Source organism: Aequorivita echinoideorum, from assembly GCF_018476645.1.
Lineage (GTDB): Bacteria > Bacteroidota > Bacteroidia > Flavobacteriales > Flavobacteriaceae > Aequorivita > Aequorivita echinoideorum.
On the sequence record NZ_JAHCTB010000001.1, the window covers coordinates 1 to 115,343 of the forward strand.

The following is a 115,343-nucleotide window of genomic DNA, read 5'->3' on the forward strand; positions in this document are numbered from 1 at the left end:
CTAACGGTCAAGTATAACCGCAGTTACGGGCAAGTTAGCGAAAATTTTCGGTATGGAACTGACGTTAGCAATTCCGAGTGGATTCGGACGTAGTCGAATCCGCCGTAATTGCGGTTATACATTGTTACCCAACGTTTTTTCTTTCCGTTCAATATGGTGAAATTCTTGAGTTTCTTCCTTTTCCGATTTATATTCTTTTTCGTCTGTTAAAATCCAAGAGTTTAAATTCAGATATAGTTCAGTAATTCCTTTCGTTCGAGACTTCTTTTTTCCAGCAGTAAATTCAACTTTAAATTCCGCCTTTACTTTTGCCTCTTTAATAAATTCCGTTTCGATATTGTGCTTTTTTAAATCGTCCGCAAACCATTCCGAAATTTCATAAAACATATTAAAGTCAGTTTTCGATTCCGCATTGTTGAGTTTTTGAGTTCTATTCAGGAAATCAAATTCAATAATTCCACTTTCCAATTCAACCAAAGATTTCATATCGTTCACTATTTTCCAACCAGCGAACATATCGCAAAAAATGTCAGCATTATGTTGTAGTCTTTTCCTTCTCATTATTGTTTGGTCAAATGTTGGGTAACATGCGTATATAAAACCTAAACGTGACGTATATATTGCACATGTACACCATGCTAGGTCGGTTTATCCGTTTCAAATGTAACCGTTTCATACAACGTATCCAAGGGACTTTTCAAAGTTTTGTTGCTTATCCCCAAAACACGCGTGTACACTTCCGTAGTCTTGGTACTGCTGTGGCCCAGTGCGCTCTGTATGTACCGTATATTCACCCCACGCTGCATTAGGTGGGTGGCAAAGCTATGGCGCAGGGTATGCGGCGTACTCCACGGGTTGCCTTGGGTTGCCTTTACCGCTTTTCTATAAATGCGCTGTATGCTCTGGGCCGTATACTGCCCACCGTCCTGCCCCTCAAACAGCCAGTAGCTGGGTTTGTACGCCTTGTAGTACGCCCGAAGCAACTTTAATAGCATATCGCTAAGCACGGTGTGCCTATCCTTTTTTCCCTTACTGTCCTTTATAAATATGTACCCATCTGTACTGCGGATGTCCGTTACCCGAAGCCGCACCACTTCGCCCACCCGCAGCCCAGCCCCGTAAATAGCGTGCAGTATGGCCTTGTGCTTTAGGTTGGTGGGGTGGTTTATTATTTTTCGCACCTCATCCTCGCTCAGTACATTGGGCAGATCCTTACTTTTTGTGGGGCGCGTTATACTGTAATATTCCCGCGGGAGTTCCAGTGTATGCTCATAATAGCACTTTATGGCGTTAATAAGCTGGTTCTGTTTCTGTTCGCTTATTTTGTATTTGGTTATCAGGTAATATACAAAACCCTCTATCTGCTCCTTGGTCACCTTACGCAGGTCTGCCGTTTCAAAATACCTGAAAAACTGCTTCAGGTTGCTTTCGTAATTCTTTATGGTGGCAGCGCTGAAACCTTTGAGCATCATTTTCTGGTGGTTGCGGTCTAGCTCCGCCTGTATTTTTTCTGAAACTGTAAACTCCGGAACCGTTGTGGAGCCTTCGGTTTCTTCGATTATAAGCAGGTCCTTGAAAATTTTTTTTACTTCTGAAATGTTGCTGGGCACATTGGGAAGGCTCCATAGCTTTTGGTTATAATGGTAAAAGGATCCGGGCAGCTTCTTGAAAATCTCCCGCTCCCTTTTCATTGAGTAGGGTATATGGAATTTTACCCGCCCACTATTGTTAAGGGGTTTGTACATTATAATATGAGTATCTTTATTCATAGAGGGCTGAGGAATCTCGATTTTTATTCTTTTAAGTAAAAGAATAGTATCAAAACTAACCAACCAAAGCGCAAAAAGCCAAGTGCAAATGAGTATAAATGAATATAACCGTTAAGAACGGATATAGTATATTTATTGATTATACTATTGGAGTCATGGAAAAAACTTGCAAGATTTGCGCAAAACCCCTCAAGGGCAGAACAGATAAAATTTTCTGCTCGGCACACTGCAAAAATCAATACCATAAGTACGTGCGCTATGCCTCAAAAACCGCCGCAATTGAAATAAATGGCTACCTAAAGCGCAATTACGCCATTTTATGGGAGCTTCTGGGGACTAACAAAACCCAGGTTAAAGTGTACCGAAACATATTGGAAAAGAAAAAGTTCCGTTTTAAATACCACACCCATTTCCACATCAACTCCAGCAACAAAACCTTTTTCTATGTGTACGACCTTGCCTGGATGGAATTTTCTGATGATGAAATCTTGATTGTGCGGAAGCGGTAATACACAATGCCTTCAAACTTATAAAATACAATCATCTCAAACAACCAGGATCCCAGCCCCACCCCTAGCTTGCGATTTATATAATCGATCGGGCAACTTTTGGTAATATTGAATTTTTACCGCCCCAAACACTTCACATCCTTGCTCCGGCTTCCCAGCAGGTTCAAACACCAACTCACGCGCTTCTTCCCCGGCTTCAAACATCACATTTTCTGTACTGGGCGTAAAATGAAAAATATTATCCTTTAAATTATAGGCCAAAACCGCATATTCAAAGCCTACATGCGTTGTGCCTTTCGGAAATTTAAGTCGTTTCAGGTCAAAGGCAATGGCATAAAGCGTTCCGGTCTCCTTGTCCAAGTTCAGTACCGGCCCCAGTACATCCCTACTCTTCATACCAAGTGTAAATTCAAATTCCCTTAAAATTTTTCGGCCCATATCGCAACATAGTCCTGCGCCAACCGTGCGTTCGCCCACGGGTGCCTCATCAAGCGTTTTTAGCTGCATAAAGAGTTTCATCAACCTGCGGTGCCGCGTGCCGTCCTTCAAATCATGGAGCATAGGGGCCAAGGCTTCCTTAAAACTCCTATTAAAACTGCTACAGAGCGCCAGCTCCTTATTACTGTTTCGCACCCCTTGCATATTCGGATTATTTTTAATACTTTCGGAGGTAAATCCACCGCCAGCCTTGCGTTGGCGCTGTTCGCCATCCTGTATATAGTAGTTGATGCCGTTGTATGTTCCCTTAATGGGCAGTAAACTATGTTTTGAAGCCATAACCAGTTGGTTTTAAGTGGATAGAAGGCCGAAAAGTAAAACAATCCTCCCAATTTTCCAAATCCGTATGCCGACTGTATGCCGATGGTATGTCGACGCTATGCCGTTGGTATGCCGTAGATACTTATAGGATACTCCCACTATCCTCCCAGTTTCCCTCTACCTAGCTCCCAACTAGGTACCAGATAACCACCACATTGTTTTCCGAAAATGATATAAATCCCTAACAAATCCCCAAGATAATTGGGGTCCATCTGCAACAAGTGGTTTTGTTAACCCGAATATTATCAATAGCTTTATAAGCATAACCTCAAAATAAAAAACGATGAAAAAAAGATTGTTACTTCTTTCCACAGTAATTCTTGGCTTCTTGCCGGCTGTAGAAGCCCAACAAATGGGTAAAAAGGCATCCCTGAATGAAGATGGCACCATCTCGGTAGAGACAGCATTATTGCCTGCAAGCGAAACAAACCCCGGCAGGACCCAAGTTGCGGATTTAATTTTTAAATATGGTCAACCGGCACATCCCAACTTCAAGAATACAAGAGGAACAACCCTTGCAGATCTTGATGGAGATGGCGTGGATGAAATTCTTTATGGTATATGGAACACACTTTACGCCATTAAAGGGGATGGCACCCTCCTTTGGGAAAAGGATGTAAGCGGTACCATTACACTTCCACCCACGGCTATGGATATGGATGGGGACGGTATGGTAGAAATTGTACTCAACACGGGCGGAGTGCCCAATGCAGGCCGCGTCTATTTAATGGATAATAATGGCGATGACCTTCCCGGATGGCCCCTTAATTTTATGGAACACTGGATGATCAACGCGCCCGCCGTGGCAGATGTGGATGATGACGGAAATCTTGATATCGTAACGGGCGAAAGGGTCACTTCGACCCAAGGTTTTATACACGCCTTAAAAATGGACGGGACGCCCATCAACGCAAACTGGCCCGTAGAGATTGCCGCCACCCCGGCCTTTACGCCCTCCATTGCAGATGTGGATAACGATGGCAATACAGATGTGGTCATCGCGGCTTCCTCTGGAGGTATGTATATCTTCGATAATCAAGGCCAGGTTTTCCCCGGATTTCCCGTGGTAGATGCCAATGTAAAGTATTCGTACCAATCTCCTATTTTGGCTGATCTGGATGGCGATGAGGATTTAGAAATTATTGGGAGCAATCATGGCGACGCCCCCGGTTTTTACGTCATGGAACACGACGGTTCATATAAGGCAGGTTGGCCTATTGCCACCGCAGGATGGACGTACTCTCCTCCTACTGTGCTGGACGTGGATGAAGATGGAACGTTCGAGATTTATATGTCAGATAGAATTACGAGCAACGATGGCAGTCCACTGCCCACTGTTTATGGCCTAACGCCAGATGGCAACAATCTACCGGATTTCCCCATTGAAAAGTACGGCGGTACCGAAGGTGTTCTTTCCATCGCAGATGTTAATGATGATGGGGTGTTGGAAATTATCTTCCCAAGCATTATGACAGATGCTGATGGAGATGGCTACATACATGCGTACTCTTTGGACGGAAGCGGCGAGGTGGATGGCTTCCCCCTACGCCCCAGAGGGTTTACATTTTTGAACGGAGCCGTATTGGGAGATGTGGATAATGACGGTATGCTGGACCTTACCGCAAACAGTTACACGCAATTGTTTGGCGCTGGGGTAGATTCCACATTTGTGAATGTGTACAACCTCAACGTACCGTACAATCCCGCAACCATTAAAAGAAATGGCTACAAAGGGGACAACAGTCGCGATGGTTTTGTGGAGGTAGAGGATGTTCTGGGAATTGCCGATAACGCTTCAGGAATGAATATTATGGTGAGCCCAAATCCTTCAGAGGGAATATTGAACCTTTCGGTCTCTTCAAACCTTGAAAATGCTACCTTAAAAATGTACAGCACTGATGGGAAATTGGTTTTTTCTGAAGAAAGAAATTTCGCCGTAAATGCTTCCAGCACGTATGATTTCAAGAATCTAACGGCCGGACTATACTTCATTCAAATCTCAAATGGAAATAGCACCCTAACGGCCAAATGGCTGAAACAATAATGCAGAAAGTCCGGTGAAAAACAACTTCTTTCACCGGACTTTTTTTAATTTCAGACTCCCATTAAAAAATAGACCACTACCTTATGCAGTATATCTGAATAAACACGTTCTCCGGATAGCAACACTTCACATAAATGAAGAATTGAATTTCTGCAAGACCCATTATAAAACTACGGAAGAATTTCAACAATATTTACTATTGCAAAAGAAAGCGAAACCTAATGATTCAAAACCTAGATTCCTTCAAGAAGAGAACTAATTGCGCCCTTACTCCAAAACGTGCTGTGAATAATTTCTCCATTTTTCCAAACAAGCCTGGATATCTTCTGGTATTGGGCATTCAAAACGCATAAACTCACCTGAAGTGGGGTGTACAAATCCCAAGGTCCTTGCGTGCAACGCCTGTCTCGGCAAAACCTTAAAACAGTTTTCCACAAATTGCTTGTATTTTGAAAACGTGGTTCCCTTTAAAATCTTTTCGCCACCATACCGCTCATCGTTAAATAGGGTGTGGCCTATATATTTCATATGTACTCGTATTTGGTGGGTACGTCCGGTTTCCAATCGGCACGATACCAAGGTCACATAACTCAACCGTTCCAGTACTTTGTAGTGCGTAACGGCGGGCTTTCCTTTTTCGTCCTCATCATTTTCATATACAGTATTCTGCAAACGGTTTTTGGGATGGCGGCCTATATTGCCTTCAATGGTGCCCTCATCAGCCTCTACATTTCCCCATACCAGCGCAACATATTCGCGCTCCGTGGTCTTGTCAAAAAACTGCTTGGCAAGGTGCGTCATCGCCTCCTCGGTTTTGGCAATTACCAATAATCCGCTTGTATCCTTATCTATTCTGTGAACCAATCCCGGCCTGTTTGCTGGCGCTATCCCAAGCGGATTAGATGGATTGGGTAGGTTTTCAAAATGGTACGTAAGCGCGTTTATAAGCGTGCCGCTATAATTCCCATGACCGGGATGAACAACCATTCCTGCAGGCTTATTTACTACAATTACGGCATCATCCTCGTGTACTATATCCAGCGGTATATTCTCTGGAACCAATAAAAACTCATAGGGTGGGTGCTCAAACAGCACCGTTACCACATCATTTCCCTTTACTTTGTAATTGGATTTTACCGCAATGCCGTTAACGTGGATGTTGCCAGCCACCGCAGCCTTTTGAATTTTATTGCGTGTGGCCTTTTCAACAAGGTTCATTAAATATTTATCTACACGCAACGGCCGTTGCCCCTTGTCCGCCTTAAAACGGTGATGCTCATAAAGGTCATCGCTTCCCCCGTTTTCATCTATTTCTTCCCCGTCCTTAAAATTCGTCATTGCTTTCTTCGTCTAGAGTTGCTGGTTCTTGTTGAGGATTCTCGTCATAATTCTCTTCAGACTGGATTCGGTTCAGGGATTGGTCGCCCACTATCAAATCTATTACCGAAGTCTTCTGAAGCGGGGTGCCGGGCTCAAGCTTTTCACCCTTGTACCGAAGTTCAAGTACATTATCACTTATGTGTGGCCTATAGCTAATCTTGCCTATTTCAAAACCCATCGCCAGCAATGTGGGCTCAGCCTGCCTACGCGTGCGGCCCAGTACATCGGGCACTTCTATCTTTCTATAGCCGGAGGGGTTTAGGTTCAAGTAAATCTTCCTGTCTTCCTTCACAAATTTTCCTGCCTTTGGTATTTGTTCAATTACTGAAAACTTTGGGAAATCTGGATTGTAGTTGGCAGAATCCAAAATCTCATACCGCAAGTCCATATCCTCCAGTTTTTCGGCAACCTTATCCAGGGTCATCTTGGCGAGGTTAGGCACCTCTATCCGTTCGTTATGATTGGTACTTGCCCGTAGCCACCATAAGATCAGGAAAGCTATAACAATAATGGCCAAAAAGGCGATGATTACTTGTTTCAGAAATGTCTTGGTGAACAGAAATTGGAAAAAAGTCATATGTTCTGGATTAGGGCACAAAAATATAAAACCCAAAGGTAGTAATTTCTGTGAATGCAGTTATTATTAAGAATGCGCTCAGGGATTTTTAGAAACTAATCTTTGCGGGACGATAATCTTTCAATATTAAATTTTGAACATTCATCTTTACGCTTCTAATTTTAATATTTTTGTAAACGCAGATTTTAATTAATTGTTATGGCAAAAAAGCATGTAGCCGTTGTAATGGGCGGATATTCCAGCGAATTCCAGATATCGCTGAACAGCGGCGCGGTAGTCTGCGAAGCTTTGGATAAGGAAAAATATTTGGTGCATCCCATCCACATCACAAAAGACGGCTGGTTCTTCGTCTCAAACGATGGAACAAAACAGCCTGTGGACAAATCCTCTTTCAGTTTTGGCACCGGCACGGAAACCGTAAAGCCAGATGTAATATTCAATACCATCCATGGCACCCCAGGCGAGGATGGCTACCTACAGGCATATTGGGAACTTCTGGGGATTCCCCACACCAGTGCAGATTATTACCAGGCCGCCCTTAGCTTCAACAAGCGTGACTGCCTTTCCGTACTCAAAAATTTTGGGGTCCGGTGTGCAAATTCGTATTATATAAATCAAGGTTCAGAAATAAATGCTGATGAGATAATAAAGAAAACAGGATTGCCCTGTTTTGTGAAACCGAACCGTTCCGGATCCAGTTTTGGCGTGAGCAAAGTCCACGAAATGAAAGCGCTAATGCCCGCTATTGAAAAAGCTTTCGGGGAAGATTCTGAAATAATTATTGAAACCGCGCTCGTGGGCACTGAAGTTTCGGTGGGGGTTTATAAAAAGGGCGAAGAGATAATTGCACTGCCCGTAACCGAAATAGTATCTGAAAACGACTTCTTTGATTATGAGGCTAAATACGAAGGAAAATCTGAAGAAATAACCCCTGCAAGAATTTCAGAAAAAGAAACCGAAATGGTTCAAAAAGAAGCAATTCGCATTTACAAATTATTGAATATGAAAGGCATCACCCGCAGTGAGTTTATCATTGAAAAAGGAAAACCCTATTTCTTGGAAATCAATACCAACCCGGGACTTTCAAAAGAAAGCATCGTCCCCAAACAAACCAAGGAAGCAGGAATGACCCTCCCGGCCTTCTTCGATATTTTAATTCAAAACGTACTTTTGTAATAGTTGATGGTCGATAGTTGATAGTTGATAGTTGATAGTTGATAGTTGATAGTTGATAGTTGATAGTTGAATGTAGATTTTTAATAAATAAAGTCTTTTATTCTTTTAGTCTTTTAGTCTTTTAATCTTTTAATCTTTTAATCTTTTAATCTTTTAATCTTTTGACCTACAACCCATAAACTATAACTCCTAACTCATAACTCATAACTCATAAAGTGAAATACTACCTAATAGCCGGTGAGGCTTCTGGCGATTTGCACGGAAGCAATTTAATGAAGGCGCTGAAAAAGGAGGATCCGGATGCGGACTTCCGTTTTTGGGGTGGCGACCTCATGAAAGCTGTGGGCGGCACGGAGGTTAAGCACTACAGGGATCTTGCATTTATGGGATTTTTGGAAGTAGTGTTGAATTTGCGCACCATCCTGAAGAACATTTCCTTCTGCAAGAAAGATATTGAAGATTACAAACCAGACGTTCTCATTTTTATAGACTATCCCGGTTTCAACCTTCGCATCGCAAAATGGGCACGGGAAAAAGGCTACAGGACACATTTTTACATCTCCCCACAAATTTGGGCTTGGAAAGAAGGCAGAATAAAGGACATAAAAAGGGATATCGATGAAATGTACGTAATTCTTCCTTTTGAAAAGGAATTCTATGAGGAGAAACATCATTTTCCAGTGCATTTTGTGGGCCACCCGTTGATTGATGCAATCTATACCCGAAAACAGGTAACCCCAGAAGCATTCAAAAAGGAAAACGGACTTGACGAAAGACCTATCGTCGCATTGCTTCCAGGCAGCCGAAAACAGGAAATAAAGAAAATGCTGGAGATCATGATTTCGGCAGCAAAATATTTTACAGAGTATCAATTCGTGATTGCCGGTGCGCCAAGTCAAGAAGTTTCTTTTTATCAGCCGTACTTAACCAATCAGAACGTGCACTTCGTAGCAAACAAAACCTATGATCTTTTGAGCATTGCCAATGCCGCTTTGGTTACTTCCGGTACCGCAACGCTTGAAACCGCACTCTTCAAAGTGCCACAAGTAGTTTGTTATAAAGGCGGACGCATAAGCTATGAAATTGCAAAGCGAGTGATTAATCTGGAGTACATCTCATTGGTCAATTTAATCCTGAACAAGCCTGCGGTCAAGGAATTGATTCAAACAGATTTCACTGTAAAAAATGTGAAGGAGGAGCTTTCAAAAATTCTGGATCCATACACAAGAGCTACGTTGTTTTTGGATTATTATGATTTGGAAATAGCACTCGGAGGCCGTGGGGCAAGCAAAAAGACAGCCAAACTTATCTACGGCGCGCTTAAATAAATCAATAACAGAAATATTTTTTTATTTTTAGGGAATAATTCACATTGCCCTTATTTTTATGAAAAAAGTATTCGCCATTCTTTTCTTTTCCTTTTTATTGATTTCCTGCGGAAGCACCAAAAACACAGGGAAAATTCCTGAAGAAATAATTGGGAGCACCACCGCTACCAAAAAACCTGTCCGAAAAGTAAAACCGAATAAAAATACAAGGGTCACAAAAACCAATACCCGCAAGGTTGAGGAAACCGAAGATACTGTAAACGAAAGCCCCAAAGACACCCGCGAAAACATTATAGAGTTTTCAAAAACCTTTCTTGGCACCCGCTACAAATTTGGAGGTACCACAGAAGCTGGAATGGATTGTTCCGGCCTTGTTTATACAGCTTTCAAAAAAGAGGATATTGAGCTTCCCAGAATATCACGGGATATGGCCACTAAGGGAATTCTTATTTCATACAAGGACATTGAAGAAGGGGACCTCGTCTTTTTCCGAACCAGCCGTAAAAATACCATTACCCACGTGGGCTTAGTAGTTGAGGCCAAGCGCGGGGATGTGAAATTTATCCACTCCACCACCCGAGCCGGGGTTATTATATCGTCCATGGAGGAGAAATATTGGAAGGACGCTTTTGTTGAGGTGCGGCGTATTATTTAATTGTTTATTAATTTTTAATGTACTACATTTATGTAATTCTCCCCTATTAATTTTAAGTATTACTTAAAGTTACGGGTATGAAATTCATAAACTTTGCGGTTGTAAAATTTGTTCTTTTACTTATTTCTGGAATATTGACCGCCCACTTTTTCACGGCTTCCCTCCTTTTTCTTACTATTTTAATCCCACTATTTGTAATCCTTTTCGGAGTTTTTCTTTATGATAGAAAACAACTCTTCCAGACAAAATACTTCGCAATTATTACCTATCTATGTTTCTTTTCTTTGGGATATTTCAGTTATCAAATTCGTCTTCCCCAATTTCAGAAAAATCACTATTCAAAATGTATTTCTGAAAACAAATCTGAATTCATACAACTTAAAATTGAACAACAGCTAAAACCAGACAACTACAACCATAAATATATTGCAAAGGTTCTAAAAGTTGGCAAAACCCGCAGTCAAGGAAAAGTTCTATACATAGTTTTGAAAGATTCGCTAAAGGAAATATTTAAACCTGATGAACTCGTCATGGTTTATTCCAATATTTCTGAAATTCCAAAACCTTTAAATCCCTATCAATTTGACTATTCCAAATATATGGCGAGCCTCGGGGTTTATGGCCAAATAAAATCCTCACACAATCAGATACTTTCTCTCAAAAAAGGCAAACCAACAATAAAAGGTACCGCTGAAAATGTTCGGCAATTCGTCATCCACAAATTGGAAAAAACAGACCTCAAACGCCCCCAAAGAGGTATTCTGCAAGCATTGATTCTGGGAGATAAAAAGGACGTGGACAAACAACTTTATACTGAATATGCCTCTGCCGGCGCGGTTCACATCCTTGCGGTTTCAGGGCTGCACGTGGGAATCATTTATATGATTTTGGGCTTTCTCTTGAGGCCTCTACATTATTTCCGCTACGGAAATTCAATAAAATACGGATTAATCATTTTATTGCTTTGGGGATTTGCGATGCTTTCCGGCCTATCGCCATCGGTAACGCGCGCGGTGACAATGTTTAGCTTTTTTGCCTTAGCCCAAATAGTTGATAGACCAACAAACTCAATGAATACGCTTTTCCTTTCGTTATTGGCATTGTTGACTTTCAATCCGCTTTGGCTCTTTCAGGTGGGGTTTCAGCTTAGCTATCTGGCGGTATTTTTCATCATTTGGTTATACCCAAAATTATATCGATTGGGCTATTCAAATAAATGGTATTTAAGAAAAGGCTGGTCCATTATTTCGGTGACGCTTTGTGCCCAGTTGGGAGTCCTTCCGCTTACACTCTACTATTTCCATCAGTTTCCCGGTCTTTTTTTGGTGACCAACTTGGCGATACTTCCGTTTCTTATGGCATTGATGTGTTTTGGGATTATCGTCACGCTATTTGCTGTTGTTTGGACAGTCCCAAATTGGTTGGCATTCGCCTATAATAGTACCATTGAATATCTCAATAAATTAATTCATTGGGTTTCTGTGCAAGACGAATTTCTATTTCGGGACATCCATTTTTCCGAAGCAAAAGTTATTGGTAGTTATTTTGCTATTGCAGCGGCAGTCCTATTATGGAAACATTTTAGCTTCCGAAGACTAGCTGTTTCTTTGGCTTCTATTTCTCTATTAATAGGAATATTTGTTTGGGATGAATATCAAAATTCTTCGAATGAGTTTGTAGTTTTTCATAAAAATAGAAGTAGCATCATAGGGATAAAAACTGGAAATGAATTTATTTATTTCAAAAATGACACTTTCAATCAAAAAGAAAATTTCCCGCTCAAACCGTATATGGTTTCAAGGAATATTACCAAATATTCTGAAATGAAAATACCAAAAATATTTAGCTTCAACCACAGAAACATTTTAATTGTGGACAGTTTGGGTATATATCCTAAATCCGAAAACATACATACAGTTGTTCTCTCAAATAGCCCGAAAATAAATCTATCTAGACTAATTGATAGTTTAAAACCAAAACAAATTATTGCGGATGGTAATAATTATAGAAGTTATGTTGCCAGATGGGAAGCAAGTTGTTTAGCAAAAAAAATCCCGTTTGTGCATACAGCAAAAACGGGAGCTATAGTTGTAGAGTAAAAACTTTTTCTAGAATGTAGGCTTAAATTCCTTTTGGTATTTTTCCCAGGCTTCTGCGGTTGTTACGTTCAGATAGTCATCCGTAGCGATCATCTTTAGGAAAAGCTCCAATTGCGGTGGTGTTCGGTAACCCGGTACGGCCTGAATAAGATCACCATTTTCCTTGAAGAAAACGATACTGGGATAGGCATTTACCTTGAGCGCGTGTGCAAATAGATGTTGGGAATTTCTTCCCTTTCGCTCTGGGTTGTAATTGGGATTTGTGTAGGTAAAATCCTTGTAATCGATGGGATCATTTCCTTCCGCATTGAATTTTACCGCGTAGTAATTCTCATTCACATATTCAATTACTTCTTTATCGCTAAAGGTATTCTTATCAAGCATTTTGCACGGGCCGCACCAGGTTGTGTACACGTCCATAAAAATTTTTTTCGGCTTTACTTTTTGTGCGGCAAGCGCTTCTCCCATTGTCATCCATTTAATTTCCTGTGAATTAATGGTTGAAACAGATAAAAGCAAGGCTATAAGTATAAAGTACCTCATTAGTTCGGTTTTTAAATTTGTAAAATTTAGACAAAAAGCATTCCACAGTTAGTATTGCTTCCTGCCTAAAAAAGTTTAGTTATCGGATGCCGTGCATCAACTTTTTCAACATTGGGTTCAATAGCATAATTAAAACCCCAGCCACCACTGGCACTATGGTAAATATCAGGAAAAATGTTGAAAGATCATACTTGGCCGTAATATTTTCAATTTGTCCACCAAGTACTGCAGCCAACTTATTTCCAATAGCAATGGCAAGATACCACATACCGAACATAAACGCAATCATACGCGCCGGTACCAATTTTGAAACGTACGAGAGTCCCACCGGTGAGAGGCAAAGCTCCCCAAGGGTATGGAACATATAGGCCAAAATCAACCAAATCATGCTCACCTTCACGCCATCCTGAATTCCGTAGGAGCCCCACGCCAAAAGACCAAAACCAATTGCCATGATTATTAATCCAAGACCATATTTTACAGCGGCTGAAGGATTGTATTTACTTTCCCACCATTTTGAGAAGAAGGAAGCAAAGGCAATAATAAAGAAAGAGTTGAGGATACTGAACCACGAAACGGTGATCTCCACTTCATCGCTCTTTATTTCAGAAATTGTGGCGGGCACAACTCCATTATCCCTTTCTGATATTGCAGAATTATTTCTAGCCGTAGTCAAACGTTCCTCGTCCAAATAACCATAACTACTCCCTTCATTATCCTTGCTTATCATAAAAATCTCGTCTCCTACCTTTAAATCGTATGGCTCCGTTATTTTGGTAGTTCTTTCAACCACGACATCTGTATCGGTAACCAAATAATTTTCAGAAATGGGAATATAGCTCACTGTTGTTTCGCCTTCGTCATTGGTAACCGATTTTTCAATAGCTCTATAGGAAACATCGTACGCGGTAGTGTTCATATCCCTATTGAGCATCCAGCCTACAATTCCCCACATCAAAGCAAAACATACTACCAAAACAATGTTTGAACCGGGAATTTTATAGAACGTTTTTTTCCAAAGTAAATAAAGAACGTATGAAATAATACCGAGCGGGATTACAGTAAGCAACACATTTACAATATTGAATATCACGGCTTGATTTCCACTTAATACCCTATTCACATTATCCCTTGCAAAAATGATAAGTGAAGTAGCACCTTGCTCAAAACTCATCCAGAAGAAAACGGTAAAAAATGCAAATACCACAAAGGCAATCATTCTATCACGAATGATGGGCGCGTATCTTACAATTCGCCCTATAACCAGAATCAAGAACAAAAACAGCGCTATGAGTATGGCAACGTACTGCCCTTCCATACTGCCCATTTGCAATACTGAAAACATATCGATTCCCGCAATTTTTGAAAGCGGATCGTTGAGTGCATATCCCAATCCCACAAGGGAACAGATAATGATCAAAATTTTATCCAGTTGCGTAAACGGATTCAGTTTGTTTACTTCTTCCTCTTCTTTTGTTTGGTTCACTTTTACCTCAACTTTATCCTGCTCGTTGGGTGTTCCGCCAATCTTTCCAAACAAAGGCTTCGCCAACCAAAACTGCAGCGTACCCAATAACATGAAAATGCCCGCAAGACCAAAGCCCCAAGACCACCCAATTCTTTCAGCCAAATACCCGCAAAGCATCATCCCAAAAAAGGCACCTGCATTTACTCCCATATAAAATAGGGTGAAAGCTCCATCCTTTTTTTGTTCGTTGCCTTTGTACATTTCAGAAATAATGGAAGTAATATTGGGTTTGAAGAATCCTGTACCAATTACTAGAAGCGCGAGACCCAAGTATAGCGAAAACTCGGTTTCAATAGCCATGGCGGCGTGGCCAAGCGTCATTATGAACGCCCCTATTACCACGGCCCAACGGTAGCCGGTAAATTTATCTGCAATTACCCCTCCTATGATTGGGGTAATGTAAAGAAGCATGGCATACGTCCCAAACAGTGCCCCAGCATTTTCAGCAGACCACTCCCAACCGGGATTGTAGCCAATGGCAGCCATGGTAAGGAAATTAATCAAAAGAACACGCATCCCATAAAATGAGAAACGCTCCCACATTTCAGTAAAAAAGAGTACGAAGAGTCCTCCCGGATGCCCTAAAACTTTGTCCTTAAATAGATTTTCTATATCTGTATTCATCTGTAATTTTTAATAATTGAAATAGATGGAAATATTATTGAGCTTCGTTTATCTTAGGATCGGCAATTTCAAACCCCTCATTATCCCCAGAGATTTCACGCTCGTTGTCTTCGGCGCCGTGGGTAAGATTTTCCAATTTCTTTCTTATCAACAAAACCAAAAGACCAAAAACCACACAGAATATTGCAATACCGGTAAATACTGTATATTCACCTAAATCTGAAGCAGACTCGCCGAGCAAGCCCGCAACCTTATTTCCAAAACCCGTCATTGCAAAATATACACCCATCATTAAGGATGCGTATTTAAGAGGTGCCAATTTCGTAATATATGAAAGCGCCACAGGCGATAAGCAAAGCTCACCGATGGTATGGAACAGGTAAGCCAGCACCAACCAGTACATTGCGGAAGCTCCTTCACTGTTAAACTGCGCGGCGGCGGCAGTCATAAAGAAGAAACCCGTACCCATGATTATTAAACCGATACACATTTTAAAAAGCGAAGTGGATATTTTTCCCTTTAACTTTCGTTTTGCCCAATATGCAGCTACTACAGTTCCGAATATGATAATGAACATTGCATTCAAAGACTGAAACCAAGAGGCGGGAACCTCAAATCCCATAAGCATTCTATCCGTTTTTTCTGAAGCGTAAATATTCATCAAACCGCCAGCCTGCTCAAACGCACCCCAGAATACAATAACAAGAATGAAGGAAACAAACAGAACCACTACCCTATCTTTTTCAACTTTTGATAATGGTCTTTTCATTGCCGCTTTTTCTTCTGGATCTATGGATTTATTCGTGTTGTTCCCAACATATTTCAAATGTTTCTGACCAACCAAGTATTGAATCAAGCCCAATAACATTCCAATAGCAGCCAACCCAAATCCATAATGCCAGCCGTATACTTCGCCTACATAACCAACGATTAAGCTGGAAAGGAATGCACCTATATTAATTCCTATATAAAAAATGGTAAATCCTTTATCCCTTCTTATATCGCCTGGTTTGTAAAGACCACCAACCATGGTTGATATATTGGGTTTCAACATTCCCACACCAGCGATAATAAGTCCCAATCCTGAATAGAAAGCCCACATTTCTTCAATGGAAAGTATTCCGTGCCCTGCTACAAGTAAAATACCTCCTACCAAAACAGATTGTTTCTGACCCAAAAATTTATCTGCAATCCAGCCGCCGGGAATGGAAGCTACGTAAACAAGCATTGTGTATGTTCCGTACAGCGATAGGGCTTCGGCATTTGTCCAACCTAGACCAGGATTTCCGCTGGTTGCTTCCGCTACAAGGTAAAGTACCAGAATAGCCCGCATCCCATAATAGGAAAATCGCTCCCACATTTCGGTGAAGAACAAAATATAAAGGCCTACGGGATGACCGAACAATTCCTTTTGATTGCGATATTGAACTGCTTCTTGCATATAATTTAGTTAATTGGTTAATTTCTGTTAAAGATTTTTCTTGATGAAGTCGGTCATCTTGGTGTATAGGTGCAAACGCGTGTTGCCGCCATAAATGCCGTGATTTTTATCTGGGTAAATAGCCCAATCAAATTGCTTGTTGGCCTGTACCAAGGCCTCAATCAAGCGCATACTGTTCTGCACGTGCACATTATCATCTGCGCTTCCGTGAACCAATAGAAATTTACCCTTCAATTTATCCACGTGGGAAAGGGGAGAGTTATTGTCATACCCCGAAGCATTTTCCTGAGGCGTCTCCATATATCTTTCGGTATATATACTATCGTAGAATCTCCAGCTGGTAACTGGCGCTACCGATATTGCCATCGAGAAAGTATCTGCGCCTTGAAACAGACAGTTTGAAGACATAAAGCCGCCATAACTCCAGCCCCAGATACCCATACGTGTTGCGTCTATGTATGGCTCGCTGCCTAGCTTTTTAGCGGCAGCTATCTGGTCCTCCACTTCATATTTGCCCAGTTCCCTTTGGGTCATTTTTTTGAAATCGCGCCCTTTGAATCCCGTTCCCCTTCCGTCAACGCATGCAATTATGTAGCCCTGTTCGGCTAGCATTTGATGCCAAAAATCATTGGTGCCCATCCAACTATTTGATACATTCTGCGAACCGGGTCCCGAATATTGGTACATAAAAAGCGGATATTGTTTTGAAGCATCAAAATCCTTCGGCTTTATCACATACATATTCAAATCTTCACCATTGATTTTTATGGTTGAAAATTCCTTCGGGGAAATTTCATAGGAAGCCAATCTGTTCTTAAGGGCATTGTTGTTTTTTATTTCGCGAAGCTGCTTGCCTGTCTTGGCTTCATTTAAAGTGAAAACATAAGGCGTTTCGGCATTTGAGAACGTATTGATGAAATAGGTATAATCCGCACTAAAGTCGGCATCATTAGTTCCCGTTTTTTGTGTCAATCTCGCTTTGTTTTTTCCGGAGGGCAGTATGGAATACACATCCCTGTTGATGCTTCCGTTTTCTGTGCTTTGGTAATAAACCCGGCCGGTATTCTGGTCAAAACCATAAAAGTGGGTCACCTCCCAAGGCCCTTTGGTTACTTGGTTCATCAGCTTTCCATCCTTATCGTATTGATAAATGTGGTTCCATCCATCGCGCTCACTGGTCCAGAAAAAGGAATTATTATTCAAGAAAGTAAGATTATCGGTAACATCCACATAGGCGTCATCCTTTTCTTCCAATACCACATTTGCCGTGTTCTTTGCCACGTCCACAAATACCAAATCAATAATATTTTGATGTCTATTTGTAAGCTGTACGCTAAGCACGTTGTTATCCTTGGTCCAAAGCAAACGCGGAATGTAATAACTATTGAATTTCGAAAGGTCTACCTGCGTGGTCTTTCCACTGGTAAGTTCGTAGACGTGTAGCGACACTTTTGAATTGTTCTCGCCCGCTTTTGGATATTTGAAGGTATCTGCAGAAGGGTACAATTCTGAACCATACAAATCCATATTGAACTGCGGTACTTCGGTCTCGTCAAACTTAATGTATGCGAGCCTATCGCCATTGGTGCTCCACTCAAAGGCGCGCACAAATGCGAATTCTTCTTCATAGACCCAATCCGTGATTCCGTTGATGGTGCTGTTTTTTTTACCATCTGTGGTAATTTGCTTTGTTTCGCCAGAGTTTAAATCCTTCACATAAAGATTGTTTTCAAAACCGTATGCTATTTTGCTTCCGTCATTACTGAATGTTGGCTCTTGGATTTGGTTTGTGGACACAAGGCTGAATTGCTTTGAAGCCACATCATATACATAATATGTACCCAGCGAGGAGCGACGGTAAATCTGTTGCAGTTGGGTAGCGAAGAGAATCTTGGATTCGTCCTTATTGAATTCATAGGAAATGATATAATCTACCCCCTTCAGGTCACTGCTGTTGAGCAGGGTGCGTGCCAGATTGCCGCTCTTGTAATCATACACATCTATGGTGGACTGCCTTTTCTGCCTATCATAAGTAAGCACGGAATATTCCTTTCCGCTGTTGAGCGAACGCAGCTCGTCCAGCCCTTGCGTGCGGAAGGCACCGCCCCAGATTTCTTCTAAAGTTATTTTTTGTTGCGCCGTTACGGGAGAAATTGTGGCTAAAAACAGCACCAAAATGCCAAGAGGGAAATACTTCTTCAAACTGTTAAAATTTTGATACGCCAAGTTTACTAAAATTTTGTGAAAAACGGGCGGATTTTTATGTTAAATAAGGGCGTGCACGCATTATCAAGAACGCACAGATAACCAGCAACTATTCCCTCACCAGCGGCATGGTAGTACAGCGCAACAGTCCTTCCTGTTTAGAGATTTCGGCGTAAGGCACTTCCTCCACCGTAAAACCTTGTTCGCGTAGCCATGTGTTGAGGCGCGTAAAGTTTTTTTCTGAAATGACCACCTCAGGCGAAAGGGAAAATACATTGCTGTTCATATCATACATCTCCCGTTTGGTGATGTGGAAGCAGTTTTCCTTTCCAAAGAAATTTACCAGCCATTCATATTCCTCTTTAATCAAGAAACCTTCTTCGTGGATGATAGCCTTGCCCTTGCCCAGCGGCTGGAAGCAGCAATCCAGGTGCAGTGCGTTTTCATCGGCCACGGTGTTGCTTTTTTTAAGGCTGAAGGATTTCACCTTTTTATGCGGAAATAATTTCTGAAGATGCCGTACCGCATTCATATTGGTACGCGCGGTGATGAAGCTGGGATAATCCTCGCCATAATAAGTGCCTACAAAAATGTAATCTCCCCACGGCATTACATCGCCTCCCTCAATATGTGCGTGTTCCGGGAACTCAACTATTTTTGAAGGATCTATTTGCTCCAGCACGGCGTGCATGGCATCAATCTCCTTGCTGCGGTCCTCGAGTATGTTTGCTATTATGAATTTATCTTCAATTACAAAGGCAATATCCCGGGTAAAAATTTGGTTATAGTCTAGGATGGGCTCTGGGCGATAAACCGTTACGCCATACTTTTTGAAAACGGCCGCCACGGCTTCCATTTCGCGCACCATATCCTCATCTTTTGGGTACGTACCTGCTTTAATGTGTTCTGCCGATTTGGGATCGTAGGCATTCTCGAGCAACGGAACGGGCCCATTGCTATCTGCCCTTCCCAATACTACTGCCTTGAGGGGTGAAATTTCGTCATTAATGTTCAACTGGATCATAAGGCAAATATAAAAAAGCACCTCGAAACGAAGTGCTTTTTCTATATGTTAAAATGAAATGTCTATCGTTCTTCCATTGGAACGTAAGAGCGAAGATTCTCTCCTACGTAAATCTGTCTTGGCCTGCCGATGGGTTCCTTTTTAAGGCGCATTTCCCTCCACTGTGCAATCCAGCCCGGCAAACGTCCCAGTGCGAACATAGGCGTAAACATTTCAACGGGAATGCCCAATGACCTGTAGATTATCCCTGAATAGAAATCTACGTTAGGGTATAATTTTCTATCAACAAAATAGCTGTCCTCAAGGGCTTCTTTTTCAAGACCCTTAGCAATATCCAGCACTTGGTCTTCAATACCCATACTCTCCAGAACATCATCTGCCGCTTTTTTAATAATTTTCGCACGTGGGTCAAAATTCTTGTAAACTCTATGCCCAAAGCCCATCAATCGGAATGGGTCATCCTTATCCTTGGCTTTTGCCATAAATTTTTTGGTATCGCCTCCATCTTCCTTAATCGCTTCCAGCATTTCGATTACCGCTTGGTTTGCACCACCGTGCAGTGGCCCCCAAAGTGCAGCAATACCAGCCGAAAGTGAAACGAAAAGACCAGCATGCGAAGACCCAACAATGCGCACCGTGGAGGTGGAGCAGTTCTGCTCGTGGTCTGCGTGAAGAATTAAAAGTTTATCCAGCGCATCTACAACCGTTTGTTTGGAATTGTATTCCCCGCTCGGTTTTTTGAACATCATCTTGACGAAATTGTCCACATACCCAAGATTATCATCTCCATAATCCAATGGCAAGCCCAGGCGTTTTCTGTAGGTCCAGGCAGTAAGTACCGGGAATTTACCCAATATTTTTACGATAGCTTTATACATATCCTCCTCACTATCAACATTTACTGAAGAAGGGTTGAATGCCACCAACGCTGATGTCAACGAAGAAAGAACGCCCATAGGGTGTGCAGATTTTGGGAAGCCGTCAAGTATTCTTTTTACGTCCTCATCTACGTGTGACTGTCCTTTAATATCTGTGTGAAATTTGTTTAGTTGTTGTTGGGTGGGCAATTCCCCAAAAATGAGAAGATAGCATACTTCTAAAAAAGTAGCTTTCTCGGCAAGTTCCTCAATGGAATAGCCTCTGTATCTTAAAATTCCCTTTTCGCCATCCAGAAATGTGATGGCACTTTCGCAGGCACCTGTGTTTTTGTATCCGGGATCGAGCGTTACAACACCTTTTGTGCTGCTTCGCAAGCTCTTTATATCTATTCCTAATTCATTTTCTGTACCTTCCACGATGGGAAATTCATATTTTTTACCATCTATCTCGAGGGTTGCTATCTTTGCCATAAATATTGTTTATTTTTTATTAATTCAGAATTGCTAATTTACAAAAAATAGGTCAATTTTCTTGGTAATTGCGTGATGTATGTTAGGTTAAATTATCCTTAATAGACAACTCCAAATTCCATAAAAAAACCCTGCCGAAAGCAAGGGTTTATAAGTAAGTGAAATCATCTTAAATTTTGAATGCCTTCCTCTGTGGGAAGTAAGCAACATCACCCAGTTGTTCTTCAATTCGCAATAGTTGATTGTATTTTGCCATACGGTCACTTCTTGAGGCGGAGCCCGTTTTAATCTGTCCGCAATTAAGCGCCACGGCCAAGTCTGCGATGGTATTATCCTCGGTTTCCCCACTCCTGTGGCTCATTACCGAAGTATAGCCCGCATTATGCGCCATATTTACGGCGGCAATTGTCTCGGTTAATGTTCCAATTTGATTTACTTTTATAAGAATGGAATTGGCAATTTTTTCAGAAATACCTTTTGAAAGTCTTTCTACATTGGTAACAAATAAATCATCCCCCACCAGTTGAACTTTATGCCCTATTTTTTCGGTTAAATATTTCCAACCTTCCCAATCGTTCTCATCCATCCCATCTTCTATGGAAATGATTGGATATTTCTCGCATAATTCCGCCAGATAATCCGCCTGTTCTTTAGATGAGCGAACTTTCCCTTTTTCCCCTTCAAACTTTGTGTAATCATATTTTTTCTTCACATAAAATTCTGCGGAAGCGCAATCCAGTGCAATCATAACATCATCGCCAAGTTTATAACCCGCTTTTTTCGTAGCCTTTGCAATAGTTTCCAGGGCATCTTCGGTTCCATCCAGAGTGGGCGCAAATCCGCCTTCATCACCAACGGCAGTGCTTAAACCTCTATCGTGAAGAACTTTTTTAAGATTATGGAATATTTCTGACCCCATTTGCATCGCATGCGTAAAGTTTTTAGCTTTAACGGGCATTACCATAAATTCTTGAAATGCAATGGGCGCATCGCTATGTGAACCACCGTTGATGATATTCATCATAGGTACGGGCAAAGTTTTGGCACTTACCCCACCCACGTAGCGATACAAGGGCATACCAAGCTCATTCGCCGCAGCCTTAGCAACCGCAAGGGAAACACCCAAAATGGCATTCGCGCCCAGTTTTGATTTGTTTTTGCTACCGTCAAGATCGATCATCGTTTTGTCGATGAGTTCCTGCTCAAAAACGGAAATTCCCAATAGGGTTCCAGCGATTTTGCCATTTACATTTTCAACCGCTTTTAGAACACCTTTGCCCATAAAATCCTTTCCACCATCGCGAAGCTCAACTGCCTCGTGCTCGCCAGTAGAAGCGCCGGATGGAACAGCGGCACGTCCCAGATAGCCATTTTCCGTAACTACATCAACTTCAACAGTGGGATTCCCTCTGGAATCAAATATTTGTCTGGCAGTAATTTGAATTATAATACTCATGGGATAATTTTCTATTAGAATGATATAATATTATTGAAAAACCCCAAAAGTTTTGAAGCTTTTGAGGTCTTAAAGAATTTATGAAGTTTGCAATGTATGTTTTTCAATATTCTCGATAAATTGATCAAAAAGATACGAAGCGTCGTGCGGCCCTGGGCTTGCTTCCGGATGGTATTGTACTGAGAAAACAGGTTTTCCCTTAACACGAATTCCAGAGGCGGTTTGATCATTTAAGTGCAAATGGGTAATTTCAATATTATTATTGGCCTCTGCCGACTCCCTATTGATCGCAAACCCGTGATTTTGACTCGTAATTTCGCCTTCGCCAGTTACTAAATTTATAATGGGGTGATTTATCCCGCGGTGGCCGTGGTGCATTTTATAGGTCGAGATACCATTTGCCAAAGCCAATACTTGATGCCCCAAACAAATTCCAAAAAAGGGACGATTATTCTCGATAATTTTTTTAGTCACTGAAATAGCATTGCTCAACGGTTCGGGATCGCCCGGTCCATTAGACAAGAAATAACCATCCGGATTAAATTGCTCCATTTCTTCAAACGAAGATGTATACGGAAAAACCTTTATGTAGCAATCCCTTTCGGCCAATCTGCGAAGGATATTCTTTTTGATACCAACATCCAAAGCTGAGATTTTATATTTTGCATTTTCATCTCCAAAAAAATAAGCCTCTTTCGTAGAAACTTTTGAAGCAAGCTCCAGACCATCCATATTTGGAACTTCAGCCAATTGTTTTTTAAGGTCTTCAATTTTATCAACTTCCGTGGAAATTACAGCATTCATAGCACCATTATCACGGATGTAGCTTACCAGAGCACGCGTATCAACATCACTAATGGCCAGTAGATTATTTCTATCCAGAAATTCCAGCAATGAACTGTCTGCTGCGGGCCTTGAATAATTATAACTGAAATTGCGAACTACCAAACCTGCAATTTTTATGCTGTCTGATTCATTTTCATCCTTATTGGTTCCGTAATTTCCAATGTGGGCATTGGTAGCCACCATAATCTGTCCATAATAGGAAGGATCCGTAAAAATTTCTTGGTAGCCGGTCATACCCGTATTGAAACAGACTTCCCCAAATGCAGAGCCTTCTTTGTTCCCTATAGCTTTTCCATGAAAAATGGCTCCGTCGGCAAGTAATATGAATGCTTTTTTTCTTGTTTGGTATTTCATTATTGAAGTTTTTCAAATTTCAAGTTGCAGGTTTCAGGTTTAAAACTGAACCTTTCTTAAAAATCTTTGCAAAAATAGTATAAAAAAAGGGATAAACGAAAACGCTTATCCCTTTGTTATTTGATGAACTGGAAATCATTTATTCCTCTTCCTTTTTAGCTTCTTTATCAGCTTTTGCTGGAGCGGCTTTTGCAGCAGGTGCAGCAGCGGCTTCAGTTCCTGCATTTCCACCGCGACGGCTTCTACGTGTGGATTTCTTCTTAGTTGCTTTACCAGCATTGTAAAGCTCGTTGAAATCTACAAGCTCTATCATTGCCATATCAGCGTTATCACCTAAACGATTACCCAATTTAATAATACGGGTATAACCTCCCGGACGGTCACCAACTTTTGGCGCAACAGTTCTGAAAAGTTCAGCGACTGCTTCTTTTTGACGCAATTTTGCGAAAACCAAACGACGGTTGTGTGTAGTGTCTTCCTTAGACTTTGTTACCAATGGCTCTACAAATTGCTTCAACGCTTTCGCCTTTGCAACAGTTGTGTTGATGCGTTTGTGCTCAACAAGTGAACAAGCCATGTTTGCCAACATAGAGTGTCGATGGGCAGTTTTTCTACCTAAGTGATTTATTTTTTTTCCGTGTCTCATGACGTTTTTGTTATCATCATCTTGCTACAAGATCCGTTCATCGGAGAGCAAATTATGATGGGTTAAATTTTTATAGATTTGAGATTTGAGATATGAGACAACAGAATAAATCTAAAATCTCATATCTCAAATCTCACGTCTATGTTAGTCTTTATCTAATTTATATTTTGCAAGATCCATCCCGAAGTTAAGGCCTTTCACATTTACAAGCTCTTCAAGCTCTGTAAGCGATTTTTTACCGAAGTTGCGGAATTTCATCAAGTCATTTTTGTTAAAGGAAACAAGGTCTCCCAAAGTATCAACTTCGGCAGCTTTCAAACAATTTAGCGCACGAACCGAAAGGTCCATATCCACTAATTTAGTTTTAAGCAATTGACGCATATGAAGCGATTCCTCGTCGTATGTTTCAGTTTGTGCAATTTCATCTGCCTCCAAAGTTATGCGCTCATCGCTGAACAGCATAAAGTGGTGAATCAATGTTTTAGCAGCTTCCGTCAATGCATCTTTTGGGTGGATTGATCCATCTGTTACAATTTCGAAAACCAATTTTTCGTAATCGGTTTTTTGCTCTACACGGAAGTTTTCAATACTGTACTTCACGTTTTTGATTGGTGTGTAGATAGAATCTGTAAAGATTGTTCCCAGAGGCGCATTTGCTTTTTTGTTTTCTTCAGCAGGAACATAACCGCGACCCTTTTCAATAGTAATTTCAAAATTAAGGTTCACTTTTGGATCCATATTACAAAGAATCAATTCTGGATTCAAAACTTGGAAACCTGAAATGAATTTTTGAAAATCACCCGCTTTCAATTGCTCGTTTCCAGAAACTGAAATAGTGACGGTCTCGTTGTCTATCTCATCAATCTGTCTTTTGAAACGAACCTGTTTCAGGTTCAAAATAATTTCGGTAACATCTTCCACTACTCCAGCGATGGTAGAAAATTCGTGATCGACTCCTTCGATGCGAACCGAGGTGATGGCGAATCCTTCCAAAGAGGAAAGAAGTACGCGTCTTAACGCATTACCCACGGTAAGCCCGTAACCTGGTTCCAAGGGACGAAATTCGAACTTCCCCTCGAAATCGGTAGAGTTTACCATTATAACCTTGTCAGGCTTTTGAAAACTAAATACTGCCATTTTTTTTCTTCGTTTTAATTGTCATTTGGTTGCGCGGTTTAAAAGTTTGAAGAATACTATAAACCCTTTGGCCAAATACCAATGGATTATTTATTATTTAGAATATAATTCGACGATGAACTGCTCGTTGATGTTTTCCGGAATTTGGATACGCTCTGGAACTGCAACGAAAGTACCTTCTTTCTTTTCAGCATTCCAAGTGATCCACTCGTAAACATTATTTGAGTTTGAAAGCGAATTGTTGATTGCCTCAAGAGATTTTGATTTCTCTCTTACGGCCACTACATCACCAGGCTTTAACTGGTAAGATGGAATATTTACTTTTTCACCATTAACGGTAATATGACGGTGGGACACCAATTGTCTCGCACCGGCACGGCTGGGGGAAATCCCCATACGGTACACTACGTTATCCAAACGTGACTCCGCGATTTGAAGCAACACCTGACCTGTGATTCCAGGAGCAGCGGTAGCTTTTTTAAACATATTTCTAAACTGGCGCTCCAAAATACCGTAGGTATATTTCGCTTTTTGCTTCTCAGCAAGCTGGATAGCGTATTCAGATTTTTTACCACGACGACGTGCGTTGCCGTGTTGCCCCGGAGGGTAATTTCGTTTTTCGAAAGACTTATCGTCTCCGAAGATAGCTTCCCCGAACTTTCGGGCGATTTTAGTTTTTGGACCAGTATATCTTGCCATTTTGGTTTTAATTACGAAGGAAAACTAAATTAAGGTCTTATTCTTATCCTTTAGTTTCTGTAGGCCTTCAGTTGATATTATTTGATTTAAAATTTACGATTTCGGACGTACGATTTAAAATTCTTAATAACGTATATCCGAAATCTAAACTTATTATACTCTACGACGTTTTGGAGGACGGCAACCGTTGTGCGGCATTGGGGTAACGTCAATGATTTCGGTTACTTCAATTCCAGCATTGTGGATGCTACGTATTGCAGATTCCCTTCCATTCCCTGGACCTTTTACGTAAACTTTCACTTTACGCAAACCTGCCTCGTGAGCTACTTTACTACTATCCTCTGCGGCTAATTGCGCAGCATAGGGAGTATTCTTCTTTGACCCACGGAAGCCCATTTTACCAGCTGATGACCAAGCGATCACGTCTCCGTTTTTGTTTGTCAAGGAAATAATGATATTGTTGAAAGAAGCATTGATATGCGCCTCACCAACAGATTCAACATTAACCTTGCGTTTTTTAACTGTTTTTGTACTTTTTTGACTAGTCTTTGCCATAACGTTAGGTTTTATTTAGTTGCTTTTTTCTTGTTAGCAACTGTTTTACGTTTTCCTTTTCTGGTACGAGAGTTATTCTTGGTACGCTGTCCTCTTAAAGGAAGACCCGCTCTGTGACGAATACCTCTGTAACAACCAATATCCATTAAGCGCTTGATGCTTAATTGAACTTCACTACGTAATTCACCTTCAATTTTGAAAGACCCTACAGCATCACGAATAGCACCGATTTCATCATCGTTCCACTCATTTACTTTTTTGTCTTCGTCAATTCCGGCTTTTTTAAGAATATCTTGCGCACGGCTCTTGCCGATTCCGAAGATATACGTTAACGCGATTACACCCCTTTTTTGTTTTGGGATATCTACACCTGCGATTCTTGCCATAACTTATCCTTGTCTTTGTTTGAACTTTGGGTTCTTTTTGTTAATTACATATAATCTGCCTTTTCTGCGAACAATCTTGCAGTCGGCGCTTCTTTTCTTTACGGATGCTCTTACTTTCATCTCTTTCTCTTTTTTATTGTTCAATGAACCGTGAGGTCCGTTGTATTAATATCTGTACGTTATTCTTGCCTTACTCAAATCATAAGGGCTCATTTCCAATTTTACTTTATCACCGGGCAACAATTTAATATAGTGCATACGCATTTTGCCAGAGATATGTGCTGTTACAATATGACCATTTTCCAATTCTACACGGAACATAGCGTTTGATAGTGCTTCCACTATACTTCCATCTTGTTCTATTGCGCTTTGTTTTGCCATAATTATGCTACTGCCTTTCTGTTTTTACCGCTTTTCATGAGACCGTCATAATGGCGGTTCAATAAATACGAGTTTACTTGTTGCATTGTATCGATTGCCACACCGACCATAATCAATAGCGATGTACCACCGTAGAATAAAGCCCAACCTTGCTGTACACCTAAAAGCTTCACCACAAATGCAGGTAAAATTGCAATTAGCGCCAAGAATATAGATCCCGGCAATGTTATTTGAGACATTATTCGGTCTAAATATTCAGCAGTATCAGTACCCGGTTTTATTCCCGGAATGAAACCGCCACTTCTCTTAAGGTCATCGGCCATTTTATTGGTAGGAACTGTAATTGCAGTGTAGAAATATGTGAATATGATAATTAATATTGCAAACACCAAATTATAGTAAAGACCAAAAATATCGCTAAAAGCTGCTTGAATCCCTTGAGAAAAATCACTGTCTGAAAGACTTGCAACCGCTGATGGAACAAACATTATAGCTTGTGCAAAAATGATAGGCATAACGCCTGAAGCATTCAATTTTAACGGAATGAATTGGCGTGCACCAAAAATATTCTTTTCGTACCCACCACTTGCTGTTCTTCTTGCGTACTGAACTGGAATTTTACGGACCGCCATTACAAGCATAATACAAAGTAATATAATAACGAACCAGATAACCAATTCAATAAGAATCATAATTAAACCTCCATTGGATTCAACTACCCTTGAAACAAATTCCTGTGCAAATGATTGTGGCAAACGCGCAATGATACCCACCATAATAAGAATGGAAATACCATTACCAATACCTTTATCGGTGATTTTTTCACCCAACCACATTGCAAAAATTGTTCCCGTAACTAGAATAATAACTGAAGAAACATAGAACATCAGGCTTTGGCCCATTACAAATGCTTCAGCTGGCACACCCATGGCAGGAAGACCTGCAAGGTAACTAGGTGCCTGAACTAAACAGATACCAATGGTCAACCAACGTGTAATCTGATTAATCTTTTTTCTACCACTTTCGCCCTCTTTCTGTAATTTTTGAAGATAAGGAACAGCAATTTGCATCAACTGTACAACAATGGAAGCAGAAATGTACGGCATAATACCCAAAGCAAAAACAGAAGCATTGGCAAAGGCCCCTCCCGTAAAAGCGTTCAACAATCCACCAATACCACCGGCATTGAATTTACCTGCAAACTGTGCAAGCATGTCTGCATCAATCCCCGGAAGAACTACTTGGGCACCAAAACGGTATACCAATAGCATTCCAAGAGTAAGCAGAATGCGGTTACGCAGCTCCTCTATTTTCCAAACATTTTTTAAGGTATCGATAAATTTCATCCTTAGCTCTTGTTACAATGTTACTACTTCACCTCCGGCAGCTTCAATAGCTTCTTTTGCCGAGGCAGTAAACTTGTGCGCAGACACTTTCAGTTTTGCTTTTATCTCTCCTCTTCCTAAAATCTTTACCATCTCATTTCGGCCAGCAAGACCTAAACCAACCAAGGTTTCAAAATCAACTGCGTCATTAATTTTCTTATTGTCAACCAATTCCTGAAGGGTATCGATATTGATCCCCTTATATTCTTTACGGTTGATGTTTGTAAAACCAAACTTAGGAACACGACGTTGTAAGGGCATTTGTCCTCCTTCAAATCCAACTTTCTTGGAATATCCAGAACGTGATTTTGCTCCCTTGTGTCCACGGGTGGCTGTACCACCTTTACCGGAACCTTGTCCGCGACCTACTCGCTTGCCTTTGTTTTTCGCCGATCCTGCGGCGGGTTGTAAGTTACTTAAATCCATTTTATCGTGTTTCTTAGTTAGTTTCTTTCAACAGAAACTAAGTGGTTAACTTTATTGATCATACCAAGGATACTTGGGGTATCATCGTGCTCAACGGTTTGGTTCATCTTGTGAAGACCCAAGGATTCCATGATCAGTTTTTGGTTTTTTGGGCGCTTGATAACGCTCTTTACCTTTGTTACTTTAATTTTTGCCATTGCTCTTGTATTTATCCTTTGAATACTTTTTCAAGTGAAATTCCTCTTTGATCAGCCACTGTTTGAGCGCTTCGCATTTGAAGTAATGCATCAAAAGTTGCCTTTACCACGTTGTGCGGGTTTGAAGAACCTTGAGATTTTGACAATACATCGTGAACTCCCACTGCTTCCAGTACCGCACGCACGGCTCCACCTGCAATAACACCGGTACCAGGCGCTGCTGGAATAAGGTTTACACGAGCTCCGCCGTATTTCCCTTTCTGTTCGTGAGGAAGGGTTACTTTATTCAATGGAATACGAACCAAGTTTTTCTTGGCATCTTCGATAGCTTTTGCGATTGCACTAGCAACATCTTTCGACTTTCCAAGACCCTGGCCTACCACGCCTTTTTCGTCACCAACAACTACAATAGCTGAAAATCCGAAGGCACGACCACCCTTGGTCACCTTGGTTACACGTTGTACACCTACCAAACGGTCTTTCAATTCTAGACCTCCCGGTTTTACTAATTCTACGTTCTTATAATCTTGATACATAATATTACTTAGAATTTAAGGCCACCTTCGCGTGCACCTTCAGCTAATGATTTTACTCTTCCGTGGTATAGATAACCGCCTCGGTCAAAAGCGATAGTGTCAATACCCGCTTTAATGGCTTTTTCGGCGATTGATTTCCCAACCATTTTGGCAGCTTCAACCTTATTTATGTTTGAAGCGTCAATGTCTTTATCTCTTGAAGATGCCGCAGTAATGGTTTTTCCATTTACATCGTCAATAATCTGAGCGTAAATTTCTTTGTTGCTACGGAAAACAGCCAAACGTGGACGACCTTCTGTTCCTCCCACCGTTTTTCTGATTCGTGAACGCAAACGCTCTCTTCTTTCGTATTTTGATAATGCCATAACTCTATTTGTTATGCAGATTTACCTGCTTTTCTTCTTAATTGTTCACCCACGAACTTGATACCTTTTCCTTTGTAAGGCTCTGGCTTGCGGAAGCTACGGATTTTTGCAGCTACTTGTCCTACCAATTGCTTGTCGTGAGATGTTAGTTTTACGATTGGATTCTTACCTTTATCTGATACTGTTTCCACTTTTACTTCAGGAGCAATATCCAAAATAATATTATGTGAAAATCCTAATGCAAGATCCAATTTTTGTCCTTGATTGCTGGCACGGTAACCCACACCTACAAGTTCCAATTCCTTGGTCCATCCTTTGTTTACACCTTCGATCATATTATTGATCAAAGCTCTGTAAAGACCGTGTTTTGCAATGTGGTCTTTAGAGTCTGACGGACGCTCTACCAGAACATTTCCATCTTCAACTTTTACGCTAACGTCAGAAAAATCCTGAGCCAGTTCGCCTAATTTTCCTTTCACGGTAATTACGTTGTCCTTTACATCAACTGTAACTCCTTGTGGGATTACTACCGGGTTTTTACCTATTCTTGACATTTCTTTGTCTATTTTTTAGTAAACGTAACACAATACTTCGCCACCTACATTCTGTGCTTTGGCCTGCTTGCCAGTCATTACTCCAGATGAAGTAGAGACAATAGCAATGCCTAAACCGTTCAAAACACGAGGAAGATCAGATGAACCTGCATATTTACGTAAACCTGGTTTACTTATTCTTTGAATTTTCTTGATTACCGATTCTTTGGTAAGCTTGTCATATTTCAACGCGATTTTGATGATACCTTGTGGGGTACTCTCATCGTCAAATTTGTAGCTTAAGATGTAACCTTGATCAAAAAGGATTTTTGTGATTTCCTTTTTAAGATTTGAAGCTGGAATCTCTACAACGCGATGTCCGGCTTTGGCAGCGTTTCTAACTCGCGTTAGATAATCTGAAATTGGATCTGTATTCATTTATTTGAATTTGCGGATGTGGTTTTCAAACTCCCACAATCTGGGAGCCCGAACCTTCAACCAATTAATACTATTTATTTTGAACAGAAAAACTGTTCTTACCAAGATGCTTTGCGCACTCCTGGAATTAACCCTGAATTTGCCATTTCACGGAACAATACGCGTGAAATACCAAAAGTTCTCATATACCCTCTTGGTCTTCCGGTAAGTTTGCAACGGTTGTGCAGACGTACGGGAGAGGCATTTTTTGGTAATTTTTGTAGACCTTCCCAATCTCCAGCTTCTTTCAAAGCTTTACGTTTGGCAGCATACTTCAATACCGTTTTTTGTCTCTTAACCTCGCGGGCCTTCATTGATTCTTTAGCCATCTCTTAGTTCTTTTTAAAGGGTAATCCCAATTCCTGTAATAGTGATTTTGCTTCCTTATCGGTATTTGCAGTGGTAATAAACGTAATGTTCATCCCTTCAATTTTCTTCACTTTATCGATATCGATTTCTGGGAAGATAATTTGCTCGGTAATTCCCAAAGAGTAGTTTCCCCTTCCGTCAAAACCGGTTGCTTTAATACCGTTGAAGTCACGTACTCGTGGCAGTGCAGATGTAATCAAGCGGTCCAAAAATTCATACATACGCTCTCCACGCAACGTAACTTTCACGCCAATCGGCATTCCTTTACGAAGTTTGAAGTTTGCAACGTCTTTTTTGGACATTGTTGGAACTGCTTTCTGCCCGGTTATTTTTCCAAACTCTTCAACAGAATAGTCTATAAGTTTTTTGTCTGCAACAGCTGCGCCCACACCGCGGGAAACAACAATGCGCTCCAATTTTGGTACCTGCATAACGTTTTTGTAACCAAACTCGTCTGTAAGTGAATTGATCACTCTGCTTTTGTACTCTTCTTTAAGTCTAGGTGTATAAGCCATAACTATATTGCTTGATTGGATTGTTTTGAAAACCGTACTTTCTTTCCATTTTCCATTTTATAACCTACACGTGTGGGTTTTCCAGATTTTGGGTCTACCAATGAAAGGTTTGAAATATGGATGGGAGCTTCTTTTTTAGCGATTCCGCCCTGTGGGTTTTTTGCGCTTGGCTTCTCGTGTTTTGAAACCATATTTACTCCCTCTACGATTGCTTTGTTTTTGTCAAGGAATACTTTCATTACTTTGCCTTCAGAGCCTTTGTGCTCTCCGGCAGTAACTACTACTGTATCGCCTGATTTTATTTTAAGCTTTGCCATTTTAGTTTTCATATTAAAGCACCTCTGGCGCCAATGATACTATTTTCATAAATTGTTTATCACGAAGCTCTCTTGCTACCGGTCCAAACACGCGTGTTCCCCTCATTTCGCCTTGGGCGTTCAAAAGTACACAAGCGTTATCGTCAAAACGGATGTAAGAACCGTCCGGTCTTCTTATCTCTTTCACGGTACGTACTACAACTGCTGTAGAAACTGCTCCTTTTTTAATGTTTCCATTAGGCGTGGCTTCTTTTACAGAAACTACAATCTTATCACCAATAGAAGCATATCTTCTTTTTGTTCCGCCCAATACACGGATGGTAAGTACTTCCTTAGCACCGGTATTGTCTGCGACTCTGAGTCTTGATTCTTGTTGTAACATAATTACTTCGCTCTTTCAATTATTTCTACTAATCTCCAACATTTGGTTTTGCTTAAGGGGCGTGTTTCCATAATCCTTACCGTATCGCCTTCGTTGCAGTTGTTTGTCTCGTCGTGCGCAACATACTTTTTGGTTTTTGTCACGAACTTTCCGTACATAGGGTGTTTTACTTTTTTAACCTCGCTAACCACAATGGACTTATCCATTTTGTTACTGGTTACTACGCCTATACGTTCTTTTCTTAAATTTCTTTTGATTTCTTCCATCTTTCAGCTGTACAATTATTGCACTTCTCTATTAGTTAGTTCCGTCGCTATTCTTGCTATCACCCTTCTTTGGGTTCTAAGTTGAATTGGATTTTCCAAAGGCGAAATAGTATGCGCCATTTTAAGATCTGTAAAAGCTTTTTTTGATTCAGCAAATGCTTCCTGAAGTTCAGCCGTAGATGCGTTTTTAATTTCTGATTGTTTCATCTTTCAAAAAATTATGCTTGGAAATCCCGAGACATTACAAATTTAGTTTTTACCGGAAGCTTTTGTGCTGCAAGGCGTAACGCTTCTTTAGCAGTTTCAACTGGAACGCCAGATACTTCGAAAAGCATTCTTCCCGGCTTTACCACAGCAGCATAATATTCAACGGCACCTTTTCCTTTACCCATACGTACCTCAAGAGGTTTTTTGGTGATGGGCTTATCTGGAAAAATCATGATCCAGATAGAACCTTCCCTTTTCATATAACGGGTAGCGGCAATACGCGCTGCTTCAATTTGTCTTGCTGTAAGAAATTCTGAGTCCAACGATTTAATACCGAAGGTTCCGTATGCCAACTGGTTGCCTCTTTCGGCATTACCCTTCATACGGCCTTTCATTTGCTTGCGGTACTTTGTTCTTTTAGGTTGTAACATTTTTTCTTCTTTTTAAAAAATTACTTTCTGCGACGTGCTTTGTTGCCACCACGTCCTCCAGCCGGAGCACCTTTTCCACCGCTCTTGGTTTTTCCGGTCGAAAGACCTACTAACGGGGAAAGCTCTCGCTTGCCATAAACTTCACCTTTCATAATCCATACTTTAACACCCAATCTACCGTAGGTAGTGTGTGCCTCAACTAAAGCGTAGTCAATGTCGGCTCTAAAAGTTGATAATGGGATACGACCTTCTTTATAGGATTCTGAACGCGCCATTTCAGCTCCGTTCAAACGTCCGGAAATCATAACTTTAATACCTTCAGCATTCATACGCATAGTCGCGGCAATAGCCATTTTTATAGCGCGACGGTATGAGATACGGCTTTCAATCTGGCGCGCAATACTAGCAGCTACCAAATATGCATCAAGCTCAGGTCTTTTGATCTCGTGAATGTTGATCTGTACCTCTTTATCTGTAATTTTCTTAAGCTCTTCTTTTAGCTTGTCTACTTCCTGTCCACCTTTACCGATAATAATACCGGGACGGGCAGTGGTTATAGTAACGGTTACAAGCTTAAGCGTACGCTCAATAATTACTCTACTCACACTAGCTTTGCTTAAACGGGCATGAATGTATTTTCTAATCTTGTCGTCTTCGGCAAGTTTGTCACCGTAGTCGTTACCTCCGTACCAGTTGGATTCCCAACCTCTAATGATACCTAGGCGATTCCCGATTGGATTTGTCTTTTGTCCCATTTATTAATTGCTTTGTGTGTTATCGTTAGCTGCCAATACCAGTGTTACGTGGTTGGAGCGCTTTCTTATTCTGTGTGCACGGCCTTGTGGCGCTGGGCGAAGTCTTTTCAACATTGTGCCACCGTCCACACGGATTTCCTTTACAAAAAGATCTGCATCTTCAACTGAAGCATCTTCATTTTTTTGTTGCCAGTTATTTATGGCAGACAAAAGTAGTTTCTCCAATTTACGTGAAGATTCCTTTGAACTAAACTTCAGAATATTAAGTGCTTTGTCTATTTTCTCACCACGCACCAAGTCTGCCATTAAACGCATTTTTCTTGGCGAGGTGGGGCAATTGTTCAGTTTAGCCATGTAAGTAGTCTTCTTGGCTTCCTTGATTGCTTCTGCTCTTTCTCTTTTACGAACTCCCATGGCCTATTATTTTTTTCCTTTATTTTTAGCACCCGAATGACCACGGAATGATCTTGTAGGTGAAAATTCTCCAAGTTTGTGCCCAACCATGTTTTCTGTTACATACACAGGAACAAATTGACGCCCATTGTGCACAGCGATGGTTTGGCCAACAAAATCTGGAGTAATCATTGAAGCACGTGACCAAGTTTTGATTACGGTCTTCTTATTATCCTCAACATTTTGTTGAACTTTTTTGTCTAGTTTATAATGAACGAACGGTCCTTTTTTTAACGATCTTGCCATAACTTATTTCTTTCTTCGTTCTAAGATATATTTATTACTTGCTTTCGTTTTAGAACGGGTTCTGTAACCTTTAGCAGGAATACCTTTTCTAGAACGTGGATGACCTCCCGAAGCGCGGCCCTCGCCACCACCCATTGGGTGATCAACAGGGTTCATAACTACTGGTCTTGTGCGTGGTCTTCTTCCTAACCATCTGCTTCTACCAGCCTTACCAGATACCAACAATTGGTGGTCACTGTTTGAAACAGCACCAATAGTTGCCATACAGTTTACCAAAATCAATCGGGTTTCACCTGAAGGAAGTTTTACGGTAGCATATTTTCCATCACGCGCCATAAGCTGAGCGAAAGCACCAGCACTACGCGCCATAATAGCCCCTTGACCGGGACGAAGCTCGATACAAGAAATAATAGTACCTAATGGAATAGCTGAAAGCGGCATTGCATTTCCAATTTCTGGAGCAACCGCCTCACCTGAAACGATGTTCTGATCAACTTGAAGTCCGTTTTGAGCAATTACATATCGCTTCTCACCATCTTGATAGTTTAAAAGTGCGATAAACGCTGTACGGTTAGGATCGTATTGAATACTGGCAACAGTAGCAGGAATTCCAGCCTTGTCACGCTTAAAATCGATAATTCGATATTTCTTTTTATGACCACCACCTATGTAGCGCATGGTCATTTTACCTTGACTGTTTCTACCTCCAGATTTTCTATTCGGAGCAAGTAACGACTTCTCCGGCTTATCGGTTGTAATGGCGTCAAAACCATTTACAACCCTAAAACGCTGACCTGGGGTGATTGGTTTTAATTTTCTTACTGACATTTGTGTCTAATTAAATCTAAGAACTCTTAGATGTTATTGTAAAAATCTATTGTATCACCTTCCGCCACCTGTACGATTGCTTTTTTGTAAGCATTCGTTTTACCAGTTTGGACACCTGTTTTTGTATAACGGGTTTTCCTATCAGGGCGGACATTCATTGTGCGAACTTTTTCTACAGAAACTCCATAAGTGGTTTCAACCGCTTTTTTGATTTCTACCTTATTCGCCTTAGGGTTCACTACAAAGCCAAAAACGTTTTTATCTTCAGCATCCTTGGTAGCTTTTTCCGTAATTATAGGTTTAATTAAGATGTTCATCTTGTTTCTATTTACTTAAGTTTGTTTGAATTCCTTCCAAAGAACCTTCAAACAGCACTACACTGTTTGCATTCATAATTTTATAAGTACTTAATTGCGAGTTAGTTATAACTTCAGTACCCTTCAAATTGCGAGAGGACAAATATACATTATTATTTAAGTCTCCCAACACAAATAAAGATTTTTTGTCATTAAGTCCTAAACTATTCAAAACCGCCGTAAAATTCTTGGTTTTTGGAGCGTCAAAATTCAGGTCTTCCATTACAAAAATGGCTTTATCATTCGCCTTCATCGATAGGGCAGATTTACGTGCCAAACGCTTCAGGTTTTTGTTCAATTTGAAGGAGTAGTTACGCGGACGAGGTCCAAACATTCTACCACCACCTTTAAATACACCAGACTTGATGCTGCCCGCACGCGCAGTACCAGTTCCTTTTTGTTTCTTTATCTTTCTGGTAGAACCAGCAATCTCGGCACGTTCTTTTGCTTTGTGAGTTCCTTGACGCTGATTGGCAAGGTATTGTTTCACATCAAGATAAACCGCGTGATTGTTAGGCTCTATCCCGAACACATCTGCAGAAAGTTCAACTTTCCGACCCGTGTCTTTTCCGTTTATGTCTAATACAGCTACCTTCATTATTTCTCGATCATTACATAAGAATTTTTATGGCCGGGAACTGCTCCTTTAACCACAAGTAGATTCTTTTCAGGAACTACTTTCAAAACTCTTAAATTTTCAACTTTTACTCTTTCGTTCCCCATTTGGCCCGCCATACGCATTCCTTTGAATACTCTCGCAGGATATGATGCAGCTCCAATGGAACCTGGTGCGCGCAAACGATTGTGCTGACCGTGTGTGGACTGGCCAACACCGCCAAAACCGTGACGCTTTACAACCCCTTGGAAACCTTTACCCTTAGATGTACCCGCAATATCCACGAATTCACCTTCGATAAAATGCTCCACAGTAATTGTGTCACCTAATTTGTAACTTTCTTCAAATCCCTTGAATTCGGCGACTTTGCGTTTTGCAACGGTTCCTGCTTTCTTGGCGTGCCCTTCGGCCGCTTTAGTTACAGTCTTCTTGTCATCGAAACCAAGTTGAAGAGCTTCGTACCCGTCAACCTCTTTGGTTCTGACTTGGGTAACAACACAGGGGCCGCACTCGATAACGGTACACGGAATGTTCTTTCCGTTGTCGTCAAAGATGCTGGTCATCCCTATCTTTCTTCCAATTAACCCAGACATATTTATTTATTTATTTAGAATTATGAATTTAGAATGCAGAATCCAGTTTCTACACTTCCGCCTTCGATTATTTTTATTTATTATTTCAAAAGAAACGGGATCAAAATAAATTCAATCCCGAATGTTATTTTGCTTCCGTTTTTCCACAACCATCGTTGAGGACATTTTTGCTAATTCAGAATCAAAAATTCTGAATTTTGAATTCACTATACTTTGATCTCTACCTCTACTCCGCTTGGAAGCTCCAATTTCATTAAAGCATCAATTGTTTTTGAAGAAGAACTGTAGATATCCAAGAGTCTTTTGTATGAACTCAATTGGAATTGCTCACGGCTCTTCTTGTTTACGTGCGGAGAACGCAATACGGTAAAGATTTTTTTATGTGTTGGTAAAGGAATTGGCCCTGTAACTACAGCTCCGGTACTCTTTACGGTCTTAACGATTTTTTCAGCAGATTTGTCCACCAAATTGTGATCGTAAGATTTTAGCTTTATTCTTATTTTTTGACTCATTGCTGAAATTATTATACGTTAGCGGTTCCTTTTGCTGCTGCTATCACACTTTCTGAAATGTTTGAAGGTGTTTCTGCGTAGTGTGAAAACTCCATAGTTGAAGTAGCTCTACCTGAGGACAATGTTCTTAAAGTTGTAACATATCCAAACATTTCGGACAGTGGCACTTCACCTTTTATAACTTTCGCACCGGCACGGTCACTCATATTATTGATAGTTCCGCGACGACGGTTAAGGTCACCTACAATATCCCCCATGTTTTCCTCTGGAGTAAGCACTTCAAGCTTCATAATAGGCTCAAGGATTACAGCACCAGCTTTTTTGGCAACTTCTTTAAACCCGATTTTTGCAGCGAGTTCAAAAGAAAGCGCATCAGAATCCACAGGGTGGAAAGATCCATCCTTAAGAGTTACTTTCATGCTATCTACTTCAAAACCAGCAAGCGGTCCGTTAACCATTGCTTGTTTGAATCCTTTCTCAACAGCTGGGATAAATTCTTTTGGAACGTTACCACCTTTAACCTCGTTTACGAATTCAAGACCAATCTTTCCTTCTTCAGCAGGTTCAAGCGTAAATACAATGTCCGCAAATTTACCACGACCACCCGACTGCTTTTTGTAAACCTCTCTATGATCTGCAGCTTTTGTAACGGCTTCCTTGTACTCCACCTGAGGCTGGCCTTGGTTAACTTCCACTTTAAATTCGCGACGCAAACGGTCCACGATAATATCTAAGTGAAGCTCGCCCATACCAGAAATGATGGTTTGTCCAGAAGCCTCATCCGTACGTACTTGGAAGGTTGGATCCTCTTCGGCAAGTTTTGCCAAAGCCATACCCAGTTTATCAACATCAGCTTTTGTTTTTGGCTCAACAGCAATACCGATAACCGGATCAGGGAAATTCATACTTTCCAAGATTATCGGGTGCTTTTCAGCTGAAAGGGTATCGCCCGTTTTAATATCTTTAAAACCTACTGCAGCTCCAATATCTCCAGCTTCAATATATTCAATTGCATTTTGCTTGTTCGCATGCATTTGGTATATACGTGAAATACGTTCTTTATTACCACTGCGATTATTAAGAATATAGGACCCAGCATCAAGTCTACCGGAATATGCACGGAAGAATGCCAAACGCCCTACATATGGATCTGTAGCGATTTTGAATGCCAAGGCCGCAAAAGGAGCAGTAACATCCGGCTTACGGATTTCTTCTTTTTCAGTATCAGGATTAATGCCCACAATCCCTTCTTTATCAGTTGGAGCTGGCAAATAACGGCAAACAGCATCTAAAAGAAACTGAACACCTTTATTCTTAAATGAAGAACCACAAATCATTGGTATAATGGACATATCCATTACAGCAGCACGAAGTGCGGCATGCACTTCCTCTTCAGTAATAGAGTCTTCATCCTCCATATATTTTTCAAGCAAATTTTCATCATACGCAGCAACTTCTTCAATAAGTTTACCACGTAAAACTTTAGCTTCAGCTTTTAATTCTTCAGGAATTTCCACCACATCGAAAGTTGAACCGAATGAATCATCATGCCAGATTACAGCACGGTTCTTCACCAAATCCACAATTCCTTTGAAATCAGCCTCATCACCAATATTCAATACAATTGGAACTGCGTTTGACTTCAACATATCCTTAACCTGTTGACAAACGGCCATAAAGTTTGCACCTTGACGATCCATTTTGTTAACGAAACCAATACGTGGCACTTTATAGTTATCAGCAAGCCTCCAGTTAGTTTCTGATTGTGGCTCAACACCATCAACAGCACTGAAAAGGAATACCAAACCATCAAGAACTCGCAGCGAGCGGTTTACCTCTACGGTAAAATCCACGTGGCCAGGAGTATCAATAATGTTAAAATGGTAATCTTTAGTTTCAGGCAGAGGCTGTGCATTTTCCAATGGGAACTTCCAGGTACAAGTAGTTGCAGCTGAAGTAATGGTAATACCACGCTCCTGCTCCTGCTCCATCCAGTCCATGGTTGCAGCACCATCGTGAACCTCACCAATTTTATGGCTTACCCCGGTATAAAACAGGATACGCTCTGTAGTTGTAGTCTTCCCGGCATCAATATGCGCGGCAATCCCGATATTTCTTGTGTACTTTAAATCTCTTTGTGCCATTTTTTAGAATCTGAAATGTGAGAATGCCTTATTAGCTTCTGCCATTTTGTGAGTATCCATACGCTTTTTCACCGCGGCGCCTTCTTCTTTGGCAGCTGCAAGAATTTCACCGGCAAGTTTTGCCGCCATGGATTTCTCGTTTCTTTTTCTTGAATAGGTAATCAGCCATTTCATTGCGGTCGCAATTTTACGGTCTGGGCGTATTTGCATAGGAATTTGGAAGGTTGCCCCACCAACTCTACGGCTACGCACCTCTACGTGAGGCATAATATTGGAAAGTGCATCTTTCCAAAGTTCCAATGAAGTTTTTTCATCGTTTTGCTTCTTCTCTTCCACAATGTCAATAGCATCGTAGAAAACCTTGAAAGCCACACTTTTTTTACCGTCCCACATCATGTTGTTTACAAAACGTGTAACCAACTGGTCGTTAAACCGCGGATCCGGCAACAGGGGTCTTTTTTTCGCTGCTCTTTTTCTCATGTCTTCTTCTTAAAGTTTTTAGATTACTTCTTAGGGCGTTTTGCACCATACTTAGATCTACGTTGCGTGCGGCCTGCAACACCTGCGGTGTCCAATGCGCCACGTACAATGTGATACCTAACTCCTGGCAAATCTTTTACCCTTCCACCTCTAACCAATACTATCGAGTGCTCTTGGAGATTGTGACCTTCGCCCGGGATGTATGCGTTTACTTCCTTACCATTTGTAAGTCTTACCCTAGCAACTTTACGCATTGCAGAGTTAGGCTTTTTAGGCGTAGTAGTATATACACGCGTACAAACACCACGACGTTGCGGGCACGAATCCAAAGCAACCGATTTACTCTTCTTGGTTATTTTGGTTCTTCCTTTACGTACTAATTGTGAAATTGTTGGCATATAAAATATGTATTGTTACTGTTTAAAAATAAAACACCCCTATTTTTAGGGGATGCAAATGTAGAAATATTTTCCAACTAATCAAACCTTACCCAATTAATTTTCAGCATACTTTGATAATTTTTCATTTTCGAAATATGAAAGCTTCAGATGAAACGTTAGTTTTACACTGTAAAAGAAAATTCCGCTTGCGAAAAAAACACTTATTTTTTTTATTCCTATATATAGGTATAAGTTTCTTCGTAAAAATCCATGCGCAAGAAATCATACTTTCGCTGAAAGCTGAAAAACCTATTGCCGAAGGACTTAAAGATTCTTTGCTTCGGAAATCTACTTTCAAAGATGTAACATCGCTCCAAATAGAAACAGATACTATTTTTCAAACATTGCAGCGACTGGGATATATTGAAAGTGAATTGTTAGAACTTCAAAAAATAAATGATAGCAATTATACAGCTAACTTTTTCTTCGGAAGAAGATACAGAAATATAAGAGTCTATTATTCAAAAGAAGATTTCACGAGCAAAAATCTGCAGCGCATTTCTTCTGAAATTGAAGGAGAGTTTTTTATACTTCCATTTGAGAGCATTCCCTCTTCCTTGAGAAAACTTACGGCAATAAGAAATCAGGTGGGAAATGCATTCGCGAGGGTTCGCCTTTCGGGTATTGAAAAAGATGGAGAAGGCAATTTGTCAGCTTCATTGATTGTGGACAATGGCAATGTGAGAACTATAGATTCCATCATAGTGAAGGGGTATGAAAAATTTCCCCGCTCATTTTTAAAATACTATGCTGGGGTTCGCAAAGGAAAGATCTTTAACCAGAAAAAGCTTGTTGCCCAAAATGAAAATTTGAACAGTTTGGGTTTTGCGACCTCTCTGAAACCTCCCGAGGCCTTATTCAGAAAAGATTCAACCACGGTTTATTTTTATTTGGAAAAGCAGAATAATAATCTTTTTGATGGAATTATAGGGTTTGCCACAAATGAAGAAACACAAAAATTGGAATTTAACGGATATTTGAATTTAGAACTGAACAACAATTTAAATTACGGGGAGCAACTTTTGCTTAATTACAAAGCAGATGGCCAAGAGCAAGTAAATTTCAGAGTACGGGCAACGCTACCCTATCTTTTTGCAACTCCATTTGGGCTTAGTGCCGAGCTAAAGATTTTTAAGAGGGATAGCACATTTGTAACGACCGAGCAGCAAATAAGAACAACGTATCAAATTAATCCAACTTCAAACGTATATGTGGGATATAAAACCTATGATTCTAGCAACTTGCTTGACCAAGCTATCGCCGGCAATGCGGTAGAAGATTTTACTTCACGCTTTTTTTTGGCTGGTGCAAGTTTTTTAAAACCTCAAAACAAAAGGCTTTTTCCCGTAAAAACGTACGTGCTATTAGATACCGGTTTTGGAACCCGGGAACGGGATTCAATTTCGGAAAATCAGGTTCGGATAGAAACTGTAGCCCACAATATTTTCAATTTAAACTATAAAAATTCGATTTTTATTCAGAACACCACAAGCATACTTTTCAGCGAAAACTATTTAATTAATGAATTATTTAGGTTTGGGGGTATAAACAGTATCCGCGGGTTTAACGAAAATAGTATTGATGCGTCCCTTTTTTCGGTGCTGAATACAGAATATCGATATCAATTCAATGAAGGCGTATACATCCATAGCATTATTGATTTAGGTTACTTTGAAAACGAGATATTATCGATTAAACAGAAATTATATAGTGCTGGTCTGGGATTGGGATTACAGACCAAGGCAGGTATATTCAAATTCAATGTTGCCAATGGAAATACTGAGGGTCAGGACTTCAGCTTTTCCAATACAAAAATCCACATAAGCATATCTTCTCGATTCTGACAAAAATTCACATATAATTGGCATCTGAGTGAAATAAAAGCTAAAATTTGCTTGTAAATAGTTGTGTAATTAACTTTTTATTTTGATTTTTGCCGTTGGCTAATTCAAATAATTTATAAAATGAAAACAAAGTTTAGTGGAATTTTAACGCTGTTACTAGCGTTGGTTGTGCAGCTTACCTTCGCACAGCAAAAAACAATTACAGGTACGGTGACGGACGATACTGGTCTGCCATTGCCGGGTGCAAACGTAATTATTAAAGGAACAAGTACTGGAACACAAACAGACTTTGATGGTAATTATACCATTTCTGCTAGTGCTACCCAGACTCTTACCTTTAGTTATGTTGGGTTTGAAACAAAGGAAGTAAGAGTAGGAGCGCAGAGTACGATAAGTATTCAGTTAAATCCAGGTTCTGCTCTTGAAGAGGTGGTTGTAACTGGATATTCAACTAGAAATCAGACCGTTCAAACTTCTGCAGTTGTTTCGATTTCAGCATCTGAAATTTCTCAATTGGCACCAACCACAAGTATTGATAATATGCTTCAAGGTAAAGCTGCTGGGGTTCAAGTTACTTCAGCGAATGGTAAACCAGGACAAGGAGCATTCGTTCGTATTAGGGGTGTAGGGTCCCTTACTGCTGGTGCCGCATCGCCATTATATATTGTCGATGGTGCCCCTATCCGTGAACAGGATCTATCTAATATTCCGAATGAAGATATAGAAAATATCTCCATATTAAAAGATGCTGCAACAACTGCACGTTATGGATCTCGTGGATCAAATGGAGTTGTGGTTATTACTACAAAGAGCGGAAATAGAAATAGAGATGCTGTAATAAGATTTAGCTCAAGGTATGGAGTCACTTCAAGAATTGAGCCTAACTTCACGATGATGAACGCCGCTCAAAAGCTTCAATATGAATCAGAACTATATGCGCTAGGTATCACCACAGCCAGTACCCTTCCTGGCGTAACAACTGAACCGGGTAGTCCAGAGAGACAATTTTTGTTGGACAATGCAGTTGATTGGCAAGATTTAATATTAAAAGAGGGTGTAGTGCAAAATAATAGTGTTTCTATTTCTGGTGGTGGAGAAAAAATGGATTATTATTTCTCCTTAACCAATGATAGAAATACTGGTATTATTGATAACATTCAAGGATTTGAAAGAACAGGTACTCGTTTAAATGTTAATTTCGACGCAAAAGAATGGCTGAGTTTGGGTGTGAATGTTGGTTATTCAAGATCTTTTAGCGATGAACCGAGAGATCGTAATAATGCTCAAAACCCATTCAGAGCAATGCTTGATTATAACAGCTACGAGCCAGAGTTTGTTCTGGATGAAGATGGAAATATAGTACTTGATGAGAATGGCGATCCCGTTTACAATCCAACTCGATCAGGATTCCCTGTAAGAGGTGCGCTATTAACTGAACCCGCGGAAGAATTTGAAAACACTACTTTAGGAAGTTTGGATGCGGTTGTTAAATTTTCAAAGAATTGGAGTTATGGATTTAATGCTAGTGTAAACTGGCAAGCTGCACGATCTGAATCATATTCACAGCCAGGAGGAATTCTTCAGGACATTTTAGCTCCAAATGGCCCTCAAGGTAACAAGAGAGATAGACAAGTTCATAGAGTAGATCTTACGCTTAGCAATAGATTAAATTACAATCTGCGCACTGAAGATCACAACTTAGATATTTTAGGTCTTTATGAGTATAATATGAATGAGTTCAATATCACACAACTGAGAAAATTAGGATTTCCTTCTGCCGCATTAACTACTCAAGTTCATGCTTCAGGCTTTGATACAAATGATCAAAATTATACTTTAAGAAATAGATTGACCTTATTATCGTATGGTCTTTTTGCTGAATATGATTTTAAAGAAAAATACCTTGTTGGAGCAAGTGTTCGTACTGACGCATCTTCTAATTTTGGTGCAGATAACCAATATGGAGTATTTTACAGTGGAAGTTTGGGATGGAATATTGCGAAAGAGGATTTCTTTGCAGTTGACGAGATAGACCTTCTAAAACTACGTGTAGCTTATGGTACGGTTGGTAACAGAAATGGTATTAATAGATACGCTTCACAAGCAGTTAATGTTTACAATCCATATCCAGTTAGCGACTCGGGGGATTCTGGTAATGCCTCAATTCCTGATCGAGTTGCAAATCCAATTATTAAATGGGAAACTACAACAACAGGTAACGTAGGTTTAGAATTTAATCTTTTTAACAATCGTCTTCGTGGGGTTACGGATTATTTTATCCGTAATACGGATGATCTACTTTTTGTTATTCCTACAGCAGATGAGCAAGGTATTATTAGCCAAGGTGGAGTTCAAGGACTAGAAGGTAACCTTGGAGAGATTCAAAACAAAGGTCTGGAAGTAGCAATCCAAGGGGATATTTTCAGAAGCCCTGATTTTACTTGGACATTAGGAGGAAATATTCTTTTTCTTGACACTGAAATCGTTGAGCTTCCTAACGGTCAGGATGTCACTCCTAATGCTTTTAATATTAGATACAGTGAAGGCAGAAAGATCAATGAGCATTTTTTAATCAGATATGCAGGTGTTGATCCTGCAACTGGAAGATCACAATTCTATGGTGCAGATGGTAACATATATTTTGCGAATGAACTTCCAGAGGGTGAAAATAGAGTTTTCCAAGGAAAATCAACTATAGCTGATAAGGAAGGTGGTTTCTTTACCAATTTTAATTATAAAGGTTTTGGATTGAGAGCTGATTTTGTTTTCAAATACGGAAACTGGATAAATAACATTGTTAAACAACAGAGAATAAATGAAGGTGAATTTATTGATGATAATCAAGCAATTGATGCATTTAACTATTGGCAAAATCCGGGAGATACGGGCGTTCTACCAAGCCCAATATATACTTTAGACGATACGGCAATAACTAGTCAGTCTGATAGATTTCTGGAAAGAGGTGATTATATCAGAATGAGGAATGTTACTCTTTCCTATAGTTTTCCTAATGAATTGTTGGAAAAATCTCCAATAAATTCTTTAAGAGTGTATCTTCAAGGTCAAAATCTCCTAACTTTTACCAAGTTCTGGGGCGATCCTGAAGTTGGTTTATCATCTGGTGAAACTATACCATTTGCAGACGTTGTTGCACCGGGAGAAGTCACACTTTATAGTTATCCAAATACGAAATCTGTACAAGTGGGCTTGGATGTAAGTTTCTAATTTTAAAAAAAATAAAAATGAAAAAAATATTTTATAATACAGCACTTTTATTAATATCAATAGGAGTACTTTCTTCTTGTGAAAGCGAGTTGGATCAAGTTCCTTTTGACGAAGCCCCACAAGATCAAGTTTATCAAACTATCGATGATTTTGAAAACGCTACATTAGGTATATATGAGACTCTGACATTACCTACACTCTATGGTGGAAGTGATGCAGGTGGTATGCTAGATGCACCAGATGTTCTGTCTGACAATGTTACTTTTGCACAGCGTGGAAGAGGTACTAGGTTTACACTCCACAACTTTTTATACTTCCCCGCAGATGAAGTTCTCGGGGGACTTTATGCACGATCGTATGAAATGATTTATCGAGCGAACCTTATGTTATCATACGCCGAGCAATTTCAGGGAGACCCAGAAGATATCTCAAATTTTGTGGCAGAAGCAAAGGCTTTGAGAGCTTTAGGTCACTTGAATGTTGTGAGTTTCTTTGGAAAAATACCCACGCAATCCTCTGATGCAAATGGAAGTTTAGGAATTGCTTATGTTACGAGTCCGGACTTCGAATTGCTACCTGCTCGTGAAACAGTTGGTGATGTTTATAACAAAATTGTTGCGGATTTAACTGAAGCACTTGCCGATATTAACCCAGATAATGGTGTAGCTAGATTTGATACTGAAGTAGTTGCGCTCTTACTTTCTAGGACATATTTATACATGGGGCAGTGGCAAAATGCAATTGATGCAGCAGATATGGTTACAAGTTCAATAGCTCCCAGAGATGAAGTTAACGACGTATGGATTGATGAAAGTAGAGCGGGATTATTATTCTATATACCAAATACTCAAGACGGTTTGGGGGTGACTCAAGGTGTAACTTGGAGCCAAGGAGGAAGATTTGCACTTATACCCGAATATGTAGTATCACTTGAATTATATCAACTATACCAAAATGATGACATTAGAAAAATGGCATATACATTAAATGCATCTAATGGACAACTTCAATTTAACGCTATAAAAAAAGCTTTTGGTAGAACTGTTGGAATAACTGGTCAAGTAGATTTTAAATTATTTCGTGTAGCTGAGGCCAATTTAAATAAAGCAGAGGCATATTATAATCTAGGAAACGAAAGTTCAGCTAGAACTGAACTTGATATTGTTCGCACGAATAGATATACTTCGCCACCAAGCGGAGAGACAGGAGTGGCCTTACGTGATGCAATTCGTCTTGAGCGAAGACTAGAATTCGCTTTTGAATCACAGAGGTTTTTTGATATTAAAAGATGGGGACTTCCAGTTTCAAGAGAAGCATTCGGAGATTTAGCTGACGGTTCAGGAACTCCTTCGGTAACATTATCTTTACCTGCTGGAAATTTTAGATTTCAATTACCGATTCCACAATCTACTATAGATAAAAATCCAAATTTAGTTCAAAACCCTGGCTATTAACATTTAAAAAATATCAAAAATGAAAAATATTAAATTCGCAATAATATTATTTGCAGTAGCTATTTTAAATCAGTCTTGTGAGACCTACGATGATTACAATACTGATAGACCTACTAATATTGGGTTTGTTACTACAGAAATTGCCCTTGTTTCTTTATCTGAAGGACAGTCTCAAACTAGACCGGCAAATGTATATATTAACAATGTTGCTGATGTCGATCGAACTTTCAATGTAGTTGTTTATAACGAATTCAATTCTACAACAACTTCTCCCGAAAATTATAGTTTTGACTCAACAGTTTTAATTCCAGCTGGGTCTCACGATGGGACAATTAACATCACCATTACTGATGTAAGTTTAACCCCCGAAACTACTGAATTTTTGACATTGGCTATTGAAGAGAATCCAGACTACGTTTCAGGAGGAAGAGTAACAGTTAGCTTACAGAATAGACTACCTTAATATAAAAATTGTTTAATCTCAAACACCCCTTCTCCAAGGGGTGTTTTTTTATTACTAACTTTATCCAATGAAAAATCAAGATGCAATAATTTTTGGGATATACCCTATAAAAGAAGCACTCTCGTCAAACGTTATTTTTGATAAGGTTTATGTTCAAAAAGGAATTAGTAGCGATAAAATAGATAGTTTAGTAAAAGACTTAGAGAACAAAAATGTTCCATTGAGCTACGTGCCTATGGAGAAGCTAAACAGGCTAACCCGCGGCAACCATCAAGGCATTATCGCACAAACCTCTCCAGTTACATTTCAAACTTTGGAAGAAGTGGTTGAAAAAGTTTTGGCTTCACCCAAAACTCCTCTCTTTCTCATCCTAGATCAAATAAGTGATGTACGGAATTTTGGCGCAATTTTAAGAACAGCAGAATGCACAGGTGTTGATGCTGTTATAATTCAAAAAACCGGAGGCGCTCCCGTTACAGGTGATACTGTTAAAACTTCAGCTGGTGCAATTTTCAAAATTCCCATTTGTAAGGTAGATCACATAAAAGATGCAATATTTTACTTGCAGGGTTCCGGGATTACCACCATAGCAGCAACTGAAAAAACAAGCATTAATATATACAAAACAGATTTTACAGGACCATTAGGAATAGTGATGGGTTCTGAAGGAAAAGGAGTTTCAAATTCAGTATTAAATCTTGTTGATGGCAAGGCTTCTCTACCTCTTTTGGGTGAAATAAATTCCCTAAACGTTTCGGTAGCTTGCGGAGCGTTTTTATATGAAGTTGTTAGGCAGCGTACCTCATAAATTGTCTCTTGCCTCAGTATTCTTTTTCACAGTATAAATAACTCTAACGGTTCTTGGCGGTGTTGGAGTATCATCTACATCATCTAATCCAGAATTTGGATTGATTACTTTTGGCGTTTCAATAAAATTTCCATCTTCATCGAACTGCTTCATAAATTCATCCTCTTCTGGCCTGTAGCCCTCACGCTCCCATTCATATTTTTTCTCTTTAATAAAATTTCCTTTGAATATGAAAGAGAATGCAAAACCCACAAAAAAGCCAGACAGATGTCCTTCCCAAGAAATTTTAGGATCTACCGGAAACACATACCATAATAAACTACCATACAAAAAGACAACTACAAAAGAAAGGGCTGTAAGTTGATATTGTTTTGAAAATATACCTTTAAAAAAATGAAAGGATGCCAACATATAGACAACACCGCTTGCACCAATGTGGTTAGCAGGTCTTCCTATAAGCCAAGTTGCGAATCCTGTAATTAGTAGACCATAAAAAACAATTTTCCAACGAATATTTCTATAAAAATAAAATAGCGCAGTACCTAAGACAAAAAGCGGAACCGAATTATTAAATAAGTGTTTTAGATCTCCGTGGATGAATGGCCCTAAAAATATTCCACGCAATCCCTCAAATTTTCGTGGATATATACCAAAGGAATTAAAATTCCAACCAAATCTGCTTTCAGCCCAGAAGACAAGCCATAAAGCCATCACGAAGAGCAATGGATACCCAAACACTGAAGGAGAAAAGCGCAAAGATTCGGTTTTATTCATATTAATTTGGAAAGGCAAAAAACAATCCGCACTTATAATTTCTGACAAAATATCAGTGATTTACTTTCTTGAAAATTGTAATTTTAACCGCTATGAATTCACCCCTCGCAGAACGAATCCGTCCAAAAAATCTTTCTGAATATTTGAGCCAACAGCATTTGGTGGGCCCACAAGGTTCATTAACTTCACAATTGAATAGTGGAATGCTAGGCTCCATGATTCTGTGGGGCCCTCCCGGAACTGGTAAAACCACTCTGGCAAATATAATTGCAAATGAAAGCGGAAGACCATTCTATATATTAAGCGCGGTAGACAGCGGCGTTGCGGCCGTGCGTGAGGTAATAGAAAAGGCAAAAAAAAGCGATACACTTTTCAGTACAAAAAACCCGATACTTTTTATTGATGAAATTCACCGCTTCAGCAAATCGCAACAAGATTCGTTATTGGGCGCTGTTGAAAAGGGATGGGTTACTTTAATTGGTGCAACAACCGAAAATCCAAGTTTTGAGGTTATTCCCGCATTGTTGTCAAGATGCCAGGTGTATGTTCTCAAACCGTTCACTCGAGAAGATTTGGATTCGCTTTTGAAAAGGGCAATCAAGGAAGATAAAATTCTTTCAAAAAAGAAAATCACATTGAAAGAAATTGAAGCCTTGATACGCCTTTCGGGCGGTGATGCCAGAAAACTTCTCAATATTCTTGAATTGGTAGTTCTTTCCGTAAAAGAGGAAAAGGTAAAAATCACGAATGATTTGGTGATGCAAAAAGTTCAAAAGAATACTGTGCTTTATGACAAAACGGGTGAGCAGCATTATGATATTATTTCGGCATTTATAAAATCCATGCGCGGAAGCGACCCAAATGCAGCCGTTTATTGGCTCGCTAGGATGATAGAAGGCGGCGAGGATATTAAATTTATTGCACGGAGGATGGTTATCCTAGCCTCGGAAGATATTGGCAATGCAAATCCAAATGCGCTTCTTCTCGCAAATAGTACTTTTCAGGCCGTCACTACCATTGGATATCCCGAAGCGCGGATTATTTTAAGCCAATGTGCAATTTATTTGGCCACTTCACCTAAAAGCAATGCATCGTACAACGCAATTGGTGAGGCCCAACGCGTGGTTAGGCAAACAGGAGATTTACCTGTACCGCTCTCCATTAGGAATGCTCCCACCAAACTTATGAAAGAGCTTGGTTATGGAAAGGAATATGAATATGCCCATAATTATGAAGGCAATTTCGTCGCGCACGAATTTCTACCGGAGGAAATTAAGGGAACTACTTTCTATAAACCGGGCAACAATCCCAAAGAAAACTCCCTTAAAAATTATTTAAAGCAATTATGGAAAGATAAATATGATTTTTAATCTTGAATTTTATAAACCATTGAGACATTTCCATCGGTAATCGTCATATTTTGCGAAGCATCAAAACTGACATTAAAGGTTTTACCAGTTGTATCTAAATATTTCAAAATTTCACCCAAGACAATAATTTTACCTTTCAGCAAAAGCCCGTCCGGAGCATTTTTAGACTCTTCATATAACGAATATCCTTCAGTCGTTTTTCGCAATAAATACGAATTATTTGAATACACATACTTGCTGAATTTTCCACTGGGTAAAATTTTGGAGGGACTATTTCTTGAAGGCGAATTCTCCGAAATATTTTGGTCTAATTGAATTTCAGGAGTCTCCGCAATATTTTCCGATTTTTTAAAAAGCTGGACATCTTTTTGCTTGACATTGAGACTGCTCAAATTTTCGAGCGTCTTCCGAAGCGCATCTTGATATGTCTTTTCAAAATCTTTGTATTTACTTTTCCCTTCTGGGCTTCTGTAGATTTCAGCACCGTTACAATCCTTCAATACCAACTGCAATTTTGTGCCAAAAAAACCGCCCAATTCCTCAACATTAGCGTAAAGGCCTTCACACCTATCCGCATTTGGAATTTCACTTTCAAAATAGGGATTGAAGCCGTTTTTTTCTAAATAGAATTTCGTCATTGAATTGAGTTGGTATTGATCCTTTCCTTTCACGAATTCAAATTGCTCTGGCACAACCACAAAGCTGTAATCACTCAAATTTTTATTCTGTGCCAGCGAAATCATTGAGATCATCAAAAAATAAATAAAAAGGGAAAAACGTACCATCATTCGTCGATTATAATATTAAAACCTACTTGTAAAGATACGCTATTTGCTTTGGCGAGATTGCCATATTTCAATAGATTATCCGCCGCCAGATACATTCCAAATTTTCCAATGCTACCCGTTACGCCCAAACCAATGTTTGAATATGAATAGGAATCTACTGTATAGGTTGCCTTTGCAGATAGAAAATCACCAAATTTTCGATGATAAAATAGTGTGCCAGCCATCTGTGGCCCTTTTGGCCTGATAATGCTGAAATATTGAATCCCCACCGTTTGTTGATGGTCATCGCTTTTATTATGAAAACAATCACACGCATCTCCTCGAGACTTTCCAAATCCGTATCCCAATGACGCGTAGAACTTTACGGGACGCATCTGCGTATAACCAGTATTCAGTGTATCGATTGGAATTTCACGCTCTATCTCTTCTTCAAGATTATTGTAATAGGGAAAGGTATTCTCGCCAGCACTTAGCGGCGGAAAAATAAGTTCGATTCCATCCAGCGTGTAACTGCCGTAAGCCCGGTAGGTTTCCACATCATTCGAATGAAAAATAGTGCCGAAATCCAAAATACTTGCGCTTGCTGTCCATTTTTCATTTATATCATACGTAGCACCAATATCCAAACCAAGACCAAAATTTCCACCGAAGAATGCTCGCCCCAACATCTCGCTGGCTATATTCACATCATTTTCATCATCCCGAAGCGAAGCATATCCTGAGGTTTGAAGCGTAACGTCAGCATTAGTAATGGTGTGCTCATAAATATTTTCCGAATTTTCATCTCCCAAAGTTGTTACAAATGTTCCCTGGTTATCCACACTTTTGAAATTGAACATACTCGAGTACAATTTCACCCTAATTCCGGCGGTCAATTTATCAGTTAATTGCTTGTTAGCGCCAAAATGATACACGGTAAGCAAGTCGCCCGTGGTATTCAATTCACCCAAATCAAATTCATACCCCAGATAATCTCGATTTCCTTCCCATCCCAAAATTGCCAAATCACGAGGAAAATAACTTATGAAATCAAATTCTTGATAAATACCACCCGAAAAATAGATTCCATTTTTGGCACGCCAACCTAGATTGAAAATCTCCAATTGCTGGGTCGCGGTAAAGAAATCTGTATTTTTCATTTCGAAAATCTTATCTCGAATTCTAGTATTTATATCAACGGAGCTTTCACCGAAGATATCAAAAACTGTTACTCCGGAAGAACCAATATTGAGATGGATTTGCGATAGTAATGGAATTCCAAAATGAGCCCGTTGCGAAACCTTGCCGCCGGGATTTAGCATCAACGACTGCGGAATTTCATCAAAACCATACAGAATTTGCTTGTTTTGACAAATGGCCACCGCGCCCAAAAGGGACAGAATACAAGTGAATAAAATTTTCATCGTATTAGTATTCCAAAAAATAAGTTGTTTTGGACTTCAAATTAAGCTCCCCGCTTACATTTACGGTTGAGGATGGAACCGTAACGCTAACCACAACCTTATCTGCAGAAGTAAGTTGAAGTATTTGCTCGCCCTCCACATTTTCAATAAATTCAGTGATTACGGGAGAGCTAACGGAACCTTCATTTACCACAGTTTGTGTGGTATATGTGGTATCGTTGGCTTCGCTTAAAAATTGAAAATCTACTTCAAAACTTCGCGGAATGCTATTTGTAAATTTGAAATAAAATTCAGCCCGGGCCAAGTTTTCCTGAAGAAATGAACCGTCCAGAAATTCAATTTCAGTAGTATCTGTAACGGTCAACCGCGGATTGCCAGTAACAGTATCCACAAAATCTGAAGCGCGAAGGTTGAAATATATGAGGTCCAGCTCGACCACCGGTGAAAGAACAATATCGTCAGCTTGGTCAAAATCTGTATCTTTTACACAGGCCGAAAAAAAGAGGCAGCAAAGTGCCACAAATATGAAAAACTTGAGGTTAATCTTAATCATTGGGGATAATTTACTTAAAATAAACGTGCTTGTTATACGAAATATTACTACAAATAGTTTTTAATTTCGCTTAGATGATTCACGGTAGCATATGCTGGATCAAATATCTCTTTTCTATAATTGAAGAATAACGTATGCATGCCTGCTGCTTCCGCACCCAGAATGTCAGCTTCAAAACTATCGCCTATCATCATACTTTTTTCCGCAGAAGTATCAGCCTTTTTAAGCGCCGAGGAAAAAACCAATGGATTTGGCTTTTTTACACCTACTTCTTCAGAGCTTGTTACCGTCGTGAAGAATTTTTCAATCCCACTATTTTTCAGCTTTAAATTCTGGACCTCCCTGAAACCGTTTGTAATAATATGCAAGCGATAATTTTTTTGCAAATATTCCAAAATAGCTACGGCATTGTCCAGCAAATAATTGTCAACCGGAAGCTCATCTATGTAGGAAACTGCCATTCCGTCAATATATTCTTCCGGAAAAGTTAGTTGAAACATAGCAAAGGCATCATTTAATCTGCCCCGTCTCAGCTCTTCCTTGGTTACTTTTTCTTCCCGATATTTTTTCCAATATTCTAAATTGATGGGTTCGTAGATTTTTAAAAATTCAATTAAATCTATAGTGACCTTATGTTTGCTAAAAACCCGTGCAAATGCCAATGAGGAATTTTTATCGAAATCCCACAACGTGTGGTCTAGATCGAAAAAAATATCAGTAATATTTTTTCTATCCATATTCCTGAAGTTTTTCTGAAAAAATGCTTCTCCAGATTTTATTTTTTTCCAAATAAGAAAAATCCTTATTTGTAAAGAGTATTGTAAAGGTTCCATTTACGGCATTTACCGCATCGAGCATTCCATTTACGGATTTTTCAATATCTGTGGGATATTTAGTTTGAAATGCATACGTGGTCATTGCCGCCGGGCACAGGGTCAATGGCGTTTTGACTTCATAATCCAAATCATAAAACAGAAATGGAGTACAGGTCCCAGCCCTGAAGCCCACCGTATCCCTAAAAACCATAGTGAAATCCTTTTTTACTTCCAGCTCCACGAGATTTCTGTAAATATCTGGCAGATTTACAAGTAATTGTGAGTTTATTGAACTTGCCAATGGCCTATTGGTTATTGCTTCCATTTGCTGTTTTTCCTCTTTCAAAAGCTCATAATCCGTAAGTGCAGCGTATGAAAATAATAATCCTACTTCTTTGTAATCTGCCACGTATTTCAGCAAAAGTTTGAATTTTTGCCTGTGTGTATTCAGGCTTTCTTCAAATACCAATGAATTTCCCAATAGGAAAAATATGGTCAATTTAAAATTGCTCCGCGTAGCTATATTTATTATCCATTTAAAAGTATTAAATGGATCGCGCTTGGCGCCAATAATCACTTGTGTTCTATTGATAATCTCACGGATTTTTCCCTCCAATAAATTATTGATGTATCCAAACAATGTCCGGAACGCGCCTTTTTGGCTGTACGCAAATGGCTGCGAGGCTTCAATGACCGGATGGATGGTAATTTTCTTCTTCGGAAATTCCATTTCCGGGAACAAGTCCTTCAGCAAATTTTTAAACTTGTAGGCCCAGATATCCACAACTGGTTGGTGCAAAAAGTTTTCTTTGAAAGCGAGACTTTCCGAAGCCATAAACCTTCCCATTTTGTCTTTTACGTGGGGAAGATATTCTTCGTAGCGGCTCAACATATAAAAACTTGCCGAAAAAATATCAAACGGTAGCGCACTGTTATTAGATACAGCGAAAAAACCAACCGTTTCGTCCCATTTTTTTACGCTTATGTCTATAGTTTCAAAACCCTGTTGCTCCAATAATCCATAACTTTGAAAAAAAAGTTCATTGCCCAATGGTTTTTTTCCATAGGAAAATTTAGGGCCGGAATGAGCGATAAATTCTTCAATAGCAGTGGTAAAAACAACGTCTACCTCCAAAATACGAAGGCAAATGTGCTTAAAAATATATGAAATTCGAGGGGTAAGTTTTGTGGTGTAAAGTAGCAACATAAGCGTTATAGCATATTTTCATCAGCAAAGCTAAAGTACGCTTTTTCAGTAACTATAAGATGATCGAAAACCTTGATGTCCAAGCTGTCACCGGCTATTTTAAGTTTTTTGGTAAGTTGGATGTCCGCTTGGCTTGGTTTTAAGGTGCCCGACGGATGATTATGGGCTAAAATTATTCCCACGGCGCCCAGTTGAAGTGCCTCTTTAAAAGCCAAACGAACATCCACAACCGTTCCGGTAATACCGCCTTTGCTCAATTGTGCACTCTGTAAAATTTTATTCGAATTATTAAGATAGATAATCCAGAATTCTTCGTGACCCAATTCGCCAATTATTGGTTGCATATATTCAAAAACTGAATGACTGGAAGTAATTTTCAATTTTTCAAGGGCCTCCTCTCCCCTTCGCCTTCGACCCAATTCCATGGCTGCGGCGATGGTGATGGCTTTTGCCTCACCTATTCCCTTAAATTTCATGAGATCTGAAATGGAATGCTTTCCCAGCTCATTCAAATTATTTCCGGCTGCTGCCAAAATTCGTTGACTCAGGGAAACAGCACTTTCATTGCGGCTGCCAGAGCCAATTAAAATTGCAATCAGTTCGGCATCGCTGAGTGCCACGCGGCCTTTTTGAAGCATTTTCTCGCGTGGACGGTCGTCCTCGTTCCATTTTTTTATCGAAAAAAAATTATTTTCCTCCAAGTGCTGAGTATTTGTTTAAAGATAATAATGATCCACTAAACTTGGAGAAATTTTAAAAGAAACAATGCTTTTTAAAACAGGCAACCAATTTTAGACTGGCTGCAATTCCATTTTTGGAGAATTAACTTCAAATTGAAACATTGATTTATAATCCATGACATTTTCAATTCCGTCAAGCGCGCACAGATATTCAATTGCTGCACAAAGTCCATTAAAGAGTGTTTCCTTTGAAGTGGGATCTTTGGGTTTAATAGATTTATAATTAAGCGGCAACGAGTATCCACAACCTTTTAGAAATGCGGCTTCCGTTTGTAAAAGCTCCAGAGGCGTATAACCGCTTATCCTTTTCCCGAATTTTTGGTTTACCAATCCTACATAATTCAATACAACTGAACCGTGTGCATCGCTTAAATATTTCCAGCTATCGGTATTGTCACAAATATTTCCCACAGCGCAGTGATTGCAACACTCTGGATTTAATGTGCCATCGTGAAAGGCATTATAAAGTTTACCGATTGCGCGCTCAAGTCTGGACGTTAATTGCATAGCATATATTTTTTACAATAGCGCTTTTAAGATACTCAAAAAGTATGAGGCACAAAAAAGAATAACAATTTTTAAAGTAAAATCGTCAGGAAGCTTACAGTTTTAGCTAAAATTAAAAAAATGGTATAAAACATAAAAAAAGGCCTTGAAACAAGACCTTTTACTTTTGTGACCCCGGAGGGATTCAAACCCCCAACCCTCAGAGCCGAAATCTGATGCGCTATTCAGTTGCGCCACGGGGCCAATTTCCGCATTAGCGAATATAAATTTTTTAAGAAAGCCTGGCTTTTACCACATTCGAGATGGTTTTCCCATCAGCCTTTCCAGCGAGCCTTTCATTTGCCAAGCCCATAACCTTACCCATATCTTTCATTGAAGATGCACCGGTTTCAGCAATGATTGCATCAACGGTTTCCGCTACCTCTTCTTCGCTCAGCTGTTTTGGCAAAAATTGCTCTATTACCTGAGCCTGTGCCAATTCCGGTTCGGCAAGATCTTCACGGCCTTGTTCTTTGTAGATGGCCGCGCTGTCCTTTCGCTGTTTCACTTGCTTTTGAAGAAGTTTAATCTCTTCAGCCTCTGAAATCCCAGCTTTTGTTCCAGATTCGGTTTGCGCCAATAAAAGGGCAGACTTTATAGAGCGCAAGGCTTCCAGTGTTTGTGAATCCTTGGCTTTCATAGCCACTTTCATCGCATCCATTACTTGGTCTTGTAAGCTCATTCTTTGCATTTTTATTGAGTGCGAAGATATACAATAATCTGCAATGGTTAAAGGTGATTTGTAGTAAAAAAGCCCAAAATCTAAAAATGATTTCGGGCCTTGCTTAAGTGGATAGCAAAAAATCTTAATCTACATTATCATGTAAAAATGAATTGTTTTTTCGCAATTCAATTTCGTCATCGTCCGTATTAACCGAAGTTCTTGAAATATTTGCCTGATTTGATTTCTGTTCCAAATCGATGCCCATGCGCTTATAGGCAGGCTGTTTTTCGATTTCGTCAATGCGCGAAGACGAATTTTTAAACTTGTAATTGAATTCCTTCATTCTGCGCTTTCGCTCCTCTGTGCGGTCGCTCAACAATTTTGAAATGGGCGAGTTCATAGGATCCTCATCTTCCTCGATATTTTTTTGAGTTTCTGCAGGTGCTGAAACGGTTCTTTTTTCAAAAACTATTTCTTCCTCCGCAACTTCTTCCATTGAAGGTTTTGAGGGTTTTGCCTTGCTCAAAAACGTCTCCATTTCTTGATAATCATCAAGGCTGTAACGTTTTACGCCATTGCCGGAAACTTCCGTTATTGGGATAATCTCAACGTGATCGTTCACCTCAATTTCCTCGAGATTGAAAATGACTTTTTTTCCTTCCTCTTGATTTATGGAATCAACTTTTGGTTCTTTCTTTTCTGAAACTGGATTTATGGGAAGATCAAACATCAACATTTGTTCATCTTCGTTTTCAATTTCAGCTTTTTTTGAAACAATCTGTGGTTCCTCATCTTTTGGTGCTTCCAGAATCACAAACTCGTTCACGTTCATTCTATTGATTTCAACCTGCGAGAATTCGTCAACATTTTCTACTGAAATTTCCTCAAAAGAAACATTCAGGTTTTTAAGAAATTGCGACGTTTCTATATATCCTTCAAAAGGTAATTTAATTTCGTGCTCCGCTTCATCAAATAATGTATGCCTCACAATTGGAGAAGTTGATTTTGGCGGATTCTGCTCCTGTTTTTGTGGCAATCTTACGGGAGAAGCAGTGGCTTTTGGCGTAAGTGTTTGTTCGGCTCGCTGCTCATCTTCAAGGGTATGGATTATTTTTTTAGTCTCAGTATTCACTATTTCGTTTTGCTGCTCTACGTTAAATCCCGTAGCAATCACGGTTATGGAGATTGAGCCTTCAAGAGTTTCATCCTCGCCCACACCCATAATAATGTTGGCACTGTGTCCAGCTTCATCTTGGATGTAATCGCTAATTTCGCCAATTTCATCAATAGTGATTTCCTCTGAGCCGGAAACGATAAGCAACAATACGTTTTTGGCTCCCTTTATTTTATTGTCATTAAGAAGCGGAGAATCAAGCGCTTTGGAAATGGCTTCTTTTGCGCGTGCACCGCCTGTGGCAGTTGCGCTTCCCATAATTGCGGTACCGCTGTTTGAAAGAACTGTTTTCGCATCACGAAGGTCAATATTTTGGGTGTAATGGTGGGTAATAACTTCGGCGATTCCACGAGCAGCGGTGGCCAAAACTTCATCAGCTTTTGAGAATCCTGCCTTAAAACCAAGATTTCCATAAACTTCGCGAAGCTTATTATTATTGATTACAACCAATGAATCTACATTTTGACGTAGTTTTTCCACCCCGATATGTGCTTGGTCATTTCTTGTTTTTCCTTCAAATTGAAAAGGAATGGTTACGATACCAACGGTCAAGATGTCCAGATCCTTTGCCATTTTTGCAATAATGGGTGCAGCTCCCGTCCCTGTACCACCGCCCATTCCAGCGGTGATGAATATCATTTTGGTATTTGTGGTGAGCATCCTTTTAATTTCATCCATACTTTCCACCGCAGATTGCTCACCCACTTTTGGGTTGGCACCTGCTCCAAGTCCCTCGGTTAGGGAAACGCCCAATTGTATTTTATTAGGCACAGGGCTGTTTTCCAAGGCTTGGGCATCTGTATTGCAGATTACAAAGTCCACGCCCTTTATTCCCTGACTGAACATATGGTTTATGGCATTGCTCCCGCCGCCGCCTACGCCTATAACCTTAATCACATTGGACTGGTTTTTAGGCAGATCAAATGAAATGTTATTAAATTCTGTGTTGCTGCTCATATTTATATTTTTTATTGCAATTTTTTATTATTCTTCCTTACTCAAATAACGATCTGAAAGCTTTATTCAGCATTATCAAGGAAATCCTTGAATTTTTCTGCCCACTTATCAAAAAAGCGCTTTCTTTCCCTTGGTTCTTTTTCGGCTCCTTCATTTTCTTCCGGAAAAGCTTCCTCACGCGGCAACTCCTTACTTTGTTGCCCCTGCACTTTTTCCGCTTCATCTTTTTCCAAAGTATGTGAAAAACGCTTCATTAGTGATGATTTTTCCTTGCTTTCCAAACTATTCAAAACCAACCCTACGGCCGTGGCATACATTGGGCTGGTGGTTTCGGCATCACTGTCGCCCGCCAGATGTTCATTTGGATAACCAATGCGGGTATCCATACCGGTAATATATTCCACCAATTGCTTTATATGCTGGAGTTGTGCGCCGCCACCCGTAAGCACTATCCCGGCGATAAGTTTCTTTTTTTGTTCTTCGTGACCGTAATTTTTTATTTCCAAATAAACCTGTTCAATAATTTCAATAACTCGGGCGTGAATTATTTTTGAAAGATTTTTTAGGCTTATTTCCTTTGGCTCACGCCCACGAAGTCCGGGAATACTTACGATTTCATTGTCCTTATTTTCTCCGGGCCAAGCAGATCCAAATTTTATTTTCAGCAGTTCTGCCTGTTTTTCGATAATGGAACATCCTTCCTTTATATCTTCAGTAATCACATTTCCACCGAAAGGAATTACCGCTGTGTGACGAATAATTCCATCTTTGAAAATAGCCAGATCCGTAGTGCCGCCACCAATATCAATTAAAGCAACGCCGGCTTCCTTTTCTTCCTGACTCAAAACCGCCTTCGCCGAAGCCAATGGTTCCAAAGTAATGGCGGAAAGCTCCAATCCAGCACTTTTTATACATCTTCCCACATTTCTGATAGAGGAAACTTGTCCAACGACCACATGAAAATTAGCTTCCAGCCGCGCGCCATACATACCAATGGGTTCTTTTATTTCCGCTTGTCCGTCCACTTTAAAATCCTGCGGCAATACGTGCAGAATTTCCTCGCCGGGAAGCATTACCAGTTTGTGCACTTGATTGCAAAGACGCTCAATATCCTCTTCGCTTATAACGTCCTCGCCGTTGCTTCTGGTAATATAATCACTATGCTGCAGGCTGCGAATATGCTGTCCTGCAATGCCCACGACTACATCCTTAATTTTCATACCTGAAGAATTTTCAGCATCCTGCACCGCTTGCTGGATGGATTGGATGGTCTGCGTAATGTTGTTGACCACACCGCGGTGCACGCCAAGACTTTTCGCTTTTCCTATTCCCAAAACTTCCATTTTGCCATAGTCATTTTTTCTACCAATCATAGCGACTATTTTGGTAGTTCCAATGTCCAATCCTACTGCAATATTATCATTTTCCATGGCCTTCTTTTTTTGTGGCGATTACCTGACTTTCAAATTTCAAATTGATTTGGCTATAACTTGAAAGCGTACTGTCTCTTTTAGTTTTTTTGTAAAAAGCTTTAAAATTCTGAAACTTCTTTTCTATTGAAATCGGTTTTCCGAAAAGCACTTTAAAATCCATTTTCCGAAGCTGGAGCACCAATTCCCCATTTGCGTGGCTGTCTATCCCAATAACACTACTCCGCATAAATTCATCTTCGTTTATTTTTAAAAGCAGCGGTGTTACCTCGGTAAATTCTGTATTGGAAATTCCTGTGATTAATGGCACCCTAGCTGAATAAACACTGGACAACGGCATTCTTTTCCCATCTGCGTCCAGGTAATAATCTGGCGATGCGCTCACTCTTCCCACCGGTTGTCTTTGCTCAATTTTTGCCCCTAAAACCCCATCCACAGATAGATACACCTGCGCGTCCCGAATCATTGGGTTTTCCACCAAACGCTGCTCCATCTCTTTCAAAACTAAAGTTTCTTTACCTACGCTCGTAACGTTGGCTTCATTTTGTATCAACAATTTATTAACTGAATTGTGGGTTATAAACGGGCTGTTATCATCCATAAATTCTATCTCCACTTTTGCTATTTTACGGCTCTCATTCCGTTTTTTGCTGAAGCTGAATAGAAAAATCATCAGCCCAATAAGAACCATAAATTTCAATATTTGCAAACTACGCTTCATCTTTAACTATTTTGGTTATTTTACTTACCTCCGCGCCTATGTCCCCTGCCCCAACGAGCAATTTTATCCTGCATTTTGATTGAAGCAAAATTTCTGGCAAGGCCGACTTGAACACCAATTTTTTATTTTCTGAAGAAACCATATTTAAAAGCCATTCAGAAGTAATGCCCTGCATAGGCTCCTCACGCGCGGGGTAAATATCCAGAAGTACTACCTCGTCAAATTGTGATAGACTTTTCGCAAAACCTTCTGCAAAATCGCGGGTTCTACTGAAAAGGTGCGGCTGGAAGACAATCTGTTTGTGATCCTTTGGGTACATTTCATCAACCGCTTGAAAAAGCGCGTCAATTTCAGTGGGATGGTGGGCGTAATCATCAATCAAAACCAGCTTTTCGGTTTTAATTTTATATGAAAAACGACGCTTGACGCCTGTAAAACTTGCCAATGCATTGGGCAGGCAATCGGTTGGGGAGCCTGCTAAAATTGCCATGCCCAAAGCCATGATGGCATTACATAAATTGTGGTGGCCCGGAAGCCTGAAGGTTAGGTCATGTAGGGTTATTGTAGGAGTCTTCAAGTTGAAAACATAATTTCCATTTTCTATGCGCACATTTTGCGCTTCGTAATCTGCGGTTGTTGCCACCGCTACAGTCATGCCGTCCAGTGGCAAATTATTTTTAATCAATACATTACTTTCCTCTGTAACTAAATCCGCAAAGGCACGAAATGCATTTTCCAATTCGCCCGCTGTGCCGTAAATATCCAAGTGGTCTGCATCCATCGAGGTAACGCAAGCGATATCTGGCTTCAACCTTAAAAATGAGCGATCAAATTCATCAGCTTCAACCACGGTTATTTTATTACCGCGGTAAATAAAATTGGAATTATAATTTTCGGCAATCCCGCCCAAAAATGCCGTTACGGGCATGTTGCATTCCGCCAATAAATGTCCCAAAATCGCCGAAGTAGTTGTTTTCCCGTGCGTTCCGGCAACTGCCAGGCATAATGTGTTTTTGGCTACTTCGCCCAAAAGCTCCGCTCTTTTTATTACTGAAAATCCATTATCAAAAAAATAGTTCAAGATGTTGCTTTGCTTTGGAATGGCTGGGGTAAAGACTATTTGTGTTTCTTCCGAAGCTTTTATCATTTCAGGAATTTCAGAAATAGCATCAATAAAATTCACTGGAATTCCTTCGGCCTTCAATTCATCCGTTAAGTCAGACGGGGTTTTATCGTAACCAAAAACATTTCTACCCTGCATCTTGAAATAACGTGCAAGCGCGCTCATCCCGATGCCGCCAATCCCGACGAAGTAGAAATTCTGTATTTTTTTTAGGTTATTCAATGTTTAAAATTCAAGTTTCAGGTTTCAGGTTTTTAGTTCCCCCTTTGGGGGTTAGGGGGCTATCATTTTCTCAATTTCATCCACAATTTCCTTTGTGGCATTTGGTTTTGCAAGTTTTTTTATATTGCTTGAAAGTGATTTCTGTTTTTCTTCGGAAGAAACCAACGCTGAAAATTCACCTTCAAACACTTCATCCAAATCCCTTTCACGTATCAATACAGCTGCGTTTTTTTCAGATACTGCTTTGGCGTTTTTTGTTTGGTGATCTTCCGCCACATTGGGAGATGGGATAAAAATCACAGGTTTTCCCACCAAACAAAGCTCCGAAACCGAAAGCGCACCCGCCCTCGAAATAATGAAATCTGCTGCGGCATAAGCCAAATCCATCCTATTTAAAAAAGCGTGGATCTGTACATTTTCAGACGATTTGTTCTTGTAGATTTCTTCGTAAAATTTTCCGCACTGCCAGATTACTTGTAAGTTCTGTGCTTCGAAAAAGGGCAGCGATTTTTCGATCAATTGGTTAATCCTTTTCGCTCCGAGACTTCCGCCCAAAACCAATAGAGTTTTTTTATTTCTTTTTAAATTAAAAAATGGGATGGCCTCTTCTCTTTTTGAAGAAATATCCAGCAAATCCTGCCGTACGGGATTTCCCGTAAATTTTATTTTATGTGAAGGGAAAAAATTCTCCATTCCTTCATAGGCCACGCAAATACTATCCACTTTATTGCTCAGCCATTTATTGGTAATTCCCGCATGGCTATTCTGCTCTTGAATCAAACAAGGAATTTTTTTCATCGATGCCATTTTCAGCAACGGTGCGCTGGCATAACCGCCGGTTCCTATTGCCGCATCTGGCCTGAAATCTTTCAATATTTTTTGTGATTTGTAAAGACTTGAAACCAATTTCAAAGGAAAAGCCAAATTCTGGAGCGATAAACTTCGCTGCAACCCAGAAATCCAAAGTCCCATTATTTTATAACCAGCCTGCGGTACTTTTTCCATTTCCATTCTATCATTTGCGCCCACAAATAAAAATTCAGCATTTGGGAAACGAATTTTCAGTTCATTTGCAATGGCAACCGCCGGGTAAATGTGACCGCCGGTTCCACCTCCGCTTATGATGAATTTTTTTGGCTTCATATCGCTTCACTTAAAATATCCAGCGGATTTTCTTCCGATTCCTCTTTTACCACTACTTCACGTTTTGCGCTTACGCTCAAAACCATTCCTAGCGCTAGGCAAGTCATCCAGATTGAAGTTCCACCGCTACTGATAAGCGGCAAGTTTTGTCCCGTTACGGGGAATAATTCAACCGCAACTGCCATATTGATCATCGCCCGAAAAACGATGGGCAGGCCGACTCCAATTACCAGTAATTTTCCAAAAATTGATGTTGACTTATGTGCTACAACCACTATTCTGAATAATAAAAACAGATATAAAAGCATCAAAAACATACCGCCTAAAAGGCCAAATTCTTCCACAATTATGGCGTAAATAAAATCAGATGATGATTGTGGCAAAAAGTTTTTCTGAACACTTTTTCCTGGCCCCACACCTGCCAAACCACCGGAGGCGATTGCTATTTTTGCTTTTTCAATTTGGTAATCCGCTTCGGTGTCTTTATCATTCGCAAAATTTTCAACACGGCTCATCCACGTATCCACACGGTTTGGAAAAACTCCCGGGAATGCTTTTGCTGAAAGGACAAAAAGTATTAGAAATAAAAGTCCTGCACCTAAAATAATTCCCAAATACCGCGATGGATATCCGCCCACAAATACAAGCATGACAACCATACAGAAAAATATGGCAGTAGTTGAAAAGTTTGCAGGTAAAATTAAAGCCAATATGAAAAAAACCGGTACCCACAGCGGTAAGATGGTTTCCTTGAAAGTAACTGTTTTATCCTTTATACGCGATAGGTAGCGCGCTACATAAGTCATTAAAACTACCCCTGCCAAAGTTGAAGTTTGAAATGTAACACCTACAAAAGGTACGCGAATCCAACGGCTTGCATTGGCGCCGTCAATTGTGGTTCCTTCCGCCATTGTAATAACAAGCAGAATAACAATCACGGGCATCGCAATAATGGAAAGCCCCCGAAAGTAATGGTATGGTATTTTATGCACACCATACAAAATACCAAAGCCCAATACCAAATGTGCAAAATGTTTCAATAAATAAGGCAATGTGCTTCCATCTCCATACAAATATGCAAGATTGCTGCTCGAGCTATAAACAGGCATAAAGGAAAAGAGCGCCAAAAGCCCTACAATCCCCCAGATTGCCTTATCACCTTGTATGTATTGAATAATATTTCGCACTATTGTTTATTGCTTATTGTTAATTGTTAATTGCAATTATAAGTTCCTTACAGCTTCCTTAAACTGTCTTCCGCGATCCTCGTAGTTTTCAAATAGATCAAAACTTGCGCAAGCCGGGGAAAGAAGCACGGTGTTATTTCTTTCAGCCAATCTGTACGCAACTTTAATTGCGGCTTGCATAGAATCTGTTTCAACAATTGTATCCACCACATTTCCAAAGGCGTTTATAATTTTTTGGTTATCTATTCCCAAACAAATTATTGCCTTTACCTTTTCATTTACCAGTGGCAAAAGTTCGCTGTAATCATTGCCCTTATCCACACCTCCCACAATCCAAACCGTTGGATTTTCCATACTGTCTAGCGCAAAAAAGGTAGCATTCACGTTGGTTGCCTTACTATCATTTATGTACATCACATTATTGATTTTTAAAACTTTTTCAAGTCGGTGTTCAACGCCTTGAAAACCTTCTAGACTTTCACGGATGGTTTGCTTTCTGATTTTCAATAATGTAGCAACCGTTGATGCGGCCATTGCGTTCTTTACATTGTGTTCCCCCTGTATTCCTATTGTTGCGATTGGCATGTTGAATTCTGTATTATTTATTTTTATTACTATTTGGTTATCTTTTTTAAATGCGCCTTGTTTCAATTCTTTTTTTACTGAAAAAGGGAGCAATTGCGCTTTGATGGTATTTTTTGAAAGCCATTTTTCAATTTCCACATCGTCTGCATCATAAATGAAATAATCCGCCTCGGTTTGATTCATTGTAATCCTGAATTTTGAGGCGATATAATTCTCATATTTATAATCATATCTATCCAAATGATCCGGACTCAAATTGGTTAAAACCGCGATATGTGGTGCAAAGTCTTCAATTCCGTCGAGCTGGAAACTGCTTAGTTCCAAGACAAAGTTTTCATATTTTTCTTCTGATACCTGTTCTGCAAAACTCTTCCCGATGTTTCCGCCCAAAGCCACATTTAATCCGCCATTTTTCAGCAATTCAAATGTGAGACTTGCGGTCGTGGTCTTTCCGTTACTTCCGGTTATTCCCACAATGGTTGCTTCCGTATATTTTGAAGCAAATTCAATTTCAGAAATTACCTTTATGCCAACTTCCCGAAGCTTTTTTACAATGGGTGCTTTATCAGGTATTCCCGGACTTTTCATCACCACATCCGCTGAAAATATTTTTTCTTCGGAATGGCCTTCATCCTCCCACGCTATTTCATTATTTATAAGAACTTGCTTGTACTTTTCCTTTATTTTTCCATAGTCTGAAACGAAAACTTGAAATCCCTTTTTCTTCGCCAAAATTGCCGTTCCCACTCCGCTCTCACCACCGCCGAGAATTACGATTTTAGATTTACGACTTACGATTTTAGATTGATTGTTCATTTTGAGTTTATTCTTTTACGAACCGTATTTATTGAAGCTACTGTTATTGAAAGCAATTCATTAGCTTCACCGTGTAATCTATTTATTTCTGAATGGTGCGTTTCTGAAATCTCTTTTAATATTTCTAAGAAATAGATACTTTCATCCGCTTCCTCTTCTACAATTTTCAATTTATTTATAAAATCTCTATCAGATTTTCCACGGCAAGCCGCTCTGTAATTTGCTCCAATTGAACTCGAACACCTAATCAATTGATTGCAGTAAGCATTATATTGCCTTGAAATGGGAAATTGCATACATAAATTGCCACAATCAACCGCAAACCTGAACATCCTTCTTTTAATTTCTTCTTTCACAAATCGTATATCTAAAATCTTACATCGTAAATTTTAGTTATCTTATCTTTAGCGTAACAATCGTAATTACCGCCAAAAAAATTCCCACAATCCAAAACCGGGTTACAATTTTGCTTTCGTGAAAACCCCGTATTTGATAGTGGTGATGAAGCGGCGACATTCTGAAAATTCTTCGGCCCTCGCCAAATTTCTTCTTTGTGTACTTAAACCAACTTACCTGTAAAACAACCGATAGATTTTCCATTAAAAAAATGCCGCAGAGAATAGGAATTAATAATTCCTTTCTAACAGCAATTGCTATTACGGCAATAATCCCACCAATGGTCAAACTGCCCGTATCGCCCATAAAAACCTGTGCGGGATAGGTGTTGTACCACAAAAAACCAATGAGCGCCCCCACAAAAGCGGTAATGAAAATGGTCATTTCGCCTGTGTTGGGGATGTACATTATATTTAGGTAATCAGAAAAAATAACGTTGCCGGAAACCCAGGCAAACAATGCCAGTGTAAGCCCAATAATTGCTGAAGTACCAGCGGCCAGCCCATCAATCCCATCCGTGAGATTGGCGCCGTTTGAGACAGCCGTAATTATGAAAATTACGATTGGGATAAAAATGAGCCATACATAACTTTTGTAATTTTCTCCAGCCCAGCTTATTAGATTTGAATAATTAAATTCGTTCTCCTTCACAAACGGAATGGTGGTAAGCATCGCTTTATCCTTTACATAAAACGTGCTTTTTGAATCCTTTTCAACAATTTCAGTGAGGGATGCCTTGTTTTCGGTTTCTGGAATACTCCGCTGAACCACAATATCTGGGTGAAAATACATGGTTGCACCAACAAAAAGGCCTAATCCTACTTGCCCAATTACTTTGAATTTACCCGGAAGACCTTGTTTATCGTTTTTAAATTTTTTGATGTAATCATCAATAAAACCGATGGTTCCCATCCAAAGTGTAGTCACAATAAGAAGAATTACATAAATATTTTCAAGTTTTGCGAAGAGCAGTACTGGAATTAGCGTGGCAAGAATTATAATAATTCCGCCCATAGTTGGCGTGCCGGCCTTTTCATTTTGGCCCTGCAAACCCAGATCGCGAATGGACTCGCCTACTTGCTTTTTCCGAAGGTAATTGATGATTTTTTTTCCGTAAACCGAAGCAATAAAAAGTGATAAAATTACAGCCAACGAAGCGCGGAACGTAATAAATTCAAACAACCCCGCTCCAGGCATATCGTACGTTTTTTCCAAATAGTCGAATAGATAATACAGCATTTTCTATTTGTTTAGGGTTGTTAAGATTTGGGTTACAATTTTAAAATCATCAAAATCGAAGCGCTCCCCATTTATTTCCTGATAGGTTTCGTGGCCCTTTCCGGCTATCAAAATGATGTCATTTTCATTTGCCATCTGGCAAGCGGCTTTAATCGCTTCCTTGCGGTTTGTAATGGATATGGTTTTTTTATAATGCTCGGCTGGCACACCTGCCTCCATTTGTTCAATAATTTTTTCAGCATTTTCCGTGCGTGGGTTATCGCTTGTAAAAACTACTTTGGTGCTCAAACTTGCGGCAATATTTCCCATTACGGGTCGCTTTTGCGCATCACGATCGCCGCCGCAGCCTATGACCGTAATTACTTCTTCATTGCCGGTACGAATACCATTGATGGTTTCCAAAACATTTTTTAAAGCATCGGGCGTATGCGCATAATCCACAATGGCGGTTATTTTCTTTTCTGAAATTAAATATTGAAATCTTCCCCCCACACTTTCCAATGTGCTCATTATCTGAAGGATTTCCAATTCCTTTAACCCTAATAGTTCTGCCGTTCCAAAAATTGCCAAAAGATTGTATGCATTAAAACCACCAATCAATTTCACCCACAATTCCTGATTATTTATTTTCAAAAGCTGTCCACTGAATTGGCTTTCCAAAACTTGTGCTCTGTAATCAGCATAAGTCTTTAGGGCGTAAGTATGCTTTTTTGCTTTTGTATTCTGAAGCATTACCACCCCATTTTTATCGTCCACATTTACCAATGCGAAAGCAGTTTTAGGCAATTCATCAAAAAAGGATTTTTTCACATCCCTGTATTCCGCGAAATCTTTATGGTAATCCAAATGGTCATGTGAGAGATTAGTGAAAACCCCGCCGCAAAATTGTAGTGCTTCAGTACGCTTTTGATGGATTCCGTGGGAGCTTACTTCCATAAAGCAATATTCCACGCCCGCATCAACCATTTCCCTTAAATATTTATTTATAGTTAAGGAATCTGGTGTGGTATGGGTGGCTTTAAATTGGGTATCTCCCACCATTATTTTTACGGTTGAAAGCAACCCGGCTTCCATTCCCGCTTTTTTGAAAAGTTGATATAAAAGTGAGGAAACAGTGGTCTTGCCATTGGTCCCCGTGATTCCGACAAGTTTCAGTTCTTCGGAAGGATTTCCATAGAAATTTGCCGCCATAATAGCAAGCGCTTTGTGGGAATCGACCACTTGAACGTAAGTAATTCCGTTGACGATATTTTCCGGCAAGACTTCGCAAATAATTGCCAAGGCACCTTGATCGGCAGCTTTTTTTATAAATTCATGCCCATCTGAAATTGTACCCTTTATTGCGATAAAAACATCATTTAAAGAAACTTTCCGGGAATCAAATTCCAGATTGTTTATAGCCACCGAAGTATTGCCAACAACTTTTTCGATGGTTACCTTATACAATATATCCTTTAAAAATATCACGATAAACTCAGTATTATTTGTTGGCCTTTTTTCAACGTTTCCCCAGATTTTATGGATTGGTTTTCAACCTTTCCATTACCGACAGTTTTAACCTTAAATCCAAGATTTTCCAAAAGTGAAACCGCATCCATACCAGGCATTCCCGTTACATTCGGCACGGTTTTATTGCTTTTTTGAAGTAAAGCATAATATTTTTCGAAATCTTCGTTGAGGACTGGGTCTGCTTTTTCAATATCATTTACTTCATCTATATTTCTTGATTCCGTAAATATTTTCTGGGCAATCCGCTTAAACACAGGTCCAGAAACGTCTGCACCATAATATCCTTTTCGGGTACTTGGTTTATGAATTATTACAATGCAGGAATATTTGGGATCTTCCGCAGGAAAATATCCAGCAAATGATGAAACATAGCGCGGGTTTGCCTTCCATCCATCCATCCAGTATTCGGTTTGTGCCGTTCCCGTTTTTCCGGCCATCGAAAAATATGGTGAGTAAAGTGATTTGCCCGTCCCTCTTTTAACTGTGTTTTTCAGTATTTCTCGCACTTGACGCAGGGTTTCGTCAGAACAGATTTTTGGATTTCTTATTTTCGTTTCATACGTTTCTACTTTTTCGTTCCACGCACGCACTTCTTTTATAAATCTGGGTTTTACCATTACCCCATCATTCGCAATGGCATTGTAAAAAGTCAAGGTTTGCAAGGGTGTAATTTCAAGTCCATAGCCGTATGCCAATGATGGCAGTGCGTTGCGGCTCCATTTTTTGTCGCCCGGCTGCGGGATCATTGGGTTGCCCTCACCTTTTATGGCAACTCCCGTTTTTTCATTTAAATGCCATTTTTTTAGACGATCAATAAATTTGTGGGGGTTTTTGGAATAGTTATCATTTATAATGGTTGCCAAACCTATATTGGATGAAACCTCTAAAGAACGTGCAGCGGAAATCTTCCCAAAGCCACCCCGATGCGAATCGTTTATAGGTTTTGCGTAGAAAACTTTGCGGCCATTACCGGTGTCCACAACTGTACTCGTATCAATTACTTTATCTTCCAAAGCAGCCATAAACGCCATCGTCTTAAATGTAGAACCAGGCTCGTGCGCTTCCCCAATAGCGTAATTGAGTTTCTCGTAATAAGCACCTTCTGAAGTTCTTCCAAGGTTGGAGACCGCTTTTATCTCGCCTGTTTTTACCTCCATCACTATGACCGTTCCGTGGTCTGCTTCGTAATATTCTAATTGCTTCAAAAGGGCGTGGTGCGCAATATCCTGAATATTGACATTTATGGTTGAAATAATATCATAACCATCCTGTGGTTCAATTTCATTTTCATCGTAAACGGGCTTCCATTGGCCCTTTGCGATTTTTTGTTTCAGCCTGTGACCTTCTTTCCCCTGAAGCAAATCATGAAAGGCGCCTTCCAATCCCACGGCATAATAACCCGGGCGATCAAAGGCTTCATCGCCCACTGTTCTTTGTGCAATTTTTCCAATGGGATGCTCACGAACGGTTCGTTGCTCCACGATTATTCCACCTTTATAGGGCCCTTTTTTGAAAAGAGGTAAATTTTTCACTTTTATATAATCAGAATACCCCAGATTTTTCACCACCAGCAGATACCTATTTTTATCGGCGCGTGCTTTTCTGAACATATTTTGATAATGGGAAACCGGTTTGCCGAACATGGCACTTAATCCTTCGGAGAGCGGTTTTAGATTATCCCTAAAGTCTTCAGAAGAAACCGTTACGGCATCAAAACGGATATCATACTTTGGAACAGAAGTGGCCAAAAGACTGCCGTCATCCGCATAAACGTTACCGCGGTTTGCGGGAATAACGAAATTTTTGGTTGTATTTTTATGTGCCAAATCCCGATATTCTTCCCCGTGGACGAACTGGATATTCATCAGTTTAACACTTATGGCAAGCGCAAAAACAAACATAACACCGGCGACGATGTACAAACGGTTTAATATGTTTTTTTCTTCAAAAGCCACTCGGGTTTCAGTTTTTAGTTTTGGTTTATGGTTAAAATCGCTGTTCTCTATTCTATTTTTTGTTATTATTTCTGCGCTTTCTTCACAATTTTTATGCGTGTTGGCGGCGTAACTGATGGCTGCAGGCCTCTGCTCTCCATCGCTGCAATAATTTTACTTTCCATACGTGTTTGCATCAAATTCATACGCACATCTACATATTCGCTTTTCAGCTCTTTTACTTCCGCATTCAATTTTGAAATTTGATGGACTTTTTTGTCGGCACTGTGTGAACTTGCAATCATTATCAAGGCCAGTAGTGATAGGAAAATGATGAAACGCCAATTTTTCAAAGCATCGTCACTTACCAAAAATTTCCCTTTTATAATGTTGTAAAAACCGTCTTTCATTTTTCTAAAAAAATTATAATTTTTCCGCGATGCGAAGCTTAGCGCTTCGAGCCCGATTGTTTTCCTTGATTTCTTCCTTTGAGGGAATTATGAATTTTTCCACAGCTTTAAAAGGAACCTCAACTCGTCCGAAGACATCCTTTTCCGGTTCTCCCTCAAACATTCCATTGCGTATGTAGCGCTTCACCAATCTGTCTTCTAGCGAATGATAGCTTATCAAGCTTATCCTCCCCCCGCTTTCCAAAACCTCATTGGTTTGAAGTAAAAATTCCTTCAGCGCTTCAATTTCCTGGTTTACCTCAATACGTATTGCCTGATAGATTTGGGCCAATATTTTATTTTCCTTGTGAGCGGGAAGAAATCTGCCGAGCACATTTTTTAACTGCTCGCTCGTTTTAATTTTTTCTTCCTGTCTTTTTTCAACAATTAACCTCGCCATACCCGCCGCGCTGCGCAATTCGCCATAATTGGAAAACACATTGCGCAATTGGGCTTCTTCATATTTGTTTACTACAGTATATGCCGAAAAATTGCTGTCTCGGTTCATTCGCATATCCAAATCTGCTTCAAACCGGGTTGAAAAACCTCTTTCGGCAACATCGAATTGATGCGAGGAAACACCGAAATCCCCCAAAATCCCATCAACCGTTTTATAGCCGTGAAACCGAAGAAATTTTTTCAAAAACCTGAAATTCTGATTTATAAGAAGAAAACGCTCGTCATCAATATCGTTTTCCAAAGCATCCTTGTCCTGATCAAAGGCAATCAATTTTCCGGTTGGCCCCAGCCGCTTTAAAATTTCCCTTGAGTGACCGCCGCCGCCAAAAGTTACATCCACGTAAATCCCGTCTGGCTTAATATTTAGGCCATCCACCGTTTCGTGAAGCAAAACCGGGTTATGATATTCCATCACCATCATCTTTTTTTCCCATTACTTCCTCGGCCAAATCTGCGAAATCACTCGCGGCATCATCAATAGCCTGTTCGTATCTATCCTTGTCCCAAATTTCCACAATATTAATTGCGGAAGAAATGACCAATTCTTTATCAATGCCGGCAAAAGACAGCAGATCTTTCGGGATAAGCAACCTTCCTGTAGAATCGAGCTCCACCATCTTTACACCTGCGGTAAATCTTCTAATAAAATCGTTGTTTTTTCGGTTAAAACGGTTCAATTCACCCATTTTAGCCATAAGTGCATCCCATTCTTGCATTGGGTACATTTCAAGACACGGTTGAAAAACCGCTCGCTTGATTACAAATCCATTTTCCATTACGGGCAACAATTGTTTCTTAAGTGGCGCAGGAACCATGACGCGTCCCTTTACGTCTGCTTTACATTCGTATGTGCCTATTAGATTGAGCATTGCGGAAAATGGCTGTTAGCAAATTATAGTTTCAAATATATACAACTTTTACCACAATTTACCACAATCTACCACTTTGTTGATAAGTTTTACCACTAAATGAGATTATCATATGATTTCGCTACGGAATAATGGCAATTTAATAATAGACCTTATGAAATATTTTTGTTTACTTTTGTCTTTCTTAATTGCACCAACCGAGCATGGCGGAAAACTTAAAAAAAGAGGGGAAATTTTCTTATTTTGAAAAAGGCGAGGGAACGCCAATTATTATCCTTCACGGGCTCATGGGTGGATTAAGCAACTTTGACGGAGTTGCCGATTTTTTTCCGCAAAAGGGCTATAAAGTGCTCATCCCAGAACTTCCTATCTATAAAATGTCCATCTTAAAAACCAATGTAAAAAGCTTCGCAAAATACGTGGCGCAGTTTATTGAACATCTGGGCTATGACGAAGTTATTTTGCTGGGAAATTCACTGGGCGGACACATAGGGCTTTATTGCACAAAGATGTTTCCCAAAAAAGTAAAGGCACTTGTAATAACTGGAAGTTCAGGACTTTATGAAAGTGCTATGGGCGAAAGCTACCCAAAACGCGGCGATTACGAATACATAAGAAAAAAAGCCGAAAACGTTTTTTACGATCCAGCCGTGGCAACCAAGGAAATTGTGGACGATGTCTACGAAACAGTTAACGACAGAAATAAATTGATACGCACGCTCGCTATTGCAAAAAGTGCAATTAGGCACAATATGGCGAAAGATCTTCCAAAAATGAAAACTCCCACGTGCATTATTTGGGGCAAAAATGATAATGTAACTCCTCCCGAAGTTGCCGTGGAATTTGATGAATTGCTGCCGGATTCAGATTTATATTGGATTGATAAGTGTGGCCATGCCGCAATGATGGAGCATCCCGAAGAATTTAACGCAATTCTTAATGCGTGGCTGGAAAAACGGGGATTTTAGCGGCGAAGTTTCAAGGTTTAAGGTTGAATTTTGAAAATAATATTTCAACAGTAAAATCAAAGCCACAATCACAATTGAAAATTCATAATTTATAATTTAAAAAATGCATATTAAATCGGCAGAATTTGTAATGAGCAATAGTGATGTTGCCAAATGCCCAAAGGATAGGCTGCCGGAATATGCCTTTATAGGCAGGAGCAATGTTGGAAAATCGTCCTTGATCAATATGTTGATGGAGCGGAAGAGTCTGGCCAAAACCTCTGGCCGGCCCGGGAAGACCCAGCTCATCAACCACTTTTTGGTCAATAAAAATTGGTATTTGGTAGATTTACCTGGTTATGGCTACGCAAGGGTTTCAAAGAGCAGTAAAAAAACATTCCAGAAATTTATAACCCAATATTTTGAAAAAAGGGAGCAAATGGTGCTTGCCTTCGTATTGGTTGATTGCAGACACGAACCACAAACCATTGACTTGGAATTTATGCAATGGATGGGCGAAAGCGGAATTCCCTTCAATATTATTTTTACCAAAGCAGATAAACTGAAGCCAAAAGCTTTGGAACGCAACATTGCTGCCTATACCCAGAAAATGCTAGAAACTTGGGAAGAAATGCCCCAATATTTTATAACTTCAGCCAGTAATAACACTGGGCGCGAAGAGGTTCTAAATTATATAGACCAAATTAATGGACAATTGAACGCTTCCTGATTTTCTCAATCAATTGTTCCGCGTTTTTCATTTTGTCCAATTCATCTTTTGAAATAAAAACTTCCAATTTCCCCTCAATTTCCGTTAAGATTATTGGCAATTGAAAATCTTGGTTAATGTTGTTTTTATATTTTTTTTGAAATTCATCTTTATGAAGAAATTCAAAGTTGAATACAGATTTTTCCCTGAATTCTTTCCAAACTTTATCCTCCTTAAAAACGCCATAAGTTATTGCGCAGAGGCTGCAAGGATAGGTCTGGGGACTCCAAATTTTATGAAGCATATCTTTGTAAGCGTTCAATTTACCAGAATCTGCATTGTAGACGAAAATATACTTCATCAATCGCGCTTCAGCTCCAATTTTTCAGCAAAATATTCACAGAAATCGCGCATTGTGGCACTCATTCGCTCATCATTTGTGGAACGTTCAAAAGTATCTGCCATGGCACTCAACGTTTGGTGGAAGAAAATTTTCATATCATCCAGTGGCATATCCTTGGTCCACAAATCGATACGAAGGGATTCCTTATTTTTGTGATCCCATACTGAGAGCATTACTGCTTTTGTTTCCTCATTGGTTACCCCGCCGTCCTCGGCTGTCCATTTTATAGCTTCGGGCACTTTGTTTTCGTCAAGTGCCACGTTCAATTTTATTTCTGAAGTATGTGCTGGTTTAGCCATTATTTTTTTGGTTTGTATTTTGAATTTGTAAATATCTCTTCAGCATCCATTACCATCAATTGTTGTACGCTGGCATCATTGTTTTCCATATAACTTTTAACGATTTGCCACCCCAAAAAGCGTCCCAGCATTCCGGGAGATTCGTTATCAATTTCCAAGTAAAATTTTGAGAATGGCGCTGGACTTATGAAACGCGCGACCAATTTTTGATCCGTGCTGTACAACAATTCCTTTTCAACAAAATAGCGCCACATATATTGCTCATTTTCCGTGGACCAAAGATATTCTTCCTCCGTATATCCTATTTTTTCAGCATCTGGTATATTCGGCAGAAAGACATCATTCAAATAAAGTTTTTTACCAAAATATATCATAATTGAGAGTAGGGATCTCGTTTTTGGAGGCGCCACGAACTGTCTTGCATACACTTCGGCAACATCCGGGCCTATTTGGCTCGGCTTCATTTCCTTGGTGATGTATTTTTCAATTCCCTCGTAGAAAAAATGATCACTCCCTAAATAATTGTCGAGGCCTATCACCAGCATATTTTCAGCCAGAATTATTTTATTGCGGTAATCAACATCAGAAATGATGGTGACTACATTCGGGTTTTTAAATTTTGGGAAATAATATTTTATATGTTGAAAAAGCGGCTCGAGCACTTCTTCCAGATATTCATCATTCGGGAATTTTTTTACAACTTCTTCTTCCAGCTGATTTTGTAGCGTATCATTTATTTTTTCAATCCAAATGCTATCATTGAACTGTTGTGGAAAAAAAATGGGATATTTTCGTTTAACTTCGGGCAGGTTTTGCTCCGTAGTGGCAGCAAAAACTTTATCAAATCTATCAATCTGTACGTCTATGGGTATGGCTTCAATTTCTTTTTCAACCTTGCTTTGGTCGTTGCAGGAAGCCAATAGAAAAATAAATAAAATCAATGCGTAAAATTTCATAAAGCAGAAAATGTTTCTGAGGTGTAACGCCTTTCGGATATATTAATTTTATCTTTAAGCGCTTTTGCAAAGGTATTATTATAAAACTTTAAAAACACAGAAAAATGCAGACCCAAAAAGTAATTGACTATATCGTGAAATGGCTAAAGGACTATGCCGTAAATGCAAAAATGAATGGTTTTGTAATAGGTATAAGTGGCGGAATTGATTCCGCAGTTACCTCCACACTTTGCGCGCGCACGGGGCTGGATCTGGTATGTGTTGAAATGCCCATACACCAAGCTCCATCGCAAGTGAGCAGAGCTGTAAACCATATTTCGTGGCTGAAGAAAAATCATGAAAATACCATTAAAATTGAAGTTAACCTCACCCCTGTCTTCGACTCGCTGATTGATGTTTTGCCAAGCGTACAAAATGAGGAAGACCGTTTTATGTCTCTCGCAAATACCCGTGCACGCCTTCGCATGACTACGCTATATTATTTTGCGGCACTGCACAAATATCTAGTTGCTGGCACCGGTAACAAAGTTGAGGATTTTGGGGTTGGCTTTTATACGAAATATGGTGATGGCGGCGTAGATTTAAGCCCTATTGCAGACTTGATGAAAAGTGAAGTTTATGAAATTGCGAAACATTTGGGCATCAATCAAGAAATAATTGACGCCGCACCCACAGATGGACTTTGGGGGGATGACCGCACAGATGAAGATCAAATTGGAGCTACCTATGACGAACTGGAATGGGCGATGAAAATGAAAGGGAAAGGCAAGACCGCTGACGATTTTGAAGGCAGAAACAAAAAAGTTTTTGAGATTTATTCACGACTTAATGCGATAAACCAGCATAAAATGATACCCATCCCAGTATGTAAAATACCCGAAAACCTCAAATAATTTACGGATTATCGAAAAATTTATACATGTAAACGAAAGGTTTTAAATTCATTGGCCTGTAATTTTTAATTTTCATTCTGTAGTCTTAATATTACGTTAACTAAAAAACCAAATTACCCCAAATCTGTCGGTTTTTATTTATTCAATAAAAATGAAAAAAATAATAATTGCAGATCACCATCCCATTACCCGGAAGGGAATCACAGAATTGATTAAAGGCAAAACAGATTATTCCATCATTGGGAAAGTTTCCCGAGGCGGCGAACTGCAAAAAGCCCTTCAAAAAGACAACGCAGACTTACTTATTCTTGAGCTGGATATGCCGGAAATTAATGGCTTTAGCGCCCTTAGAAATCTTCGCGACCAATATCCCCATACCAGAATCGTCATTTTTTCATCACATCCAGAAGAAATCTATGCGCTTCGTTCCATAAAATCGGGCGCGGCGGGTTATATCCCGAAAACCTCTACCAGCAAGGTATTTCTGAACGCCCTCGAGCGTATTTCAAAAGGTGGAATATTTCTAAATAAAGAGCTTACTGAGGCTTTCAACACAGAAAGTACTGGCGAAAGTTCTATGATTGGGCGCTATAAAAAACTTTCAGCCCGGGAAATTGAAGTGTTGAACTTACTTTCCAGTGGAAAACGGAACAAGGAAATTGCATCGTTGCTCGACATCAATGAAAAGACCGTGAGCACATATAAAACAAGGCTTCTTAAAAAACTAAGGGTTGATAATCTTGCGGAATTGATCAATCAAGCGCGCATGTTCCAAATGGCCTAGAGAACCCTGTTCAATTTTTCTGACAACACTTTTTTCAAGGTGAGGTAATCCACAATTTCCTGAAGCCCTTGGGAATTTTCTTCATTCTCGGTTGTTTTGAATCTTTCAGAAAGTTCATTTATTTTCTGCGAAACCAAATGCCGCCGTAGATTCAAAATAGTTTCGGAAACCACTTGGGCAATGGTTTGTTCCTTTTCCTTAACGTAAATTTCCATCCGTTCCCAATTGTGCAGGCTGTATTTTTCCTCCTCCATCAAAAGGTGTGAAACCGTGGACGCCATTTCAGCAGGCAATTGATTGATGAAAGTTTCGGGCTTGGCTTCCGGATCTTGGTTTAAACGGTTAATAATTTCAGAATACACATTTTTAAACGCCGCATTCGTAAATTCGATTTCATCTTCTTGTAGATCCAAATAGATTTTTTCATATACGCGGGATTTGTGTATTTCTGGCTTTAATGAGATTTCACCTTTTTCATTTGCCTCCAAAATCAATTCCTCAAAATCTTCGGCTACATTCCCATATAGCAGTAAAAGCTGAATGATTTTCTGCTCCAATTCAAACTGAACATCTACTTTTTCGATATTTTTTTCTGAAGGAATAACTTCAAAAGTTTCCTTGGGAGTCTCCGCTTTTTTGGCTTCCTTTTTATCTTTTTGAAGCAATTGCGCCAGCGTATTGAAAAGCACTTGTTCAGAAATATCCATAATCCGCGAACATTCCTTAATGTAAACTTCCCGCTTTATCACATCTGGAATTTTCGCAATGCTGTTGACCATATCGTGAATGGTCTCGCTCTTTTTTATGGGATCATTTTTGGCCTCATTGGCGAGAAGCGAGGCTTTGAATGTGACAAAATCCTTGGCATTTTCTTCCAGATATATGGTCAATTCTTCCAAAGAATTTTTTCGGGCGAAACTGTCGGGGTCCTCGCCTTCAGGGAAAGTGCAAATTTTTACGTTCATTGCCTGTTCCAGAATGAGATCGATTCCGCGAAGCGAAGCCCTGAGACCGGCGGCATCCCCATCAAAAAGCACGGTTATGTTTTTGGTAAGCCTGTTTATAAGCCGGATTTGCTCTGCAGTAAGCGCGGTACCAGAGGAGGAAACCACATTGTGGATTCCGGTTTGATGAAATTGGATGACATCCGTATAGCCTTCAACCAGATAGCAATTATCCTCTTTTGCAATGCTTTGCTTGGCTTGGAAAATACCGTACAGCACTTTGCTTTTGTGGTAGATATCGCTTTCTGGAGAATTTAAATATTTTGCGGCTTTTTTATCTGAAGTTAAAATTCTTCCGCCAAAACCGAGCGTCCGCCCGCTCATACTTAAAATTGGAAACATTACCCTGCCTTTGAAACGATCAAATTGCTTTTCATCCTTTACGATTGAAAGCCCCGTTTTTTCCAAAAATTCAAGTTTATATCCCTTTTTAATGGCGTGGGCGGTAAAGGCATCCCACGAATCCGGAGAATAGCCCAACTCAAATTTTTTGATGGTTTCATCAGTAAATCCGCGCTCTTTAAAATAAGAAAGCCCAATTGCCTTGCCTTCTTCCGTCTTCAGCAATGTGTTGTGAAAATAATTTTTTGCAAATTCACTTACCAGATAAAGGCTTTCGCGCTCGTTTGCTTGTTCTTTTTCTTCGCTTGTTTGTTGGGTTTCCTCAATTTCAATAGCATATTTTTTAGCCAAATATTTGATGGCCTCAGGATATGTGAAATGTTCGTGCTCCATTAAAAAAGCGACCACGTTCCCACCTTTTCCACTACTGAAATCTTTCCAAATCTGCTTGACCGGGCTCACCATAAAACTTGGCGAACGCTCATCTGTAAAGGGACTGAGCCCTTTATAATTGCTTCCGGATTTTTTTAGCTGAACAAAATCACCAATAACCTCCTCTACCCGGGCGGTTTCGAATACATTATCTATGGTGGTTTTGGAAATCAAATTCTTGGATTGTTGGATTTTTAGTAAAAATAAGTATTTATGACGGCTTTCAAATTACATTCCTCCAAATGCAATTGTTCTACATTTTATTTTTTCAGAAATATTTTCTAGAATTGAAAGTATATAAATGGCTGAAAATCCGCAGAAAATGCCTGATAACATAGCACGCCCACAAATATGGACACCATTATTTTTATAGGAATCGGGCTTTTTGCGTAGTACATTTCCACATTTGCCTTGGTTGTTTCGGGTAACCAGTGTGTAATATAACCAATCAACATGACCCAAAAAACCATTTGATAATGCACAATAATATCCCAAGCGTGCGCCCAGTCCATATTGTTCGCTACCTGCAGATACCATTTTTCAATATGTTCCATACTTTCTCCCCTAAAATAAATTCGCGTGAAGGTTACGAACATAAAGGTTATGAAGATTTTCCAGGCGTGTGCCAGCCAACCAGTCTTGTTTTCGTATGGGCTTATTTTTCGCCAGAATTTATAGACTATAATTCCCAGACCATTCAATCCGCCCCAAATAACAAATTTCCAGGAAGCACCGTGCCAGAGGCCGCCAATAAGCATCGTAAGCATCAAATTGATATTGGTATTGACTTGACTTTTTACCGACGTTGAAAAAAATGCCAATACGATGACCAATAAAACGATGGCCGAAACAATGGCAAAAACATACCAATTTCTAAAAGCAATAACTACTCCCGCCAGTATTATTGCTAAAATTATATAAGATGCCACACTTCCACGCCTGTTTCCGCCCAATGGAATGTACAGATAATCGCGAAGCCAAGTAGAAAGGGAAATATGCCAGCGTTTCCAGTAATCGCCCGCATTTGTTGCTTTATAGGGGGCGTTGAAATTGATGGGAAGCTGAAAACCCATCAACAATGCCAAACCTATGGCAATATCCGTGTAACCCGAAAAGTCACCATAAATTTGAAGCGAATAGCCTATCATCGCCATTACGTTTGCAAAGCCAGAGAACATTTCCGGGGCATCAAAAACCCTGTCCAAAAAATGCATTGCAATAAAATCCGCAAAAATCATTTTCTTAATCAAGCCCTTCAAAATCAAAAAAGTACCTGCATTAAATTCAGATTTTGTAACAACTGTTTTTTGTGAAATTTGCGGCACAAAACTTTCTGCGCGAACTATGGGCCCAGCGACCAACTGCGGGAAAAAACTCACGAAAAATCCAAAATCCAGAATGGAATCCAATGGCTTCAATTTTCCACGGTAAATATCTACGCTGTAACTAATGGTTTGAAAAGTGTAAAAAGAGATTCCCACGGGAAGAATGATTTTATCCAGAGTAAAATAATTCTGCTGGCTAAAACTGTTTCCCCAATAGCCCAGCCAATTCATCACTTCATAATTAGTTTTAAACAATGCGTTGAAGGAATCGGTAAAGAAATAAGCGTACTTGAAGTAGCATAAAACCAGAAGATTTACGCAAACGCTTATCGTTACCAAAACCAGACGTTTGTGCTGTGAGGGCGTCCCGTAAATACTTTTCCCAATAAAGTAATCAAGCATCGTACTGAATATTAAAATACCTACAAAAAGTCCACTTGTTTTATAATAAAAAAACAGGGATACCAGAAATAAATAGCTATTACGAAGTTTTATTTTTTTGTAAAGAAGCGCAAAAATGAAATATACTACAGCGAAAAAAATCCAGAAATTGGCTTGCGTAAAAATAAGCGGGAAATTTTCTGAAAACTGAAAGATATCAACCAGCCGATTCATTGCTATTCTTCCAAGGTTTTGAAATGGGACAGCAGCATTTCCGCATCGCGGTCATAGCATTTTGCCCAAGAATCCACCAAGGCTTTCAGCAGTAAATCAGCTTTGATGCTATAGCCCAAATAGGTAAAATGGATTCGGTCGCGCGGCATCAGTTTATTTTTGTACCATTTATTTGAAGAGCCGAGACCGCCCATAATTTCATATAGATTCCATGCCGCCATTTGGTATTTATCGGCCAATTCCAAAATAATTTCAGCTTGTACCGCAGTATTTTTATTTGGGTATTTTTTCCGGTAATAATCGTCGTTGGGCACTGTGAGCAATATGGCGCAATTGGGATTTACGCGCTGTATCATTTGAATAAATTCCTCATAATTTGCTCGAAATTCGTCCTCCTTAAAATCCGATTTCGGCATATAGGCATCGTTTGTCCCCACTGAAATTATAAAAAGATCGGGGCGGTAAAGACTGAGTTGTTTTTCAAAAAAAGCGCTTCGCTCATACGATCCAAAACTGGCACCATTTACGCCAATACTGGTATATTCAATACCAGGATTATCGTTCATAAGTTCCATTCCCATCAGCAGAAATTCCGGGCCAATGGTCGCCGTGTCCTTCACTTCAATTGAAAGTTGCAATTCTTCAACATTTTTATTCAGCTTAAATTCCCGAAACATATATTCGTAATTCACGGTATCTGAAACCACCAATGTGCTGTCCAAAATATTCAAACTGTAATCATCTTTCCACGTATTATAAAAAACACGAAGTTTATCAAAGGAATATGGATTTTTTGTATCGTTTTTATAATTCGCTTGAATTGAAATTGTATCTGAACAATCCCGAAAAGCAGCGGTTACGCCCGCCAAACCCCAAGCGATGCTATCCTTTAAAATTGAATTTCGGTACCCTTGCCATTTATCTTTCGTAGCTTCAATTTTATAATTTGTGGGATTATTGGTGTGCGCCAAATGAAATGGAAAAACGAAGCCGCGCTGCCCTTGCGAAACATCATTCATATTTTGAAAATACGTGCGCAATTTATTCGAATAAATATCTGCTTGAATATGCGACCCGCCGATATGAAAAATGTGCAATTTCTCTTTGTTGCCCGCATAAACGCTATCCAATTTGCCAAAGAAATGATTGAATGTAGGCGAATTCCCTGCCCCAATCAGCACATTTGCCTCCGTATTTATAATCTCTGAATATTTGGGCAATAGGCTATCCAGCACATATTCCTGCGATTGTGCCGAAAACCCGATAAGCACTGAAATTAGAATTAAAAAGTGCTTCATTTGCTATTTGTTAAATCCATATGTAATGCGGTGAAAAATAATTCGGAAATAATTTTTGTTCCCGAAGGTGTAAAATGTGTGTAATCGCTGCCCGCCAGTTTTTGGTCCACCCAAAAAGGCATTGAATTTTCTCCGCCCATTGCGTGAAACATACTCCAATACGCTACATTATTTGTGGTACACATTTGTTTTAATTTTGAATCTAAAAGCGGCAGCAAACTATAACTTTTTATTTCACCATTTACGGTGGTAGCCATATCGCTCGGACCAATGAAAATAAAACTTGCCTCTGGCGACTTTCGGCGAACCCAATCCATTTGATTCCTCATATAATTGGCATAATTCTGGACCGCAAGCGAATCTTTCAAATAGGGAACGGCATTGCCTCCAAATTGGAAAATAACAATTTTTGGCTGCAATTGCTGGTACATACTGCCAAAGCTTTCACCGTTTGAAGCAAAAACAGTACCCGAACTTCCGCGCATAGCAACATTATCCAGAGAAATTCCCTGGCTTCCATCCAGCGTTATTCCGTAAAAATCTGGGCTTTCGGTGCTTTCAAGTTCTATTTTTAAATTTTCGGGAGTAGTATCGGTATTTATATTGAAACAATGGTATTTGCCATCGCTTTTCAACATTTCATCTTTAATCAATTCGCCGGAATTATAAACTTTGATGCTCACGGGAGCAGTGGCATTTCCATAATGCAAACCGATTGAATTGTAGTTTTTGAGCTTTGCGTATTGTTTTGACGAAGGACTAATTTCAATAGTTGCTTTTACCAATTCCGTATTCCGGACTGCCAAAGAATCTGCAATACTATCAAAAACCGGTGTAAAGCGAGAAGCTGAAAGAAAAGCACCATAATTTCTGTTTTTGAATTTTGGCTTGCTGGGATCGAAAGTGGCGTAGCGCTCCCAATTTTCAGATGGAACCACAACCGCACTCACTTGATGGTACACTTGTTTTATAGGAATAAATCCCGGGCCACCGCCGCCATACATATTTTGTAGCCTATTGCGCAGATATGCGGAAATACGGTCGCCCTCCAGTTGTGAATCGCCATAGTGAATGATGCGGCAATTGGGCGATTTTAATTGTTCCAATAATTTATTTATGAATTCCGCTGATGGTTCCGGATAGGCGATGCGCTGAATTTTTGTACTGTCAATTTTCGTGAAATCGGGAATTTCAACAACGGCGTCTTCCACAACGGTTTCAATATTTTGAACAATACCTTCAAAAGATTTTTTTTGCTCTTTTGAAAGGGAAGCATCTTTAAAGAATGTTGCTGTGGTTGGATATTTTATGACACTTCCATTCCAGGAAAAACCATCTTGAAATTTTCCGTCTGCCAAGGCATTTTTTCCGCTCAAATACGTTAGGCCAAGCATTGCCAAAAGCACGACAATAACGTAAAGACTTATTTTTAGCGGATTCATTTCCATGCACAACTAATTTTTTCGGAAGTGTGCAAAACTACTAAATAAAACGTATTGGTACAGCGGAATTTTTTAGGGTGAACAAGTTTAAAAAACTAATATCAATTCTTCACGAAAGATCTGTAATATAATAAAGCAGAAACTTTTGCGAAGCTATTTTAAAAAATTATTCAACCTTCAATAGCCTTAAGACAGGTTCTACCTCCACATCGCATTTTATGGTTTTTGTCTGTCCCATTACCAGATTCACCAAAACATTTTTTAAATACGCGCGCTTGTTATTTCCGTAGCGTAAAATATAGTAATCCTTGAAGTTCTTTATGGCATAATCATCCTCAATCTCTATGTATTCAATACTATTCAAATCCTTTTGCAGGCTGTCATAGCTTTGAAAATCTGACTCTATATTTTTGGTGAGGTTTAAGGAAATTAAATAATTATCATCATCAATATCCTGAAGTACGCTATTGTCTGAAAGCAAACTTGCCTTCTGCCCTTTTGCGAAGTGAAAATTGAGCTTCAGATTTTGTTTACGCAGGTCCCGTTTCATACCAAATAGATTTTGAAGGGTTTAGCGTTCAGTTTTTGTCTAGTCCAAATTTACTCAAAAAGGAAATTGAAAATTATTTCTTTACGTTGAATTAACCTTAACTTAATATTGAAACCGTGAACCACCGTTATTATTATACCTACAGGGTTTTGGAAACCTTGTAGTACAATTTTGGAAATTTTCAAATCGATTATCAAAATAAAAAGTATATGTATAAAAAAACCTGCAATCTTTAAAAAAAAGTGCAGGTAGAAAACAAACGGAATAATGATTTTTTGCTAATCCACATCAAACCGAAGCCCCAGTGAAATATTTCGCTGCTCAATGGGATTGTCCTTAAAAAGTGTATTTAAATCATATTTTGCATAGAGGGCCACGCCGTTCCAACCTATATAGCCGCTAAGGCCATAGATAAAATTGTTGGTATTGTAATTTGCCTTCAGCTTTAATTTTTTATCCTCACCATCTTCCTCAAATTTTAATTTTTGCCTACTTCCCATATTAATGCCAGCATAACCACCCAGGCCTATTTTCAATTTTTTTTCTGTGGAATAGCGGAAATAATCTTCGTGCTCCTCTTTTGTGGAAGGTCCAAATTCAAAATGGATGGGCACCACAACATTGTCCATTCTAAATTTAGATTTATCCAAATCCAGCGGATATTCCTGCAGTTCAGTCTGCGATCCCATATCTACGTAATAGCGATTATCGGTAGGTTTTAAGCCATTAAATTGAAAAGAAACGCCGTATTTAAACCGAAGCCAATTGGTATTTTCAAAAACCCTGGTTTTCCACGCCCATCCAAGTTCCGCGAAACGGCTTCCGGCAATCTTAAAATCTGAATCTTCCAGCGACTCGCCTTTCGTAATTACATTATTGAGTCCAAAAGCAAATACAAATGATGATGTTGTACGACGATCGTATTTGCGTTTTTTGGCTGCAGTTCCCTTTTTAATTCGCAGACCGAACACTTGTTCTTCGTCGTCATCACTGCCAAGCCCAAATATTATACTAGTCCCAGTGTATTTTGTAGAATCAATGCCATTGCGTTTGATCAATTCCAGTTGATTGTCCACAATTGCCAACCGGTTTTCAATGTTCAACGCATGCTTTTCTGCCGCCTCCTGTTTCAATTTTTCAGCTTCGGTTGGTGATATTTCCTTATTTTCAAACCGAATGTTTATTGCATCCACTTCATTTTTTAAGGCTTCTTTTTCTTCAGAAACAATTTGATCTTTCAATGAATTGAGTTGTTCAATTTCGGCTTGCGCCAAATCATTTTTTGTTTGCGCCTGTGCGCCAATACCCGCTAAAAGCCAGATAGCGAGCGCTGTGGTAAGAGTAATTAGTTTCATACTGTTCGATTTTTTTGATTTGATGATGATTAAAATAAATATTGATTATTGATTATTGATTATTGATTATTGATTATTGATTATTGATTTCTTTCAGAAACAGCCGTTCTTATTTTTTGGAAACCCTCGCCCAGCGCATCAAAAACCTTGTCACGAAAACTTTTCTCCAGTTCCAGTTCCACATCTTCCAAAAGCGCCGTAGCATCCACTTTTTTGGTTTTCAAAATACGCTCAGTCTGTATTTCCCGGCGCGCTTTTTTCAGCAGCATTTCAACTTCATCTGCGGTTATGGCATCATTATCATTGTTGCGCTTTTGAACCTCGGCAACAACTTCATTTACTTTTTCATTGATGCGTTTTTGGGCTTCTGAAATTGGATTTTCAATTTCTTCCATCTCGCTTTTTTCTTCGGAAGTTGTTGCGATTGCTTCATTTTGCTTCAACTTTTTATCGATTGCAGATTCATTTTTATTTGAATATTTTTCAAATTGATTTTTTTCTGTTTTTTGGCTTTTTTCTTTTTCAGAATTCATTTTTTCGGTAGCATTCTCTTTGTCAGAACCATTCTCTTCCGAAGCTATTTTTTCAGAATCATAGACATTCGGTATCATTTCATTTTGATTTTCAATGGTTTCCTTCGGAAGATTTTCTTCCACCACACGTGTTTCGATTTCGGAAGCATTTCGACTGAAGAATACCGATGCCAAAATTAGAATGCCCACAAAACTTGCAGCGGCGTAATACCAAATGGTAGTATGCTTCCGCGGTTGTTCTTTTTCCAGTTTTGCCTCGAGTTTTTTCCACGCTTCCGCAGAAGGTTTTAGCTCCCTGCCCTCCAGCTTTTCGCGAATATTTTCCTCTAGTTTAATGGGTGCCATAACTTATAATATTTTGTTTGTTCACAATATTTTGAAGCATTTTTCGCGCCTTGAAAAGTTGCGTTTTTGAAGTACTTTCGCTTATTTGCAACAATTCCGCAATCTCACTGTGCTTGTAGCCTTCCACCGCGTAGAGTACAAAAACCGTTTTGTAACCGTCTGGCAGCGTATCTATTATTTTCTGAATCTCAGCGGCCTCCAGCTTCGTTTCAATATACGCCGAATGTGCAGTTGCATTTTCAATCTCGGACTCAGCAACGAAATTCAATTTTTTTTCTTTCCGAAGCTGCGAAATACTTTCGTTCACCATAATCCTGCGTATCCAACCTTCAAAACTTCCCTCATTTTTGAAATCTGATAGGTGCAAAAAAACTTTCAGGAAACCCGACAGCATTACTTCCTCTGCCAAATCATTATTTTTCAAATATTGCCTGCAGACACCGAGCATCTTCGGCGAAAACAGCTCAAACAATTCTTGCTGTGCGCGGCGGTCTGCTTTGCCTGCTTTGGCAATCAATTTTGAATAGTTTTTATGTAAGGGTATAATTTTCAAAATACGCTTCGCTTTAAAGGCTTCTATTTTTATAGACGCAAAGTTTTGAAAAAGGGTTGCCTGAGGTAGAAAAAATTCAATTTTCAGTTAGAGTTTTTGGAAAAATGAGCTGCCAACTGCAAACTGATACTGTGCACTGTTTACTTCTTCCTGTCTATTACGTAGTTTACCATCAGTTCCAGCGATTGTTTGTAGGGAGTGTCCGGATACGTTTCCAGCAGTTGAAGTGCGTGCTGCTGGAATTCCTTCATTTTGGCCACAGCATAATCCAGTCCGCCATTTTCTTTCACAAAAGTGATAACTTCCTTTACGCGTCGCTTATCCTTATTATGATTTTTCACCGAGTTGATAAGCCACTTTTTATCTTTTTCTGAAGCATTATTGAGCGCATAAATAAGTGGAAGGGTCATTTTCTGTTCCTTGATATCAATGCCCGTGGGCTTGCCGATGTGTTCATTTCCGTAATCAAAAAGATCATCCTTAATCTGAAACGCGGTGCCAATAAGCTCGCCGAATTTTCGCATTTTTATCACCTCTGCTTCTTCGGCCATCACAGATTGCGCGCCCATAGCGCAACACGCCGCAATTAAGGTGGCAGTTTTTTGTCGAATTATTTCAAAATAGATTTCTTCGGTAATATCCAGTCTTCTGGCTTTTTCAATCTGCAACAGTTCGCCTTCGCTCATTTCGCGCACGGCAACGGAAATTATTTTCAGCAAATCGAAATCCCCGTTGTCAATGGAAAGGAGCAAACCTTTGGAAAGCAGATAGTCTCCCACGAGAACTGCGATTTTATTTTTCCAAAGCGCGTTGATACTGAAAAACCCACGACGGCGATTGCTATCGTCCACCACGTCATCGTGAACCAACGTGGCAGTATGGATAAGTTCAATTACTGAAGCCCCGCGGTATGTGCGCTCATTCACCTGCCCGTTGCCCGTCATTTTCGCGATAAGAAAGACAAACATAGGCCGCATTTGCTTTCCTTTTCTGTTTACCACATAATGCGTGATTCTATTAAGGAGAGAGACTTTGGAAGCCATGGAATTTGAGAACTTTTTCTCAAAAAGTTCCATTTCTTTTTCTATAGGAAGCTTGATGCGCGAGACTATCTTCATGGATGTTCAAAGATAGGGAAAATGGCAAATTGAATTATTATCTGATATTTCATGAAGAGGAGCAGTTTTGGGCACCGCCCCTCAATTGTAATAAAGTTTTTTGGAATTATGCTTTTGCTTTAGATTTATTCCTGTAGAGGGATTTATCTACGCACTTCGCCATTTCTTCCTTATTCAAAGGTTTGCCTATGAAAGATTCTATTTTTTCTGAAATTGATTTTGGATTTTCTAAAACATCTTTATAATCAACATAAAAAATTTCTACACCTGGTTGATTTTTGTTCCATAGATCAACATTAATCAATAATTTCTGATATTCATTAAATAATTTAACTGGAAATACATCATTACTTTTCCCTAACATTTTCTGCTGAGAACTTAAGACCTCATCCAGATCCCTATTCATAAAAATGATTTTATAACGAAATTTATTATCTAAATATTTCAATAAAGGTGCTACTACCTTGATTGTTTTGTTTTGTGCTATTTCCAACCAGGAGTTATCTTTATACAGAGCCATCACGGGTTGGTATTCATAATAACCCTTTGGATTGGAAATATCTGCCTCTCGCTTTTCATCAATTAAAGTTTCCATACCACCATTTTGCAACATTTGCATCATCAATGAAGTACCTGACCTGGGCAATCCTGAAACTATTGTAATCTGATTCTCCCTGTATATAGAAGATATTTTATCATTCTTAAAATTTAATTTTAAATCTATCCTTTCATTAATATTTTGAAGAGAGTGAGCTGCTTTGTGAAACTCTTTTGGTTTGAGTCTTGTTGCCATTTCAAATGCAAGTTTTGCATTTTCAAGATCTCCAAGGTTTTCTAGTGCCTGACCAAGTATATAATGTGCTTTTGGAAAATATTTAACCAATTCAATACTGGTAAGGGCATATTCTGCAGCTTCTTCATACTCCCCAATTCTAAGGAGAATTTCTGCGAGTTCCGTATGGTAAATTGCTTTTTGAGGTTCCTTTTCAATGGCCAACTCTAAGATGCTTTTAGCATCTTTAAATTTCCCCATTTTATTTTTCAGTTTTGCAATTCTATATAATATCTGTCCCGATTCATGCCTATCTCTATCTATTTCCAATAATTTTAGAGCCTGTCCATATTCACCCTTTTCTGTTAAAATTTGGGCTTCAATCAGGGTTAAATTATATTCTATCTCAGTATTGGATTTTTTTACCAAATCCAAATATTTTTGTGCTTGCTGGAGATTTTTTTCAGCAAATGAAATGCTAATTAAATCCATATAAAATGGAGCTAGATCTATAGGTTTTTCCTCATTAAGAAGTTCAACTAAATGCTCCTTTGCCAATGCGAAATCTTTTTTACCCATATATACCCTTGCTAAATTATGTTTAAGGTCAATACGTGTATTTTTAATAGCTGTTTCGAATTTTTCATCTAATTTTTCAACATACCCTAAGTCAACAAGTTGCTGCATTGTCTCTTCATCTGACAATGCATCGGCAAGATCTGTTTTAGTAAGTTCTGCGAAATCGCCGGCCATCTTATCCCAGCTATCTATATATTTTACAGAGCCGGGATTTTGAAATATATCTAAATTTACTTTTCCGTCCATATCTTTGCCCACAGGCAGACCAAAGTGATGGAGTATAGTTGGAGCAACATCAATAAGACCCATTCCAAAAAATTTTTCATTTTTTTTAATATTTGGACCTGAAGCGACAAATATACCAAACTGCCTGTGTTCTAATGCGGGCGCAGCTTGAACTTTTGGCATATTTATAATACGTTTGTTTCCAGATTCAAAGCCGTGGTCAGACATAATGATAACAGTAGTATCATCATCTATCAATTTCATTTTACGCTCCAACATCATATCCTGAAATATATAAGCTCCGCGTACAGCATCTTTGAAAATATCAAAATTTTCTTGATTGACATTTGGAAGTTTTGGTGGGTGATATTTCATGAAACTATGGCAAAAATGATCTATTAAATCATAGTAAACAGCCATAAAATCCCATTCAGATGTTCGTAGTAAATTTGTTGCAGCATTGTGTACAGATGCATTTTCCGAAACAATTTTTGCAATTGCCGCAAGACCTTTGTGATTTTCTTGGTCAACCTTTCGTGCTTTGGGAACAAAAGGCAATAAATGCGCTTCTGTTATTTCGAAAGGAAACATCCGTAAATCTTTAAATTTATCTTTTGAGCTCCACGGGTGAATTGAATATTCACTCATAGGAGTCTGTTTTTTTGGATCGCGGTGAGTTTTTTGAAAACGATCGGAAATTATTGTTCCATTAATCGGTTCAGCTGGAAAACTTGGCCACCAACCAACTAAATTACTTTTAAGTCCTTGATTATGAAAAATATTCCAAAGAGCTCTTGTTTTTCTTGAAGATGTAGTTACTGGTCTTACATTTTTATTATCAGGAGTGACTTCAATAAATCCCAAAATCCCATGTTTATCAGGTGTTTTACCAGTTGCTACACTCGTCCACAACATTGGTGAATAGGGTGGAGACATTGTACTCATATTTCCATAAACGCCATTTTCAATTATTTTTTTTAAGGCCGGCATTTTGCCTTGCGCTATAAGAGGCCATATGATATTCCAGTCAGCAGCATCCCAACCTATCAAAAGCAATTTATTCCGCTTCATCATATTCTTTTTTAAACCCATTATTTATTTTTGCTTTTCGCCAAGCTGAAAATCCAATATCTCCCAATGCCAATAAGCCTAATGAACCTAACAGAGGAACATTATTTGGATCAAACAACTCCCTATCATACGCATCAATTTTCATATTATATGTATTATTTTAATATTAATATATTTCTTCAAAAAATAATTTTTTATATTTACAACTGTTTAACGTAGTAAAACTGCGAAAGTTTTACTTTAATTCCTATATAAAATGAAAAAAATTACAACAGAAAAATTATCGACAAAACTTTTGAAGTATGGGGCATTGTCCGCAGCTGCATTAGGTGTTGCTGATGCTAGTGGTCAAATTGTCTATACAGATTTAGATCCAGATCAAGTTTTAAATGTAGGGGATGCATTCATCGTTGATATGACTGGAATGGGCACTACAGGTTTTGAAGTCAACAACCCCGCAGGACTTGCTAATGGTAATGCTGCAATTGTTACCCCGAGTTCCGGGAATCCCGGAGGAGCATTTGTTGGCAGTACAGTTACTCCATATAACTATCCAGCTCTTCTTGCCGAAGGAAATCTTATAAATGCTTCTGCCGGATTTACTATGGACGGACAAAGGGGAGATCTAAATTATTATGGATGTGCTTACTCAAATAGTCAATGGTGTGATACTGTCACTGATGGTTATTTGGGTGTAAAATTCACATTCAACGGCAATACACATTATGGTTGGATTCGTATGGACACAGATGTTAGTGGTTCAAATTTAATAACTGTTAAGGATTTTGCATATGAGTCCACCCCAAATACTGCAATAGCAGCTGGCGATATGGGAGTCATCGCCGGGGTTTCAGATAATAATTTCCAAGGCTTCAAACATTTTGTTGCAAACAATCAATTGAACCTTTCGGCAAATACTGCTATGGAAAAAGTTGCTTTGCACAACTTGCTAGGTCAAGAAGTTATTTCGCAAAAACTTTCTAGTACTTCTGAAGTTATTAATCTTTCTTCACTACAAGCAGGGGTTTATCTAGCTACAATTACTATTGATGGTGCTAGCAAAACTGTAAAAATTGCTGTAAACTAATTTAGTTTAAGACAAATAAAAAAAGGGCGGCAAAAATGCCGCCCTTTTTTTATTGTTTATTTGCCAGCTGCCCACACGCCGCATCAATATCTTTCCCTCTACTTCGACGTACAGTTACTGGAATGCGATTATACTCCAACGCGTCAATATAATTCTGTATGGCTTGGGGAGGCGCCTGCCTAAAATCACCATCATCAATGGGATTGTATTCGATTAAATTTACTTTGCAAGGCACATATTTACAGAAATTCACCAATGCGACGATATCTTCGCGCTTGTCATTAATAGTATCCCAAACTACATATTCATAAGTGATCTTCCGTTTGGTCTTGGCGTACCAATATTCTAGTGAATCCCGCAAATCTTCTAAAGTAAAATTTTTAGCAAAAGGCATTATTTTCTCCCTAGTTTCTTGAATTGCGGAATGCAGAGAAACAGCGAGATTAAATTTTACTTCATCGTCCGCTAATTTTCTGATCATTTTCGGAACTCCGGAAGTTGAGAGGGTTATTCGCTTCGGAGACATTCCTAAACCTTCTGGTGAAGTGATTTTCTCAATAGATTCCAATACATTTTTGTAGTTCATAAGTGGTTCGCCCATTCCCATAAAAACAATATTTGTAAGTGGTTTTTCGTGATAAAGTCTGCTTTCACGATCTATCGCAACTACTTGATCATAAATTTCATCAGGATTTAGATTTCTCATTCTTTTCAATCTAGCCGTTGCACAAAACTTGCAGTCCAGACTGCAACCAACTTGGCTTGAAACACATGCCGTAGTACGTTTTTTGGTAGGAATAAGTACAGATTCAACCACCAAACCATCGTGGAGCTTAACAGCATTTTTCACAGTGCCGTCAGCACTTTTCTGAAGATGATCAACTTTAATATGATTTATAACGAAATTTGCATCCAAGTGCGCACGCGTTTCTTTTGAAATATTCGTCATTTCATCAAAACTATGAATGCCTTTGTTCCACAACCATTCATACACTTGGGTACCCCGAAAAGCTTTATCACCTATGCTCTCAAAAAAAGATTTTATTTCATCTTTAGAAAGTGCACGGATGTCCTTTTTATTTGAAATCATAACCGCAAAATTACCACAATTTAAAGAAAAAGCCTCCATTCCTTACAGAATAGAGGCACAGGGAATAAATAGAATAAATGGGTTAACGTTTAACCACAATTTTTTTGGTTATTGAATCATTGGTGTCTTCATCAAGAAGATATAAAAAATAAATTCCCTCAGACATTCCTGAAACCGAAATGGAATTCATAGTACTTGATAGTGAACCTTTACCATATATCTGCCCCAATGCATTTACAAATGCATATTTCAAATTGGGATATTTATAATTTAAAACCGTTAACGCAGAACTTGCTGGATTGGGGAATATTTGTAAATCTCCCGTCATATCAAACTCTGGTGTATTCAAAATATTTTGAAGCGTTTCTATTGAAGTCTGTCCAGTTTCAGCGGGATCTAACCATTCCTTCAATCTTTTTTGGGGAGTGTTTCCAGTATTCCAAGAAATACCTAAACGCCCATAAATATCATAATCATTATTATTCTGTAAGCCATCACAACCGGCCTGTCCAGCATATAGTTGTCCAATAATTTTTCCCTCCTCATTAAAAAGAGGTGAGCCGGAAGACCCGCTTTCCGTAGTACCTATTTCCCATCCGTTTCCAGTTCCATGGGCACCACCGCCTATTAACCAGACTTGTGTACCATTGGCATCCGTTTTTTGTGCGCCGGAATTATCCCTACACACTTTCATTATATCTCCATTTGGATGATGAATACCTACTTCAAATTGTGGGTTGGTATCAGAATTATCCCATCCCGCAAAAGCGACATCCCACGAATTGGGGATTCTATTCTGCAATTCAACAAGGGCAAAATCGCTGTAAGAATTATTCGAAATAAGCTTTGCACCACTCATAGTGAAATTGGTTTGCATATTCCCGCTGTCCGCACCAGTTCCACATGCAGGATTGGGGCTTACCCAATTAAAACGTACCGACCAAAATGCGGGATCGCTATTTTCCAAGCAATGATTTGCCGTTAAAAGATAAGGGGTCTTATCATTTCTTGTATTATTGATTAAAGATGCGGAACATAAATATCCATTCCCCAAGTTTACAAGCGCAATTGATTTCTTTAAAACGTCTTTTTTTGAATCGAAATCTGCTCCAATAGGGCAATTGACATCATAATTGCAATCGCCACTCTCGTTGATTCCCCTTGTGCCGTCCGGCAAGATGATTACTTCGCCCAATCTATACCCGTGAATTATTGAACTCACTTCAATTTCGGGGGTTTCAACGCTATTTTTCGGTTCAAAATATTCCAACCATAAAGTATCTCCCTCAACAAACCAAGAACCCATTTGCCTATATTCGCTATTGTCATTGAATGTATAGGTTCTGGAAACGTCTGTATGCGCCGCATTGAACAAATGAAATTGCGAACCTTCGGGAATATAAAATTCATTGAAATTGATACTAATATTTAGCGCACCGGGCGACTGTATTAAAGCCCTCCAAACTCTCGAACCATCGTCCAATGTGGTCCAAAGACCATCATTATCAATGGAGATTGAAAAATTCCGTTCCAGCCCGAACCGCCAAGGTATATTTTTAATGGCATCATTGATACTATCCTGAGCGTATATGGATTCCATATTCAATCTCGGCAATACAATAGTCTCCGGATTTTGAGCCAAGTTAAGCGACCACGATTTTGGCAATTGCTGGATACCGCCCTGTGCAAAGGCAGTTATGGTAAAAAAACTTAAAATGAAGAAAAGTAGATTTTTTTTCATTCAGTCTGCAATTAACTTTTTCAATAGACGCACTAAGGTAAATGATTAAATTGACATTTGAAAACCAAAGTTTTATAAAAAACAAATCCCGATATATATCGGGATTTGTTTTTTAGATAATCAACATGGCATCGCCATAGGTGTAGAATCGATATTTTTCCTTTACTGCTTCGGCGTAGGCCTCCTTAACAAAATCGTGGCCAGCAAATGCTGAAATCATCATTAGTAAAGTAGATTTCGGTGTATGGAAATTTGTTACCATCGCATTTGCTATGCTGAAGTCGTAAGGAGGGAAAATAAATTTATTTGTCCAGCCTTTATAAGTATTTAGAGTTCGATTTGAGGAAACAGAACTTTCCAGAGCTCGCATAGCCGTTGTGCCAACTGCGCAAATTCTTCGTTTTCTTTCAATTCCCTGATTAATAATATTTACGGCCTCTTGATTGATTTCCATCTCTTCAGAATCCATTTTGTGTTTTGACAGATCTTCCACCTCAACAGAGCTAAAGGTGCCAAGTCCCACGTGCAATGTTACTTCAGCGATATTGATTCCCTTTATTTCCAAACGCTTTAAAAGGTGTTTCGAGAAATGAAGTCCCGCTGTAGGCGCGGCTACGGCTCCTTCATTTTTGGCAAAAATTGTTTGGTAACGCTCGGCATCTTCAGGCTCTACCTCTCTTTTTATGTATTTTGGGAGCGGCGTCTCGCCCAGTTCCGTCAATTTATTTCTGAATTCATCATAACTCCCGTCAAAAAGAAAGCGAAGCGTACGGCCACGGGAAGTGGTATTGTCAATAACCTCAGCCACAAGGGTTTCGTCATCGCCGAAATAAAGTTTGTTGCCAATTCTTATCTTTCGAGCAGGATCTACAAGCACATCCCAAAGTCTGGTTTCAGAATTCAATTCGCGAAGCAAAAATACTTCGATACGTGCTCCGGTCTTTTCTTTGTTACCATACAAACGTGCGGGAAAAACCTTGGTATTGTTGGTTACCAGAACATCATCTTCTTCAAAATAATCTATTAAATCCTTGAACATTTTGTGCTCAATAGTTTTATTCTTGCGGTCCAGAACCATCAAGCGCGATTCATCACGATTTTCGGCCGGATATTCTGCGAGCAGGTCCAACGGAAGATTAAAATTGAAGTTTGAAAGTTTCATTCCCATAAGGCGTAATATCTTTAAAATTTAAAAGGTGCAAATATACGACCTCAAAATAGGGGTTGTCAAGTAAATAGCGGTTTATTATTTTTAAATCTGGGAGTAGTTTAGAAATTCCTTTAAAAACTTGCTTTGGATACCTATTTTATCCAATCATTTTTAGCCTTCAAAAGAACATTTAATACCAGTTTTTGCCAAATCTTTCCAAAAATCAGGGTATGATTTCGAAACAACTTCAGCGTTATTAATTATTAATTCTGTTTTTACGGCAAGTGGCGCGAAAGCCATTGCCATTCTGTGGTCATTGTAGGTTTCAATGGCAATACCAGCTACTATTTTTTTTGAACTTTCCAAAAACAAAGTTTCATCATCGATTTTTACAACCGCTCCCAATTTCTGCAATTCATTTTGAAGGGCAACCAGCCTGTCAGTCTCTTTAATTTTTAGCGTTTTAAGTCCACTCAAGCTACAGCTCATACCCAACCCAAAACATGTTACGGCAATGGTTTGTGCCAAATCTGGAGTATCCGCCAAATTTAAAATGAGCGAATCCGGCAATTGTCCTTTACTTTTTGATAATTTAATTTTATTTTCTGAAGCATAAAATGTCGTTTTCACTCCGAGGGATTCGTAGATGGAAACGAGCGCCGAATCGCCCTGAATGCTGTTTTCTCTAAAATTTGATAGCGTGATTTCCGCATTTTTTGAAAGAGCAACTAAACTGTAAAAATAGGATGCTGAACTCCAATCAGACTCAATATTGATGTTTACATGTTTTAATTTTTCTGAAGGAAATATTTCAATTTTATTTTCAGAAAAAATTCCCGTGATACCAACTTTTTTCAAAAGTGATAACGTCATTTCAATGTAGGGCAACGAAGTTGGCGTGCCTTTCAAAAAAATTTTAAGTCCGTTTTGAAGGCTTGGCGCCACGAGCATCAATGCCGAAATATACTGGCTACTGATGCCGGCATCGATAGTTATTTCGTTTTCCTCAATTTTTTTTCCCGAAATCTTGAGTGGAGGAAAACCTTCATTTTTAATGTACGAAATATCCGCACCCAGATTTCGCAGGGCTGAAACCAAAGTACCGATAGGTCTTTCCTGCATTCTTTCACTGCCGGTAAGGATTATTTCGGCTCCAGGTTTTATGGCATAATAGGCGGTAAGAAATCGCATAGCTGTACCAGCGTGATGGATGTCCACGTCCCCCGTTTCAACTGACAAAGCATTTTTTAGAACAGAGCTATCGTCACTTTCTGAAAAATTCTCAATAGTTATTTGAGGAAATTGCGCCTGTAAAATCAGCAATCTGTTCGATTCACTTTTTGAACCTGTTATTGAAATTGTTGCATTTTTTTCTGAAATAACATCGCCGCTCAGCCTAACATTCATTTTTTTAAAGGAGTATTGTTTTTAATTTTTGAGCGATATTTTCCGAATGTGACCAAAAATCCGTACACAAAGCCGGAAACCAGAAGTGCAAAAATAAATTTCAAAATATTCGCCTCAGAAAAATAGGCTACGCGAAAGCCTTCAATTGCCCACTTAATGAATGCAAAAACAATGGCGAAAAGAAATGCCAGGAGACAGACCGATTTCCAAAAACCCTTCGTGTTTATTACTTTTTTGAACACGCTATTTTAGTTTTTTATTGTTGTGATGCCTATCGTGATCCCGTTTGGTCTTCAGTTGCAATTTTTTATCAAAAGCTTCTTGCAGATTCACCCCGGTTTGGTTGGCAAGGCATAAAACCACGAAAAGAACGTCTGCAAGCTCCTCGCCCAAATCCTTGTTTTTATCGCTTTCCTTTTCGCTTTGTTCTCCGTAACGGCGTGCGATAATTCGGGCAACCTCCCCTACCTCCTCGGTAAGTTGGGCCATATTGGTAAGTTCGTTAAAATAGCGAACGCCGTGATTTTTTATCCACTCGTCAACCGCTTGTTGCGCATTTTCAATATTCATAGACAGTAACTTTCTTACACCTTCGAAAGTACTACTTTTTCATTTTCCTTCGCAATTAAAAGTTCGTAGAATTTTTTCAGATTTCCGTAATCTGCGGCGGCAATATAAGCTTCATTTATTGCCAATTCCACCGTGAGCTGTAATTTATTCGCGGTTTGGGCGATGGCATATTTAAAGCTTCCCGTATTTTCCCCTAAACTAAAAGCAGAACTTTCCGGAATGGATTCTACCTTATAACCTTCAGGAATATTGATGCTAACAATATATCTGTTCTTTGTGGGAAAGCTGTAATCTATAGGGTAATTTCGTTCTTCTAATTTAAATGGGTTTTCCGTTGCTGCCATAAAAAGCAGTGGTGAAAAATAATATTTTCCACTTACTTCTTCCACTGCATCCAGCACTTCAAAATCATATTGAAGCGAGACGGGCTCATACGGTTTTTCCAAATTTCCGAATTTTACATTTGAAAGTTCAGTGTTAATGTATTCCTTTTCCAGCTCTTTTCTCTGGGTGTCTTCCTGCGCATTTTTGAAATGTGAACGATACTGAAGTGCGTAATTTCCTGTAAATCTGCTCTGTGAAGATCCTTTCACATTCATATTGTTTGACAAATCTACATTTACCATGGTACTTTGCACTGCGGGCGATACGGAACGTAATGGCACGAAAAACGGTTCCCCATTTTTTGAAATGGCCAAACCTTGCCAGTTAAGGATTTTTGGCTCTAAAATTCCTATCTCACCATCTTTGTTTGTGGCATCCAGCAACATTTGTCCGCCATTCATCTCAACCATTGCAATTACATAATTGAAACAATTCATGGAAGGAAAAAGTGGAATTCCGTGATTTTTTGTACTCACGAGGACCGGGCTTGCGTTGATGCCAGCGTGGCGCAGCATTGCAACCAGCATCAAATTGATATCAGCTACGTTCCCGCTACCTTTTTTGTAAGCATCTTTTACTCCCACGTTCGTGAAGTAACCATTATAGTTGTTCCAGGTCATTTTATTCTTTGCGAATTCAAAAATCTTGACAAGTTTCTCGCGGGAATCGGTTACGCCAGATAGAAGTGCATCCACATCCTTTTCGAAGTAATTTGATCGTCGCAATTCATCTCCAAAAGAATCCACGCTGTATATTCTGTCCGACACATCATCCCAGGTAGTAGAATATGTTTTTATAGGCGAACCTGGGAAATCGATATAATTCAACTCAAACTGAAGTGCAGTTGCATAATTATTGATATTTCCGGCGTAGGCTTCTTCCTTCATTGCTGGGACATTTTGAATTTCGACCGTATTTATGTGCTCTTTAAATTTCACATTTCTGGTTTCCATTTCGCGACCTGTTCTTCCAAATCCGCTTGTTGATGTCGTTGTTTCATTAAAACTAATTGTTCTCTCATACCCATCCTTTTCAACTCTATACGGCACCCAACCCCTTTGGTGCGTGTTGTATACAAAATATTCTGGGGAGCTGAAAACAAGTTTTACATTGTCCACGGGTATGGTCTCCTGAAATTTATACTCATCAATGTTGAAGATGAAAGGAGAGGTTATAGTGTACTTATACTCTATCACACAACCCTCTTGAAGCGCGGGAAGCGTAAATTTAGTTTGGGTAAGATATTTAGAGGACTTTTCTTCAAAAATGCCGTCGTTTCGCAATTTTTCTTCCTGCATTTTTCCGCTTGAGTCCATAAAATAGGTGTTGCCCCGTAGACCGCCAATTTTATCTTCGCCACCATTGCTGCTTTTGTGAAGATCAACCGTAACGTTTGCCCAATCAAAGCCCTCTTTCGAATAAATTTTTATGCGCTCATAAATATCCGTAACCATATAAAAACCTGTATCTTGGGAGTATTGAAATTCTGTTTTGGTCTCCCTGTAAAGTATTGAAGCATTTGCTGATGGATCTTGTGGGTGTTCCTTTTGAAGGACCTCTTCTTCTGAAACTTTGCCAAATTTGAAGTTTTGTGCAATTGATGTGTGATTTGCAAAAAGTAATAATACTGAAATAACTAGTAGGTTTTTCATATGTATTTAAAAAGTAAATATTAATTTTTTCTGAGCAATAGTTTGGTTCTGTCCAACTTTGAAATGGTGCGGCAAAACTCGCGGTAATTTTCATATTCTGAAGGCGCGTAAGTTCCCTTGTTGATTATGAGCTTGCGCTTGTATTCAATTTTATTTTCGGAAACGGATTTGAAATCAATACTGTATTTTCCGAATTTATTCTCGATTACGGTTGCATCCGGCAATGAATCAAAACTGAAATTTTCCGGTATTTCAATTTCTACCGTATCAATGTCCATAAAGCCTTTGGACAAGTGTAAATTTTGCTTTCTGTTCTCGATTCGAGGAGGTATGTGGCTATTCTGGTTAAAGATGTTCGGGCAAAAAAGATAATCCTTTCCCACTGCGTTCGCATAATGTGGAATGCTTAGGGCAACATCTTCGGTAAAAACTATTTCCTCTTTATTGTTATCAAAATTTATTTCAGAAAAGGATACACCATTCAAATTGCTCCATTTATTTTTATAATGTTTATCAATTTCATCCTGTTTTTTCTTCGGAAGCAAAAATTTATCTTCATACTGAAGCCCCTTCGAAATACTTTTAAAGTTTGCCGACACATCGCCGGTTTCGGCCACGCTTACGGTTGCCTTACTTTCCTGTGTATTTTCATCTACTCCATAGGCTTTTGTATGAACAATTTTTCCGCCTTCCGGCGTAATTACCAATACATCTCTATCATCAGCAAAATCGCCTATAAATCCGTAAGGCGTATCTTGGCTCGTACATTCCAGCCACGTCATAGTATCCCCATCTGGAATTGCCAAAAACGCGTGGTTGCCTTGTATGGATGCAAAATCCTTCATAATGTTTCTTTCAGACTCTTCCCCAGCCCAAAGCACGCTGTAATAGGAAGGAACTCCAACGGCTTCCAGCAGCGCCTTAGTGTAGTTTGTAAGTGCCTTGCAATCTCCATAACTTAAATTATCCACATCTGATGCCAACATGGGTTTCCACCCACCTATTCCTATCTGTATGCTCACATAGCGCACTTTATCCTGAACAAATTGATAGACCTTTCTTGCCTTTCCCTCATTCGTGGTCTCATTTGCAACAAGACTTTTAACTCTGGCAATAGTACCCTCGGGCAGATCGCGCACATCCGTGAGTAAGGATTTATCCATCCATTCCCCAAATTGCCGCCAGTCTTTACCATAACCTTTGGTTCCTTTCAAATAAAATTGGTCCAGAGCAAAATTTACCTTTGGGGCAATATTCATAAAGCCTACACTGTACTCTTCATAATCAATAGGCTTAATATTGGTAGCAGTACAGGTTATTTGATTGTTTGCATCTTGTACTTCAATGGCAAACCCATCAATATTTTCAACGGTATGCTTCGGTTTATTTTCTGGACTATAGGAAAGTTTTGCAACACTTTTCATTGTGCCGCGCGCATAACCACCTACCGGATACCAAGGAGAGATAAATCCTGAATCCTTAGATTCCGTTTCAGCATTAAAAACCAAAATGTATGGGTATGTGGTGGGGGTATAATCCAAATATAATACGCGATCATCATTATAAATGCTAATTCCATCCCCGCGGCTCACATCCTTAAAATCTCTTTTTTTGAAATGCTCAAGTTCTTTACCGTTTGCATCATATACGAAAACCTCAATATTTTTTATCTTGGTATAATCGTCATAAAATGCATATGCCTGGGCGTGCTTATCTCCCATTTTATTCAAAACCGCGGTTGCGCTGTGGGTTTTCACTTTCATCTTGCTGATGTCAGTAACATCAGTTTCTACAATTTCATTGATTAAAATGCTATTTGATTTTTTTAAAAATTCAATAGGAATACCAGAAATAGTGTAGCTTTCTTGTGAATAAAGACCGAACGTGGTCAAAATTAATGTGATTAATATAAGTTTCTTCATACCATCTCCTGTAAAGAGCGGCAAGATATAAAATTTATGAAAAGTTAAAAAAAAGTTAAGGTATTTTATTCCCTGTTTTTGGAGTCCATTATTATAGTAACGGGTCCATCGTTCACTAACGATATATCCATCATCGCACCAAAGATTCCCGTTTTTACAGTCGCGGAAATTTCATTTTGCATTTGAGAAATAAAATTTTCATATAACGGGATTGCATAATCTGGACGCGCAGCTTTAATAAATGAAGGCCTATTTCCCTTTTTTGTGCTGGCGTGAAGTGTAAATTGGCTAACAACCAAACACTCACCAACTATATCTTGAAGCGATAAATTCATGGCATCATTTTCATCAGGAAAAATCCGCATTTTTGAAATCTTACCAGCCAACCATTCCGCATCCTCCGTTGTGTCTTCTGCTTCTATCCCCAAAAAAACCAAAAGTCCTTTTTCTATTTCAGAAAAAATTTTACCATCAATAGTTACCGATGCTTTTTTGACTCTTTGAATTACTACGCGCATTATGGAAAATTCGATTATTGGATTATTGGATTATTGGATTGTTGATTATTTAATTCTTAATGATCGGCATTTGGGATTTGGGATTTGGGATTTGGGATTTGGGATTTGTGATTTGTGATTTGTGATTTGTGATTTTAAGAAAAACTATTTCTCCCCATAAATATCTTTTCTGAAATGATCTTCTTCCCCTTCCAAAATCTGCAAATAACTTTTGTAACGGGACCACGCAATTTCATCATTTTCCAAGGCTTCTTTTATCGCGCAATTGGGTTCTTCCAAATGAAGGCAGTTATTGAATTTGCAATTTTCTTTCCGTTCAAAAAATTCCGGAAAATAATTCCCCAATTCCTCTTTTTCCATTTCCACGACGCCAAACCCTTTGATTCCGGGCGTATCAATTATCTGTCCGCCAAAGGAAAGATCAAACATTTCAGCAAAGGTTGTGGTGTGCTGGCCCTGCAGATGTTGTTCAGAAATTTTTGATGTCTTCAAATCCAAATCTGCCTCCAGCGTATTGATCAAGGTAGATTTTCCCACACCGCTGTGGCCGGAGAACATAGTGACTTTATTGGTCATCAACTCTTTCACTTTATCCACATTCTTTCCCGTTGTAGCGGAAATTCCTATACATTCGTAGCCAATATTTCGGTAGAGCGCGGCTAGCATTTTTATTTCAAACAACTCGTCTTCATTGTAAGCATCAATTTTATTGAATAGCAATACGGTTTTTATATGGTACGCTTCAGCCGTAACCAAAAATCGATCGATAAATGTGGTGAAGGTGGGCGGATTGTTCAAAGTAATGAGCAAAAATGCCACATCTATGTTTGCGGCGATAATGTGGGTTTGCTTTGAAAGATTTACAGATTTGCGAATTATATAATTTTCGCGCTCATCAATGCCTGAAATTACACCTATAGTCTCATCGCCTTTTGTCTCAATTTCAAAATCCACATGGTCTCCCACGGCAATGGGATTTGTGCTTTTAATTCCGCCTATTCGGAATTTTCCCTTAATTCTGCAATCGTAAAACGTGCCGTTTTCGGCTTTAACAGAATACCAACTTCCCGTGGATTTATAGACAGTTCCCTTCATCGTAACAAAAATCCAAAATTAAATACAAACAATCCTATAAAAATTTATTTTTACTTAGCTAAACATCAAATTAATACACTTATGAAAAATTTTGTTTCCTTTTAGTTATAACGCTTTTCTTTTCTACCGAAATTTTTGCGCAGCAATATGAGGTTAAAGTTGTAACTGTTGTAGAATCCATTGTCCCTAATGGTTTGGGGCGCTCGCGGATGATTTCAGCAAATGCGGAGCGTGATTACAAGGAATTCACCACTACCCAAAGCGAGGATGACAATTCCCGCAATAAGTCTGATAGGTCTGACATTCGCGTGAAGGATTTCGATGAGACCAAACTTCTCAATTTCTATAATTTAGGCGGAATACGCTTTCAGAATATTGCGGCCAATGATGCGCTGATAACTTCAAAAATTAATACCATGCTTGCTGAAGGCTGGGATTTGGCCTTTGTAACCAGCGCCGTGGAAAGCGACGCTGGCGAAAAAGACGGACAGGGAATTTTCATTACCCGGCTTGTTTTTAAAAAATTGAAGCAATAACCATTAAGGGTTTATCACCTTTTTTTGGTGGTTAATGGATTCTTGATGGATGGCCTTGAAGAGGGCGAGCGTAAATTCTTCATTCAGCTGATTTTTCTCGCCTTCCTTGGTCATTCGTTGCAGAATTTCATTCCACCTTTTTCGCTGGAGGATCGCCACATTATTTTCTTTCTTCAGAAAACCAATTGCATCTGCAATCTTCATTCGTTCCCCAAGCGTATCAATCAATCGCTGGTCCAAAATATCGATTTTAGTACGAAGCATTTGCAATTCCTTTTTAAAATTGACGCTTGCGCCGTCCGTACTTCTAATTCGTAACTCTTCCGTAATAATTCGTAAAGTTTCTGGGGTGATTTGCTGAGCAGCATCGCTCCACGCTTTGTCGGGATTGCAATGCGTCTCTATCATTAATCCATCATAATTTAAATCGAGAGCGGTTTGGCAAAGTTCAAAAATAAGATCACGCCGGCCCGCAATGTGCGATGGATCCAAAATAAGCGGCAAATCTGGAAATCTGTTCTGAAGATCAATAGGTATTTGCCACTCTGGATTATTCCTGTAGCGTGTCTTTTCATAGGTGGAAAACCCGCGGTGAATTACACCCAAGTTCTTAATTCCGGCTTCATAAAAACGTTCCACCGCGCCCAGCCAGAGTGCCAAATCTGGGTTGACGGGATTTTTGACCAACACAATTTTATCGGTCCCGTTCAAGGCATCGGCAATTTCTTGGACGATAAATGGCGATACCGTGGTGCGCGCACCCACCCAAAAAATATCCACATCGTGCGCCAGCGCCAGGTCTACGTGGTGCGTATTCGCAACTTCCGTGGCAATCATCAATCCGGTTTCCTTTTTTGCCCTTTGAAGCCATTTGAGACCCAAAGCACCCACGCCCTCAAAATTTCCAGGGCGGGTTCTGGGTTTCCATATTCCGGCACGCATTGCGGTGGTGTCCGTAGTTTTAAGCTGGTGCGCAATGTTCAATACCTGTTCCTCCGTTTCTGCGCTGCACGGGCCAGCAATAACGAGGGGATGGCTCAAATTAAATGCGTTTAACCAATTTCTCAACTCCTTTTTATTCTCCATAAATTTCAAAAAAAAAGTCCCTAAAAGGGACTTAAATTTATATATAAAAGTATAATATTCCCTATTGATGGCAGTTAATGAGAAGGTGCCAGCATATTCTGCAAATATTATAATTAATGTGTATTTTCATGACAGCTAAAATAGTTAATAAATACGGCAATAAAGATTTGTTTTGTAAAATTTTAAATTATTTGGCGAAATGACTTCGGAAGAAATTTATGTAGCTTTGTCCCTGTTAAAATATGTCCATAAAAGTTGAAAATATAACCAAAACCTACGGCGAGCAAAAAGCGCTGGATAGTATTTCATTTGAAATTAAAAAAGGAGAAATCGTAGGGTTTCTTGGCCCGAACGGTGCCGGAAAATCTACAATGATGAAAATTTTAACTTCGTTTTTGCCAGCTTCGGAAGGTGTGGCAATTGTCAATGGTTTTGTGGTGAGCAAAGATGATATTTCAGTAAAACGAAGTGTGGGCTATCTGCCAGAGCACAATCCGCTATATTTGGATATGTATGTTCGCGAATACCTGCTTTTCAATGCTGGGATTTATAATATTCACAAATCTGAAGTAGATTCAGTTATCGAAAAAACGGGCTTAACTCCGGAAGCAAATAAAAAAATAGCGCTGCTTTCAAAAGGATATCGCCAGCGTGTAGGACTGGCCAATGCGCTGTTGCACAACCCGGAAGTTCTTATTCTTGACGAGCCCACAACTGGTTTGGATCCCAACCAATTGATTGAAATCCGCCAGCTTATCAAGAATTTGGGAAAGGAAAAAACCGTTTTGCTCTCAACGCACATTATGCAGGAGGTCGAAGCTATTTGCGATAGGGTGATAATAATAAACAACGGTAAAATTGTGCTGGACAGAAAACTGGAGGATTTAAAACAAAACCAACAACAAATTATTGAGGTTGAATTTGATTATCGCGTGGAAGAAATTGCGCTTCAAAAAATTGCGAAGCTTGGTAAAGTTGAAAATTCGGTTGGATTTGTATATCTATTGTATTTTGATACGGAGCAAGATATGCGCGCAAAAGTTTTTGATTTTGCCCACGACAATGGATTGAAAATTCTTCAATTGCATCAAAAAAACATTACCCTCGAAAAATTATTTTCTGAATTGACTATTCAAAAATAAGCCTGCCACGGTACAGTTCTTCTACCTCCACAACAGCCGGCCGATTTTTTGAAATTACATTGCCCAAACTCACGATGGAACCTCTAATTGCCCGCTGGGGATTTACAAACATTTCACTGGTGCTTCGGTGAAAAATTGATAATGATTGTACTTGTAGATCGGCAGCTTCAATTCTGCAATCGCCAGCAAAAAGACCGAACGAAGCATATTCCGCAGAACCTTTTAATCTGAAAACCGAAAGGCCATTTGCGACAATACTCAAACTTTCCACATCCAAATCCAGAATAAAATCTCCATCTATATGATAGACATCCTCGTCCATTCTATCCTCGGACAGCAAAGTAAGTGACGGGTAGCGAAGAACCCCAATACTTTCAATGGGCAATCCTGTGCTGCTTCGTATTTCGGTGATGTTTGGTGCGGTTACATATACTTTTGTAATTCCGTAATCGCGAACCACGTTGCAACCGTTATTGTTATAAATGGAAAGAACGCCATTTTCAACCTTGAGCTCAATATCATTCATCAAATTTTCTCCAGATTCCACCGTAACTTTTTGCGTTTCGCCCTGCTGAATAAAAAGTTTTGTGCGTTCGTAGACTATGATTTTTGAGAACGTCGCCACGGTCATTTCAGTCTGGACAATATCCCCAGCCGTTTGAAAGCAGTTGAGACCCTTTTCCGAATCACAACCCAAAAGGACTATAAGCGATACTATTAAGATTAATTTTTTCATATTTTTCCTGAAATTTCCAGAATTTCTAAAGTCTTATCCCTACGCTAAACTCAACAGCTTCGGCCTTTGCCCAATGCGCATGTACGGTTGCCGCCGCAAAAAATTGATCATTGAAAAAATAACGTTTCAGCCCCAGCCTATTATACACCCTATTTTCAAATTCAAAGGGATAGTAAACATAATACCCTAATTGCGAAACAAATGCAACTCTATTGAAACGCAGCTCGTGGCCCACAAAAACACCTACACGCTTATAATCCTCATCGCCGGACAGCCCAAGTTCTGAGTATGCAACGGACCGATAATAAATCAATTCCTTTAAAAAATTTGAAAAATATACATCCACACCCGCTTGCAAGGTACTTTTGTAATTAATCCTTTTATCCGCAAAAACCGAAGCTACATAAAATGGATATTGGCCTTGCCCTATCACATCACTCTCATTGAGTCCCGCTCTAAATACGAAATTGTATTTAACACGTTCCGCGTGGGTGGAACTCAATGAATCTGGCGTTTTGTTGTATTCTGGAAATTTTTCGTGATCCACTTGGTAACTGATTCCGGCATTAAATGCAAAAGTATTGGTGCTATTATTGGGTGCACGGAAATTAGCATTACTATAATGTATAATTCCAAAACCTGCGTGAAACCCGAATCCACGCCAAACATTCTCACGAACATAATTCATCTTTAAAAAGGTAGTGCTCAGAAAACGGGAACCGTAAGCGTTGTTTTGATAATTGGTTTCCGCATCGTAAGGTTTTTCGGCGTAGGCAATTCCTTGGCCGAGCCTGATTACCAAATGTCTGTTATAAAAATACCAGTTGTAATGCCCGTAAACACCTATGTTTTCACCTAAAAATTCATTGTGCATATTTTGGTAAGCGACTGTAAAACCCCAATCCGGAAATCGATATCGGCGCTCCCATTCATTGAAACCGTACGTTTTTCGATTGTAACTTAAAATGAAACCAGTGGGATGTCCCGTAATTAAATGCGAAATATCCGGATTGTGCTCTAAAATGGTCCCGTAAAAATAATCCGCTTCAAGCGAAAATGGCTTCAGCTCTTCTTGTTGTGGAGCTTCAACTGTTGAAAAATCTTCTTCCTGCGAGAAAAGTGGAAAACTTAAAAAGAGGGAAATAAATAGCGGGAAAAAGTACTTCATATTTTTTATAAGGCTGGTAAAGATAAACTAATCTTCAAATAATAACCTTCCCGTAAATATTTCTTTTACATCAATTATTGAAGGCCTGTTGTGCGAGATTATATCGCCAGTTCCCAAAATTTCCCCAACGATACTTCGTTCTGGATTCACTATCATTTTATTGGCACTTCTTTGGAAGACAGTCAATTCACCAATTAAAAAATTGGCTCCCTCAAATCTTGGATATTCATCGGCAAAGCCCAAACTCGCCGTTTCGGCAGTCCCGGTAATGTAAAAAACGCTTTGCCCGTTTGCTTCCACAATCAATTGCTGGCAATTCAAAATCAGATAAAAATCGCCACTTTTCCTGATATTTTCCGGTCCGGCCGTGGTATTGCTAATTAAATGAAGTGTAGGGAAATTCAAAATTCCTTCGCCAATCACATCAAAAGCAGAACTATTTCGTATTTCTGAAATATTCGGGGAAGTGACAAAAACCTTTGTAATTCCATATTCCCGAACCAAATTGCAACTGTTTTGGTCTTTCACCACAAGCGTTTCACCTTCAATTGAAACAGAAACGTCGGGCATTAAATTTTCACCGGTTTCCAATACCACACATTGAACTTCACCCTGCTTCAAGTAAAGCGCAACCTCGTCCTCAATTCTAATTTTTGAAAAATCTGTAACGGAAATTTCTTTTGAAATAATACTTCCGGCCTTCTGAAAACAATCATTTGCGTTTTCTGAATCGCAGGAAAACAGCATTGAAATTAATAGGAAGCAACCAAGTTTTCTCATCATTTTAGATTCTAATTCCCAATCCAAATTCCACGCCTTCAACCTTTGCTCCGTGCGATTTTAAAGTGATGGCGCTAAATAATTTTTCGGTAAAATAATATTTTAATCCTGCGCGAATGTACGTTTTGCCCTCAAAATCATACGGGTAGTAAACGTAATAACCCAATTGCGAAACTACGGCCAACGCATTGATTCTCAATTCGTGGCCAGCAAAAATTCCGACACGTTTAAAATCCTCGTCGCCCTTTACACCAAAGCTGGGAAAAGCGATGGAAAGATATTCAATCTCCTTTTTAAGAAATGGCAAATAAAAAAAATCCGCACCCAATTGAAGCGAACTTTTATAGCTCAAACGCTTGTCAGCAAAGGCCGAAACCACAAAAAAGGGATGCTGGCCGAGATTGAGATAATCACTTTCGTTCAACCCGCCGCGCAAAACAAAATTGAATTTAATAGGTTCTGAAATTTTGTTGGGAACGGAATCGCGAATATATTCCGAAGCATTTTCATCCTCTAAAGCATAATTCACGCCCACATTTACAGCAAACGTATTGGTGCTGGAATTTGGCGCCTTAAAATTTCCGTTGGAATAATGTACCAACGAAATTCCCGTTTGCAACGCAAAATTTTTAAAAATATACGGCTTGTTGTAATTCAGCATCACGTAAGTTGAGCTCAAAAAATGCGAACCATAAGCATTGTTTTTGAAATTTTTATCAAGGTCAAATGGATTCGTGTTGTACGCAATGCCCTGTCCAATTCGTAAAAAGAGATTTCTTTTTAAAAAATAAAAATTGAAATGCCCATAAAGCCCATAATTTTCTCCCAAAACCGGATTATGCGGATTTTGGTGGACCATTGAAAAGCCCCAATCTGGATAGTTATATTCTTGGTGCCAGCGCTCTGTACCAAAGGTTTTATGGTTAAATCCCAAAATAAATCCGTCGGGATGTTCTTTTATTAAATGTGAAATATCCTTATTGTGCCGAAGTATGGTTCCGTAGAAATAATTGGCGTCCACAAAAAAATTGGTACGATTGTTTTCCTGTGAAAAAACAAAGGATATATTAAAAATAAAAAACAAAAAAGCTAACCGGAACATCGTCGCAAATAAACGCAATCCTAAAATATCTGCGAAGCAATCTGTTTTATATTATCACTTTTTCCCATAGAATAAAAATGCAGAAAAGGCACGCCGGCATCCATTAATTCCTTGCTTTGATTTATGCACCACTCAATACCCACCTCGCGCACTTGCTTGTTGTCCTTACATTTTATTACTTCCCGAACAAGCGAATCCGGCAAATCCACCTTAAACCTATGTGGAATCAAATTGAGATGTTTGCTCACCGCAATAGGCTTCAACCCTGGAATTATAGGAACATCGATGCCTTCATCCTTACACTTTTTTTGAAATTCAAAGAATTTTTTATTGTCAAAAAACATTTGCGTTACCACGTATTTTGCACCGTTTTTTATTTTCTTTTTTAGGAAATGAATGTCGCTTTCCACGCTTGGGGCCTCCATGTGTTTTTCCGGATATCCCGCCACGCCCACACAAAAATCGGTAGGACTGCTGTTTTGAAGCTCATCATCAAGATACGTGGCATTATTCATATCCTTTATTTGCGAGACAAGATCACATGCATATTTGTGCCCATTTTTTTCGGGCGTAAAATAGGTTTCACTTTTCACGGCATCGCCACGAAGCGCCATCACATTATCAATCCCCAAAAACTGAAGATCTATCAAAAAATTTTCGGTCTCTTCTTTCGTAAAACCTCCGCAGAGAATATGCGGCACGGCATCTACGTGATATCTATTTTGAATTGCGGCACAAATCCCTACTGTTCCCGGTCTTTTACGCACAACTTTTCGTTCAATCAAACCGTTGGGAAGTTCCTTAAAACTGTACTCCTCGCGGTGGTAGGTTACGTTTATATAGGGCGGTTTAAACTCCATCAACGGGTCAATATTGTTGAAAATGGAATGTATGTTTTCGCCCTTTAAAGGCGGTAAAATCTCAAACGAAAATTGTGTTTTTCCGTTGCCGTTTTTTATGTGTTCGGTTACTTTCATCTAATCAGCAAGGTTTGTTTTCAGCCAATTGGTGGCTTCTTCTAAATTCATATTTTTTCGCTTAGCGAAATCTTCCACTTGATCCTCCTTTATTTTTCCGAGGCCAAAATAGCGCGCCTCGGGATTCGCAAAATAATAGCCCGAAACCGAAGCTGCCGGCCACATGGCCAAACTTTCGGTGAGCTCCACGCCTATATTTTCTTTAACTTTCAGCACATCCCAAATAGTGAGTTTTTCCAAATGATCCGGACAAGCGGGATAACCCGGCGCGGGACGTATTCCTTTATATTTTTCTGAAATTAAATCCTCGTTTGTAAGATTTTCTTCAGAAGCGTAACCCCAATATTCGGTGCGCACTTTTTTGTGAAGATATTCCGCAAAGGCCTCTGCCAAACGGTCCGCCAACGCTTTTACCATTATGGAATTATAATCATCGTGCTCTTTCTCATATTTTGAAGCCAATTCAGCAGTGCCAAAACCCGTACTTACACAGAAACAGCCGATATAATCTTGAATTCCAATTTTCTTTGGCGCGATAAAATCGGCCAATGCAAGGTTCGGTTTTCCGGTGGCTTTTTGGGATTGTTGGCGAAGCGTTCGCAAAAAATAATTTTGAATTCTGAATTCTAAATTTTGAATTATTATATCATCATCATTTACTGAATTTGCCTCAAAAATCCCAAAGACGGCTCGTGCTTCCAAAAGTTTTTCTGAAATGATTTTGTCGAGCATTTTTTGGGCATCAGCAAATAATTCCGAAGCTTGCGTGCCCACAATTTTGTCTTTCAAAATATTCGGAAATTTTCCGTGCAGTTCCCAGCTTCTGAAAAAGGGCGTCCAATCGATGTAATCCTTCAAAATATTCAAATCGAAATCCTTCAAAACCTGCACACCCAATTGTTTCGGTTTTTTTATTACCGCGGAATTCCAATCAATTTGGAACTTGTTTTTTCGAGCTTCCTCGATTGAAACATAGGTTTTTACGGTTTGCCTTTTCAAAAAATCGTTTCTGAAAACTTCATATTCCCTTTTCAGATTTTCTTTGTACGAAACTGACGTTTCCTTTTTCAATAAATCGCCAACCACAGTCACCGCCCGGGAAGCGTCATTTATATGAACCACCGCACATTCGTACTCGGGATCAATTTTTACGGCCGTGTGTGCTTTGCTTGTGGTTGCGCCACCAATCAATAACGGAACTTTGAAATTTTGGCGTTGCATTTCCTTCGCCAAAAAGACCATTTCGTCCAACGAAGGCGTGATCAAACCGCTCAAACCAATGGCATCCACGTTTTCCTCTTTTGCGGTTGCGATTATTTTTTCGGGCGGCACCATCACGCCCAAATCAATTATTTCGTAATTGTTGCACGCCAAAACAACGCCCACGATATTTTTCCCGATGTCGTGAACATCGCCTTTTACGGTTGCCATTAGTATAACTCCTGCCCCCCTGCCCCCCGAAGGGGAGTTCTGTGGATTACTTTCTGAGGAAAGTTCTTTTAATCTTTTAAAAATTGTCTCGAGGACTTTATCTGTATTTTTGAATACTTCTTCATTTGTAAAACGGATTACTTTATATCCTTTTTTTTCAAGCCACTCTGTTCTTTCTCCATCTTTTAGCTTGTGTTCTGGAAGCTGATGTATTAGTCCATCGATTTCAATTATTAGATTTTTCTTTAAGCATATAAAATCTGCTATGTAGGAGCCGATAATATGCTGTCTTCGAAATTTATAGCCTTCAAGATTTTTTCCGCGTAATAAATTCCACAATATCCTTTCGGCATCTGTGGGTACACTACGCATTTTTTTTGCAAAATCCTTCATCAACCCATAGAGCATTGGGTCTGCCGTCTTCCAATTATAAGTTCTTTTATCAGATTTTTTTTCGTCCAGTTGGAAGCTCCCCCCTTCGGGGGGCAGGGGGGGCTTTATGTAAGGAAGCAAGTACGCCACGGCTTTTTTCATCACGCGCGCACTTTTCACCACTTGCGGCAAAAACATTTTCCCGCTTCCGAAGAGGTCACCAACCACGTTCATCCCCATCATTAAATGGCCCTCGATTACCTCAATGGGTTTTGAAACGCTAATTCTGGCTTCTTCGATATCTTCCAAAATAAATTCGTCGATTCCCTTTACCAAAGCTCTGGTAATACGATCTTGCAACGGTTCTTCGCGCCACGAAAGATCGATTTTACTTTCCTTTGAAGTTCCTTTTACGGTTTCGGCAAAATCGAGCAGGCGTTCCGTAGCATCATCGCGACGGTCGAGCATAACGTCTTCCACGCGTTCCAATAGATCTTTCGGAATATTATCGTACACCTCCAACAGCGCAGGATTTACAATGCCGATATTCATTCCCGCTTTAATGGCGTGATACAAAAAAACGGAATGCATCGCTTCCCGCACGGGGTCATTTCCCCGGAA

Annotated in this window: 117 protein-coding genes and 1 tRNA gene (1 of these 118 running past the window's edge); 19 read left to right on the forward strand and 99 right to left on the reverse strand. The window is 39.4% G+C overall.

Features of this window, described 5'->3' with window-relative positions:
* Positions 1–114: 114 nt before the first annotated feature.
* Positions 115–561 carry a hypothetical protein gene (locus KIV10_RS00005; protein ID WP_214111438.1) on the reverse strand — a complete coding sequence of 149 codons (447 nt, stop codon included), beginning with the start codon at positions 559–561 and terminating at the stop codon, positions 115–117.
* 77 nt (positions 562–638) lie between these two features.
* Positions 639–1,745, reverse strand: coding sequence for a tyrosine-type recombinase/integrase (locus tag KIV10_RS00010; protein ID WP_246516144.1), 1,107 nt, complete (start codon positions 1,743–1,745; stop codon positions 639–641).
* A 122-nt stretch (positions 1,746–1,867) separates the two neighbouring features.
* Here KIV10_RS00010 and KIV10_RS00015 point away from each other — a divergent pair, with 122 nt between their 5' ends.
* The gene (locus tag KIV10_RS00015) at positions 1,868–2,278 is read left to right on the forward strand and encodes a hypothetical protein (RefSeq protein ID WP_246516145.1); all 411 of its coding nucleotides are present in this window, start codon (positions 1,868–1,870) and stop codon (positions 2,276–2,278) included.
* Positions 2,279–2,314: 36 nt separating this feature from the next.
* Here the strand turns inward: KIV10_RS00015 and KIV10_RS00020 are convergent, their stop codons facing one another.
* Positions 2,315–3,055 carry a hypothetical protein gene (locus KIV10_RS00020; protein ID WP_214111440.1) on the reverse strand — a complete coding sequence of 247 codons (741 nt, stop codon included), beginning with the start codon at positions 3,053–3,055 and terminating at the stop codon, positions 2,315–2,317.
* Between the two features lie 325 nt (positions 3,056–3,380).
* Here KIV10_RS00020 and KIV10_RS00025 point away from each other — a divergent pair, with 325 nt between their 5' ends.
* Positions 3,381–5,141 (forward strand): T9SS type A sorting domain-containing protein, encoded by a 1,761-nt coding sequence (locus KIV10_RS00025; RefSeq protein WP_214111441.1) that lies wholly within the window; start codon positions 3,381–3,383, stop codon positions 5,139–5,141.
* Positions 5,142–5,408: 267 nt separating this feature from the next.
* On the opposite strand, the gene KIV10_RS00030 is transcribed toward KIV10_RS00025, so the two are convergent.
* Together KIV10_RS00030 and KIV10_RS00035 are read right to left on the reverse strand one after the other, a co-directional pair.
* Entirely contained in the window at positions 5,409–6,479 is a 1,071-nt protein-coding gene (locus KIV10_RS00030; RefSeq protein ID WP_214111442.1) for an RluA family pseudouridine synthase, read from the reverse strand.
* Positions 6,466–7,098 (reverse strand): PASTA domain-containing protein, encoded by a 633-nt coding sequence (locus KIV10_RS00035; RefSeq protein WP_214111443.1) that lies wholly within the window; start codon positions 7,096–7,098, stop codon positions 6,466–6,468. The genes KIV10_RS00030 and KIV10_RS00035 overlap by 14 nt, the downstream gene beginning before the upstream one ends.
* A gap of 198 nt (positions 7,099–7,296) precedes the next feature.
* Between KIV10_RS00035 and KIV10_RS00040 the strand changes: the two genes are divergently transcribed.
* The 4 genes from KIV10_RS00040 to KIV10_RS00055 all read left to right on the forward strand — a co-directional run bounded on the left by KIV10_RS00040 (position 7,297) and on the right by KIV10_RS00055 (position 12,356).
* A complete protein-coding gene (locus tag KIV10_RS00040; protein WP_214111444.1) occupies positions 7,297–8,274 on the forward strand; it encodes a D-alanine--D-alanine ligase in 978 nt (325 codons plus the stop codon).
* A 215-nt stretch (positions 8,275–8,489) separates the two neighbouring features.
* Positions 8,490–9,602 (forward strand): lipid-A-disaccharide synthase, encoded by a 1,113-nt coding sequence (lpxB, locus tag KIV10_RS00045; protein WP_214111445.1) that lies wholly within the window; start codon positions 8,490–8,492, stop codon positions 9,600–9,602.
* 58 nt (positions 9,603–9,660) lie between these two features.
* Positions 9,661–10,257: a C40 family peptidase gene (locus tag KIV10_RS00050; RefSeq protein ID WP_214111446.1), complete on the forward strand. Its 597-nt coding sequence runs from the start codon at positions 9,661–9,663 to the stop codon at positions 10,255–10,257.
* Between the two features lie 77 nt (positions 10,258–10,334).
* Positions 10,335–12,356, forward strand: a complete 2,022-nt coding sequence (locus KIV10_RS00055; protein ID WP_214111447.1) for a ComEC/Rec2 family competence protein — start codon at positions 10,335–10,337, stop codon at positions 12,354–12,356.
* Between the two features lie 9 nt (positions 12,357–12,365).
* On the opposite strand, the gene KIV10_RS00060 is transcribed toward KIV10_RS00055, so the two are convergent.
* The 40 genes from KIV10_RS00060 to rpsL all read right to left on the reverse strand — a co-directional run bounded on the left by KIV10_RS00060 (position 12,366) and on the right by rpsL (position 41,317).
* A complete protein-coding gene (locus KIV10_RS00060; RefSeq protein WP_214111448.1) occupies positions 12,366–12,899 on the reverse strand; it encodes a thioredoxin family protein in 534 nt (177 codons plus the stop codon).
* Between the two features lie 79 nt (positions 12,900–12,978).
* Positions 12,979–15,051, reverse strand: a complete 2,073-nt coding sequence (locus tag KIV10_RS00065) for a peptide MFS transporter (protein WP_214111449.1) — start codon at positions 15,049–15,051, stop codon at positions 12,979–12,981.
* 34 nt (positions 15,052–15,085) lie between these two features.
* A complete protein-coding gene (locus tag KIV10_RS00070) occupies positions 15,086–16,492 on the reverse strand; it encodes a peptide MFS transporter (protein ID WP_214111450.1) in 1,407 nt (468 codons plus the stop codon).
* 27 nt (positions 16,493–16,519) lie between these two features.
* Complete coding sequence (locus KIV10_RS00075; protein ID WP_214111451.1) at positions 16,520–18,694, reverse strand: S9 family peptidase; 2,175 nt, start codon at positions 18,692–18,694, stop codon at positions 16,520–16,522.
* A 112-nt stretch (positions 18,695–18,806) separates the two neighbouring features.
* The gene (locus KIV10_RS00080) at positions 18,807–19,721 is read right to left on the reverse strand and encodes a dimethylarginine dimethylaminohydrolase family protein (RefSeq protein WP_214111452.1); all 915 of its coding nucleotides are present in this window, start codon (positions 19,719–19,721) and stop codon (positions 18,807–18,809) included.
* Between the two features lie 62 nt (positions 19,722–19,783).
* Positions 19,784–21,070 carry a citrate synthase gene (locus KIV10_RS00085; RefSeq protein WP_214111453.1) on the reverse strand — a complete coding sequence of 429 codons (1,287 nt, stop codon included), beginning with the start codon at positions 21,068–21,070 and terminating at the stop codon, positions 19,784–19,786.
* A 169-nt stretch (positions 21,071–21,239) separates the two neighbouring features.
* The gene (eno, locus tag KIV10_RS00090) at positions 21,240–22,526 is read right to left on the reverse strand and encodes a phosphopyruvate hydratase (RefSeq protein ID WP_214111454.1); all 1,287 of its coding nucleotides are present in this window, start codon (positions 22,524–22,526) and stop codon (positions 21,240–21,242) included.
* A 78-nt stretch (positions 22,527–22,604) separates the two neighbouring features.
* Positions 22,605–23,726, reverse strand: coding sequence for a glutamine-hydrolyzing carbamoyl-phosphate synthase small subunit (gene carA / locus KIV10_RS00095; protein WP_214111455.1), 1,122 nt, complete (start codon positions 23,724–23,726; stop codon positions 22,605–22,607).
* Between the two features lie 139 nt (positions 23,727–23,865).
* On the reverse strand, positions 23,866–24,372 hold the full coding sequence (rplQ, locus tag KIV10_RS00100; RefSeq protein WP_214111456.1) for a 50S ribosomal protein L17: 507 nt from the start codon (positions 24,370–24,372) through the stop codon (positions 23,866–23,868).
* Between the two features lie 144 nt (positions 24,373–24,516).
* Positions 24,517–25,509 carry a DNA-directed RNA polymerase subunit alpha gene (locus KIV10_RS00105; RefSeq protein ID WP_214111457.1) on the reverse strand — a complete coding sequence of 331 codons (993 nt, stop codon included), beginning with the start codon at positions 25,507–25,509 and terminating at the stop codon, positions 24,517–24,519.
* A gap of 93 nt (positions 25,510–25,602) precedes the next feature.
* Positions 25,603–26,208 (reverse strand): 30S ribosomal protein S4, encoded by a 606-nt coding sequence (gene rpsD / locus KIV10_RS00110; RefSeq protein WP_214111458.1) that lies wholly within the window; start codon positions 26,206–26,208, stop codon positions 25,603–25,605.
* A gap of 153 nt (positions 26,209–26,361) precedes the next feature.
* Positions 26,362–26,763: a 30S ribosomal protein S11 gene (gene rpsK, locus KIV10_RS00115; protein ID WP_214111459.1), complete on the reverse strand. Its 402-nt coding sequence runs from the start codon at positions 26,761–26,763 to the stop codon at positions 26,362–26,364.
* Between the two features lie 11 nt (positions 26,764–26,774).
* Positions 26,775–27,149: a 30S ribosomal protein S13 gene (gene rpsM / locus KIV10_RS00120; RefSeq protein WP_214111460.1), complete on the reverse strand. Its 375-nt coding sequence runs from the start codon at positions 27,147–27,149 to the stop codon at positions 26,775–26,777.
* Positions 27,150–27,152: 3 nt separating this feature from the next.
* The gene (ykgO, locus tag KIV10_RS00125) at positions 27,153–27,269 is read right to left on the reverse strand and encodes a type B 50S ribosomal protein L36 (RefSeq protein WP_009779203.1); all 117 of its coding nucleotides are present in this window, start codon (positions 27,267–27,269) and stop codon (positions 27,153–27,155) included.
* A 45-nt stretch (positions 27,270–27,314) separates the two neighbouring features.
* Positions 27,315–27,530 carry a translation initiation factor IF-1 gene (gene infA / locus KIV10_RS00130; RefSeq protein ID WP_068763107.1) on the reverse strand — a complete coding sequence of 72 codons (216 nt, stop codon included), beginning with the start codon at positions 27,528–27,530 and terminating at the stop codon, positions 27,315–27,317.
* Between the two features lie 2 nt (positions 27,531–27,532).
* The gene (gene secY, locus KIV10_RS00135; protein ID WP_214111461.1) at positions 27,533–28,876 is read right to left on the reverse strand and encodes a preprotein translocase subunit SecY; all 1,344 of its coding nucleotides are present in this window, start codon (positions 28,874–28,876) and stop codon (positions 27,533–27,535) included.
* Between the two features lie 12 nt (positions 28,877–28,888).
* On the reverse strand, positions 28,889–29,341 hold the full coding sequence (rplO, locus tag KIV10_RS00140; protein WP_214111462.1) for a 50S ribosomal protein L15: 453 nt from the start codon (positions 29,339–29,341) through the stop codon (positions 28,889–28,891).
* A gap of 17 nt (positions 29,342–29,358) precedes the next feature.
* Positions 29,359–29,538 (reverse strand): 50S ribosomal protein L30, encoded by a 180-nt coding sequence (gene rpmD / locus KIV10_RS00145; RefSeq protein WP_214111463.1) that lies wholly within the window; start codon positions 29,536–29,538, stop codon positions 29,359–29,361.
* Positions 29,539–29,549: 11 nt separating this feature from the next.
* Positions 29,550–30,074: a 30S ribosomal protein S5 gene (gene rpsE / locus KIV10_RS00150; RefSeq protein ID WP_214111464.1), complete on the reverse strand. Its 525-nt coding sequence runs from the start codon at positions 30,072–30,074 to the stop codon at positions 29,550–29,552.
* Positions 30,075–30,082: 8 nt separating this feature from the next.
* Positions 30,083–30,439, reverse strand: coding sequence for a 50S ribosomal protein L18 (gene rplR / locus KIV10_RS00155; protein WP_214111465.1), 357 nt, complete (start codon positions 30,437–30,439; stop codon positions 30,083–30,085).
* A gap of 11 nt (positions 30,440–30,450) precedes the next feature.
* Positions 30,451–30,993: a 50S ribosomal protein L6 gene (gene rplF / locus KIV10_RS00160; RefSeq protein WP_214111466.1), complete on the reverse strand. Its 543-nt coding sequence runs from the start codon at positions 30,991–30,993 to the stop codon at positions 30,451–30,453.
* Positions 30,994–31,008: 15 nt separating this feature from the next.
* Positions 31,009–31,410 (reverse strand): 30S ribosomal protein S8, encoded by a 402-nt coding sequence (gene rpsH / locus KIV10_RS00165; protein WP_214111467.1) that lies wholly within the window; start codon positions 31,408–31,410, stop codon positions 31,009–31,011.
* Positions 31,411–31,508: 98 nt separating this feature from the next.
* On the reverse strand, positions 31,509–31,778 hold the full coding sequence (gene rpsN / locus KIV10_RS00170; RefSeq protein WP_214111468.1) for a 30S ribosomal protein S14: 270 nt from the start codon (positions 31,776–31,778) through the stop codon (positions 31,509–31,511).
* A 3-nt stretch (positions 31,779–31,781) separates the two neighbouring features.
* Entirely contained in the window at positions 31,782–32,333 is a 552-nt protein-coding gene (gene rplE / locus KIV10_RS00175) for a 50S ribosomal protein L5 (protein WP_214111469.1), read from the reverse strand.
* A gap of 2 nt (positions 32,334–32,335) precedes the next feature.
* Positions 32,336–32,650 (reverse strand): 50S ribosomal protein L24, encoded by a 315-nt coding sequence (rplX, locus tag KIV10_RS00180; protein ID WP_214111470.1) that lies wholly within the window; start codon positions 32,648–32,650, stop codon positions 32,336–32,338.
* A 13-nt stretch (positions 32,651–32,663) separates the two neighbouring features.
* Complete coding sequence (rplN, locus tag KIV10_RS00185) at positions 32,664–33,032, reverse strand: 50S ribosomal protein L14 (protein ID WP_214111471.1); 369 nt, start codon at positions 33,030–33,032, stop codon at positions 32,664–32,666.
* Between the two features lie 2 nt (positions 33,033–33,034).
* Entirely contained in the window at positions 33,035–33,298 is a 264-nt protein-coding gene (rpsQ, locus tag KIV10_RS00190; RefSeq protein WP_154191843.1) for a 30S ribosomal protein S17, read from the reverse strand.
* 15 nt (positions 33,299–33,313) lie between these two features.
* Positions 33,314–33,505, reverse strand: coding sequence for a 50S ribosomal protein L29 (gene rpmC, locus KIV10_RS00195; protein WP_214111472.1), 192 nt, complete (start codon positions 33,503–33,505; stop codon positions 33,314–33,316).
* 11 nt (positions 33,506–33,516) lie between these two features.
* Positions 33,517–33,936 (reverse strand): 50S ribosomal protein L16, encoded by a 420-nt coding sequence (rplP, locus tag KIV10_RS00200; protein WP_214111473.1) that lies wholly within the window; start codon positions 33,934–33,936, stop codon positions 33,517–33,519.
* 20 nt (positions 33,937–33,956) lie between these two features.
* Complete coding sequence (gene rpsC / locus KIV10_RS00205) at positions 33,957–34,691, reverse strand: 30S ribosomal protein S3 (protein ID WP_214111474.1); 735 nt, start codon at positions 34,689–34,691, stop codon at positions 33,957–33,959.
* A gap of 3 nt (positions 34,692–34,694) precedes the next feature.
* Positions 34,695–35,105 (reverse strand): 50S ribosomal protein L22, encoded by a 411-nt coding sequence (gene rplV / locus KIV10_RS00210; protein WP_214111475.1) that lies wholly within the window; start codon positions 35,103–35,105, stop codon positions 34,695–34,697.
* Between the two features lie 6 nt (positions 35,106–35,111).
* Entirely contained in the window at positions 35,112–35,390 is a 279-nt protein-coding gene (rpsS, locus tag KIV10_RS00215; protein ID WP_045079241.1) for a 30S ribosomal protein S19, read from the reverse strand.
* 3 nt (positions 35,391–35,393) lie between these two features.
* On the reverse strand, positions 35,394–36,218 hold the full coding sequence (gene rplB / locus KIV10_RS00220; RefSeq protein ID WP_214111476.1) for a 50S ribosomal protein L2: 825 nt from the start codon (positions 36,216–36,218) through the stop codon (positions 35,394–35,396).
* Positions 36,219–36,244: 26 nt separating this feature from the next.
* Complete coding sequence (gene rplW, locus KIV10_RS00225; protein WP_214111477.1) at positions 36,245–36,535, reverse strand: 50S ribosomal protein L23; 291 nt, start codon at positions 36,533–36,535, stop codon at positions 36,245–36,247.
* Between the two features lie 7 nt (positions 36,536–36,542).
* Positions 36,543–37,172 carry a 50S ribosomal protein L4 gene (gene rplD / locus KIV10_RS00230; RefSeq protein ID WP_214111478.1) on the reverse strand — a complete coding sequence of 210 codons (630 nt, stop codon included), beginning with the start codon at positions 37,170–37,172 and terminating at the stop codon, positions 36,543–36,545.
* Positions 37,172–37,783: a 50S ribosomal protein L3 gene (gene rplC / locus KIV10_RS00235; protein WP_214111479.1), complete on the reverse strand. Its 612-nt coding sequence runs from the start codon at positions 37,781–37,783 to the stop codon at positions 37,172–37,174. The genes rplD and rplC overlap by 1 nt, the downstream gene beginning before the upstream one ends.
* A gap of 206 nt (positions 37,784–37,989) precedes the next feature.
* Complete coding sequence (gene rpsJ, locus KIV10_RS00240; RefSeq protein WP_010181931.1) at positions 37,990–38,295, reverse strand: 30S ribosomal protein S10; 306 nt, start codon at positions 38,293–38,295, stop codon at positions 37,990–37,992.
* An 11-nt stretch (positions 38,296–38,306) separates the two neighbouring features.
* Positions 38,307–40,439: an elongation factor G gene (gene fusA, locus KIV10_RS00245; protein WP_214111480.1), complete on the reverse strand. Its 2,133-nt coding sequence runs from the start codon at positions 40,437–40,439 to the stop codon at positions 38,307–38,309.
* Positions 40,440–40,442: 3 nt separating this feature from the next.
* On the reverse strand, positions 40,443–40,919 hold the full coding sequence (rpsG, locus tag KIV10_RS00250; protein ID WP_214111481.1) for a 30S ribosomal protein S7: 477 nt from the start codon (positions 40,917–40,919) through the stop codon (positions 40,443–40,445).
* A gap of 23 nt (positions 40,920–40,942) precedes the next feature.
* Positions 40,943–41,317: a 30S ribosomal protein S12 gene (gene rpsL / locus KIV10_RS00255; RefSeq protein WP_014782632.1), complete on the reverse strand. Its 375-nt coding sequence runs from the start codon at positions 41,315–41,317 to the stop codon at positions 40,943–40,945.
* Positions 41,318–41,454: 137 nt separating this feature from the next.
* Here rpsL and KIV10_RS00260 point away from each other — a divergent pair, with 137 nt between their 5' ends.
* The 5 genes from KIV10_RS00260 (at position 41,455) to rlmB (ending at position 49,153) form a co-directional block, all read left to right on the forward strand.
* Positions 41,455–43,203, forward strand: a complete 1,749-nt coding sequence (locus tag KIV10_RS00260; RefSeq protein WP_214111482.1) for a BamA/TamA family outer membrane protein — start codon at positions 41,455–41,457, stop codon at positions 43,201–43,203.
* Positions 43,204–43,323: 120 nt separating this feature from the next.
* On the forward strand, positions 43,324–46,428 hold the full coding sequence (locus tag KIV10_RS00265) for a SusC/RagA family TonB-linked outer membrane protein (protein ID WP_214111483.1): 3,105 nt from the start codon (positions 43,324–43,326) through the stop codon (positions 46,426–46,428).
* Between the two features lie 17 nt (positions 46,429–46,445).
* Positions 46,446–47,882 carry a RagB/SusD family nutrient uptake outer membrane protein gene (locus tag KIV10_RS00270; protein ID WP_214111484.1) on the forward strand — a complete coding sequence of 479 codons (1,437 nt, stop codon included), beginning with the start codon at positions 46,446–46,448 and terminating at the stop codon, positions 47,880–47,882.
* A gap of 19 nt (positions 47,883–47,901) precedes the next feature.
* Positions 47,902–48,345, forward strand: a complete 444-nt coding sequence (locus KIV10_RS00275; protein WP_214111485.1) for a hypothetical protein — start codon at positions 47,902–47,904, stop codon at positions 48,343–48,345.
* A gap of 67 nt (positions 48,346–48,412) precedes the next feature.
* Complete coding sequence (rlmB, locus tag KIV10_RS00280; RefSeq protein WP_214111486.1) at positions 48,413–49,153, forward strand: 23S rRNA (guanosine(2251)-2'-O)-methyltransferase RlmB; 741 nt, start codon at positions 48,413–48,415, stop codon at positions 49,151–49,153.
* Here the strand turns inward: rlmB and KIV10_RS00285 are convergent.
* On the reverse strand, positions 49,148–49,927 hold the full coding sequence (locus KIV10_RS00285) for a rhomboid family intramembrane serine protease (protein ID WP_214111487.1): 780 nt from the start codon (positions 49,925–49,927) through the stop codon (positions 49,148–49,150). The genes rlmB and KIV10_RS00285 overlap by 6 nt on opposite strands.
* Positions 49,928–50,019: 92 nt before the next feature.
* Between KIV10_RS00285 and KIV10_RS00290 the strand changes: the two genes are divergently transcribed.
* Entirely contained in the window at positions 50,020–51,297 is a 1,278-nt protein-coding gene (locus tag KIV10_RS00290; protein WP_214111488.1) for a replication-associated recombination protein A, read from the forward strand.
* Here the strand turns inward: KIV10_RS00290 and KIV10_RS00295 are convergent.
* The 23 genes from KIV10_RS00295 to mraZ all read right to left on the reverse strand — a co-directional run bounded on the left by KIV10_RS00295 (position 51,294) and on the right by mraZ (position 74,226).
* A complete protein-coding gene (locus KIV10_RS00295; protein ID WP_214111489.1) occupies positions 51,294–52,082 on the reverse strand; it encodes a hypothetical protein in 789 nt (262 codons plus the stop codon). The genes KIV10_RS00290 and KIV10_RS00295 overlap by 4 nt on opposite strands.
* Positions 52,082–53,488, reverse strand: coding sequence for a DUF5723 family protein (locus tag KIV10_RS00300; protein WP_214111490.1), 1,407 nt, complete (start codon positions 53,486–53,488; stop codon positions 52,082–52,084). The genes KIV10_RS00295 and KIV10_RS00300 overlap by 1 nt, the downstream gene beginning before the upstream one ends.
* Positions 53,489–53,492: 4 nt before the next feature.
* On the reverse strand, positions 53,493–54,041 hold the full coding sequence (locus tag KIV10_RS00305) for a hypothetical protein (protein ID WP_214111491.1): 549 nt from the start codon (positions 54,039–54,041) through the stop codon (positions 53,493–53,495).
* A gap of 47 nt (positions 54,042–54,088) precedes the next feature.
* Positions 54,089–54,778, reverse strand: coding sequence for a YjjG family noncanonical pyrimidine nucleotidase (locus KIV10_RS00310; protein ID WP_214111492.1), 690 nt, complete (start codon positions 54,776–54,778; stop codon positions 54,089–54,091).
* Complete coding sequence (locus tag KIV10_RS00315; RefSeq protein WP_214111493.1) at positions 54,771–56,063, reverse strand: DUF7033 domain-containing protein; 1,293 nt, start codon at positions 56,061–56,063, stop codon at positions 54,771–54,773. Before KIV10_RS00315 ends, KIV10_RS00310 begins: the two co-directional genes overlap by 8 nt.
* Positions 56,064–56,068: 5 nt before the next feature.
* A complete protein-coding gene (gene radC / locus KIV10_RS00320; protein ID WP_214111494.1) occupies positions 56,069–56,764 on the reverse strand; it encodes a RadC family protein in 696 nt (231 codons plus the stop codon).
* Positions 56,765–56,854: 90 nt separating this feature from the next.
* Positions 56,855–57,310: a Na(+)-translocating NADH-quinone reductase subunit F gene (locus KIV10_RS00325; RefSeq protein ID WP_214111495.1), complete on the reverse strand. Its 456-nt coding sequence runs from the start codon at positions 57,308–57,310 to the stop codon at positions 56,855–56,857.
* A gap of 169 nt (positions 57,311–57,479) precedes the next feature.
* Positions 57,480–57,553, reverse strand: a tRNA-Arg gene (locus KIV10_RS00330).
* 28 nt (positions 57,554–57,581) lie between these two features.
* On the reverse strand, positions 57,582–58,031 hold the full coding sequence (locus KIV10_RS00335) for a GatB/YqeY domain-containing protein (RefSeq protein WP_214111496.1): 450 nt from the start codon (positions 58,029–58,031) through the stop codon (positions 57,582–57,584).
* Positions 58,032–58,155: 124 nt separating this feature from the next.
* Entirely contained in the window at positions 58,156–60,144 is a 1,989-nt protein-coding gene (ftsZ, locus tag KIV10_RS00340) for a cell division protein FtsZ (RefSeq protein WP_214111497.1), read from the reverse strand.
* Positions 60,145–60,206: 62 nt separating this feature from the next.
* A complete protein-coding gene (gene ftsA, locus KIV10_RS00345) occupies positions 60,207–61,574 on the reverse strand; it encodes a cell division protein FtsA (RefSeq protein ID WP_214111498.1) in 1,368 nt (455 codons plus the stop codon).
* The gene (locus KIV10_RS00350) at positions 61,564–62,295 is read right to left on the reverse strand and encodes a cell division protein FtsQ/DivIB (RefSeq protein WP_214111499.1); all 732 of its coding nucleotides are present in this window, start codon (positions 62,293–62,295) and stop codon (positions 61,564–61,566) included. The genes ftsA and KIV10_RS00350 overlap by 11 nt, the downstream gene beginning before the upstream one ends.
* Positions 62,285–63,640, reverse strand: coding sequence for a UDP-N-acetylmuramate--L-alanine ligase (locus KIV10_RS00355; RefSeq protein ID WP_214111500.1), 1,356 nt, complete (start codon positions 63,638–63,640; stop codon positions 62,285–62,287). The genes KIV10_RS00350 and KIV10_RS00355 overlap by 11 nt, the downstream gene beginning before the upstream one ends.
* Positions 63,641–63,691: 51 nt before the next feature.
* Positions 63,692–64,783, reverse strand: coding sequence for an undecaprenyldiphospho-muramoylpentapeptide beta-N-acetylglucosaminyltransferase (murG, locus tag KIV10_RS00360; protein ID WP_214111501.1), 1,092 nt, complete (start codon positions 64,781–64,783; stop codon positions 63,692–63,694).
* Positions 64,780–65,970, reverse strand: coding sequence for an FtsW/RodA/SpoVE family cell cycle protein (locus KIV10_RS00365; protein WP_214111502.1), 1,191 nt, complete (start codon positions 65,968–65,970; stop codon positions 64,780–64,782). The genes murG and KIV10_RS00365 overlap by 4 nt, the downstream gene beginning before the upstream one ends.
* A gap of 36 nt (positions 65,971–66,006) precedes the next feature.
* Complete coding sequence (gene murD, locus KIV10_RS00370) at positions 66,007–67,371, reverse strand: UDP-N-acetylmuramoyl-L-alanine--D-glutamate ligase (RefSeq protein ID WP_214111503.1); 1,365 nt, start codon at positions 67,369–67,371, stop codon at positions 66,007–66,009.
* Positions 67,368–67,727: a four helix bundle protein gene (locus KIV10_RS00375; protein ID WP_317194693.1), complete on the reverse strand. Its 360-nt coding sequence runs from the start codon at positions 67,725–67,727 to the stop codon at positions 67,368–67,370. Before KIV10_RS00375 ends, murD begins: the two co-directional genes overlap by 4 nt.
* 37 nt (positions 67,728–67,764) lie before the next feature.
* A complete protein-coding gene (gene mraY / locus KIV10_RS00380; protein WP_214111504.1) occupies positions 67,765–69,006 on the reverse strand; it encodes a phospho-N-acetylmuramoyl-pentapeptide-transferase in 1,242 nt (413 codons plus the stop codon).
* Positions 69,007–69,009: 3 nt separating this feature from the next.
* Entirely contained in the window at positions 69,010–70,473 is a 1,464-nt protein-coding gene (locus KIV10_RS00385) for a UDP-N-acetylmuramoyl-L-alanyl-D-glutamate--2,6-diaminopimelate ligase (protein WP_214111505.1), read from the reverse strand.
* Positions 70,470–72,470 carry a penicillin-binding protein gene (locus tag KIV10_RS00390; protein ID WP_214111506.1) on the reverse strand — a complete coding sequence of 667 codons (2,001 nt, stop codon included), beginning with the start codon at positions 72,468–72,470 and terminating at the stop codon, positions 70,470–70,472. The genes KIV10_RS00385 and KIV10_RS00390 overlap by 4 nt, the downstream gene beginning before the upstream one ends.
* Positions 72,471–72,535: 65 nt before the next feature.
* Positions 72,536–72,859, reverse strand: coding sequence for an FtsL-like putative cell division protein (locus KIV10_RS00395; protein ID WP_214111507.1), 324 nt, complete (start codon positions 72,857–72,859; stop codon positions 72,536–72,538).
* A gap of 13 nt (positions 72,860–72,872) precedes the next feature.
* A complete protein-coding gene (rsmH, locus tag KIV10_RS00400; RefSeq protein WP_214111508.1) occupies positions 72,873–73,769 on the reverse strand; it encodes a 16S rRNA (cytosine(1402)-N(4))-methyltransferase RsmH in 897 nt (298 codons plus the stop codon).
* Positions 73,756–74,226, reverse strand: a complete 471-nt coding sequence (gene mraZ / locus KIV10_RS00405) for a division/cell wall cluster transcriptional repressor MraZ (protein ID WP_214111509.1) — start codon at positions 74,224–74,226, stop codon at positions 73,756–73,758. Before mraZ ends, rsmH begins: the two co-directional genes overlap by 14 nt.
* A gap of 203 nt (positions 74,227–74,429) precedes the next feature.
* On the opposite strand from mraZ, the gene KIV10_RS00410 reads away from it, so the two are divergent.
* A complete protein-coding gene (locus tag KIV10_RS00410; RefSeq protein ID WP_214111510.1) occupies positions 74,430–75,194 on the forward strand; it encodes an alpha/beta fold hydrolase in 765 nt (254 codons plus the stop codon).
* Positions 75,195–75,297: 103 nt separating this feature from the next.
* A complete protein-coding gene (gene yihA, locus KIV10_RS00415; RefSeq protein ID WP_214111511.1) occupies positions 75,298–75,903 on the forward strand; it encodes a ribosome biogenesis GTP-binding protein YihA/YsxC in 606 nt (201 codons plus the stop codon).
* Here yihA and KIV10_RS00420 read toward each other — a convergent pair.
* Genes KIV10_RS00420 through gldB form a run of 3 tightly spaced genes read right to left on the reverse strand, consistent with a single transcriptional unit; the run spans position 75,878 to position 77,540 of the window.
* Positions 75,878–76,243, reverse strand: a complete 366-nt coding sequence (locus KIV10_RS00420) for a GTPase (RefSeq protein WP_214111512.1) — start codon at positions 76,241–76,243, stop codon at positions 75,878–75,880. The two genes, yihA and KIV10_RS00420, sit on opposite strands and share 26 nt — an antisense overlap.
* Complete coding sequence (gene gldC, locus KIV10_RS00425) at positions 76,243–76,584, reverse strand: gliding motility protein GldC (protein WP_214111513.1); 342 nt, start codon at positions 76,582–76,584, stop codon at positions 76,243–76,245. The genes KIV10_RS00420 and gldC overlap by 1 nt, the downstream gene beginning before the upstream one ends.
* The gene (gene gldB, locus KIV10_RS00430) at positions 76,584–77,540 is read right to left on the reverse strand and encodes a gliding motility lipoprotein GldB (RefSeq protein WP_214111514.1); all 957 of its coding nucleotides are present in this window, start codon (positions 77,538–77,540) and stop codon (positions 76,584–76,586) included. Before gldB ends, gldC begins: the two co-directional genes overlap by 1 nt.
* A 104-nt stretch (positions 77,541–77,644) precedes the next feature.
* On the opposite strand from gldB, the gene nadE reads away from it, so the two are divergent.
* A complete protein-coding gene (gene nadE, locus KIV10_RS00435) occupies positions 77,645–78,433 on the forward strand; it encodes an NAD(+) synthase (protein ID WP_214111515.1) in 789 nt (262 codons plus the stop codon).
* Between the two features lie 151 nt (positions 78,434–78,584).
* Positions 78,585–79,217, forward strand: coding sequence for a response regulator (locus KIV10_RS00440; protein ID WP_214111516.1), 633 nt, complete (start codon positions 78,585–78,587; stop codon positions 79,215–79,217).
* Here KIV10_RS00440 and dnaG read toward each other — a convergent pair.
* From dnaG to KIV10_RS00495, 11 genes are all read right to left on the reverse strand, one after another.
* The gene (dnaG, locus tag KIV10_RS00445) at positions 79,214–81,169 is read right to left on the reverse strand and encodes a DNA primase (RefSeq protein ID WP_214111517.1); all 1,956 of its coding nucleotides are present in this window, start codon (positions 81,167–81,169) and stop codon (positions 79,214–79,216) included. The genes KIV10_RS00440 and dnaG overlap by 4 nt on opposite strands.
* 107 nt (positions 81,170–81,276) lie before the next feature.
* Positions 81,277–82,935, reverse strand: a complete 1,659-nt coding sequence (locus KIV10_RS00450; RefSeq protein ID WP_214111518.1) for an MBOAT family O-acyltransferase — start codon at positions 82,933–82,935, stop codon at positions 81,277–81,279.
* A gap of 2 nt (positions 82,936–82,937) precedes the next feature.
* Positions 82,938–84,233 (reverse strand): GDSL-type esterase/lipase family protein, encoded by a 1,296-nt coding sequence (locus KIV10_RS00455; protein WP_214111519.1) that lies wholly within the window; start codon positions 84,231–84,233, stop codon positions 82,938–82,940.
* Complete coding sequence (locus tag KIV10_RS00460) at positions 84,230–85,675, reverse strand: SGNH/GDSL hydrolase family protein (RefSeq protein WP_214111520.1); 1,446 nt, start codon at positions 85,673–85,675, stop codon at positions 84,230–84,232. Before KIV10_RS00460 ends, KIV10_RS00455 begins: the two co-directional genes overlap by 4 nt.
* A 166-nt stretch (positions 85,676–85,841) precedes the next feature.
* The gene (locus KIV10_RS00465; protein ID WP_214111521.1) at positions 85,842–86,225 is read right to left on the reverse strand and encodes a hypothetical protein; all 384 of its coding nucleotides are present in this window, start codon (positions 86,223–86,225) and stop codon (positions 85,842–85,844) included.
* Between the two features lie 278 nt (positions 86,226–86,503).
* A complete protein-coding gene (locus KIV10_RS00470) occupies positions 86,504–87,580 on the reverse strand; it encodes a coiled-coil domain-containing protein (protein ID WP_214111522.1) in 1,077 nt (358 codons plus the stop codon).
* 80 nt (positions 87,581–87,660) lie between these two features.
* Positions 87,661–88,458 carry a hypothetical protein gene (locus tag KIV10_RS00475; RefSeq protein ID WP_214111523.1) on the reverse strand — a complete coding sequence of 266 codons (798 nt, stop codon included), beginning with the start codon at positions 88,456–88,458 and terminating at the stop codon, positions 87,661–87,663.
* A complete protein-coding gene (locus tag KIV10_RS00480; protein ID WP_214111524.1) occupies positions 88,445–89,011 on the reverse strand; it encodes an RNA polymerase sigma factor in 567 nt (188 codons plus the stop codon). Before KIV10_RS00480 ends, KIV10_RS00475 begins: the two co-directional genes overlap by 14 nt.
* A 140-nt stretch (positions 89,012–89,151) precedes the next feature.
* Positions 89,152–90,129, reverse strand: coding sequence for a polyprenyl synthetase family protein (locus tag KIV10_RS00485; protein WP_214111525.1), 978 nt, complete (start codon positions 90,127–90,129; stop codon positions 89,152–89,154).
* A 106-nt stretch (positions 90,130–90,235) separates the two neighbouring features.
* A complete protein-coding gene (locus KIV10_RS00490; protein ID WP_214111526.1) occupies positions 90,236–92,776 on the reverse strand; it encodes an alkaline phosphatase family protein in 2,541 nt (846 codons plus the stop codon).
* On the reverse strand, positions 92,763–92,921 hold the full coding sequence (locus tag KIV10_RS00495) for a hypothetical protein (protein ID WP_214111527.1): 159 nt from the start codon (positions 92,919–92,921) through the stop codon (positions 92,763–92,765). The genes KIV10_RS00490 and KIV10_RS00495 overlap by 14 nt, the downstream gene beginning before the upstream one ends.
* A gap of 111 nt (positions 92,922–93,032) precedes the next feature.
* On the opposite strand from KIV10_RS00495, the gene KIV10_RS00500 reads away from it, so the two are divergent.
* On the forward strand, positions 93,033–93,863 hold the full coding sequence (locus KIV10_RS00500) for a T9SS type A sorting domain-containing protein (protein ID WP_214111528.1): 831 nt from the start codon (positions 93,033–93,035) through the stop codon (positions 93,861–93,863).
* A gap of 49 nt (positions 93,864–93,912) precedes the next feature.
* Here KIV10_RS00500 and rlmN read toward each other — a convergent pair whose 3' ends face one another.
* From rlmN to rsgA, 9 genes are all read right to left on the reverse strand, one after another.
* The gene (gene rlmN / locus KIV10_RS00505; protein WP_214111529.1) at positions 93,913–94,953 is read right to left on the reverse strand and encodes a 23S rRNA (adenine(2503)-C(2))-methyltransferase RlmN; all 1,041 of its coding nucleotides are present in this window, start codon (positions 94,951–94,953) and stop codon (positions 93,913–93,915) included.
* Between the two features lie 82 nt (positions 94,954–95,035).
* Positions 95,036–96,694 carry a T9SS type A sorting domain-containing protein gene (locus tag KIV10_RS00510; RefSeq protein WP_214111530.1) on the reverse strand — a complete coding sequence of 553 codons (1,659 nt, stop codon included), beginning with the start codon at positions 96,692–96,694 and terminating at the stop codon, positions 95,036–95,038.
* A 112-nt stretch (positions 96,695–96,806) separates the two neighbouring features.
* Positions 96,807–97,856: a tRNA preQ1(34) S-adenosylmethionine ribosyltransferase-isomerase QueA gene (gene queA / locus KIV10_RS00515; RefSeq protein ID WP_214111531.1), complete on the reverse strand. Its 1,050-nt coding sequence runs from the start codon at positions 97,854–97,856 to the stop codon at positions 96,807–96,809.
* Positions 97,857–98,015: 159 nt separating this feature from the next.
* Complete coding sequence (locus tag KIV10_RS00520) at positions 98,016–99,251, reverse strand: 3-phosphoshikimate 1-carboxyvinyltransferase (RefSeq protein WP_214111532.1); 1,236 nt, start codon at positions 99,249–99,251, stop codon at positions 98,016–98,018.
* 243 nt (positions 99,252–99,494) lie between these two features.
* A complete protein-coding gene (locus KIV10_RS00525; protein ID WP_214111533.1) occupies positions 99,495–99,821 on the reverse strand; it encodes a nucleotide pyrophosphohydrolase in 327 nt (108 codons plus the stop codon).
* Between the two features lie 14 nt (positions 99,822–99,835).
* Positions 99,836–101,857: a DUF3857 domain-containing protein gene (locus KIV10_RS00530; RefSeq protein ID WP_214111534.1), complete on the reverse strand. Its 2,022-nt coding sequence runs from the start codon at positions 101,855–101,857 to the stop codon at positions 99,836–99,838.
* 20 nt (positions 101,858–101,877) lie between these two features.
* Complete coding sequence (locus KIV10_RS00535; protein ID WP_214111535.1) at positions 101,878–103,779, reverse strand: DUF3857 domain-containing protein; 1,902 nt, start codon at positions 103,777–103,779, stop codon at positions 101,878–101,880.
* A gap of 65 nt (positions 103,780–103,844) precedes the next feature.
* The gene (dtd, locus tag KIV10_RS00540; protein WP_214111536.1) at positions 103,845–104,297 is read right to left on the reverse strand and encodes a D-aminoacyl-tRNA deacylase; all 453 of its coding nucleotides are present in this window, start codon (positions 104,295–104,297) and stop codon (positions 103,845–103,847) included.
* 144 nt (positions 104,298–104,441) lie between these two features.
* Positions 104,442–105,392 (reverse strand): ribosome small subunit-dependent GTPase A, encoded by a 951-nt coding sequence (gene rsgA, locus KIV10_RS00545; RefSeq protein ID WP_214111537.1) that lies wholly within the window; start codon positions 105,390–105,392, stop codon positions 104,442–104,444.
* A 107-nt stretch (positions 105,393–105,499) separates the two neighbouring features.
* Here rsgA and KIV10_RS00550 point away from each other — a divergent pair, with 107 nt between their 5' ends.
* The gene (locus KIV10_RS00550; protein WP_214112126.1) at positions 105,500–105,928 is read left to right on the forward strand and encodes a hypothetical protein; all 429 of its coding nucleotides are present in this window, start codon (positions 105,500–105,502) and stop codon (positions 105,926–105,928) included.
* A 3-nt stretch (positions 105,929–105,931) separates the two neighbouring features.
* Here KIV10_RS00550 and KIV10_RS00555 read toward each other — a convergent pair whose 3' ends face one another.
* A complete protein-coding gene (locus KIV10_RS00555; protein ID WP_214111538.1) occupies positions 105,932–107,014 on the reverse strand; it encodes a bifunctional 3-deoxy-7-phosphoheptulonate synthase/chorismate mutase type II in 1,083 nt (360 codons plus the stop codon).
* A 242-nt stretch (positions 107,015–107,256) separates the two neighbouring features.
* Here KIV10_RS00555 and gldA point away from each other — a divergent pair, with 242 nt between their 5' ends.
* Positions 107,257–108,156 (forward strand): gliding motility-associated ABC transporter ATP-binding subunit GldA, encoded by a 900-nt coding sequence (gene gldA / locus KIV10_RS00560; RefSeq protein WP_214111539.1) that lies wholly within the window; start codon positions 107,257–107,259, stop codon positions 108,154–108,156.
* Here gldA and KIV10_RS00565 read toward each other — a convergent pair.
* The 6 genes in view from KIV10_RS00565 to KIV10_RS00590 are tightly spaced (at most 27 nt apart) and all read right to left on the reverse strand, a layout consistent with a single transcriptional unit that may run on beyond the window.
* Positions 108,143–108,892 (reverse strand): head GIN domain-containing protein, encoded by a 750-nt coding sequence (locus KIV10_RS00565; RefSeq protein WP_214111540.1) that lies wholly within the window; start codon positions 108,890–108,892, stop codon positions 108,143–108,145. The two genes, gldA and KIV10_RS00565, sit on opposite strands and share 14 nt — an antisense overlap.
* Before the next feature lie 25 nt (positions 108,893–108,917).
* Positions 108,918–110,060, reverse strand: coding sequence for an acyloxyacyl hydrolase (locus KIV10_RS00570; protein ID WP_214111541.1), 1,143 nt, complete (start codon positions 110,058–110,060; stop codon positions 108,918–108,920).
* 27 nt (positions 110,061–110,087) lie between these two features.
* Positions 110,088–110,843: a head GIN domain-containing protein gene (locus KIV10_RS00575; protein ID WP_246516146.1), complete on the reverse strand. Its 756-nt coding sequence runs from the start codon at positions 110,841–110,843 to the stop codon at positions 110,088–110,090.
* A 1-nt stretch (position 110,844) separates the two neighbouring features.
* Complete coding sequence (locus KIV10_RS00580) at positions 110,845–111,942, reverse strand: acyloxyacyl hydrolase (protein ID WP_214111542.1); 1,098 nt, start codon at positions 111,940–111,942, stop codon at positions 110,845–110,847.
* Positions 111,943–111,962: 20 nt separating this feature from the next.
* Positions 111,963–112,919 carry a methylenetetrahydrofolate reductase [NAD(P)H] gene (gene metF, locus KIV10_RS00585; RefSeq protein ID WP_214111543.1) on the reverse strand — a complete coding sequence of 319 codons (957 nt, stop codon included), beginning with the start codon at positions 112,917–112,919 and terminating at the stop codon, positions 111,963–111,965.
* Positions 112,920–115,343 carry the 3' portion of a vitamin B12 dependent-methionine synthase activation domain-containing protein gene (locus KIV10_RS00590; RefSeq protein ID WP_214111544.1) on the reverse strand. Its footprint extends 732 nt past the window's final position, so only the last 2,424 of its 3,156 coding nucleotides appear in the window; its start codon lies beyond the right edge, outside the window — the gene reads right to left on this strand; its stop codon occupies positions 112,920–112,922. It abuts the gene before it with no gap.

What these genes read in the sequence shown, in the direction of transcription:
- KIV10_RS00005 (WP_214111438.1), bottom strand. Translation starts at nt 561, where the DNA reads ATGAGAAGGAAAAGACTACAACATAATGCTGACATTTTTTGCGATATG.
- KIV10_RS00010 (WP_246516144.1), bottom strand. Translation starts at nt 1,745, where the DNA reads ATGTACAAACCCCTTAACAATAGTGGGCGGGTAAAATTCCATATACCC.
- KIV10_RS00015 (WP_246516145.1), top strand. Translation starts at nt 1,868, where the DNA reads ATGAATATAACCGTTAAGAACGGATATAGTATATTTATTGATTATACT.
- KIV10_RS00020 (WP_214111440.1), bottom strand. Translation starts at nt 3,055, where the DNA reads ATGGCTTCAAAACATAGTTTACTGCCCATTAAGGGAACATACAACGGC.
- KIV10_RS00025 (WP_214111441.1), top strand. Translation starts at nt 3,381, where the DNA reads ATGAAAAAAAGATTGTTACTTCTTTCCACAGTAATTCTTGGCTTCTTG.
- KIV10_RS00030 (WP_214111442.1), bottom strand. Translation starts at nt 6,479, where the DNA reads ATGACGAATTTTAAGGACGGGGAAGAAATAGATGAAAACGGGGGAAGC.
- KIV10_RS00035 (WP_214111443.1), bottom strand. Translation starts at nt 7,098, where the DNA reads ATGACTTTTTTCCAATTTCTGTTCACCAAGACATTTCTGAAACAAGTA.
- KIV10_RS00040 (WP_214111444.1), top strand. Translation starts at nt 7,297, where the DNA reads ATGGCAAAAAAGCATGTAGCCGTTGTAATGGGCGGATATTCCAGCGAA.
- KIV10_RS00050 (WP_214111446.1), top strand. Translation starts at nt 9,661, where the DNA reads ATGAAAAAAGTATTCGCCATTCTTTTCTTTTCCTTTTTATTGATTTCC.
- KIV10_RS00055 (WP_214111447.1), top strand. Translation starts at nt 10,335, where the DNA reads ATGAAATTCATAAACTTTGCGGTTGTAAAATTTGTTCTTTTACTTATT.
- KIV10_RS00060 (WP_214111448.1), bottom strand. Translation starts at nt 12,899, where the DNA reads ATGAGGTACTTTATACTTATAGCCTTGCTTTTATCTGTTTCAACCATT.
- KIV10_RS00065 (WP_214111449.1), bottom strand. Translation starts at nt 15,051, where the DNA reads ATGAATACAGATATAGAAAATCTATTTAAGGACAAAGTTTTAGGGCAT.
- KIV10_RS00070 (WP_214111450.1), bottom strand. Translation starts at nt 16,492, where the DNA reads ATGCAAGAAGCAGTTCAATATCGCAATCAAAAGGAATTGTTCGGTCAT.
- KIV10_RS00080 (WP_214111452.1), bottom strand. Translation starts at nt 19,721, where the DNA reads ATGATCCAGTTGAACATTAATGACGAAATTTCACCCCTCAAGGCAGTA.
- KIV10_RS00085 (WP_214111453.1), bottom strand. Translation starts at nt 21,070, where the DNA reads ATGGCAAAGATAGCAACCCTCGAGATAGATGGTAAAAAATATGAATTT.
- eno (WP_214111454.1), bottom strand. Translation starts at nt 22,526, where the DNA reads ATGAGTATTATAATTCAAATTACTGCCAGACAAATATTTGATTCCAGA.
- carA (WP_214111455.1), bottom strand. Translation starts at nt 23,726, where the DNA reads ATGAAATACCAAACAAGAAAAAAAGCATTCATATTACTTGCCGACGGA.
- rplQ (WP_214111456.1), bottom strand. Translation starts at nt 24,372, where the DNA reads ATGAGACACGGAAAAAAAATAAATCACTTAGGTAGAAAAACTGCCCAT.
- KIV10_RS00105 (WP_214111457.1), bottom strand. Translation starts at nt 25,509, where the DNA reads ATGGCAGTATTTAGTTTTCAAAAGCCTGACAAGGTTATAATGGTAAAC.
- rpsD (WP_214111458.1), bottom strand. Translation starts at nt 26,208, where the DNA reads ATGGCAAGATATACTGGTCCAAAAACTAAAATCGCCCGAAAGTTCGGG.
- rpsK (WP_214111459.1), bottom strand. Translation starts at nt 26,763, where the DNA reads ATGGCAAAGACTAGTCAAAAAAGTACAAAAACAGTTAAAAAACGCAAG.
- rpsM (WP_214111460.1), bottom strand. Translation starts at nt 27,149, where the DNA reads ATGGCAAGAATCGCAGGTGTAGATATCCCAAAACAAAAAAGGGGTGTA.
- ykgO (WP_009779203.1), bottom strand. Translation starts at nt 27,269, where the DNA reads ATGAAAGTAAGAGCATCCGTAAAGAAAAGAAGCGCCGACTGCAAGATT.
- infA (WP_068763107.1), bottom strand. Translation starts at nt 27,530, where the DNA reads ATGGCAAAACAAAGCGCAATAGAACAAGATGGAAGTATAGTGGAAGCA.
- secY (WP_214111461.1), bottom strand. Translation starts at nt 28,876, where the DNA reads ATGAAATTTATCGATACCTTAAAAAATGTTTGGAAAATAGAGGAGCTG.
- rplO (WP_214111462.1), bottom strand. Translation starts at nt 29,341, where the DNA reads ATGGATTTAAGTAACTTACAACCCGCCGCAGGATCGGCGAAAAACAAA.
- rpmD (WP_214111463.1), bottom strand. Translation starts at nt 29,538, where the DNA reads ATGGCAAAAATTAAAGTAACAAAGGTAAAGAGCGTTATCAAGCGCCCA.
- rpsE (WP_214111464.1), bottom strand. Translation starts at nt 30,074, where the DNA reads ATGTATCAAGATTATAAGAACGTAGAATTAGTAAAACCGGGAGGTCTA.
- rplR (WP_214111465.1), bottom strand. Translation starts at nt 30,439, where the DNA reads ATGGCATTATCAAAATACGAAAGAAGAGAGCGTTTGCGTTCACGAATC.
- rplF (WP_214111466.1), bottom strand. Translation starts at nt 30,993, where the DNA reads ATGTCAAGAATAGGTAAAAACCCGGTAGTAATCCCACAAGGAGTTACA.
- rpsH (WP_214111467.1), bottom strand. Translation starts at nt 31,410, where the DNA reads ATGAATACAGATCCAATTTCAGATTATCTAACGCGAGTTAGAAACGCT.
- rpsN (WP_214111468.1), bottom strand. Translation starts at nt 31,778, where the DNA reads ATGGCTAAAGAATCAATGAAGGCCCGCGAGGTTAAGAGACAAAAAACG.
- rplE (WP_214111469.1), bottom strand. Translation starts at nt 32,333, where the DNA reads ATGGCTTATACACCTAGACTTAAAGAAGAGTACAAAAGCAGAGTGATC.
- rplX (WP_214111470.1), bottom strand. Translation starts at nt 32,650, where the DNA reads ATGGCAAAGCTTAAAATAAAATCAGGCGATACAGTAGTAGTTACTGCC.
- rplN (WP_214111471.1), bottom strand. Translation starts at nt 33,032, where the DNA reads ATGTTACAACAAGAATCAAGACTCAGAGTCGCAGACAATACCGGTGCT.
- rpsQ (WP_154191843.1), bottom strand. Translation starts at nt 33,298, where the DNA reads ATGGAAGAAATCAAAAGAAATTTAAGAAAAGAACGTATAGGCGTAGTA.
- rpmC (WP_214111472.1), bottom strand. Translation starts at nt 33,505, where the DNA reads ATGAAACAATCAGAAATTAAAAACGCATCTACGGCTGAACTTCAGGAA.
- rplP (WP_214111473.1), bottom strand. Translation starts at nt 33,936, where the DNA reads ATGTTACAACCTAAAAGAACAAAGTACCGCAAGCAAATGAAAGGCCGT.
- rpsC (WP_214111474.1), bottom strand. Translation starts at nt 34,691, where the DNA reads ATGGGACAAAAGACAAATCCAATCGGGAATCGCCTAGGTATCATTAGA.
- rplV (WP_214111475.1), bottom strand. Translation starts at nt 35,105, where the DNA reads ATGGGAGTTCGTAAAAGAGAAAGAGCAGAAGCAATCAAGGAAGCCAAG.
- rpsS (WP_045079241.1), bottom strand. Translation starts at nt 35,390, where the DNA reads ATGGCAAGATCGTTAAAAAAAGGACCGTTCGTTCATTATAAACTAGAC.
- rplB (WP_214111476.1), bottom strand. Translation starts at nt 36,218, where the DNA reads ATGTCAGTAAGAAAATTAAAACCAATCACCCCAGGTCAGCGTTTTAGG.
- rplW (WP_214111477.1), bottom strand. Translation starts at nt 36,535, where the DNA reads ATGAACATCTTAATTAAACCTATAATTACGGAAAAAGCTACCAAGGAT.
- rplD (WP_214111478.1), bottom strand. Translation starts at nt 37,172, where the DNA reads ATGAAGGTAGCTGTATTAGACATAAACGGAAAAGACACGGGTCGGAAA.
- rplC (WP_214111479.1), bottom strand. Translation starts at nt 37,783, where the DNA reads ATGTCTGGGTTAATTGGAAGAAAGATAGGGATGACCAGCATCTTTGAC.
- rpsJ (WP_010181931.1), bottom strand. Translation starts at nt 38,295, where the DNA reads ATGAGTCAAAAAATAAGAATAAAGCTAAAATCTTACGATCACAATTTG.
- fusA (WP_214111480.1), bottom strand. Translation starts at nt 40,439, where the DNA reads ATGGCACAAAGAGATTTAAAGTACACAAGAAATATCGGGATTGCCGCG.
- rpsG (WP_214111481.1), bottom strand. Translation starts at nt 40,919, where the DNA reads ATGAGAAAAAGAGCAGCGAAAAAAAGACCCCTGTTGCCGGATCCGCGG.
- rpsL (WP_014782632.1), bottom strand. Translation starts at nt 41,317, where the DNA reads ATGCCAACAATTTCACAATTAGTACGTAAAGGAAGAACCAAAATAACC.
- KIV10_RS00260 (WP_214111482.1), top strand. Translation starts at nt 41,455, where the DNA reads ATGAAAGCTTCAGATGAAACGTTAGTTTTACACTGTAAAAGAAAATTC.
- KIV10_RS00265 (WP_214111483.1), top strand. Translation starts at nt 43,324, where the DNA reads ATGAAAACAAAGTTTAGTGGAATTTTAACGCTGTTACTAGCGTTGGTT.
- KIV10_RS00270 (WP_214111484.1), top strand. Translation starts at nt 46,446, where the DNA reads ATGAAAAAAATATTTTATAATACAGCACTTTTATTAATATCAATAGGA.
- KIV10_RS00275 (WP_214111485.1), top strand. Translation starts at nt 47,902, where the DNA reads ATGAAAAATATTAAATTCGCAATAATATTATTTGCAGTAGCTATTTTA.
- rlmB (WP_214111486.1), top strand. Translation starts at nt 48,413, where the DNA reads ATGAAAAATCAAGATGCAATAATTTTTGGGATATACCCTATAAAAGAA.
- KIV10_RS00285 (WP_214111487.1), bottom strand. Translation starts at nt 49,927, where the DNA reads ATGAATAAAACCGAATCTTTGCGCTTTTCTCCTTCAGTGTTTGGGTAT.
- KIV10_RS00290 (WP_214111488.1), top strand. Translation starts at nt 50,020, where the DNA reads ATGAATTCACCCCTCGCAGAACGAATCCGTCCAAAAAATCTTTCTGAA.
- KIV10_RS00295 (WP_214111489.1), bottom strand. Translation starts at nt 52,082, where the DNA reads ATGGTACGTTTTTCCCTTTTTATTTATTTTTTGATGATCTCAATGATT.
- KIV10_RS00300 (WP_214111490.1), bottom strand. Translation starts at nt 53,488, where the DNA reads ATGAAAATTTTATTCACTTGTATTCTGTCCCTTTTGGGCGCGGTGGCC.
- KIV10_RS00305 (WP_214111491.1), bottom strand. Translation starts at nt 54,041, where the DNA reads ATGATTAAGATTAACCTCAAGTTTTTCATATTTGTGGCACTTTGCTGC.
- KIV10_RS00310 (WP_214111492.1), bottom strand. Translation starts at nt 54,778, where the DNA reads ATGGATAGAAAAAATATTACTGATATTTTTTTCGATCTAGACCACACG.
- KIV10_RS00315 (WP_214111493.1), bottom strand. Translation starts at nt 56,063, where the DNA reads ATGTTGCTACTTTACACCACAAAACTTACCCCTCGAATTTCATATATT.
- KIV10_RS00325 (WP_214111495.1), bottom strand. Translation starts at nt 57,310, where the DNA reads ATGCAATTAACGTCCAGACTTGAGCGCGCAATCGGTAAACTTTATAAT.
- KIV10_RS00335 (WP_214111496.1), bottom strand. Translation starts at nt 58,031, where the DNA reads ATGAGCTTACAAGACCAAGTAATGGATGCGATGAAAGTGGCTATGAAA.
- ftsZ (WP_214111497.1), bottom strand. Translation starts at nt 60,144, where the DNA reads ATGAGCAGCAACACAGAATTTAATAACATTTCATTTGATCTGCCTAAA.
- ftsA (WP_214111498.1), bottom strand. Translation starts at nt 61,574, where the DNA reads ATGGAAAATGATAATATTGCAGTAGGATTGGACATTGGAACTACCAAA.
- KIV10_RS00350 (WP_214111499.1), bottom strand. Translation starts at nt 62,295, where the DNA reads ATGAAGCGTAGTTTGCAAATATTGAAATTTATGGTTCTTATTGGGCTG.
- murG (WP_214111501.1), bottom strand. Translation starts at nt 64,783, where the DNA reads ATGAAGCCAAAAAAATTCATCATAAGCGGAGGTGGAACCGGCGGTCAC.
- murD (WP_214111503.1), bottom strand. Translation starts at nt 67,371, where the DNA reads ATGAACAATCAATCTAAAATCGTAAGTCGTAAATCTAAAATCGTAATT.
- mraY (WP_214111504.1), bottom strand. Translation starts at nt 69,006, where the DNA reads ATGCTGTATTATCTATTCGACTATTTGGAAAAAACGTACGATATGCCT.
- KIV10_RS00395 (WP_214111507.1), bottom strand. Translation starts at nt 72,859, where the DNA reads ATGAAAGACGGTTTTTACAACATTATAAAAGGGAAATTTTTGGTAAGT.
- rsmH (WP_214111508.1), bottom strand. Translation starts at nt 73,769, where the DNA reads ATGGAATATCATAACCCGGTTTTGCTTCACGAAACGGTGGATGGCCTA.
- mraZ (WP_214111509.1), bottom strand. Translation starts at nt 74,226, where the DNA reads ATGCTCAATCTAATAGGCACATACGAATGTAAAGCAGACGTAAAGGGA.
- KIV10_RS00410 (WP_214111510.1), top strand. Translation starts at nt 74,430, where the DNA reads ATGGCGGAAAACTTAAAAAAAGAGGGGAAATTTTCTTATTTTGAAAAA.
- yihA (WP_214111511.1), top strand. Translation starts at nt 75,298, where the DNA reads ATGCATATTAAATCGGCAGAATTTGTAATGAGCAATAGTGATGTTGCC.
- KIV10_RS00420 (WP_214111512.1), bottom strand. Translation starts at nt 76,243, where the DNA reads ATGAAGTATATTTTCGTCTACAATGCAGATTCTGGTAAATTGAACGCT.
- gldC (WP_214111513.1), bottom strand. Translation starts at nt 76,584, where the DNA reads ATGGCTAAACCAGCACATACTTCAGAAATAAAATTGAACGTGGCACTT.
- gldB (WP_214111514.1), bottom strand. Translation starts at nt 77,540, where the DNA reads ATGAAATTTTACGCATTGATTTTATTTATTTTTCTATTGGCTTCCTGC.
- nadE (WP_214111515.1), top strand. Translation starts at nt 77,645, where the DNA reads ATGCAGACCCAAAAAGTAATTGACTATATCGTGAAATGGCTAAAGGAC.
- KIV10_RS00440 (WP_214111516.1), top strand. Translation starts at nt 78,585, where the DNA reads ATGAAAAAAATAATAATTGCAGATCACCATCCCATTACCCGGAAGGGA.
- KIV10_RS00450 (WP_214111518.1), bottom strand. Translation starts at nt 82,935, where the DNA reads ATGAATCGGCTGGTTGATATCTTTCAGTTTTCAGAAAATTTCCCGCTT.
- KIV10_RS00455 (WP_214111519.1), bottom strand. Translation starts at nt 84,233, where the DNA reads ATGAAGCACTTTTTAATTCTAATTTCAGTGCTTATCGGGTTTTCGGCA.
- KIV10_RS00460 (WP_214111520.1), bottom strand. Translation starts at nt 85,675, where the DNA reads ATGAATCCGCTAAAAATAAGTCTTTACGTTATTGTCGTGCTTTTGGCA.
- KIV10_RS00465 (WP_214111521.1), bottom strand. Translation starts at nt 86,225, where the DNA reads ATGAAACGGGACCTGCGTAAACAAAATCTGAAGCTCAATTTTCACTTC.
- KIV10_RS00470 (WP_214111522.1), bottom strand. Translation starts at nt 87,580, where the DNA reads ATGAAACTAATTACTCTTACCACAGCGCTCGCTATCTGGCTTTTAGCG.
- KIV10_RS00475 (WP_214111523.1), bottom strand. Translation starts at nt 88,458, where the DNA reads ATGGCACCCATTAAACTAGAGGAAAATATTCGCGAAAAGCTGGAGGGC.
- KIV10_RS00485 (WP_214111525.1), bottom strand. Translation starts at nt 90,129, where the DNA reads ATGAAGATAGTCTCGCGCATCAAGCTTCCTATAGAAAAAGAAATGGAA.
- KIV10_RS00490 (WP_214111526.1), bottom strand. Translation starts at nt 92,776, where the DNA reads ATGAAGCGGAATAAATTGCTTTTGATAGGTTGGGATGCTGCTGACTGG.
- KIV10_RS00495 (WP_214111527.1), bottom strand. Translation starts at nt 92,921, where the DNA reads ATGAAAATTGATGCGTATGATAGGGAGTTGTTTGATCCAAATAATGTT.
- KIV10_RS00500 (WP_214111528.1), top strand. Translation starts at nt 93,033, where the DNA reads ATGAAAAAAATTACAACAGAAAAATTATCGACAAAACTTTTGAAGTAT.
- rlmN (WP_214111529.1), bottom strand. Translation starts at nt 94,953, where the DNA reads ATGATTTCAAATAAAAAGGACATCCGTGCACTTTCTAAAGATGAAATA.
- KIV10_RS00510 (WP_214111530.1), bottom strand. Translation starts at nt 96,694, where the DNA reads ATGAAAAAAAATCTACTTTTCTTCATTTTAAGTTTTTTTACCATAACT.
- queA (WP_214111531.1), bottom strand. Translation starts at nt 97,856, where the DNA reads ATGAAACTTTCAAACTTCAATTTTAATCTTCCGTTGGACCTGCTCGCA.
- KIV10_RS00520 (WP_214111532.1), bottom strand. Translation starts at nt 99,251, where the DNA reads ATGAATGTTAGGCTGAGCGGCGATGTTATTTCAGAAAAAAATGCAACA.
- KIV10_RS00525 (WP_214111533.1), bottom strand. Translation starts at nt 99,821, where the DNA reads ATGAATATTGAAAATGCGCAACAAGCGGTTGACGAGTGGATAAAAAAT.
- KIV10_RS00530 (WP_214111534.1), bottom strand. Translation starts at nt 101,857, where the DNA reads ATGAAAAACCTACTAGTTATTTCAGTATTATTACTTTTTGCAAATCAC.
- KIV10_RS00535 (WP_214111535.1), bottom strand. Translation starts at nt 103,779, where the DNA reads ATGAAGAAACTTATATTAATCACATTAATTTTGACCACGTTCGGTCTT.
- dtd (WP_214111536.1), bottom strand. Translation starts at nt 104,297, where the DNA reads ATGCGCGTAGTAATTCAAAGAGTCAAAAAAGCATCGGTAACTATTGAT.
- rsgA (WP_214111537.1), bottom strand. Translation starts at nt 105,392, where the DNA reads ATGAAGGGAACTGTCTATAAATCCACGGGAAGTTGGTATTCTGTTAAA.
- KIV10_RS00555 (WP_214111538.1), bottom strand. Translation starts at nt 107,014, where the DNA reads ATGGAGAATAAAAAGGAGTTGAGAAATTGGTTAAACGCATTTAATTTG.
- gldA (WP_214111539.1), top strand. Translation starts at nt 107,257, where the DNA reads ATGTCCATAAAAGTTGAAAATATAACCAAAACCTACGGCGAGCAAAAA.
- KIV10_RS00565 (WP_214111540.1), bottom strand. Translation starts at nt 108,892, where the DNA reads ATGAAAAAATTAATCTTAATAGTATCGCTTATAGTCCTTTTGGGTTGT.
- KIV10_RS00570 (WP_214111541.1), bottom strand. Translation starts at nt 110,060, where the DNA reads ATGAAGTACTTTTTCCCGCTATTTATTTCCCTCTTTTTAAGTTTTCCA.
- KIV10_RS00575 (WP_246516146.1), bottom strand. Translation starts at nt 110,843, where the DNA reads ATGATGAGAAAACTTGGTTGCTTCCTATTAATTTCAATGCTGTTTTCC.
- KIV10_RS00580 (WP_214111542.1), bottom strand. Translation starts at nt 111,942, where the DNA reads ATGTTCCGGTTAGCTTTTTTGTTTTTTATTTTTAATATATCCTTTGTT.
- metF (WP_214111543.1), bottom strand. Translation starts at nt 112,919, where the DNA reads ATGAAAGTAACCGAACACATAAAAAACGGCAACGGAAAAACACAATTT.